This window comes from Nocardia arizonensis (assembly GCF_001310275.1).
GTDB classification, from domain to species: Bacteria; Actinomycetota; Actinomycetes; order Mycobacteriales; family Mycobacteriaceae; genus Nocardia; species Nocardia arizonensis.
The window spans coordinates 1-111853 of sequence record NZ_LGYZ01000106.1 but is presented as its reverse complement, the minus strand read 5'-3'; the positions used below and the strand labels follow the sequence as shown (position 1 = coordinate 111853).

Annotated in this window: 117 protein-coding genes, 1 tRNA gene and 1 pseudogene (1 of these 119 cut by a window edge); 58 read left to right on the top strand and 61 right to left on the bottom strand. The window is 67.3% G+C overall.

The features are described 5' to 3' along the window. Window positions 1–610: the end of a serine/threonine-protein kinase gene (locus APZ21_RS24540; RefSeq protein WP_054815634.1), read on the top strand. 1127 nt of this gene lie to the left of the window's left edge; the window shows 610 of its 1737 coding nt (coding positions 1128–1737); its start codon lies off the left edge, out of view; its stop codon occupies window positions 608–610. A gap of 5 nt (window positions 611–615) precedes the next feature. Here the strand turns inward: APZ21_RS24540 and APZ21_RS24535 are convergent, their stop codons facing one another. The 3 genes from APZ21_RS24535 to APZ21_RS24525 form a co-directional block, all read right to left on the bottom strand. After that, complete coding sequence (locus APZ21_RS24535) at window positions 616–1554, bottom strand: patatin-like phospholipase family protein (protein ID WP_082393427.1); 939 nt, start codon at window positions 1552–1554, stop codon at window positions 616–618. Between the two features lie 131 nt (window positions 1555–1685). Beyond that, window positions 1686–3485, bottom strand: a complete 1800-nt coding sequence (locus APZ21_RS24530) for an acetyl/propionyl/methylcrotonyl-CoA carboxylase subunit alpha (RefSeq protein ID WP_054815633.1) — start codon at window positions 3483–3485, stop codon at window positions 1686–1688. Window positions 3486–3689: 204 nt separating this feature from the next. Continuing rightward, window positions 3690–4601: a sulfurtransferase gene (locus APZ21_RS24525; RefSeq protein WP_054815647.1), complete on the bottom strand. Its 912-nt coding sequence runs from the start codon at window positions 4599–4601 to the stop codon at window positions 3690–3692. A gap of 168 nt (window positions 4602–4769) precedes the next feature. On the opposite strand from APZ21_RS24525, the gene APZ21_RS24520 reads away from it, so the two are divergent. Next, on the top strand, window positions 4770–5555 hold the full coding sequence (locus APZ21_RS24520; protein WP_054815632.1) for a helix-turn-helix transcriptional regulator: 786 nt from the start codon (window positions 4770–4772) through the stop codon (window positions 5553–5555). Here APZ21_RS24520 and APZ21_RS24515 read toward each other — a convergent pair. The 3 genes from APZ21_RS24515 to APZ21_RS24505 form a co-directional block, all read right to left on the bottom strand. Then, on the bottom strand, window positions 5481–6119 hold the full coding sequence (locus APZ21_RS24515) for a Maf family protein (protein ID WP_054815631.1): 639 nt from the start codon (window positions 6117–6119) through the stop codon (window positions 5481–5483). The genes APZ21_RS24520 and APZ21_RS24515 overlap by 75 nt on opposite strands. A 78-nt stretch (window positions 6120–6197) precedes the next feature. Further along, entirely contained in the window at window positions 6198–6521 is a 324-nt protein-coding gene (locus APZ21_RS24510) for an acyl-CoA carboxylase subunit epsilon (protein WP_054815630.1), read from the bottom strand. Between the two features lie 158 nt (window positions 6522–6679). Beyond that, on the bottom strand, window positions 6680–8320 hold the full coding sequence (locus APZ21_RS24505; RefSeq protein ID WP_054815629.1) for an acyl-CoA carboxylase subunit beta: 1641 nt from the start codon (window positions 8318–8320) through the stop codon (window positions 6680–6682). Window positions 8321–8630: 310 nt separating this feature from the next. Here APZ21_RS24505 and APZ21_RS24500 point away from each other — a divergent pair, with 310 nt between their 5' ends. Then, a complete protein-coding gene (locus tag APZ21_RS24500) occupies window positions 8631–9395 on the top strand; it encodes a biotin--[acetyl-CoA-carboxylase] ligase (protein ID WP_239476797.1) in 765 nt (254 codons plus the stop codon). Between the two features lie 65 nt (window positions 9396–9460). Here the strand turns inward: APZ21_RS24500 and APZ21_RS24495 are convergent, their stop codons facing one another. Continuing rightward, on the bottom strand, window positions 9461–10408 hold the full coding sequence (locus APZ21_RS24495) for an acyl-ACP desaturase (RefSeq protein ID WP_054815628.1): 948 nt from the start codon (window positions 10406–10408) through the stop codon (window positions 9461–9463). A 177-nt stretch (window positions 10409–10585) separates the two neighbouring features. On the opposite strand from APZ21_RS24495, the gene APZ21_RS24490 reads away from it, so the two are divergent. Genes APZ21_RS24490 through APZ21_RS24480 form a run of 3 tightly spaced genes read left to right on the top strand, consistent with a single transcriptional unit; the run spans window position 10586 to window position 13161 of the window. Continuing rightward, window positions 10586–11119: a PH domain-containing protein gene (locus tag APZ21_RS24490; RefSeq protein ID WP_054815627.1), complete on the top strand. Its 534-nt coding sequence runs from the start codon at window positions 10586–10588 to the stop codon at window positions 11117–11119. Between the two features lie 55 nt (window positions 11120–11174). After that, the gene (locus APZ21_RS24485; RefSeq protein ID WP_054815626.1) at window positions 11175–11852 is read left to right on the top strand and encodes a response regulator transcription factor; all 678 of its coding nucleotides are present in this window, start codon (window positions 11175–11177) and stop codon (window positions 11850–11852) included. 1 nt (window position 11853) lies between these two features. Then, entirely contained in the window at window positions 11854–13161 is a 1308-nt protein-coding gene (locus tag APZ21_RS24480; RefSeq protein WP_054815625.1) for a sensor histidine kinase, read from the top strand. On the opposite strand, the gene APZ21_RS24475 is transcribed toward APZ21_RS24480, so the two are convergent. Then, complete coding sequence (locus tag APZ21_RS24475) at window positions 13158–13700, bottom strand: GtrA family protein (protein ID WP_063125111.1); 543 nt, start codon at window positions 13698–13700, stop codon at window positions 13158–13160. The genes APZ21_RS24480 and APZ21_RS24475 overlap by 4 nt on opposite strands. Before the next feature lie 87 nt (window positions 13701–13787). Between APZ21_RS24475 and APZ21_RS24470 the strand changes: the two genes are divergently transcribed. Then, window positions 13788–14960, top strand: coding sequence for a 5-(carboxyamino)imidazole ribonucleotide synthase (locus APZ21_RS24470; protein WP_054815623.1), 1173 nt, complete (start codon window positions 13788–13790; stop codon window positions 14958–14960). After that, window positions 14953–15453, top strand: coding sequence for a 5-(carboxyamino)imidazole ribonucleotide mutase (gene purE, locus APZ21_RS24465; RefSeq protein WP_082393420.1), 501 nt, complete (start codon window positions 14953–14955; stop codon window positions 15451–15453). The genes APZ21_RS24470 and purE overlap by 8 nt, the downstream gene beginning before the upstream one ends. Window positions 15454–15509: 56 nt before the next feature. Here purE and APZ21_RS24460 read toward each other — a convergent pair whose 3' ends face one another. Continuing rightward, a complete protein-coding gene (locus APZ21_RS24460; RefSeq protein WP_054815645.1) occupies window positions 15510–15971 on the bottom strand; it encodes an excisionase family DNA-binding protein in 462 nt (153 codons plus the stop codon). A gap of 106 nt (window positions 15972–16077) precedes the next feature. Here APZ21_RS24460 and APZ21_RS24455 point away from each other — a divergent pair, with 106 nt between their 5' ends. Together APZ21_RS24455 and APZ21_RS24450 are read left to right on the top strand one after the other, a co-directional pair. Continuing rightward, a complete protein-coding gene (locus APZ21_RS24455) occupies window positions 16078–16761 on the top strand; it encodes a TetR/AcrR family transcriptional regulator (RefSeq protein ID WP_082393426.1) in 684 nt (227 codons plus the stop codon). Window positions 16762–16914: 153 nt separating this feature from the next. Next, window positions 16915–18075, top strand: a complete 1161-nt coding sequence (locus APZ21_RS24450; RefSeq protein WP_054815620.1) for an acyl-CoA dehydrogenase — start codon at window positions 16915–16917, stop codon at window positions 18073–18075. A gap of 296 nt (window positions 18076–18371) precedes the next feature. Here the strand turns inward: APZ21_RS24450 and APZ21_RS24445 are convergent, their stop codons facing one another. Then, the gene (locus APZ21_RS24445) at window positions 18372–18761 is read right to left on the bottom strand and encodes a nuclear transport factor 2 family protein (protein ID WP_054815619.1); all 390 of its coding nucleotides are present in this window, start codon (window positions 18759–18761) and stop codon (window positions 18372–18374) included. A gap of 90 nt (window positions 18762–18851) precedes the next feature. On the opposite strand from APZ21_RS24445, the gene APZ21_RS24440 reads away from it, so the two are divergent. Then, entirely contained in the window at window positions 18852–19415 is a 564-nt protein-coding gene (locus APZ21_RS24440) for a TetR/AcrR family transcriptional regulator (RefSeq protein ID WP_054815618.1), read from the top strand. Between the two features lie 68 nt (window positions 19416–19483). Here APZ21_RS24440 and APZ21_RS36485 read toward each other — a convergent pair whose 3' ends face one another. The 5 genes from APZ21_RS36485 to APZ21_RS24415 form a co-directional block, all read right to left on the bottom strand. Then, a complete protein-coding gene (locus APZ21_RS36485; RefSeq protein WP_054815617.1) occupies window positions 19484–19825 on the bottom strand; it encodes an FAD-linked oxidase C-terminal domain-containing protein in 342 nt (113 codons plus the stop codon). 132 nt (window positions 19826–19957) lie between these two features. Then, entirely contained in the window at window positions 19958–20347 is a 390-nt protein-coding gene (locus APZ21_RS24430; protein ID WP_054815616.1) for a nuclear transport factor 2 family protein, read from the bottom strand. Window positions 20348–20606: 259 nt separating this feature from the next. After that, a complete protein-coding gene (locus APZ21_RS34375) occupies window positions 20607–21032 on the bottom strand; it encodes a TetR/AcrR family transcriptional regulator (protein ID WP_054815615.1) in 426 nt (141 codons plus the stop codon). A gap of 107 nt (window positions 21033–21139) precedes the next feature. Continuing rightward, window positions 21140–21442: a GNAT family N-acetyltransferase gene (locus APZ21_RS24420; RefSeq protein WP_054815614.1), complete on the bottom strand. Its 303-nt coding sequence runs from the start codon at window positions 21440–21442 to the stop codon at window positions 21140–21142. A gap of 37 nt (window positions 21443–21479) precedes the next feature. Beyond that, window positions 21480–22847, bottom strand: coding sequence for an FAD-binding oxidoreductase (locus APZ21_RS24415; RefSeq protein WP_371852299.1), 1368 nt, complete (start codon window positions 22845–22847; stop codon window positions 21480–21482). Between the two features lie 212 nt (window positions 22848–23059). On the opposite strand from APZ21_RS24415, the gene APZ21_RS24410 reads away from it, so the two are divergent. Next, on the top strand, window positions 23060–23371 hold the full coding sequence (locus APZ21_RS24410) for a hypothetical protein (RefSeq protein ID WP_054815612.1): 312 nt from the start codon (window positions 23060–23062) through the stop codon (window positions 23369–23371). Between the two features lie 73 nt (window positions 23372–23444). After that, window positions 23445–23936, top strand: a complete 492-nt coding sequence (locus APZ21_RS24405) for a GtrA family protein (protein WP_054815644.1) — start codon at window positions 23445–23447, stop codon at window positions 23934–23936. A gap of 10 nt (window positions 23937–23946) precedes the next feature. On the opposite strand, the gene APZ21_RS24400 is transcribed toward APZ21_RS24405, so the two are convergent. Genes APZ21_RS24400 through APZ21_RS24390 form a run of 3 tightly spaced genes read right to left on the bottom strand, consistent with a single transcriptional unit; the run spans window position 23947 to window position 25900 of the window. Then, window positions 23947–24585, bottom strand: a complete 639-nt coding sequence (locus APZ21_RS24400) for a Type 1 glutamine amidotransferase-like domain-containing protein (protein WP_054815611.1) — start codon at window positions 24583–24585, stop codon at window positions 23947–23949. A 2-nt stretch (window positions 24586–24587) separates the two neighbouring features. Continuing rightward, on the bottom strand, window positions 24588–25427 hold the full coding sequence (locus tag APZ21_RS24395) for a maleylpyruvate isomerase family mycothiol-dependent enzyme (protein WP_054815610.1): 840 nt from the start codon (window positions 25425–25427) through the stop codon (window positions 24588–24590). Beyond that, a complete protein-coding gene (locus tag APZ21_RS24390; protein WP_054815609.1) occupies window positions 25424–25900 on the bottom strand; it encodes an HIT family protein in 477 nt (158 codons plus the stop codon). The genes APZ21_RS24395 and APZ21_RS24390 overlap by 4 nt, the downstream gene beginning before the upstream one ends. Before the next feature lie 404 nt (window positions 25901–26304). Here APZ21_RS24390 and APZ21_RS24385 point away from each other — a divergent pair, with 404 nt between their 5' ends. From APZ21_RS24385 to APZ21_RS24370, 4 genes are all read left to right on the top strand, one after another. Further along, entirely contained in the window at window positions 26305–27456 is a 1152-nt protein-coding gene (locus tag APZ21_RS24385) for a Re/Si-specific NAD(P)(+) transhydrogenase subunit alpha (protein ID WP_054815608.1), read from the top strand. Then, entirely contained in the window at window positions 27456–27776 is a 321-nt protein-coding gene (locus tag APZ21_RS24380; RefSeq protein WP_054815607.1) for an NAD(P) transhydrogenase subunit alpha part 2, read from the top strand. The genes APZ21_RS24385 and APZ21_RS24380 overlap by 1 nt, the downstream gene beginning before the upstream one ends. Window positions 27777–27779: 3 nt before the next feature. Beyond that, window positions 27780–29198, top strand: coding sequence for an NAD(P)(+) transhydrogenase (Re/Si-specific) subunit beta (locus APZ21_RS24375; protein WP_054815606.1), 1419 nt, complete (start codon window positions 27780–27782; stop codon window positions 29196–29198). Between the two features lie 152 nt (window positions 29199–29350). Continuing rightward, window positions 29351–29962, top strand: a complete 612-nt coding sequence (locus APZ21_RS24370; RefSeq protein ID WP_054815605.1) for an LppU/SCO3897 family protein — start codon at window positions 29351–29353, stop codon at window positions 29960–29962. On the opposite strand, the gene APZ21_RS24365 is transcribed toward APZ21_RS24370, so the two are convergent. Next, entirely contained in the window at window positions 29963–31186 is a 1224-nt protein-coding gene (locus APZ21_RS24365) for an MFS transporter (protein WP_054815604.1), read from the bottom strand. It abuts the gene before it with no gap. A 65-nt stretch (window positions 31187–31251) separates the two neighbouring features. Here APZ21_RS24365 and APZ21_RS24360 point away from each other — a divergent pair, with 65 nt between their 5' ends. After that, window positions 31252–32232 carry an AraC family transcriptional regulator gene (locus APZ21_RS24360; RefSeq protein WP_054815603.1) on the top strand — a complete coding sequence of 327 codons (981 nt, stop codon included), beginning with the start codon at window positions 31252–31254 and terminating at the stop codon, window positions 32230–32232. Then, a complete protein-coding gene (locus tag APZ21_RS24355) occupies window positions 32229–32651 on the top strand; it encodes an acyl-CoA thioesterase (protein WP_239476795.1) in 423 nt (140 codons plus the stop codon). Before APZ21_RS24360 ends, APZ21_RS24355 begins: the two co-directional genes overlap by 4 nt. A gap of 263 nt (window positions 32652–32914) precedes the next feature. On the opposite strand, the gene APZ21_RS24350 is transcribed toward APZ21_RS24355, so the two are convergent. After that, the gene (locus APZ21_RS24350) at window positions 32915–33409 is read right to left on the bottom strand and encodes an Lrp/AsnC family transcriptional regulator (RefSeq protein WP_054815601.1); all 495 of its coding nucleotides are present in this window, start codon (window positions 33407–33409) and stop codon (window positions 32915–32917) included. Window positions 33410–33544: 135 nt separating this feature from the next. Here APZ21_RS24350 and pdhA point away from each other — a divergent pair, with 135 nt between their 5' ends. The 3 genes from pdhA to APZ21_RS24335 are packed head-to-tail and all read left to right on the top strand — an operon-like array spanning window position 33545 to window position 36976. After that, on the top strand, window positions 33545–34657 hold the full coding sequence (pdhA, locus tag APZ21_RS24345; RefSeq protein WP_054815600.1) for a pyruvate dehydrogenase (acetyl-transferring) E1 component subunit alpha: 1113 nt from the start codon (window positions 33545–33547) through the stop codon (window positions 34655–34657). After that, a complete protein-coding gene (locus tag APZ21_RS24340; RefSeq protein ID WP_054815599.1) occupies window positions 34654–35628 on the top strand; it encodes an alpha-ketoacid dehydrogenase subunit beta in 975 nt (324 codons plus the stop codon). Before pdhA ends, APZ21_RS24340 begins: the two co-directional genes overlap by 4 nt. A 28-nt stretch (window positions 35629–35656) precedes the next feature. Further along, on the top strand, window positions 35657–36976 hold the full coding sequence (locus APZ21_RS24335) for a dihydrolipoamide acetyltransferase family protein (protein ID WP_054815598.1): 1320 nt from the start codon (window positions 35657–35659) through the stop codon (window positions 36974–36976). Here the strand turns inward: APZ21_RS24335 and APZ21_RS24330 are convergent. After that, on the bottom strand, window positions 36963–38183 hold the full coding sequence (locus APZ21_RS24330; protein ID WP_054815597.1) for a benzoate/H(+) symporter BenE family transporter: 1221 nt from the start codon (window positions 38181–38183) through the stop codon (window positions 36963–36965). The two genes, APZ21_RS24335 and APZ21_RS24330, sit on opposite strands and share 14 nt — an antisense overlap. Window positions 38184–38359: 176 nt before the next feature. Here APZ21_RS24330 and APZ21_RS24325 point away from each other — a divergent pair, with 176 nt between their 5' ends. Then, complete coding sequence (locus APZ21_RS24325; RefSeq protein ID WP_204249148.1) at window positions 38360–39166, top strand: sulfurtransferase; 807 nt, start codon at window positions 38360–38362, stop codon at window positions 39164–39166. A gap of 6 nt (window positions 39167–39172) precedes the next feature. On the opposite strand, the gene APZ21_RS24320 is transcribed toward APZ21_RS24325, so the two are convergent. Next, window positions 39173–39889, bottom strand: coding sequence for an HNH endonuclease family protein (locus APZ21_RS24320; RefSeq protein ID WP_371852298.1), 717 nt, complete (start codon window positions 39887–39889; stop codon window positions 39173–39175). A gap of 42 nt (window positions 39890–39931) precedes the next feature. Then, window positions 39932–40294 carry a hypothetical protein gene (locus APZ21_RS24315; protein ID WP_054815642.1) on the bottom strand — a complete coding sequence of 121 codons (363 nt, stop codon included), beginning with the start codon at window positions 40292–40294 and terminating at the stop codon, window positions 39932–39934. A 204-nt stretch (window positions 40295–40498) separates the two neighbouring features. On the opposite strand from APZ21_RS24315, the gene APZ21_RS24310 reads away from it, so the two are divergent. The 3 genes from APZ21_RS24310 (at window position 40499) to APZ21_RS24300 (ending at window position 45558) form a co-directional block, all read left to right on the top strand. Next, window positions 40499–43291, top strand: a complete 2793-nt coding sequence (locus APZ21_RS24310) for a DEAD/DEAH box helicase (protein WP_054815595.1) — start codon at window positions 40499–40501, stop codon at window positions 43289–43291. Next, window positions 43288–44058 (top strand): SWIM zinc finger family protein, encoded by a 771-nt coding sequence (locus APZ21_RS24305; protein WP_054815594.1) that lies wholly within the window; start codon window positions 43288–43290, stop codon window positions 44056–44058. Before APZ21_RS24310 ends, APZ21_RS24305 begins: the two co-directional genes overlap by 4 nt. Window positions 44059–44778: 720 nt before the next feature. Continuing rightward, window positions 44779–45558 carry a helical backbone metal receptor gene (locus APZ21_RS24300; RefSeq protein WP_054815593.1) on the top strand — a complete coding sequence of 260 codons (780 nt, stop codon included), beginning with the start codon at window positions 44779–44781 and terminating at the stop codon, window positions 45556–45558. A 75-nt stretch (window positions 45559–45633) separates the two neighbouring features. On the opposite strand, the gene icmF is transcribed toward APZ21_RS24300, so the two are convergent. After that, a complete protein-coding gene (gene icmF / locus APZ21_RS24295) occupies window positions 45634–48852 on the bottom strand; it encodes a fused isobutyryl-CoA mutase/GTPase IcmF (protein WP_054815592.1) in 3219 nt (1072 codons plus the stop codon). Window positions 48853–49102: 250 nt separating this feature from the next. On the opposite strand from icmF, the gene APZ21_RS24290 reads away from it, so the two are divergent. From APZ21_RS24290 to APZ21_RS24270, 5 genes are read left to right on the top strand one after another with little or no spacing between them, the layout of a single operon-like run. After that, window positions 49103–50635, top strand: coding sequence for a CoA-acylating methylmalonate-semialdehyde dehydrogenase (locus APZ21_RS24290; protein ID WP_054815591.1), 1533 nt, complete (start codon window positions 49103–49105; stop codon window positions 50633–50635). 2 nt (window positions 50636–50637) lie between these two features. Then, window positions 50638–51777: an acyl-CoA dehydrogenase family protein gene (locus APZ21_RS24285; protein WP_054815590.1), complete on the top strand. Its 1140-nt coding sequence runs from the start codon at window positions 50638–50640 to the stop codon at window positions 51775–51777. Further along, window positions 51774–52859, top strand: coding sequence for an enoyl-CoA hydratase/isomerase family protein (locus tag APZ21_RS24280; protein WP_156371313.1), 1086 nt, complete (start codon window positions 51774–51776; stop codon window positions 52857–52859). Before APZ21_RS24285 ends, APZ21_RS24280 begins: the two co-directional genes overlap by 4 nt. Beyond that, window positions 52856–53755 (top strand): 3-hydroxyisobutyrate dehydrogenase, encoded by a 900-nt coding sequence (gene mmsB / locus APZ21_RS24275; protein ID WP_082393417.1) that lies wholly within the window; start codon window positions 52856–52858, stop codon window positions 53753–53755. The genes APZ21_RS24280 and mmsB overlap by 4 nt, the downstream gene beginning before the upstream one ends. Then, window positions 53752–54528 (top strand): enoyl-CoA hydratase, encoded by a 777-nt coding sequence (locus APZ21_RS24270; protein ID WP_054815588.1) that lies wholly within the window; start codon window positions 53752–53754, stop codon window positions 54526–54528. Before mmsB ends, APZ21_RS24270 begins: the two co-directional genes overlap by 4 nt. Before the next feature lie 3 nt (window positions 54529–54531). Here the strand turns inward: APZ21_RS24270 and APZ21_RS24265 are convergent, their stop codons facing one another. Together APZ21_RS24265 and APZ21_RS24260 are read right to left on the bottom strand one after the other, a co-directional pair. Further along, window positions 54532–55593, bottom strand: a complete 1062-nt coding sequence (locus APZ21_RS24265; RefSeq protein ID WP_054815587.1) for an Hsp70 family protein — start codon at window positions 55591–55593, stop codon at window positions 54532–54534. Window positions 55594–55669: 76 nt separating this feature from the next. Next, entirely contained in the window at window positions 55670–56272 is a 603-nt protein-coding gene (locus APZ21_RS24260; RefSeq protein ID WP_239476794.1) for a MarR family winged helix-turn-helix transcriptional regulator, read from the bottom strand. 127 nt (window positions 56273–56399) lie between these two features. Here APZ21_RS24260 and APZ21_RS24255 point away from each other — a divergent pair. Then, window positions 56400–56474: transfer RNA gene (locus tag APZ21_RS24255), tRNA-Cys, on the top strand. Between the two features lie 388 nt (window positions 56475–56862). Here APZ21_RS24255 and APZ21_RS24250 read toward each other — a convergent pair. Together APZ21_RS24250 and APZ21_RS24245 are read right to left on the bottom strand one after the other, a co-directional pair. Next, on the bottom strand, window positions 56863–57774 hold the full coding sequence (locus tag APZ21_RS24250) for an HNH endonuclease (RefSeq protein WP_162240383.1): 912 nt from the start codon (window positions 57772–57774) through the stop codon (window positions 56863–56865). A gap of 192 nt (window positions 57775–57966) precedes the next feature. Beyond that, entirely contained in the window at window positions 57967–59394 is a 1428-nt protein-coding gene (locus APZ21_RS24245) for a metallophosphoesterase (protein ID WP_239476793.1), read from the bottom strand. A gap of 138 nt (window positions 59395–59532) precedes the next feature. Between APZ21_RS24245 and APZ21_RS33290 the strand changes: the two genes are divergently transcribed. The 3 genes from APZ21_RS33290 to APZ21_RS24230 all read left to right on the top strand — a co-directional run bounded on the left by APZ21_RS33290 (window position 59533) and on the right by APZ21_RS24230 (window position 60704). After that, the gene (locus APZ21_RS33290) at window positions 59533–59913 is read left to right on the top strand and encodes a hypothetical protein (RefSeq protein ID WP_156371312.1); all 381 of its coding nucleotides are present in this window, start codon (window positions 59533–59535) and stop codon (window positions 59911–59913) included. A 174-nt stretch (window positions 59914–60087) separates the two neighbouring features. Next, the gene (locus APZ21_RS24235) at window positions 60088–60279 is read left to right on the top strand and encodes a hypothetical protein (protein WP_054815583.1); all 192 of its coding nucleotides are present in this window, start codon (window positions 60088–60090) and stop codon (window positions 60277–60279) included. Next, entirely contained in the window at window positions 60276–60704 is a 429-nt protein-coding gene (locus APZ21_RS24230) for a type II toxin-antitoxin system VapC family toxin (protein ID WP_054815582.1), read from the top strand. The genes APZ21_RS24235 and APZ21_RS24230 overlap by 4 nt, the downstream gene beginning before the upstream one ends. A 69-nt stretch (window positions 60705–60773) precedes the next feature. Here the strand turns inward: APZ21_RS24230 and APZ21_RS24225 are convergent, their stop codons facing one another. Beyond that, window positions 60774–63356: a helix-turn-helix transcriptional regulator gene (locus tag APZ21_RS24225; protein ID WP_239476796.1), complete on the bottom strand. Its 2583-nt coding sequence runs from the start codon at window positions 63354–63356 to the stop codon at window positions 60774–60776. A gap of 177 nt (window positions 63357–63533) precedes the next feature. On the opposite strand from APZ21_RS24225, the gene APZ21_RS24220 reads away from it, so the two are divergent. The 3 genes from APZ21_RS24220 to APZ21_RS24210 are packed head-to-tail and all read left to right on the top strand — an operon-like array spanning window position 63534 to window position 64557. Beyond that, window positions 63534–63812 (top strand): DUF4242 domain-containing protein, encoded by a 279-nt coding sequence (locus APZ21_RS24220; protein ID WP_054815639.1) that lies wholly within the window; start codon window positions 63534–63536, stop codon window positions 63810–63812. A gap of 30 nt (window positions 63813–63842) precedes the next feature. After that, complete coding sequence (locus APZ21_RS24215) at window positions 63843–64139, top strand: hypothetical protein (RefSeq protein ID WP_054815581.1); 297 nt, start codon at window positions 63843–63845, stop codon at window positions 64137–64139. A 34-nt stretch (window positions 64140–64173) separates the two neighbouring features. Continuing rightward, window positions 64174–64557 carry a hypothetical protein gene (locus APZ21_RS24210; protein ID WP_156371310.1) on the top strand — a complete coding sequence of 128 codons (384 nt, stop codon included), beginning with the start codon at window positions 64174–64176 and terminating at the stop codon, window positions 64555–64557. Window positions 64558–65009: 452 nt separating this feature from the next. On the opposite strand, the gene APZ21_RS24205 is transcribed toward APZ21_RS24210, so the two are convergent. From APZ21_RS24205 to APZ21_RS24190, 5 genes are all read right to left on the bottom strand, one after another. Further along, window positions 65010–65621 carry a methyltransferase family protein gene (locus tag APZ21_RS24205; protein WP_019045637.1) on the bottom strand — a complete coding sequence of 204 codons (612 nt, stop codon included), beginning with the start codon at window positions 65619–65621 and terminating at the stop codon, window positions 65010–65012. Window positions 65622–65697: 76 nt separating this feature from the next. Beyond that, window positions 65698–66627 carry a cation diffusion facilitator family transporter gene (locus APZ21_RS24200; RefSeq protein ID WP_019045638.1) on the bottom strand — a complete coding sequence of 310 codons (930 nt, stop codon included), beginning with the start codon at window positions 66625–66627 and terminating at the stop codon, window positions 65698–65700. Between the two features lie 206 nt (window positions 66628–66833). Next, window positions 66834–67976 (bottom strand): PLP-dependent cysteine synthase family protein, encoded by a 1143-nt coding sequence (locus APZ21_RS24195; protein WP_019045639.1) that lies wholly within the window; start codon window positions 67974–67976, stop codon window positions 66834–66836. Window positions 67977–68064: 88 nt separating this feature from the next. Then, a complete protein-coding gene (locus tag APZ21_RS36555) occupies window positions 68065–68454 on the bottom strand; it encodes a hypothetical protein (protein ID WP_476739088.1) in 390 nt (129 codons plus the stop codon). A 205-nt stretch (window positions 68455–68659) separates the two neighbouring features. Further along, window positions 68660–70930 (bottom strand): SulP family inorganic anion transporter, encoded by a 2271-nt coding sequence (locus APZ21_RS24190; protein WP_022567130.1) that lies wholly within the window; start codon window positions 70928–70930, stop codon window positions 68660–68662. 375 nt (window positions 70931–71305) lie between these two features. Between APZ21_RS24190 and APZ21_RS24185 the strand changes: the two genes are divergently transcribed. From APZ21_RS24185 to APZ21_RS24155, 7 genes are all read left to right on the top strand, one after another. After that, the gene (locus APZ21_RS24185; RefSeq protein WP_019045642.1) at window positions 71306–71761 is read left to right on the top strand and encodes a BlaI/MecI/CopY family transcriptional regulator; all 456 of its coding nucleotides are present in this window, start codon (window positions 71306–71308) and stop codon (window positions 71759–71761) included. Then, window positions 71758–72699 (top strand): M56 family metallopeptidase, encoded by a 942-nt coding sequence (locus APZ21_RS24180; RefSeq protein WP_022567131.1) that lies wholly within the window; start codon window positions 71758–71760, stop codon window positions 72697–72699. Before APZ21_RS24185 ends, APZ21_RS24180 begins: the two co-directional genes overlap by 4 nt. Window positions 72700–72790: 91 nt before the next feature. Beyond that, a complete protein-coding gene (locus APZ21_RS24175) occupies window positions 72791–73366 on the top strand; it encodes a copper resistance CopC family protein (RefSeq protein ID WP_138490489.1) in 576 nt (191 codons plus the stop codon). Window positions 73367–73391: 25 nt separating this feature from the next. Continuing rightward, complete coding sequence (locus tag APZ21_RS24170; protein WP_030202506.1) at window positions 73392–74420, top strand: cytochrome c oxidase assembly protein; 1029 nt, start codon at window positions 73392–73394, stop codon at window positions 74418–74420. Continuing rightward, window positions 74417–75208 (top strand): DUF3105 domain-containing protein, encoded by a 792-nt coding sequence (locus APZ21_RS24165; protein ID WP_022567133.1) that lies wholly within the window; start codon window positions 74417–74419, stop codon window positions 75206–75208. The genes APZ21_RS24170 and APZ21_RS24165 overlap by 4 nt, the downstream gene beginning before the upstream one ends. 56 nt (window positions 75209–75264) lie before the next feature. Continuing rightward, on the top strand, window positions 75265–75897 hold the full coding sequence (locus APZ21_RS24160) for a DUF305 domain-containing protein (RefSeq protein WP_019045647.1): 633 nt from the start codon (window positions 75265–75267) through the stop codon (window positions 75895–75897). A 165-nt stretch (window positions 75898–76062) separates the two neighbouring features. Then, window positions 76063–76842, top strand: coding sequence for a M23 family metallopeptidase (locus APZ21_RS24155; RefSeq protein WP_239476791.1), 780 nt, complete (start codon window positions 76063–76065; stop codon window positions 76840–76842). A gap of 221 nt (window positions 76843–77063) precedes the next feature. On the opposite strand, the gene APZ21_RS24150 is transcribed toward APZ21_RS24155, so the two are convergent. Continuing rightward, window positions 77064–77465, bottom strand: coding sequence for a heavy metal-responsive transcriptional regulator (locus APZ21_RS24150; RefSeq protein WP_054815579.1), 402 nt, complete (start codon window positions 77463–77465; stop codon window positions 77064–77066). Between the two features lie 66 nt (window positions 77466–77531). Between APZ21_RS24150 and APZ21_RS24145 the strand changes: the two genes are divergently transcribed. The 6 genes from APZ21_RS24145 to APZ21_RS24120 all read left to right on the top strand — a co-directional run bounded on the left by APZ21_RS24145 (window position 77532) and on the right by APZ21_RS24120 (window position 82473). Continuing rightward, window positions 77532–78011, top strand: coding sequence for a hypothetical protein (locus tag APZ21_RS24145; protein ID WP_019045650.1), 480 nt, complete (start codon window positions 77532–77534; stop codon window positions 78009–78011). Between the two features lie 115 nt (window positions 78012–78126). Next, window positions 78127–79167: a sulfite exporter TauE/SafE family protein gene (locus tag APZ21_RS24140; RefSeq protein WP_022567136.1), complete on the top strand. Its 1041-nt coding sequence runs from the start codon at window positions 78127–78129 to the stop codon at window positions 79165–79167. Window positions 79168–79183: 16 nt separating this feature from the next. After that, window positions 79184–79402 carry a heavy-metal-associated domain-containing protein gene (locus tag APZ21_RS24135; RefSeq protein WP_022567137.1) on the top strand — a complete coding sequence of 73 codons (219 nt, stop codon included), beginning with the start codon at window positions 79184–79186 and terminating at the stop codon, window positions 79400–79402. A 442-nt stretch (window positions 79403–79844) separates the two neighbouring features. Continuing rightward, the gene (locus APZ21_RS24130; RefSeq protein WP_022567138.1) at window positions 79845–80885 is read left to right on the top strand and encodes a multicopper oxidase domain-containing protein; all 1041 of its coding nucleotides are present in this window, start codon (window positions 79845–79847) and stop codon (window positions 80883–80885) included. Then, complete coding sequence (locus APZ21_RS24125) at window positions 80885–82066, top strand: ZIP family metal transporter (protein WP_054815578.1); 1182 nt, start codon at window positions 80885–80887, stop codon at window positions 82064–82066. Before APZ21_RS24130 ends, APZ21_RS24125 begins: the two co-directional genes overlap by 1 nt. Next, window positions 82063–82473, top strand: coding sequence for a Rieske (2Fe-2S) protein (locus APZ21_RS24120; RefSeq protein ID WP_019045655.1), 411 nt, complete (start codon window positions 82063–82065; stop codon window positions 82471–82473). The genes APZ21_RS24125 and APZ21_RS24120 overlap by 4 nt, the downstream gene beginning before the upstream one ends. 32 nt (window positions 82474–82505) lie before the next feature. On the opposite strand, the gene APZ21_RS24115 is transcribed toward APZ21_RS24120, so the two are convergent. The 6 genes from APZ21_RS24115 to APZ21_RS24090 all read right to left on the bottom strand — a co-directional run bounded on the left by APZ21_RS24115 (window position 82506) and on the right by APZ21_RS24090 (window position 87294). Beyond that, window positions 82506–83141 (bottom strand): class I SAM-dependent methyltransferase, encoded by a 636-nt coding sequence (locus APZ21_RS24115; protein WP_019045656.1) that lies wholly within the window; start codon window positions 83139–83141, stop codon window positions 82506–82508. Between the two features lie 94 nt (window positions 83142–83235). Further along, complete coding sequence (locus APZ21_RS24110; protein ID WP_022567139.1) at window positions 83236–83577, bottom strand: DUF3703 domain-containing protein; 342 nt, start codon at window positions 83575–83577, stop codon at window positions 83236–83238. 99 nt (window positions 83578–83676) lie between these two features. Then, the gene (locus APZ21_RS24105; protein ID WP_239476790.1) at window positions 83677–84393 is read right to left on the bottom strand and encodes a helix-turn-helix transcriptional regulator; all 717 of its coding nucleotides are present in this window, start codon (window positions 84391–84393) and stop codon (window positions 83677–83679) included. Between the two features lie 32 nt (window positions 84394–84425). Then, the gene (lspA, locus tag APZ21_RS24100; RefSeq protein ID WP_019045659.1) at window positions 84426–84935 is read right to left on the bottom strand and encodes a signal peptidase II; all 510 of its coding nucleotides are present in this window, start codon (window positions 84933–84935) and stop codon (window positions 84426–84428) included. After that, window positions 84932–86899 (bottom strand): heavy metal translocating P-type ATPase, encoded by a 1968-nt coding sequence (locus tag APZ21_RS24095; RefSeq protein ID WP_054815576.1) that lies wholly within the window; start codon window positions 86897–86899, stop codon window positions 84932–84934. The genes lspA and APZ21_RS24095 overlap by 4 nt, the downstream gene beginning before the upstream one ends. Next, window positions 86896–87294 carry an ArsR/SmtB family transcription factor gene (locus APZ21_RS24090; RefSeq protein ID WP_019045661.1) on the bottom strand — a complete coding sequence of 133 codons (399 nt, stop codon included), beginning with the start codon at window positions 87292–87294 and terminating at the stop codon, window positions 86896–86898. Before APZ21_RS24090 ends, APZ21_RS24095 begins: the two co-directional genes overlap by 4 nt. A 115-nt stretch (window positions 87295–87409) precedes the next feature. Between APZ21_RS24090 and APZ21_RS24085 the strand changes: the two genes are divergently transcribed. The 3 genes from APZ21_RS24085 to APZ21_RS24075 all read left to right on the top strand — a co-directional run bounded on the left by APZ21_RS24085 (window position 87410) and on the right by APZ21_RS24075 (window position 92029). Beyond that, on the top strand, window positions 87410–89656 hold the full coding sequence (locus tag APZ21_RS24085; RefSeq protein ID WP_019045662.1) for an MMPL family transporter: 2247 nt from the start codon (window positions 87410–87412) through the stop codon (window positions 89654–89656). 715 nt (window positions 89657–90371) lie between these two features. Next, window positions 90372–90881, top strand: coding sequence for a DUF4365 domain-containing protein (locus APZ21_RS24080; RefSeq protein ID WP_022567141.1), 510 nt, complete (start codon window positions 90372–90374; stop codon window positions 90879–90881). Next, window positions 90881–92029, top strand: coding sequence for a hypothetical protein (locus APZ21_RS24075; RefSeq protein WP_022567142.1), 1149 nt, complete (start codon window positions 90881–90883; stop codon window positions 92027–92029). The genes APZ21_RS24080 and APZ21_RS24075 overlap by 1 nt, the downstream gene beginning before the upstream one ends. Window positions 92030–92210: 181 nt before the next feature. On the opposite strand, the gene APZ21_RS24070 is transcribed toward APZ21_RS24075, so the two are convergent. The 16 genes from APZ21_RS24070 to APZ21_RS24000 all read right to left on the bottom strand — a co-directional run bounded on the left by APZ21_RS24070 (window position 92211) and on the right by APZ21_RS24000 (window position 104318). Next, window positions 92211–92855 carry an NUDIX hydrolase gene (locus APZ21_RS24070; RefSeq protein ID WP_022567143.1) on the bottom strand — a complete coding sequence of 215 codons (645 nt, stop codon included), beginning with the start codon at window positions 92853–92855 and terminating at the stop codon, window positions 92211–92213. Window positions 92856–92906: 51 nt separating this feature from the next. Beyond that, on the bottom strand, window positions 92907–93356 hold the full coding sequence (locus tag APZ21_RS24065; RefSeq protein ID WP_019045665.1) for a GNAT family N-acetyltransferase: 450 nt from the start codon (window positions 93354–93356) through the stop codon (window positions 92907–92909). Between the two features lie 208 nt (window positions 93357–93564). After that, window positions 93565–94248, bottom strand: a complete 684-nt coding sequence (locus APZ21_RS24060; RefSeq protein ID WP_019045666.1) for a ribulose-phosphate 3-epimerase — start codon at window positions 94246–94248, stop codon at window positions 93565–93567. Further along, complete coding sequence (locus APZ21_RS24055; RefSeq protein WP_022567144.1) at window positions 94245–95363, bottom strand: DegT/DnrJ/EryC1/StrS family aminotransferase; 1119 nt, start codon at window positions 95361–95363, stop codon at window positions 94245–94247. The genes APZ21_RS24060 and APZ21_RS24055 overlap by 4 nt, the downstream gene beginning before the upstream one ends. After that, window positions 95363–96436: an MDR/zinc-dependent alcohol dehydrogenase-like family protein gene (locus APZ21_RS24050; RefSeq protein ID WP_054815575.1), complete on the bottom strand. Its 1074-nt coding sequence runs from the start codon at window positions 96434–96436 to the stop codon at window positions 95363–95365. The genes APZ21_RS24055 and APZ21_RS24050 overlap by 1 nt, the downstream gene beginning before the upstream one ends. Beyond that, window positions 96433–97545, bottom strand: a complete 1113-nt coding sequence (locus APZ21_RS24045; protein WP_022567145.1) for an MDR/zinc-dependent alcohol dehydrogenase-like family protein — start codon at window positions 97543–97545, stop codon at window positions 96433–96435. The genes APZ21_RS24050 and APZ21_RS24045 overlap by 4 nt, the downstream gene beginning before the upstream one ends. Then, a complete protein-coding gene (locus APZ21_RS24040; RefSeq protein ID WP_054815574.1) occupies window positions 97542–98669 on the bottom strand; it encodes a sedoheptulose 7-phosphate cyclase in 1128 nt (375 codons plus the stop codon). The genes APZ21_RS24045 and APZ21_RS24040 overlap by 4 nt, the downstream gene beginning before the upstream one ends. Window position 98670: 1 nt before the next feature. Continuing rightward, a complete protein-coding gene (locus APZ21_RS24035; protein WP_054815573.1) occupies window positions 98671–99741 on the bottom strand; it encodes an ROK family protein in 1071 nt (356 codons plus the stop codon). Window position 99742: 1 nt separating this feature from the next. Continuing rightward, window positions 99743–100435, bottom strand: a complete 693-nt coding sequence (locus APZ21_RS24030; RefSeq protein ID WP_022567146.1) for a 6-phosphogluconolactonase — start codon at window positions 100433–100435, stop codon at window positions 99743–99745. 162 nt (window positions 100436–100597) lie between these two features. Beyond that, window positions 100598–100963: a hypothetical protein gene (locus APZ21_RS24025; protein ID WP_054815571.1), complete on the bottom strand. Its 366-nt coding sequence runs from the start codon at window positions 100961–100963 to the stop codon at window positions 100598–100600. A 37-nt stretch (window positions 100964–101000) separates the two neighbouring features. After that, entirely contained in the window at window positions 101001–101795 is a 795-nt protein-coding gene (locus tag APZ21_RS34880; protein ID WP_019045673.1) for an SAM-dependent methyltransferase, read from the bottom strand. A gap of 113 nt (window positions 101796–101908) precedes the next feature. Beyond that, window positions 101909–102520: a DUF5753 domain-containing protein gene (locus APZ21_RS34875; protein WP_019045674.1), complete on the bottom strand. Its 612-nt coding sequence runs from the start codon at window positions 102518–102520 to the stop codon at window positions 101909–101911. Window positions 102521–102721: 201 nt separating this feature from the next. After that, window positions 102722–103258: a DUF8176 domain-containing protein gene (locus APZ21_RS24010; RefSeq protein WP_019045675.1), complete on the bottom strand. Its 537-nt coding sequence runs from the start codon at window positions 103256–103258 to the stop codon at window positions 102722–102724. Between the two features lie 162 nt (window positions 103259–103420). Next, the gene (locus APZ21_RS34365; RefSeq protein ID WP_019045676.1) at window positions 103421–103564 is read right to left on the bottom strand and encodes a hypothetical protein; all 144 of its coding nucleotides are present in this window, start codon (window positions 103562–103564) and stop codon (window positions 103421–103423) included. A gap of 74 nt (window positions 103565–103638) precedes the next feature. Further along, the gene (locus APZ21_RS24005) at window positions 103639–104121 is read right to left on the bottom strand and encodes a hypothetical protein (RefSeq protein WP_019045677.1); all 483 of its coding nucleotides are present in this window, start codon (window positions 104119–104121) and stop codon (window positions 103639–103641) included. Further along, window positions 104118–104318 carry a hypothetical protein gene (locus APZ21_RS24000; RefSeq protein ID WP_019045678.1) on the bottom strand — a complete coding sequence of 67 codons (201 nt, stop codon included), beginning with the start codon at window positions 104316–104318 and terminating at the stop codon, window positions 104118–104120. The genes APZ21_RS24005 and APZ21_RS24000 overlap by 4 nt, the downstream gene beginning before the upstream one ends. Window positions 104319–104550: 232 nt before the next feature. Here APZ21_RS24000 and APZ21_RS23995 point away from each other — a divergent pair, with 232 nt between their 5' ends. Beyond that, window positions 104551–105924: an NsdA family TPR-like regulatory protein gene (locus APZ21_RS23995; protein ID WP_054815570.1), complete on the top strand. Its 1374-nt coding sequence runs from the start codon at window positions 104551–104553 to the stop codon at window positions 105922–105924. Here APZ21_RS23995 and APZ21_RS23990 read toward each other — a convergent pair. From APZ21_RS23990 to APZ21_RS23980, 4 genes are all read right to left on the bottom strand, one after another. Next, window positions 105921–106658, bottom strand: a complete 738-nt coding sequence (locus APZ21_RS23990) for an HAD family hydrolase (RefSeq protein ID WP_019045680.1) — start codon at window positions 106656–106658, stop codon at window positions 105921–105923. The genes APZ21_RS23995 and APZ21_RS23990 overlap by 4 nt on opposite strands. Before the next feature lie 221 nt (window positions 106659–106879). Then, a complete protein-coding gene (locus APZ21_RS23985) occupies window positions 106880–107647 on the bottom strand; it encodes an MmyB family transcriptional regulator (protein WP_022567149.1) in 768 nt (255 codons plus the stop codon). A gap of 1 nt (window position 107648) precedes the next feature. Next, complete coding sequence (locus tag APZ21_RS36050) at window positions 107649–107777, bottom strand: hypothetical protein (protein ID WP_267890428.1); 129 nt, start codon at window positions 107775–107777, stop codon at window positions 107649–107651. A 71-nt stretch (window positions 107778–107848) separates the two neighbouring features. Further along, entirely contained in the window at window positions 107849–108682 is an 834-nt protein-coding gene (locus APZ21_RS23980; protein WP_054815569.1) for a helix-turn-helix domain-containing protein, read from the bottom strand. Window positions 108683–109443: 761 nt separating this feature from the next. Between APZ21_RS23980 and APZ21_RS23975 the strand changes: the two genes are divergently transcribed. The 3 genes and pseudogenes from APZ21_RS23975 to APZ21_RS23965 all read left to right on the top strand — a co-directional run. Next, window positions 109444–110250, top strand: coding sequence for a hypothetical protein (locus APZ21_RS23975; RefSeq protein WP_054815568.1), 807 nt, complete (start codon window positions 109444–109446; stop codon window positions 110248–110250). Beyond that, window positions 110247–111497, top strand: coding sequence for a cutinase family protein (locus APZ21_RS23970; RefSeq protein ID WP_054815567.1), 1251 nt, complete (start codon window positions 110247–110249; stop codon window positions 111495–111497). The genes APZ21_RS23975 and APZ21_RS23970 overlap by 4 nt, the downstream gene beginning before the upstream one ends. Further along, a pseudogene (locus APZ21_RS23965) lies at window positions 111494–111853 on the top strand (hypothetical protein); the annotation flags it as partial. The gene APZ21_RS23970 and the pseudogene APZ21_RS23965, both read left to right, overlap by 4 nt.

Below are 111853 nucleotides of genomic sequence, written 5' to 3'. Positions count from 1 at the left end.
CCGGCCCGCCGCGCGCCCCGCGCCGCCGCGACGGCGTAAGCGCGGCGGGGTGCTGAGCAGAGTCATCGGGGCGCTCGTGGTGATATTCCTCGCGCCGTTCGCCTTCGCCGCAGGTTGTTTCGCCCTCATTGCCGCGGGCACGTCGAGCAATTCATCGGATTCGACTGTCGCGCGACCGCCCGCGGTCACCGACGAGCAGCGGCCGGGGGAGTCGAGAAATACGCCGGCGCCCGCCGATACGCCGGTCCGGGACGGCAAATTCGAATTCACCGTGACCGGTGTGGAATACGGTGTCTCGCGCGTCGGACTGCAAACGGCACGCGGATCGTTCCTGATCGTCGCGTTGAACGTGCGCAATATCTCCAACGAGCAGAAATGGTTCCTGCCGTTCGGGCAGAAGGTCATCGACAGCGACGGCCGTGTGTTCGAACACGATGCCGCCGCGACCGCGGTGCAGACCGTGCTGAAGGGCGCGCGCTATTCCTTCGACCTACAGCCCGGCCAGTCCGGCAGCGCCCAATTGGTTTTCGACATCCCGGCGGACGCCACCCCGAGCCATCTGGAATTGCACGACTTCATGCTCTCCGACGGCGTCACTGTCGACCTGTGAGCGGTTCAGGCCGCGCGCACCGCGGTCGCCAGCGCCTGATGCGTGGCCATCCGGCCGATCTCGAGTGCCGCGAGCAGCAGATCGGTATCGCGTGAGGCGCTGTCGATATCGGGGGAGCCGAGCGGCGGATGGATCTGTAGGGCAGCGGTGCCCATTCGCGCGGTGAAGAGATCCTCGGCTTCCTGTTGCCCCGCCCGCGCCAGCCACGACCGGTAGGCCCCCGGCGCGCGCAGCCGCAGATAGCCGCCGCCGACGATCTGGTGCAGCGCCGAGGCCGGCGGGCGGTGTTCGTCCGAGCGGCGCGTGCGCAGGATCAGCGCGTGGGTCGCCCCGTCGCGCACCGCGATTCGGATCGGCACCGATTCCGAGAGGCCGCCGTCGAAAAACCGCGAACCGGCGAACGCGACGGGCGGTCCGGCGAGGATCGGCAGCCCGGCCGAGGCGCGCAGAGCCACCTGGAGGGTGTGCCGATCGGCGATGTGCGGATGCAGATCCACCGCGAGTCCGGTGCGAATATCGGTCGCGACGGGATGGAAGGTGGTGGGGTTGGCCAGGATCGCCCCGAAATCCATCGGCGTCACGGATTCGTAGACCTCGTGCACCAGGTAGCGCAGATTGAACGCCGCCCGCCCGCGCAGCACCCGCTCCGGGGTGATGGTACGGCGAATGATCTCGGGATCGGTCCAGGTCCGCATGCCGGGCGCGGCCCGGCCGGACAGGAACCACGCGCCGTTCAGCGCACCCGCCGACGTGCCGTAGACCGCGTCGAATACCGACGAGAGTCCCAGTTCCTCGAGGGCGAGCACCATGCCGCCCGCGTACACACCGCGGCTGCCGCCGCCTTCGATGACGAGTGCGAGACGATGACCGTCCGCGCGGCTTCCCGCGTCGCGGCGCTCGCGGATCACCTCCGCCACGTCCGACTCGATCGGAAAGCTGCTCACCCGCTCACGATACGACAGCGCACTGCGGCGCGCCGCCCGGTCGGCGTGGGATATCGCACGTGCCGACAAGCCCACGGACACCGAGGGCGGGTGCGGACTGTTCCACACCCGCCCCGTGTCCGAACGACCCGTTACTTGATCTCGGCGAGGACCGTGCCCTGGGTGATGGCGGCGCCCGCCTCGACCGCCAGGCCGGTGACCACGCCGGCCTTGTGCGCGTTGACCGGATTCTCCATCTTCATGGCCTCGAGCACGACGATGAGGTCGCCCGCCTCGACGGACTGGCCCTCCTCGACGGCCACCTTGACCACGGTGCCCTGCATCGGCGCGGTGACAGCGTCACCGGAAGCTGCGCCGCCGCCCGCGCCGCCGCGCTTGCGGGGCTTGGGCTTCTTGCGGATGACACCGCCGCCGTTACCCGCGGCGGCGCCGCCGCCCACGGTGAAGTTGCCGGGCAGCGACACCTCGACACGACGGCCGCCGACCTCGACGACCACCTTCTGCCGGGGCAGATCCTCGTCCTCGTCCTCGGTTGCGCCCGCGGGCGTGTAGGGCTCGACGTTGTTGACCCACTCGGTCTCGATCCACTTGGTGTAGACGTCGAACTTCTCACCGTCGCCGATGAAGGCCGGGTCCTCGACGATCGCGCGGTGGAACGGAATGACCGTGGCCAGGCCTTCGACCTCGAATTCGGCCAGTGCGCGGCGGGCGCGCTCGAGCGCTTGGGTGCGGTTCTCGCCGGTGACGATCAGCTTGGCCAGCATGGAGTCGAACTGGCCGCCGATGACGCTGCCCGCGACCACGCCGGAATCGACTCGCACGCCGGGACCGGTGGGCTCGCGGTAGACCGAGACCGGTCCGGGCGCGGGCAGGAAGCCGCGGCCCGCATCTTCGCCGTTGATACGGAACTCGAAGGAGTGGCCGCGCGGAGTCGGGTCCTCGGTGATCGAGAGTTCGTGACCCTCCGCGATGCGGAACTGCTGGCGCACCAGGTCGATGCCCGCGGTTTCCTCGGTGACCGGGTGCTCGACCTGGAGGCGGGTGTTCACCTCGAGGAAGGAGACCGTGTCGCCCTGGACCAGGTACTCGACCGTGCCGGCGCCGTAGTAGCCCGCTTCCTTGCAGATGGCCTTGGCCGAGGCGTGGATGCGGGCGCGCTGGTCGTCGGTGAGGAACGGCGCGGGCGCCTCCTCGACCAGCTTCTGGAACCGACGCTGCAACGAGCAGTCACGGGTGCCCGCGACCACGACGTTGCCGTGCTGATCGGCGATGACCTGCGCCTCGACGTGGCGGGCCTTGTCCAGGTACTGCTCGACGAAGCATTCGCCGCGGCCGAAGGCGGCGATCGCCTCGCGGGTGGCCGACTCGAACAGTTCGGGGATCTCCTCGATGGTGTGCGCGACCTTCATGCCGCGCCCGCCGCCGCCGAACGCCGCCTTGATCGCGACCGGCACGCCGTACTGCTTGGCGAATGCGACGACCTCGTCGGCGTTCTTCACCGGATCCTTGGTGCCCGCGGCCATCGGGGCCTTGGCCCGCTCGGCGATGTGGCGCGCGGTGACCTTGTCGCCGAGATCGCGAATGGACTGGGGGGAGGGGCCGATCCAGATGAGGCCCGCGTCGAGCACGGCCTGGGCGAAGTCGGCGTTCTCGGAGAGGAATCCGTAACCGGGGTGGATGGCGTCGGCGCCCGACTTGGCCGCCGCGTCGAGGATCTTGTCGAAGACGAGGTAGGACTCGGCGGAGGTCTGTCCACCGAGGGCGAAGGCTTCGTCGGCGAGCTTCACGAAGGGTGCGTCGGCATCCGGTTCCGCGTAGACCGCGACACTGCCGATTCCGGCATCCTTGGCCGCCCGTATCACGCGCACGGCGATCTCGCCTCGGTTAGCTACGAGTACCTTCGTGATCCGCGCGCTGGCATGGCTGGGCACTGAGCCTCCTGGTTGCAATCTCTTGGTCGCTTCGCGGGGGTGGTGGCTGCGCAGGCTCCGTTCCCGTGGTCGACAACTTACATCTCGGGCGAGTGTAGGCAGTCTGCCAACAGACTCCGAACTCGGATAGCCCTACTCATAAGTAGGTCGTGGATCACATTGCCTGCGCGTCTGTGATCGAACCACAGATCAGCGGGGTCGTGGTCAACGGGACCGGGTGCGTCGGGGCGTGGCGGGCGCCGCGCCGGGTCCACTCCCCTTGGCGATCGGCATACGCACGGAATTGCCCCATTCGATCCAGGAACCGTCGTAATTGCGTACCGTCTCGAAGCCGAGCAGGCAGGTCAGCACGAACCAGCTGTGGCTGGAGCGCTCGCCGACGCGGCTGTAGACCACCAGATCGTCGTCCGCGGCCAGACCGCCGTAGATCTCGTCGAGTTCGGCGCGAGCGCGGAAACGCCCGTCCGGGGCGACCGCGCTGGTCCAGGGAATGTTGCGGGCGGTGGGGATGTGTCCGCTGCGCAGGGCCGAATCGGCGTGCCCATCCTGTCCCGGCGCGGTATGGCCCGCGTACTCGGCGGTGGAGCGGACGTCGATGATGGGTTTGCCCATATGGGCGAGCACCTCGTCGCGGAAGGCGCGCGCGGTGGCGTCGTCGCGGCGAACCGCGGGGTACTCGCTGCGATTCGGGTACGGCGGCTCGAAGGTGGTGTCGCGTTCTTCGGAGATCCACGCCTCGCGACCGCCGTCGAGTAGTCGCACGTCCTCGTGGCCGAACAGGGTGAACAGCCACAGCGTGTGGGCGGCCTGTGCGTTGTTCCGATCGCCGTAGACCACCACGGTATCGTCTCGCCCGATCCCCTTGGCGCGCATGAGTTCGGTGAAGCGGACGCCGTCGATATAGTCACGGGTCACCGGATCGTTCAGGTCGCCCCGCCAGTCGATCTTGACGGCGCCGGGAACGTGGCCGATGTCGTAGAGCAGGATATCGTCGTTGGATTCGATGATCTTGAGTCCCGGCGTGCCTATGTTTGCCGACAGCCACTCTGTGGTTACTAGTCGTTGAGGATGTGCGTAGGAACCGAATGAGGGATGTGGGTCCGGTGCTGCGGGCACGATGTGGGGTCCTTCACGCGAGATAGTCGGCTGGTTTCGGCGGTTCATGTCGCACCGCGATGGTAAGTGTGGGACGAAAGTGAAACTCGTGTCAGATCACAAATCGGCTGAATGAGCGAATAAATCGCACCCGCATCCGATAAAGTCTCCCGGGAGGAGGGGTGAGCTATGTCCGATTCTTGGCCGCGGCGGCGACTGCTCGCGATCCTACGTGGCGCCGGCGAGCCCCTCGATGCCCAAGAACTGGCCAGAATTACCGGACAGCACGTCACCACGGTTCGATTTCATCTCGACGTTCTCACCAAGGAATCGCTGGTCCGACAATTTCAGCAGCCCCCGCGCGGTCGCGGTCGTCCGCGCATCGGCTACACCGCCGTTCAGCGATCGGTCGGCTACCAGGAGCTGGCTCAGGTGCTCGCGGATCAGCTCGGGTCCGATCCGCGCCGCCGGTCGGAGGCCGCGCTGTCGGCGGGCCGGGCGTGGGGCGCCACCCTGGACGCGGGTGATCACGCGGTGGAGTCACTGGAGGACGCCAAGGACGTCACCGTGACATTGCTCTCCGAACTCGGATACGCCCCCGAGCGTGACGCCGCGGAATCCGAGGAACAGGTGCTCATCAAGATGACCGCCTGCCCGCTGCGCGAACTCGCGCGCACCCATTCGGATGTGGTGTGCAGCGTCCATCTGGGGCAGATCAAAGAGGTGCTCGACCGCAACGGCGGGCGCGGTGAGGTGAATGTGCGGCTGCACCCGTTCGTCGAGCCCGAATTGTGCGTGGTGCGCCTGGAACTCAGCGCGGCGCGACGCGCTCAGGACGAGCGCGAGGCCGCGGTGCCGGTGGGAGTCGCCGAACAGCCGATGCGTGAGCCCGCGCCGCCGTCAGGGGGACGTATCGGCCCACAGTTGCGCAATGCCGACCCCGACATCGCCAAGCAGTCGGCGCAGCAGTGGTAGTCCGATCCCGATGACGCTGGACGGATCGCCGGAGATCCGTTCCACGAACCAGCCGCCGCGCCCGTCCAGGGTGAACGCGCCCGCCACCTGCAACGGCTCGCCGCTGGCGACATAGGCGTCGAGTTCCTCGGGTTCGGGTTTGGCGAAATGCACGGTGGTGCAACTGCAATCGAGCGCGGAGCCGACGACGCGCCCCTCGGACACGCGCAAGACGCAGTGTCCGGTGATCAGATCGGCGCTGCGCCCGGCCATCGCGGCCCATCGTGCCCGCGTGACCTCGGGAGTATGGGGTTTGCCCTGGAGCCGCCCGTCGACGAGCAGCATCGAATCGCATCCGACGACAACGCAATCGGCGGCGATATCGCCGAGTCCAGCGCGCAGGACCGACTCCGCCTTGGCCCTGGCCAGCTCGGTTACCACGGCCTCCGGGCCGGTGTCCGGGGGCAGGGCCGCGGCGAGGGCATCCTCGTCCACATCGGAGACGCGGACGACCGGCTCGATACCCGCCGCGCGCAATACCGCCCGGCGAGCGGGGGAGGCGGATGCCAGTACGAGATGTGTCACGATCGCGCTCCGCGAGCGCCCGGCGCGGCGGTGCCGTATGCGGGTGGCGTCGCCGGGCGCACGCGGAGTTCGCTCACGTCAGCGCAGATGCGACAGTTGCGGGAAGGCGTACGGCGAGAACGGTGAGGTGCCGCGATGCATGAGGGTCGGGCGACCCCAGGCATCGGCCGGACCCGTGTCGACCGCGGCCGCGCCATTACCCGCGGCGGCGCTCAGCACGCAGACCAGCGCGGCGATCTCGGCATCGGTCGGCGCGCCCTTGATGATCCGAACGAACGGCTTCTCGTCCGCGTCCGCGGTCGCGGCGGCCTCGAGAACCGCCTCGGCCTCCTGCGCGATCGGGTCGACTGTGAGCTCCAATTCGGCGGCGGTCAACACATCTTCTTCTGCCACGGTCGTCACAGTGCCAGATCCTCTCTCTACCTCGATCAGGCGTCCGCCCGGCGGGCCGGCGCCACTACTCGATGTCTCCGTACGACGTTCTCCGAATACCCCGTGGGTGTCCGAAAAACGTGCCCTCCTACAACAAGTGTGCGCGGCCTACCGAGAGTATCGCGGATTCACAACGGGATGTTTCCGTGCTTCTTGGGCGGCAGCGTCACCATCTTGCGTTCCAGCAGTCGCAGTGCGGAGACGATCTGACCACGGGTGTGCGACGGCGGGATGACCGCGTCCACGTAACCGCGCTCGGCGGCGACGTAGGGGTTCACCAACGTGTCCTCGTACTCGTTCTGGAGCTCGAGCCGCAGCGCATCGACGTCGCCGCCGTCCTTGGCGGCCTGCTGCAACTGCTTGCGGTAGACGAAGCCGACGGCGCCGGACGCGCCCATGACGGCGATCTGGGCGGTGGGCCAGGCGAGGTTCACGTCGGCGCCCATGTGCTTGGAGCCCATGACGTCGTAAGCGCCGCCGTAAGCCTTGCGGGTGATGATCGTGATTTTGCCCACAGTGGCCTCGCCGTAGGCGTAGAGCAGCTTGGCGCCGCGCCGGATGATGCCGTTGTACTCCTGCCCGGTGCCGGGCAGGAAGCCGGGCACGTCGACCAGGGTGATGATCGGGATGTTGAACGCGTCGCAGGTGCGCACGAAGCGCGCGGCCTTCTCCGAGGCGTCGATGTCGAGGCAGCCCGCGAACTGGGTGGGCTGGTTGGCGACGATGCCGACGCTGCGGCCGTCGACGCGCCCGAAGCCCACGATGATGTTCATCGCGCGCTCGGCCTGCACCTCGAGGAATTCGTCGTCGTCGAGCAGCCGCGCGATGACCTCGTGCATGTCGTAGGGCTGGTTCGGCGAATCCGGGATGATCGAGTCGAGTTCGAGGTCCTCGTCGGTGAGCGAGTCCTCGATCGCGCCGCTGATCGGGTCGGTGGCCGGGAAGCGGGGGGCCTCGGCGCGATTGTTGCTGGGCAGGTAGGACAGCAGATCCTTGACGTAGTCCAGCGCGTCCTGCTCGCCCGAGGCGACGTAGTGCGCCACACCGGACTTGACCATGTGGGTGTGCGCGCCGCCCAGATCCTCCATGGTGACGTCCTCGCCGGTGACCGTCTTGATGACGTCGGGACCGGTGACGAACATCTGGCTGGTCTGATCGACCATCACGACGAAGTCGGTCAGCGCGGGAGAGTAGACGTGGCCGCCCGCGGCCGGACCCATGATCAGCGAGATCTGCGGGATCACGCCGCTGGCCTGGATGTTGCGGTGGAAGATCTCGCCGTAGAGGCCGAGCGAGACGACGCCCTCCTGGATGCGCGCGCCCGCGCCCTCGTTGATGCCGACAAGCGGACGTCCGGTCTTGAGCGCCAGGTCCATGACCTTGACGATCTTCTCGCCGTAGACCTCGCCGAGGCTGCCGCCGAAGACGGTGACGTCCTGGCTGAAGATGCAGACGTCGCGGCCGTCGATGGTGCCGTAGCCGGTGACGACGCCGTCGCCGAGCGGGCGGTTGTTCTCCAGGCCGAAATTCACCGAGCGGTGCCGGGCGAGCGCGTCGAGTTCGACGAAGGAACCCTCGTCCAGCAGGGCCAGGATGCGTTCGCGGGCGGTCATCTTGCCCTTGGCGTGCACCTTGTCGACCGCGGCCTCACCCATCGGGTGTTGGGCCTCTTCCAGCCGATTCCGCAGGTCAGCCAGCTTCCCGGCGGTGGTGTGGATATCGGGGGAACCCGCCGAACCTGATGCGGGCTGCTGCTGGACACTCGTCATGGCTCCGGAGTGTAGCTACAGACCCCCTCCCTCCGTAACCCGGTACTGGCTACCCGCCAGTAGTAAAACCGCAGCTAGATCATGTTACGTGCCGGATATCCAGGGTGAATCCGCCGCCGATCGAAGCTTCCGATTTGTGTGTTCGCACAATCTATCCCGGCGCGTCGGTCCGATTTCGGCGGAAGGGTGGTTCGGGGGAAGGAAGGGTGGTTCGGCGGAAGGCCGCTTGAACCGCGCGCCCGGTAGCGTGCCACGGGTGAGCAACCACTCCTCGGAATCCGCGCCGCGCCAACCGCTCGACCTCGCGCGCCTGCGGCGCGAAGTCGCCGCGTCACTGCCGTTGTTCGGCGCGATCGACGTGGTGGAGTCGACCGGTTCGACCAACGCCGATCTGGTGGCGCGCGCGACCGCGTCGCCGCGCGATACCGGCGTGCTGGTCGCGGAGGCGCAGGAGGCCGGGCGGGGACGGCACGCGCGCAACTGGGTCAGCCCGCCGCGGGCGCAGATCTCGATGTCGATGCTGGTGCGCCCGCACGGCATCGACCCGGCGGCGCTGGGGTGGCTGCCGCTGCTCACCGGGATCGCGGTGGTCGACGCGCTGCGCGGCACCGCCGGGGTCGACGCGAAACTCAAGTGGCCCAACGACGTACTGATCGGCGGGCGCAAGGTCGCGGGCATACTCGCCGAGGTCGCGGCGGGCCCGCCCGCACCTGCCATCGTGGTTGGCGTCGGGGTGAACGTGAGTATGACCGAGGCCGAACTGCCGGTGCCGCACGCGATCTCGCTGGCGCTGGCACAGGCGTCGACGCTGGATCGCACCGAGTTGATCCTGGCGCTGCTCACCGAATTCGCGCGCCGCTTCACCGCGTGGCGCGAAACCGGCTGGGCCGTGGATGATCTCGCCGCCGCCTACCGCGCGCACTGCGCCACCCTCGGCGCGCGGGTGCGGGCGGAACTGCCGGGCGGCGAGGTGCTGACCGGCGTCGCGAGCGATGTCGACGAACACGGGCGGCTCATCGTCGGCGACCGGGCGCTCTCGGCCGGCGACGTGACCCATCTGCGCGCCGAATACTGAACCGCCCGGCGCGGATTCGTACCTCGGGTGCCCACCGCGGCGACGGATCGGGCACGCGGGAAGACTCAGGCGGGCTGGAACCGGGCGGCTTCCCGGGCGAGCAACCGGTCGCGCTGCTCCTCGAACTTGACCACGTCGCGGCCGAGCTTTTCGAGGAATTCGGCGAGCTTGTCACGCTCCTGTTCGCCGCGAGCGGTGAAATCGGTGCGCTCGAAGACGTTCCACTTCTTCAACACCGGCTGCACGACCTCTTCGAGGTGCTGGCGCAGGTCGTAGATGCCGTGCTTGGCCATGAGCACGCCGTTGCGGCGGAAGTTCGGCATGGTCGCGCCGGGCATGACGAAATTCGTGATGATCCGGGTCACCGCGGCGATGGCCTGGTCGGGCACCAGATCCAGCGCGGCGCCGCACAGGTTCCGGTAGAAGATCATGTGCAGGTTCTCGTCGGCGGCGATGCGCTGGAGCATGCGGTCGGCGATCGGATCCTCGCAGACCCTGCCGGTATTGCGGTGGCTGACCCGGGTGGCCAGTTCCTGGAAGGTCACGTACGCGACGTTGACCAGGAATCCACCCCAGTCCTGGGGCGCGTTCGCGCCGGTGGTCATGTGGGTCATGCGCGCCTGCTCCAGCGCGACCGGGTCGACGCCGCGAGTGACCACCAGGTAGTCGCGCATGACGATGCCGTGGCGATTCTCCTCGGCGGTCCAGCGGCCGACCCAGGTGCCCCACGCGCCGTCCTGGGAGAAGTTCTGGGCGATCTCCCGGTGATAGGAGGGTAGGTTGTCCTCGGTGAGCAGGTTGGTGATCATCGCGACCTTGGCGATCTCACTGAGTTTGGATTGTTCGGGCGCCCAGTCTTCGCCGCCCATCGCGGCGAAGTTGCGGCCCTCGTCCCACGGCACGTAGTCGTGCGGGTGCCATTCCTTGGCCATCGAGAGATGACGGTTCAGATTCTGTTCGGCCACCGGCTGCAACTCGGTGAGGATTTCCAGCTGTGTCAGGTTCTTGCTCACGCGTGCCTCCACGGATCATAGCGCCCGCGTCGTGTCTTTCGGGCGTTCGGGCAGGATAGAACTTGGTGTGCCTTCGCGCGGCGGAACTGCGCTATCGTCGCCGAAGGCTTGAAGAACTCCCACGACGCCGCTCTCACTGTTGGGCAAGGCGACAGGTGTTCGCGGTACTCTGCGGGCATGGGTTATCCGGAGGACGTGCTCGCGCCGGACGAGCAATTGATACTCCATCGCCATCCTCATTGGAAAATGCTGTTCTGGCCCGCGGTGACGCTGCTGGTCGTGACGGCGCTGGCCGGGTTCGCGGGCGGGTTCGCCTCCCGCACCACCGAGGGCACCGCCAGAACGGTGTTGCTGCTGATCGTCGCGGCAGTGTGGTTGGTGGTGATCGGATGGCGCTGCGTCGCACCGGTTGTCAGCTGGAAGTCGACGCATTTCATCGTCACCGAGCGACGGGTGCTCATCCGGCAGGGGGTGCTGACGCATACCGGAATCGACATTCCGATGAACCGGATCTCGAGTGTGCAGTTCCGGCACGGCCTGTTCGACCGGATGCTCGGCACCGGCACGCTCATCATCGGGTCCTCCTCCGACGAGCCGCTGGAATACGACGACATCCCGAATGTGCAGAAGGTGCACGCGCTGCTCTACCACCATGTCTTCGAGGTCGATCACGGCGCGGTCGGCGGCCACCGCCCCGGCGGTGACTACTGAGCTCCGCCGGTCGCCGTGTCGCGTGCCCGGCGGTCGCGCACCGTAATCTGAGCATATGACCGCAGTACTGCTGGCCGAGGACGACGAGGCCATCGCCGCGCCGCTCTCGCGGGCACTGGGGCGCGAAGGTTACTCCGTCACCGTCGAGAGTTTCGGCCCCGCCGTACTGCGCCGTGCCCTCGAGGGCGATCACGATCTGCTGATCCTCGATCTCGGCCTGCCGGGTATGGACGGTCTGGAGGTGTGCCGTCAGGTCCGCGCCCGCGGGGCCGATCTCGCGGTGCTCATGCTGACCGCGCGCACCGACGAAGTGGACTTCGTCGTCGGTCTGGACGCGGGCGCCGACGACTATGTCGGAAAGCCGTTCCGGCTGGCCGAGTTGCTGGCCCGGGTGCGCGCGCTGTTACGGCGCAGCGGAATCGGTGACGAGGCGGTCGAGGTCGGGGGGATCCGGCTGGAACCGGCCGCGCGCCGGGTGCTGGTCAACGGGGCCGAGATCGGTTTGGCCAACAAGGAATACGAACTGCTCAAGGTGCTCATCGACCGGGCCGGGCAGGTGGTCCCCCGCGAGACGATCCTGCGCGAGGTGTGGGGCGACGCCGAACTGCGCGGCTCCAAGACCTTGGATATGCACATGTCCTGGCTGCGCCGCAAGATCGGCGACGAGGGACCGATGGCCGAACGCCGCATCGTGACCGTGCGCGGGGTCGGCTTCCGGCTGAACACCGACTGACGTGCGCCGCCGCATCCTGCGTTCGATGCTCACCGTGCTGACCATCACCACGGCGGTGCTCGGCATTCCGCTCATCTACACCGCGTGGCTGTGGGTGGAGGACATCACCCGCAACGACCTGCAGAACCGGCTGGACCGGATCGCCTCGGAGGTCATCGCTCAGGAACAGGCGGACGGCACGGTTCCGGGCGAACTCGATACCCGCTCGGTGAGCGCGCTGGTCCCCACCGACGGGCGGCTCACCATCGTCTACCCGACCCCGCGTGACAGCGCCTCGCGGCTGGATGTCGGCGCCGCCGAGGTCGATGATCCGCTGGTGGAGTCGCTGTCGATGGGGACTTCGGGTTCGCTGCGGCTCGAGGTGCCGTCGGGCCCGATGCACGCCACCCAGCGTCAGGCGGTCGCGGTGGTGGCGCTGGCGGTGCTGGCCTCGCTGGGCGCGGCGGTCACGATCGCGGTCTTCACCGCGCGCCGGGTCGCCGATCCGCTGCGTGACGTTGCGGCGCGCGCGGCCCGACTGGCCATGGGCGACTTCCGCCCCGACCCGCGCCGCCACGGCATCTCCGAACTGGACCGGGTCTCCGATGTGCTCGATTCGGCCACCGTCGAGATCGCGGGCAGGCTGCAACGCGAACACGCCCTGGTGGCCGACGTCTCCCATCAGTTGCGCAGTCGGCTGACCGCGGTGCGTCTGCGGCTGGACGAACTGTCGGCGCATTCCGATCCCGAGGTGGTGCACGAGGCCGAGGAAGCGATGGCCCAGGTCGACCGGCTCACCGAGGCCATCGATGATCTGGTCCGTGCCTCGCGCGACGAGGACGCCGCCGATCGTGACCCGATTCCGGTCATGGACGCGCTGCGCGGTGTGGTCGAGGAGTGGAAGCATCCCTTCACCGAGGCGGGCCGGGTACTGGTGCTCACCGGTGACGAGTCGCTGTCCGCGCCGATCACCGCGTCCCGGCTGCGCGAGGCCGTCACGGTATTGGTCGACAATGCCCTCATGCACGGCGGCGGCACCTGCACGGTGTCGGTGCGCACCGTTCGGCCCGGCAACGCGCGGGAGCCGCTGGTGTGCGTGGAGGTCGCCGACGAGGGCGACGGGGTGCGTGAAGAACTCGCCCCGCACATCTTCGACCGCGGATTCTCCGCGGGCGGGTCGACCGGTGTCGGACTGGCGTTGGCGCGCGCGCTGATCGAGGCCGACGGCGGCCGACTGGAATTGCAGCGACGCAGGCCCGCGCTGTTCGCGGTGTTCCTCGGGTCGTTCTCGCCCCTCGTGCGCAGCGGGACGGCGCCCGAACCGCGTTAGCTGCGGTCGAGGTGCTCCCCTTCGAGCATTTCCTCCAGTTCCTCGACCATCTCGGTGATCTCGTCCGGGAAGACCCAGCGGCGCATGGACCAGAACCGGAAGGCCATCTGGAGCAGGTTGCCGATGACGAACGCGCTGATGAAGTCGGCGATATTCTCGACGGTGAAGCTCACATCGGGTCGGCGCAGGTCCAGCACGTAGCTCGAGATCCACAGCGGGATATTGCTGAGCGCCACGCCGATACCGCTGACCACGAAGAACAGCAGCGCCTCGTGGTGGCGCTCGCGACCGCCGCGGTTCTTGAACGACCATTCGCGATTGAGGACATAGGAGGCGATGACCGCGATCACACCGGAGATGATCTTCGCGGTGACCGGCTTGTCCGCCAGGACAGTCCACTTCAGCGCGTAGAAGATGCCGCTGTCGATGACGAAGGTGGTGGCGCCGACGATGGCGAACTTGATCAACTCGCTGTGACGCAGCGCGACCTCCCGCATCGGCTGGGGGAGGGCTCTGGCCACGTCGTCGGCGAAAGACACAAGGGGCGAGTGTACCGGTAGCGGTCGTGCGCGCCCGACGTGACAATATTGGTCAGCGTGACACCCCGTTCCTTCGAAGCGTCCGCGATGCCAACCGTCACCATGATCGGCGGCGGTCAGCTGGCGCGTATGACGCATCAAGCCGCGATCGCGCTGGGCGGTCGGCTGCGCGTGCTCGCCGAGAATCCCGAAGATCCGGCCGCGCAGGTCAGCCCCGAGGTGGTATTGGGCAGTCATACCGATCTGGCCGCGTTGCGCAAGGCCGCCGTCGGATCGCACGCGCTGACCTTCGATCACGAGCATGTGCCGACCGAACATCTGGAGACGCTGGTCGCGGAGGGCGTGAACGTGCTGCCGCCGCCCGGTGCGCTGATCTTCGCCCAGGACAAGCTGGCAATGCGCACCGAACTGTCGCGCGTGGGCGTTCCGGTGCCCGTGTTCGCGCCGGTCGAGACGCCCGCCGACGCGGTGCGCTTCGGCGACGAACACGGGTGGCCCTTCGTGCTCAAGACCGTGCGCGGCGGATACGACGGGCGCGGGGTGTGGATGCCCGTGCGCGCCGAGGAGGCCGAGGCGCTGGTCACAGCGCAGTTGGCGAATGGTACGCGGTTGCTGGCCGAGGCGAAGGTGTCGCTGCGCCGGGAACTGTCGGCGATGGTCGCGCGCTCGCCGTTCGGTCAGGCCGCGACCTGGCCGGTGGTGGAGACCGTGCAGCGCGACGGGCAGTGCGCGGTGGTCATCGCGCCCGCCCCTGATCTGGCCGAGGAGTCGGCCGCCGAGGCGGAGAGTCTGGCGCTGCGCCTCGCGCGGGAGTTGGGCGTGGTCGGTGTGATGGCGGTGGAGCTGTTCGAAACCGACGACGGCGCACTGCTGGTGAACGAGTTGGCCATGCGCCCGCACAATTCCGGCCACTGGGGGATGGACGGTGCCCGTACGGGTCAGTTCGAACAGCATCTGCGCGCGGTGCTCGACTATCCGCTCGGTGACACCGAACCGCTGGCTCCGGTCACCGTGATGGCGAATATCCTCGGTGCGCCGCAAGCGCCGTCCATGTCGATGGACGAGCGGCTGCACCATCTGTTCGCGCGGATGCCGCGGGCCAAGGTGCACCTGTACGGAAAGAGCGAGCGGCCCGATCGCAAGATCGGGCACGTCAATGTCCTCGGTGACGACGTGGCCGGGGTGCGGGAGGAGGCGGAGCGGGCGGCGCACTGGATGTCGCACGCGGTATGGACCGATGGATGGGACCACCATGAGTAATCCACTTGTCGGCCTGATCATGGGCAGCGACTCCGATTGGCCGACAATGGAAGCCGCCGCGCTCGCGCTGGCCGAATTCGATATCCGTTTCGAGGTCGGCGTCGTCTCCGCGCACCGCACTCCCCAACGCATGCTCGACTACGCCCGCGAGGCCGCCGACCGCGGTCTGAAGGTCATCATCGCGGGTGCGGGCGGCGCCGCCCACCTGCCCGGCATGGTCGCCTCCGCGACCCCCCTGCCCGTCATCGGCGTTCCCGTGCCCCTGAAACACCTCGACGGCATGGACTCCCTGCTGTCGATCGTGCAGATGCCCGCGGGCGTCCCGGTAGCCACGGTCTCCATCGGCGGCGCCCGCAACGCGGGCCTGCTCGCCGCCCGAATCCTCGGCGCGAGCGACCCGGCCCTCCGCACCCGAATGACCGACTTCCAATCCTCACTCGAAGCCATGGTCCTCGAAAAAGACCAAGCCCTCCGCACCAAACTCCTCGGCTAGCCGCGGCGTCCGTCCCTGAGCGCGGCCACCGATTTCAAATCACAACGAATCCCATTTCAGATGCCGAGTTCCTGCCCGAGATCGGAGAGTTCGTCTGCTGCTGCGCGGCCTGCCTGTTCACTGCGAACGCGGTATTCTTTCAGATCCTCGAAGCGAATGCGCCGGTGTTTGCCAACCAGGCGATAGGGGATTTCCCCTGCTTCGAGCAGGCCGATCACGTGCGGGCGGGAGACATTGAGTATGTCCGCTGCCTGCTGTGTGGTCAGCTCGGCATGTGAGGGCACGATCGATACACCGCGTCCCTCCGCTGCCTGGGCGAGGATGAATGCCAAGAGGCCGACCGCTTGGCGTGGCACGATAAGCGCCTCTTCTCCTCCGGTCTCGCCGCCGACGCTGATGGTTTGCTCGTTCGGATGCCGCATGAGGTAGTCCTTGATGCGGCGCACGGCGCGTGCGGCGATTTCGGCGTCTATTTCACCGGGTTCGCTGCGTTTCGCGGCCTGCAAGCCACGGCTCATCACGTACCTCCTTCGGCTACGAGTATGCGCAATATACGAAATAAACGCAATAAGCGAAACATGGCTTCCCGAGGCTGCCGCCTGGGACCAGTACGGTGGTGCGGTGGTGAGTGACGAGAATGGGCGTGGGAGGTCGGGGGAGGATGCCGCTCGGTTTCGGTTGACGGTGGTGGACCAGGCGCTGCGGTTGTTCGAGGAGAAGGGGTACGAGGCGACGACCGTGGACGAGGTCGCCGAGGCGGCGGGGATTTCGCGGCGCACCTTCTTTCGGCAGTTCCGGTCGAAGGAGGATGTGATCTTCGCCGATCACGAATCGCAGTTGGCGTTGGCGGCGGCGTATCTGGAGGGGGAGCGGGGAGATCCGTGGGACGCGGTGTGCGCGGCGGCGGTGCAGGTGTTCGAGCGGTTCACCCAGTGGCGGGAGATCGCGGCGCGGCGGTATCGCGTGGTGCGGCGGGTGCCCGCGTTGCGGGAGCGCGAGATCGTGACGGTCTTCCGGTACGAGCGCCTGTTCACGGACTATCTGCGGGAGCGTCAGCCGGACGCGCCCGATCTGGCGCGGGTGCAGTTCACGGCGGCGGTCACCGCGACGCACAACTATCTGCTGCGGCGCATGGTGCGGGGTGAGTCGGACGCGGGTGCGGCGGATCTGCGGGTCGAACTCGCGGCCATTCCGCGCGGTGCGGGCCCGGCACGGCGTGCCGAAGAACTGGTGGTGGCGGTATTTCCCCGGGATATGCCCTCTCGGCAGGTTGCCGACCTGGTCGCGCGCAAGCTGGGTACCCTGTAAAGCGGCGAATACAAAGCCCACTGACACTCGGTGCCAGGGATAAGCCGCATGTGATGCCGATGTTCCGGCGTATACTCGGAGTCGACGTGGCACTCAGTGCCGAGCTTCCTGCGGACCGCAGCGATGAGACCCACATACCAGGAGCGTGCCCACATGGCGGGAAATCCGAACTTCGACCTGTTCCGGCTCGAGGACTTCCACGACGAACTGCGCGCGGCCATCCGCGGACTGGCGGAGAAGGAGATCGCCCCCTACGCCAAGGACGTCGACGGCGACGCCCGTTTCCCGCAGGAGGCGCTCAACGCGCTCAACGCCGCGGGCTTCAACGCGGTGCACGTGCCCGAGACATACGGCGGCCAAGGCGCGGACTCGGTGGCGACCTGCATCGTGATCGAAGAGGTGGCGCGCGTCTGCGGCTCCTCCTCGCTCATTCCCGCCGTGAACAAGCTCGGCACCATGGGCATGATCCTCAACGGTTCCGAGGAGCTCAAGCAGAAAGTGCTGCCGGATATCGTCAACGGTGAGATGGCCTCCTACGCCCTGTCCGAGCGTGAGGCCGGTTCCGACGCCGCGAGCATGCGCACCCGCGCGCGCCGCGACGGCGACGACTGGATCATCAACGGCTCCAAATGTTGGATCACCAACGGCGGCAAGTCTTCCTGGTACACCGTCATGGCGGTGACCGATCCCGACAAGGGCGCCAACGGCATCTCGGCCTTCCTGGTGCACAAGGACGACGAGGGCTTCGTGGTCGGCCCGCTGGAACACAAGCTCGGCATCAAGGGTTCGCCCACCGCCGAACTGTATTTCGAGAACTGCCGTGTTCCGGGCGACCGCATCGTCGGCGAACCCGGCACCGGTTTCAAGACCGCCTTGCAGACCCTCGACCACACTCGCCCCACCATCGGCGCGCAGGCCGTCGGCATCGCCCAGGGCGCCTTCGACGCCGCGCTGGCATACACCAAGGACCGCAAGCAGTTCGGCACCGCCATCGCCGACTTCCAGAACACCCAGTTCATGCTCGCCGACATGGCGATGAAGATCGAAGCCGCCCGCCTCATGGTCTACACCTCTGCCGCGCGCGCCGAACGCGGCGAGAAGAACCTCGGGTTCATCTCCGCCGCCGCCAAGTGCTTCGCCTCCGACGTGGCGATGGAGGTCACCACCAACGCGGTGCAACTGTTCGGCGGCGCGGGTTACACCACCGATTTCCCGGTGGAGCGCATGATGCGCGATGCCAAGATCACCCAGATCTACGAGGGCACCAACCAGATCCAGCGCGTCGTCATGTCCCGCGCCCTGCTCAAGGGCTGATTCGGTCAATCGACCGGGTATTCGCCCCGTGTATGACCGTCTCGGTCGGGCCGTCTGCCGACTGTCGAGGGATCGCGAGGCGGAACACCCGGTCGACCGCTTGTGGACGCGGGTGCTGCTCGGCGCCGCCACCTGCGGCGTAGATCGGTCACGAAGCGCTTCGGCGGATCGGTTCACCTTCTCGGCTCGACCGATCAGTCCGTCGGGGCGCTTCGTCTCGTCTACCGTGAGGTCCGGTGGTGGGGTCGGGCGTCATCGGATCGTTTGCGGGCCTGTCGGATTCGTGTCCTCTCGGACTATGCCGGGGTCGCGAGAGCGGCGTGGTTGTGGAAATCGCGGGAGGAGTGGATGAGTCCGTCTCGGACGCGCATGACCTGGATATTGGCGATGTCCACCTCGCGGCCGGATTCCAGGACGAAGTGGTAATCCCATTCGGCGACAATCACTTCGGGGTCGGTGGTGTCGTGGATGACGACGTTGTCGGCTCGGATCCGCGGGGGGCGAGCGCGATTCGCCTCGAAATGCGCGGCCAATGCGGCGCGGCCCTCGTAGCGGGTCGGTTCGGGGAGGGTGAAGGGGACGTCGACCACGCAGTCGTCGGCGTAGAGGGCGGCCAGTTCGGCGTATCGGCCCTCGGTGATTCCGGTGAGCAGTCGGGTGAATACCTCGCGCGCGGTGGCGGACATGACAGATCTCCTGATCGTCGCGGTAGAATTCGGAGTGATAACTCCGCTTAGACGATACGGAGTTCCGACTCCGCTTGTAAAGGGGCGCCGATGAGCCCACGCGCCGACGCCGCGCGCAACCGCGCCAAGGTGATCGCCGCCGCCGAGGAAATCTTCGCGGCGCGGGGGATCTCGGCATCGACGGAGGAGATCGCCAAGCTCGCGGGCGTGGGGATCGGTACGGTGTTCCGGCACTTCCCGACCAAGGAACTCCTGCTCCAAGCCGTACTCGCGGCGCACGTCGACCTGCTCGCCGACGAAGCGGAAACGGCAGTGACCTCCGACGATCCCGGCGCCGCGCTCCGGGACTTCCTGAGCGGCGCGATCGTCCGGTCGCGGATCAAGGCCTCCTACACCGCCGCACTCGCCACTGCGGGCATGGATCCGGCCGCCTCCGCCGGACCCGCGCGGGCCCGCGTCCACCGCGCCCTCGCCGACCTGTTGACCCGTGCCCAGAACGCCCGCGCCGTCCGTCCCGACCTCACCGTCTCCCATCTGTTCGCCCTGCTTGTCGGCGCCACCCGGGCCTACGAACACGCGAATTGGGACGACACCGTCGTCGAGGTCGTGCTCGACGGTCTGCGCCCTGGGTCGTCGGCGACACCGTCCGGCTGATCACCGCGCCGCGATCTCGCAGGCCCACCCGGGGATCACGCTTCCGGCGATGGCGCTCGGCGGGATGGTCATGGCGGACTTCCACGGCCGCCGCGGCGTCTACCGGACCGATGCCGTATATCGGGGAGCGCGCGGAATACGGCGGGGTCGTGGACGATCAGTGGGTGGGTGTTGCCGTCGCCCGCATGCGCGAGCACCGGAATCAACACCTGATCACGTTCGGCGATGCCGGTGACCAGTTGGGCGAGCCGGGGCAGCGGCACTCCGACGTCCTCGAGCAGTAGCGGGTCGATTCGTTCCACCGCGGGTAGGGCGAATCGGCGGGCGGCGGTGAATGCTTCGCCCTCGTCGGGGTCCTGATCCAGCGCGTGGTCATGTCGCGCGCCCTGCTCGAGGGGTGGATCGCCCATCGGCGAAGCGCTTCGAACGGATACGGTCGGCCCTCGGGTGATCGAATCCGCCGAAGCGCTTCGTCGCGCGCCGGGCTTTTCGGGTGATACTTCCGCGCCGATCGCGCGGGTCCGGCGGCGGTGTCCTGCCGGCTAGGCCAGTACGCCCATGGCCGCGTGATTGTGGAAATCACGCGAGGTGACGATGAGGCCGTCACGGACACGCATCACCTGGATGTTGGCGAACTTCACCTCGTCGCCGGATTTCAGTCGGATGTGGTAATCCCATTCGGCCACAATGACTTCGGGGTCGGTGGTTTCGTGGATGACGATATTGTCGGCGCGTACCTGCATGGCGTGGGCGCTGCTGGCCTCGAGGTGTGCGGTCAGGGCGGCGCGTCCTTCGTAGCGCGTCGGCTCAGGAAGCGCGAAGGGGGCCTCGACCACGCAGTCTTCGGCGTACAGCTGGGCGATTTCGGTGAATCGGTTCTCGGTGACTCCGGTCAGCAGACGGGTGAACACCTCGCGCGGATGTGCGGACATGGCGTATCTCCTGGTCGACACGGGCAGAAATCGGAGCGATGCCCCTCTTCGACGGTACGGAGTTCCGACTCGGTATGTAAAGGGGTACCCGTGTGCGGCGATCGAGAAAGTCATTGCTGTGCAGGGAGTTTCGAGGTCATCGTGCCGTCGATCGATCGTGCCGGACGTGGGGATGGTCACGGCTGTGGGTACTTCCCGACCGAGTGAACCTGTGCTCCGGGTGGACAACTTCTTCTTCGTGTCGCTCTCATGGTGGGGATCAGTGTGGATGACCGGGGTCGCCGTGGGCAGTGTCGCCGCCGTGGGCTATGTCGTGGAAGGCTGGGCGGAGTAGGGCGGTGATGTGGGCGGGTGGGGCATCGGTGAGGGCGTCGAGCCGGAGTAGGTGACGACCGATGACCACGCCAAGGGTGATCGCGCCGATGAGGCCCGCGCGCAGGTCGGCATCGTCGGCGGACAGGTGGTCGGCGGCCTGTCGCTGCTGGGCGATCATGGCGGCGCGGATCTCACCGGTGGCGTCGGGGTGGGTGAATATCGAGCGGATCATGGCGAGCGCGTCGGTCGGGGCGTCGGCGACCTTTCGTTCGAGGGCGGCGAGGAGTTGTTCGGCGGCCTCGGTGGCGGTGGCGGTGGCGGTGGCGGTGCCGGTGACCTGTTCGGCGGGCTGGTCATGGCCGTGTTCCACGGCCGCCGCGGCGCCTACCGGCTCAATACCGCCCTGGGGCGCTCCAACCCGGTCACCCGCTAGGTGCCGCGGACGCGAACGACCGGATCGGCGCGAGTCGTGCCGACCTACCGACCGGAGGCCCGGGAGGCGAGCATATCGGCGTATTCCTTGTGCTCCTCGATGTACTTCTCGACGTACCAGCAGGTGGGGAGGACGGAGAAACCCTCGGTGCGGGTCTCGTCGAGGGCGTAGCCGACGACCTGACCCGCGACACCGCGCCCGCGGAATTCGGGGAAGGTCATGGTGTGGTGGAAGTCGCGGACCTTCGCGTCCTCCCGGTCGGCGTAATCGGCGTAACCGGCCAGGGTGTCGTCGATATAGATCTCGAAGCGGGTGTCGTCGGTATTGTGTTCGAGCCTGGTGGTCATGGTCGTGTGAACTCCTGGGTGGGCGGATATGTTCCGGTCACAGAATCGAGCCCGGGTTGAGAATTCCGTGCGGGTCGAGGGCGTCCTTGACGCGGCGGGTCAGCTCGATCACCTCGGGTCCGACCTGATCGGGCAGCCACGCCTTCTTGAGCCTGCCGACGCCGTGTTCACCGGTGATGGTGCCACCCAAAGCGATGGCCAGCTCCATGATCTCGCCGAAGGCGCGGTGCGCGCGTTCGGTGTGGTCGGCGTCGGCGGGGTCGTGGACGATCAGCGGATGGGTGTTGCCGTCGCCCGCGTGCGCGATCACCGAGATCAGCACCCGATTGCGCTCGGCGATGGCGGCGATGCCGGTGACGAGGTCGCCGAGCCGGGGCAGCGGCACGCCGACGTCCTCGAGCAGCAGCGGGCCGATCCGCTCCACGGCGGGTATGGCGAATCGCCGCGCGGCGGTGAACGCCTCGCCCTCGGCGGCGTCCTCGGTGTGGAAAACCTCGGCGGCTCCGGCCTTCTCGCAGGCCGCCACCATCAGCTCGGCCTCGCGTCCGGCGAATTCGCCGGGTGCGTCCGAGCGCGCCACCAACAGTGCGGCCGCGCTCCGGTCCAGCCCCATGCGGAGTTCGTCCTCGACCGCGTTGATGGCGACGGTGTCCATGAATTCGAGCATGGACGGACGCAGTGTCGCGGTGATGCCGAGTATGGCGTCGGTGGCGGCGGTGAGCGTGGCGAAGGTTGCCACGACGGTGCTCTGCCGCGGTTGCGCGGGCAGCAACCGCAGTGTCAGTTCGGTGATGACCCCGAGGGTGCCCTCGCTGCCGACGAACAGTTTGGTCAGTGCCAGCCCCGCCGAGTCCTTCAGTCGCGGCCCGCCGAGCCGCACCACGGTGCCGTCGGCCAGCACCACCTCCATGCCGAGCACGTAATCGGTTGTCACACCGTATTTCACGCAGCAGAGTCCACCGGCGTTGGTGGCGGCGTTACCGCCGATGGAGCACATCTCGAACGAGGACGGATCCGGCGGGTACCACAGGTCGTGGGCGGCCACGGCCCGCTTGACCTCGGCGTTGAGCAGTCCGGGCTGGACAACGGCGGTGCGCGTCACCGGATCGACGGTGATCTCCCGCATGCGTTCGGTGCTGAGGACGATGCCGCCATCGACGGCGGTCGCCCCGCCGGACAGTCCTGACCCGGCCCCGCGCGGCACCACCGGCACCCGATGCTCGTGCGCCCAGCGCACGGTCGCGGACACGTCGGCGGTCGAGGTCGCCCGCACCACGGCCAGCGGCGTTCCCGCGTCGGGATCGCGCGCCCAATCCTGTCGGTAACCCGCCAGCGAGTCGGGTTCGGTGAGTACCGCGCCGCGCGGTAGGAGCTCGATCAAGTCATGCAGGTCCACAACTGTCAACCGTAACTCGCGCGCCTGCCGCCTACCCGCTCGTCCCGGCGAGCGTGCGGCACGCGAGCGCCTGTCACGAAACCGCGGCCGGTGCCCCGGACACCTCGGGTTACCGGGGCGAACCCTCCGGGATACGGTGGAACCGGACCCGGCGTCGCCGGGTCGCAACGCAGGGGTGCACGGGGGTCGGTGTCGTGCCCGGACAACGAAGGGCGGGTCGGATGCCGAGCGGTACGCCGGACTATCGCGAGTTGGTCTCCGCGGCGTTCGCGGAGGAGTTCGCCGACGGAATCGTCGACGAGTCCGCACTGCGCCGCCTACACGACGGCGACGCCGGTGAATGGCTGACCGCGCTCGACCGCTCGGGCCTGTTCGGCAAGGACGCGCTCACCACGATCGCCGAACAGTGGGGGACGAATCCGCGCTTGCTGTTCGAGTCCATGCTGGCCGGCGCCGACCCGGTGACCGCGCGCCGCTGGCGGCAGGCGTGGGCGGCGCTCGATCGCCGGGAACCCCGTGCCGAACTCGGCTGAGACGGCCACGCCGACATCGTCCGGTTTGCCGTCTGCTCACCTGGTGGACATCTGCCGCGGGCATGCTGGTGCCGTGCTCGATCCGGCGACCACCACCGACACCCTCGCGGACCGATTCACCCGACTCTGCGAAGCCGTCGTGGCGCGACTGCCCTGGGGACTCGATCGCCTGATACCGCCGACCTTCCTCGGCTTCGCGGTGATCAACAGCTTCACCTTCGGCGTGGATCTGCTGCTGCTGACGATCTTCCACGGTGTGCTGAAATGGCCGGTGTGGTCGGCGGTCACCGTCGGCTACATCTGCGCGTTCGGTCTGGCGTTCGTCCTGAACCGGACGTTCAATTTCCATTCGCACGCGCCGGTGGGACGGCAGGCCGCGATCTACGTCGTTGTCGTGGTCGTCAACTATCTGGCCTTCATCCTCGGCGTCGGCACCGGTCTGGCCGCCCTCGGGATCGAATACCATCTCGCGCGCATGATGGCGGGCGCGTGCGAGGCCGTGTACATGTACAGCGCGATGCGCTGGGTGGTCTTCCGCAAGGGCGCCTCGGACTCGTCGGTCTAGCCCGCGCTCGCTATCGCAGCACCTCCGTCGTGTCGCCGTCGACCACCACCACCTGGTCGTCGGTCAACGCCCAGTGCGGAATTCCGTTGGCGCGGAATTCGGCGGCCAGTCGATCCCCGAATCCGTGCGGATCGGTGGGGGAGTTCAGGTGCGGGACTATGCGGCGATCGACCAGGCCGAGTCCGTCCCAGCGCGGTTCGGTGCCGCAGGTCGGCGCCACCTCGGCGGGATCGTCACTGGATTCGAGTCCGTGCAGGTCCGGGGTGAGCAGGCAGGCGCCCGCACTGTATCCGGCGTAGAGCAGCGCGTCCTCGGCCAGCAGCCGGGGCAGGACGAGATCGGCTCCGCTGCGGGCGAATTGGGCGCGCAGGACGAAGGTATTGCCGCCGCGCACCCACAGCATCCCGTATTCGCGCATCCGGCGCTCCAATTCGGCCGGGCGGCCGATGAATTCGCCCAGGTCGAGCACGTCGGTGTGGAATCCGAGGGCGCGCAGCGGGCGCACGTCGCTGGTCACGGCGCCCGACCAGGCGGTGGGCCAGGCGTCACAGGCGTTGGCTATCACCGCGGCCCGGCCGGGCGGGCCCGCCAAGGACAGCAGTCGGTCGCGATGTGCGCCGAATCGGTAGGAGGCCAGGAACAGTCGCACCGTCAGATGGTGAACGCCAGGTTGCGCACCAGGCGCAGTCCGAGTTCGGTGTCACCGGTGACGGAGATGTCGGCGAGGTGGTCCTCGGCCGTTGTGCGCCCGCCGCCGAGGCGGACCAGCAGTCCGTGGTCGAGTTCGATGGCGACGGTCGGGGGGCCGTCGAATCCGTCGACATAGGCGGCCCGGCCGTCGATGGCGATGTGCAGGGTGCGTGCGAGCGGACCGCGCACATCGAACCGCACCCGCGCCCCGGCCGGCGCCTTGCCGAGTTTCGCGATAACCCGCGGCAGTGAGGCAGCGAATTCGGCGAAGGCCGCTTCGGCGCGGGGGCCGCCCTCGTCGACGGCGACGCCGAGGGCGTCGGCGATATCGAGTTCGTGCATCCAGCAGTCGAAGATCCTGACCCGCATGAATCGCCCGTAGGGGACCTCGCCGACCGGTGAGGGTGTCGGGGCCGTCCATTCGGCGTCGTCCATCTTCGACAGCGCGGCGCGACGGGCGTCGGTGACCTCGCCGTACAGTTCCAGCAGTCGCGCGCCGGTGAGCGGGCGCAGTCGCTGCACCCAGACCTCGTTGAAGGCGGCGATCTCGTTGCGCACATGTGGGAGGGTGCGCACGTCGACCGGGTCCTGTGCCGGATCAGCGGCGGGCGGCTTCTCGCCGAGCAGCATGGATTCGGTGCCGATGACATGGGCGACCACATCGAATACGGTCCATCCCGGCAGCGGTGAGGGCGTGCGCCACCGCTGTTCGTCCAGGTCGGCGACGAGTTCGGCGATGCGCGTCCACTGCTGCGACAGCAATGCCGTCATCTCGATTCGATCCGGTGCGTCCAAGCTCATCTCTGAGTTCCTTCCGTGTCGGTTGTCTCGGCGGCCCGCCGGTCCTGTCTGTCCAGTTCGGCCATGCCCTCGCGGATCGCGGCGGCCGTGCCGATCGGGTCGTGCGGGCGGCGCAGCAGGAATCCCTTGGCGAAACCGAAGGTGTCGCCCTTCCTGCGCGGCACCACGTGCAGGTGAATGTGCGGAACCGTCTGGAAGGCGGCCTTGCCGTCGTTGAGGACGAGGTTCGCGCCGTCCGCGGCGAGATCGCCGCGGCGCATGGCCAGTGCGAGGCGGTGTCCGGCGCGGAAGATGTGTGCGCCGAGTTCGGGTTCGAGTTCGTCGAGTTCGGCGGCGTGCGTTCTGGGGACGACCAGGGTGTGCCCGCGAGCGATGGGTCGGATGTCGAGAAACGCGCACAGCGTGTCGTCCTCGAAGACCTTCGTCGCCGGAGCTTCGCCTGCCACGATGCGGCAGAAGACGCAGTCGTTCACAGGGCGACCATACGGCGTACGGACGCGGTAGGACACCCCGAATCGGGCATTCGCCCGATGCATGTCGCCGCGCCCGTGTGTGACGTGCCACTGCCGGTGCGGGCAATCGGCTCGCGCCGGTCCGGGCGGTCGGCCCGGCGCGCGAGTCGTTCACCTGCGCCGACCATCTCGGATGCGCGGCCAGTGCGACCGCCGTGCGGGCGTCGGACCTGTTCACGACCGGTCGCGTCGCGTCACGCGCGGGCGCGGTCGGGCGACGGTGGTCCCGCCGTGTGATGGGCATCTCAGCTACGCTCACGGCGAGCCGGGTACAGTTGCGAGGATTCAGGAGAACTTACTCGCGAGTAACTTCACCGATCCGTCGTTCGGTGGCTAATGGCCAGCACGAGAAGGAAGTCTGACAAGTGGAGACAACGCAGAGCGTGGACGACTCGTCGCCGCGCGGAGCGCGTGTCGGAGTCGTCCGCGAGTCTAACGCGGGCGAACGGCGTGTCGCATTGGTGCCCAAGATCATTCCCGCATTGCTGAAACTAGGCGTGGAGGTGATCGTGGAATCCGGCGCCGGACTGGGTGCGCTCATCCCCGACGAGGCATATATCGAAGCAGGCGCGAGGATCGGTGATCCCTGGTCGGCCGATGTGGTCGTGAAGGTGGCCCCGCCCAGCGACGCCGAAGTGGCGAAGCTGTCGAGCGGGCAGACCCTCATCGGATTCCTCGCCCCGCGCAATGCCGACAACCAGATCGGCGCGCTGCGCGAGGCGGGCGTCCAGGCATTCGCGGTCGAGGCCATTCCGCGCATCTCCCGCGCGCAGGTGATGGACGCCCTTTCCTCGCAGGCGAATGTGGCCGGCTATAAGGCCGTACTGCTCGCCGCGTCGGAATCGACCAGATTCTTCCCGATGCTCACCACCGCCGCGGGCACCGTCAAGCCGGCGACCGTGCTGGTCCTCGGCGTCGGTGTCGCCGGACTACAGGCGCTGGCGACCGCCAAGCGCCTCGGCGGACGCACCACCGGCTACGACGTGCGTCCCGAGGTCGCCGATCAGGTCCGGTCGGTCGGCGCGCAGTGGCTCGATCTCGGCATCGACGCCGCCGGCGAGGGCGGCTACGCCCGCGAACTCACCGAGGACGAGAAGGCCCAGCAGCAGCAGGCGCTCGAGAACGCCATCAAGGGCTTCGACGTGGTGATCACCACCGCGCTGGTGCCGGGCCGTCCCGCGCCGCGGCTGGTGACCGCCGAAGCGGTGAAGGGTATGAAGCCCGGCAGCGTGATCGTGGACCTCGCCGGTGAGACCGGCGGCAACTGCGAACTCACCGAACCCGGCCGGACCGTGGTCAAGCACGAGGTCACCATTGCCTCGCCGCTGAATCTGCCCGCGACCATGCCCGAACACGCCTCGGAGCTGTACTCGAAGAACATCGCGGCCCTGCTGGAACTGATGTTGGTCGACGGCAAGATCGTGCCCGACTTCGGTGACCAGGTGCTCGCCGATTCCTGTGTGACTCGTGAGCGCGGCTTGCCGAGCGAACCGAACAACGCCGAGGTGAAGTCCTGATGTACACCGAACTGCTCGCGAACATCGCGATCCTGGTCCTGTCTGGCTTCGTCGGATTCGCCGTCATCTCCAAGGTGCCCAACACCCTGCACACGCCGCTGATGTCGGGCACCAACGCCATCCACGGCATCGTCGTGCTCGGCGCGCTGGTCACCCTCGGCAAGATGGAGGACCCCTCCATCGGCATCCGTATCATCCTGTTCGTCGCCCTGGTCTTCGGAACCTTGAACGTCGTCGGCGGCTTCGTGGTCACCGACCGCATGCTCGGCATGTTCAAGGGCAAGAAGGCGGGCGCCGCGGCCGAGAAGGCGGGTAAGTAGGCCATGGACAATCTCGTCAACATCCTCTATATCGTCGCCTTCGCGCTGTTCATCTACGGTCTGATGGGCCTGACCGGCCCGAAGACCGCGGTGCGCGGCAACTGGATCGCGGCGGTCGGCATGGGCATCGCCGTGGTGGCGACGCTGATCTCCATCCGGCACACCTCGAACTGGATTCTCATCGTCGCCGGACTCGTGGTCGGCGTCGTGCTCGGCGTCCCGCCCGCCCGCTACACCAAGATGACCGCGATGCCGCAGCTGGTCGCGGCGTTCAACGGCGTCGGCGGCGGTACCGTCGCGCTCATCGCCTGGGCCGAATTCATCGACACCACCGGGTTCTCGATGTTCAAGCACGGTGAGGAACCGACCGTGCACATCATCGTCGGCTCGCTGTTCGCCGCGATCATCGGCTCGGTGTCGTTCTGGGGTTCGCTCATCGCCTTCGGCAAGCTCCAGGAGATCCTGCCCGGCAAGCCCATCGGCGTCGGCAGGCTCCAGCAGCCGCTCAACCTGTTGCTGCTGGTCGTGTCGGTCGCCGCGGCCGTGGTCATCGGCGTCAAGGCATCCGACGGCGGCGCGCCGTGGTGGTGGATGGTGCTGCTGCTTGTCGCCGCGGCGGCGCTGGGTCTGATGGTGGTGCTGCCGATCGGCGGCGCGGATATGCCGGTCGTGATCTCGCTGCTCAACGCGCTCACCGGTCTGTCGGCCGCGGCCGCGGGTCTGGCGCTGAACAACACCGCCATGATCGTGGCAGGCATGATCGTCGGTGCGTCCGGCACCATCCTGACCAACCTCATGGCCAAGGCCATGAACCGCTCCATTCCGGCGATCGTCGCGGGCGGCTTCGGCGGCGGCGGCACCGCGCCCGGCGCGGGCGGTGGCGAGCAGAAGCAGGCCAAGGCCACCAGCGCCGCGGACGCCGCGATCCAGATGGCCTACGCCAACCAGGTCATCGTCGTGCCCGGTTACGGTATGGCGGTCGCACAGGCACAGCACGCGGTCAAGGAGATGGCGGCGCTGCTCGAGGCCAAGGGCGTCGAGGTCAAGTACGCCATCCACCCGGTCGCGGGCCGCATGCCCGGTCACATGAACGTGCTGCTGGCCGAGGCCGAGGTCTCCTACGACGCGCTCAAGGAAATGGACGATATCAACGGCGAATTCAGCCGCACCGATGTCGCCCTGGTGATCGGCGCCAACGACGTCACCAATCCGGCGGCCCGCGAGGATTCCTCCAGCCCGATCTACGGTATGCCGGTGCTGAATGTCGACCAGGCCAGGAGCGTGATCGTGCTGAAGCGTTCGATGAACTCAGGATTCGCGGGCATCGACAATCCGTTGTTCTACGCCGACCACACCTCCATGCTGTTCGGCGATGCCAAGAAGTCCGTCGGCGCCGTCACCGAGGAACTGAAGGCGCTGTAAGACACCGCGTTCCATGCGGACTCCGGTCCGGGCGAAGCGGCTCCCGCCATGTTGAAGGGGGCCGCTTCGTCGTTTCGGCGTATCGGATACATTGTCCGCCAGAGTTTTATCCGCCCCCGGTGGGGCGGTGATGGGAACGAGGGAGGGGCCGTGTGAGTACACCGCCGCATCGCCCGCAGCGGGTCCACCCCGAATATCCGGTCGAACCCGTCGCGGAATTCGATGATTTCGGGTCCGCGCCGGAGGAGGAGTCCGGCGGCGAGGGTACGACCGCGGCGGTGCTGAAATTCCTCGGCGTATTCGTGGTGATCGGAATAGCGATCGTGGTGGCGCGCGGCTACTTCGGCACCGGCAGCGCCCAGGCCGATATCGGCCGTTGCGCGAAACTGTCCGGCAGCACCGCCGAGGCCGAGATCGTCTTCCGCGACTGCGGTGACGCCGAAGCCAATTATGTTGTGGCGCAACGACTCGAGGGCGCGGACGCGGCCTGTGCGAGCGGCGACTACGCGGGCTACTACCAGTCCGGGGGCGATGGATTCACGCTGTGCCTGCGCCTCAACGTCACCGAGGGCGATTGTGTGAACGGCACGCTCGCCGGCGCGAGCATGCGGGTGAACTGCACCGCGGCAGCCGATTTCGAGGTCGAGCGGATCGTGCGCGGCACGGCCGACCGCGCCGCCTGCGGTGCCGCGGCGACCGCGGAGAACACGCTGGTCTACCCGAAACCCGAGCCGATGACCCTGTGTCTGGCCCGCCCGCACTGATCACCGGTCGCCGAGCGGACGCGGCGGCGCGACGACCCGGGCCGACCACGCGCAGATCAGCACCGCGACCAGCGGTATGAGCAGTGCCGTGGTGAGCGGGACCGCCGCGGTGGCCCAGCCGATCATCGCGGGTCCGGCGAGCAGGCCGAGATAGCCGATGGCGAACACCCGTGACATGTCGGTGGCGGCGGTGGCCGAGCCGAGATTGCCCGCGGCGGTGAAGATCTGCGGGACGGTGCCGGACAGTCCGAGTCCGACCAGCGCCCACCCGAGCAGCGTCAGCGCCGCGATGCCCGAGGTCACGACCAGGGTGAGTCCCAGTGCGCAGATCAGACAGCCGTAGCGGACCACCGCGACCCGCCCGAACGCGCCGGCGATGCGGTCGGTGGCGAATCGCCCGGCCGTCATGCTGAACGAGAATCCGCCGAAGGCCAGTGCCGCGGTGGCCTCGTCCGCGCCGAGATGGTCGCGTACTTGCAGAGCGCTCCAATCCGCCGCCGCGCCCTCGGTGAGCAGCGCGATGAAGGCGACGGCCGCCAAGCCGAGCACCTTCCACCGTGAGGCCCGACCGGTCGGCGCGGTATCGGCCGGGGGTACGGCCCATTCTTCCGACAGGGGCATGGATTCGACGTGATCACCGGCGCGCGAAGGGGTTCGGGGTTCACGCAGCAACAGCGGCAGGACCACGGCGAGCAGGGCGAGCGCCGCGACCGCCGACAGGGCCAGGGTGAGCCGGATGTCCAGCCCCGCGCGCTGTGTCGCCGAGCCCAGCAGCGAACCCAGCAGACCGCCGCCGGAGAACAGTGCGTGGAACGCCGACATGATCGGCCGCCCGTATGCCCGTTCCACCAGCACCGCTTGGGTATTCATCGACACGTCGAGTGCGCCGTTGCCGAATCCGAAGCAGGCCAGCGCGATCGCGAGCCAGACCGGACCGGTGGCGAGTCCGGGACCGATCACCGCCACCGCGATACCCGCGCCCGCGATCGCGACCAGGGTGCGGCTGCCGTAGCGGTCGGCCAGCGGACCAGCCGCCCGCATGCCGATCAACGCAGCTCCCGCCAGCGCGAGGATGAAGGTGCCGAGGGTGGATTCGGCGATACCGGTGCGGTCGGAGATCTGCGGAATGTGCACCACCCACAGGGCCAACAGGAATCCGTTGAGCGCGAAGACCGTGAACACCGCCGCGCGGGCCAGGCGTAGCCTGCGGTCGACTTTCGTCATCGGCACCCGTCCGACGGTACCGGCGAACCCGCGATGGCGCAGCCGACCGGGTCTAGTCTGGGAATGTGGATGCGCTCGCCAGTCTGCTCGAAGGTCCGCGCGCACGCGGTGCGTTTCTCATGTGCTCACTGCTCGATCCGCCGTGGTCGCTGCGCATCGAGGACGAGGCCCCGCTCACCGTGCTGTCCATGATCCGTGGCACGGCGTGGATCGTGCCCGACGCCGACCCGAGGAACCAGGCCGCCGAGCCACCCCGCCCGCGCAGGCTCGACGCGGGCGATGTCGCGATCTTCCGCGGACCGCACCCCTACACGGTGGCGGACGCGCCGGAGACCGAACCGCAGATCGTCATCCACCCGGGGCAGGTCACCAAGACGCTGGACGGCGAAATCCTCTGCGAGAGCTTGAGTCTCGGCGTCCGGCAGTGGGGAACCGACCCCGATGGCGCGACCATGATGGTGACCGGCACCTACGAGTCGGCGGGCGCGGCGAGTACGCGGCTGCTGCGCGCGCTGCCGCCGGTGGTGGTGCTGGCGCGCGGAGAATTCGACGGCAGGTTGCTCGATCTGCTCGCCGACGAGGCCACCAGGGACGAACCCGCCCAGTCCGCGGTGCTCGACCGGCTGCTCGACCTGGTGCTGATCGCGGCATTGCGCGGCTGGTTCGCCCGCGCGGAGGCGCCCGCCTGGTATCACGCCTACGGTGACCCGCTGGTCGGCAAGGCGCTGCGGCTGTTGCAGCACAATCCCGCGCACCCGTGGACGGTCGCGGCTCTGGCCGACGCGGTCGGCTCGTCGCGGGCGGCGCTCGCCAGACGCTTCACCGATCTCGTCGGCGAACCGCCCATGGCATTCCTCACCGAATGGCGGCTGGCGCTGGCGGCCGATCTGCTCCAGGAGTCCGACGCCACCGTCGAGGCCATCGCCCGCCGGGTCGGCTACGGCAGCGCCTTCGCGCTCAGCGCCGCGTTCAAACGCCACTTCGGCGTCAGCCCGCGCGACCACCGGCAGGGCGTGTCGACCGCTGAGCTATCGTCGGCCGGGTGACCCAGCAGTATCCCGTGCTCTGGCCGGTGCCGACCCGGTGGGCGGACAACGACCACTACGGCCACGTGAACAACGTGACGTACTACTCGTACTTCGACACCGCCGTGAACGCCTGGCTCATGCGGGCCACCGGCACCGATATCAGGACGCTGCCCGCGCTCGGCGTGGTCGCGCAGACCTCGTGTCAGTATCTCGGCTCGATCAGCTTCCCCGACCTGCTCCGGGTCGGCCTGCGGATCTCGCGGCTCGGCAGCTCGAGCATCACCTACGACCTGGCGATCTTCCGCGAGGACGACGGTGCGCTCGAACTCGCCGCCACCGGCACGTTCGTCCACGTCTACGTCGATTCCGAGACACGCAAGCCGGTGCCGATCCCGGAGGTTGTCCGTGCCGCGGCGGCCGAACTCGTCACCGACTGAGGCGGATTCAGCCGCCGAGTGCGGCGCGGTAACGCCGCATGCCGATGAGGAACCGGTCCGAGTTCGCCCGCCACCGCCGAGGCGGCGTCCGCGTCGAGGTCGGCGACCACGACCCGCGCGCCTCGCTCGACGAACCGCCGCTCCGATGCCGGTTCCCGCCCCCGGCACGATCGCGACCTTGTCCGAAATATCCATCACCGCAGCCCAGCGGCGGATCCGGTGAGGTTCGGCGATAGGTTTCCGCGGTCGAGCGCGGCGCGCGGTCAGCGCGGACTCGCGAGGCGATCCAGGAGCGGGGCGGTACGCGGCCCGACGAGCGAGCGCATGACCAGGGCCATATTGGTGCGTTCCACGCCGGGTATCTCGAGTATCCGTCCGGCGATGCGGTACAGGTCGTCGGCGTCGCGGGCGACCACGCGCACGGTCAGATCGGTCGGGCCGGTCATGCCGCAGACCTCGGTCACCTCGGGCACCTCGGCGAGTTCGTCGACCACCGAATCGAGGCGGTGCTGGTCGACCACCACCGCGACGAAGGCCGACAGCGGATAGCCGAGGGCGCGGGGCTCGACCCGGCGCTCGAAACTGCCGAGCACCCCGCCCGCCTCCCAGCGGGCGAGCCGTGCCTGCACCGTGTTGCGGGACAGGCCGAGCCGGGCGGCCAGTTCCACACCGGTCGCGCGGGGGTTGGCGACGAGTTCGAGCAGAAGGCGGGCATCGGTCGCGTCCGCCGTCGGGCCTGCGGTCTCCCTACTGGGCATAGCACGCAGTATGACACTGCTGGTCGGGCGGTATTTGCGCAATATGCGCAATCTCGTTTCCGCCGCTTGCGCAGGTCACGGGGGCGTGGATGCTGTGAGTCAGGACACAAAATGTCCTTCAGGAGGTGATCGACGATGTCGGAGCGAACCTCGTATCCGGTGCAGTTGGTCCAACCCGACGGGCAGCGCGTGCTCGACCCCGAACACGCCGCTCTCGTCGCCGATATCGGTCCCGAGCGCGTGCGCGGGCTGTACGAGGATCTCGTCGTGTGCCGCCGCATCGACACCGAGGCCACGGCGCTGCAACGACAGGGACAGCTGGGCCTGTGGCCGCCGTTGCTGGGGCAGGAGGCCGCCCAGGTCGGGTCGGCGCGGGCTCTGCACCCCGACGACTACGTCTTCGGCAGCTACCGCGAGGCCGCGGTGGCCTACTGCCGCGGCGTCGATCCCGCCGAGCTGACCGCGCTGTGGCGCGGGGCGGCACTGCACTGCTGGGATCCCGCGGCGATCAATATGACCAACCCGACCATCGTCGTCGGCGCCCAGGGCCTGCACGCCACCGGTTACGCCTATGCCGCCCACCTCGAGGGCGCGGAGATCGCCACCGTCGTCTACTTCGGCGACGGCGCGAGCAGTCAGGGCGATATCGCCGAGGCACTGGGTTTCGCGGCGACCTGGGGAGCGCCGGTGGTGTTCTTCTGCCAGAACAACCACTGGGCCATCAGCGCGCCGGTGCGGGTGCAGAGCGCCACACCGATCGTGCGCCGGGCCTACGGCTACGGCATCCCGGGCGTGCAGGTCGACGGCAACGACGTGCTGGCCGTGCTCGCGGTGACCCGCCGCGCGGTCGAGCGGGCCCGCGCGGGCGGCGGACCGTCGTTCATCGAGGCGCTCACCTACCGCATGGGTCCGCACACCACCGCCGACGATCCCACCCGCTACCGCAGCGCCGCCGAGACCGAGATGTGGCGCCGCCGCGACCCGATCGACCGGATACGCCGACTGCTGCAACGAGAAGGCCGGTGGGACAGCGCGTTCGCCGAATCGGTCGCCGCGCGCGCGGACGCGGTCGCCGAACGGGTGCGCACGGCCACCATCGGCATGCCCGACCCGGACCCGATGACCCTGTTCGACCACGTCTACGCCACCCCGCATCCGCTGCTGACCGCGCAGCGCGACGCCTACGCGCGGTACCTGTCCGGCGATCCCGGACCCGACCGCGCGGCACCGGAAGGAGTCCGCCGATGATCACCACCTTCGCCGCCGCGCTCAACACCGGCCTGCGCCGCGCGCTGGAGGACGACAACAGGGTCGTGCTGATGGGGGAGGATATCGGCAGGCTCGGCGGGGTCTTCCGGGTCACCGACACCTTGCAGAAGGATTTCGGGGACAACCGGGTGGTGGATACGCCGCTGGCCGAATCCGGCATCGTCGGAACGGCTTTCGGCATGGCACTGCGGGGCTTTCGGCCGGTCTGTGAGATACAGTTCGACGGGTTCGTGTATCCCGCATTCGACCAGATCGTGTCGCAGGTGGCCAGAATTCACTACCGCACCGGGGGAAAGGTGACCGTTCCCATCACGATTCGCATACCGTTCGGCGGCGGTATCGGGTCGGTGGAACACCATTCCGAATCACCCGAGGCGTATTTCGCGCACACCCCGGGCCTGCGCGTGGTCGCGCCGAGTTCGCCCGAGGACGCCTACCACATGGTGCGCCAGGCGATCGAACTCGACGATCCGGTGATCTTCTTCGAGCCCAAGCGCCGCTACTGGGACCGTGCCGAGGTCGATTTCGACGCGCCCGCCCCGCTGCCGCTGGATCGCGCCCGGGTGCTCGTGCCGGGCAGTGACGCCACGCTCGCATGCTATGGCGGCACCGTCGCCACGGCGCTGGCCGCGGCGAGAATCGCCGACGCCGAAGGACATCGGCTCGAAGTGGTCGACCTGCGCAGTCTCGCGCCGCTCGATATCGACACGCTCACCGAATCGGTGCTGCGGACCGGGCGGCTCGTGGTCGTGCACGAGGCTCCGGTCTGCGGTGGTCTCGGTGCCGAGATCGCCGCCCGCGTCACCGAACGCTGCTTCTACCATCTGGAGGCGCCGGTGCTGCGCGTCGGTGGTCACGACATCCCGTATCCCCCCGCTAAGCTCGAGAAGCACCACCTGCCCGATACCGATCGCATACTGGCCGCGGTGGACCGTTCCTTGGCCGCCTGACGGCCGCTCCCGAGTGAGAGGTGCCCCTGTGCAAGATGACGGCCACGTCCTGGAATTCCGGCTCCCCGACCTGGGAGAGGGGCTCGCGGATGCCGAATTGCTGTCGTGGTCGGTGGATGTCGGGGATACCGTCGAGCTGAACCAGACGATCGGCGAGGTCGAAACCGCCAAGGCGGTGGTGTCGCTGCCCTCCCCGTTCTCCGGCACGGTGGTGGAACTGCTTGCCCAACCGGGGGATACGGTGCCGGTCGGCGCGCCGCTGATCCGGGTGCGCACCGATCTCGCGATCGCGCCCGCGCCATCGCCTGCCAATGGGACGCGCGATGCCGACGGCCGCGGGTCGGTACTCGTCGGATACGGCCCCGAGGCGGAACAGCTCACCCGACGCCGCCCCGCACCCGGGACGGAATCGCCCGTGGCGCAGCGCAATCCACCGCGCCGCGACGCGGTCACCGGTCGCGCCGCCGCCACCCCGGCGGCCCGCAAGCTCGCCAAGGAACTCGGAATCGACCTGTGGTACATCGCGGGGTCGGGTCCGCAGGGCGCGGTCACCGTGGAGGATGTGCGCGCCTCTGTGCCGGTATCCCAGCCGCGCGTCCCCGCCGCCCGGCCGCCGGAGCAACCGGCGGCCCCCGTCCGGCTGGCCGCCAGGGAGGTCGGCACGCCGGTCGAGGGCATCCGCAAACGCATCGCGGGCTCGATGGTGGTGAGCGCGCGCACGATTCCGCAGGCCAGCACCTTCGTCACCCTCGATTTCACCCCGGCAGCCGAACTGCTCGACCATCTGCGCACCACCGTGGCCTTCACCGGGCTCGCCGTCACGCCGCTGGCACTTGTCGCGAAGGCGGTGGTCGCGGCGCTGTCCGACTTCCCGGGAATGAACGCCACCTGGGACGACGCGAATCAGCAGATCGTCACCAAGCACTACGTGAACCTGGGTATCGCGGTCGCCACCGAACGCGGACTGCTCGTGCCGAATCTCAAGGAGGCACAGACACTGAGCCTGCGCGATCTGTGCCGCGAGATCGGCTGGCTCGCCGAGATGGCGCGTTCGGGCAGCGCGACACCGGTGGAATTACGCGGCGGCACCTTCACCCTCACCAACATCGGCGTATTCGGCGTGGATTCCGGTGTGCCGCTGGTCAATCCGGGCGAGGCCGCGATTCTGTGCCTCGGCTCGATCAAGAAGCGCCCGTGGGTGGTGCGCGACGAACTCGCGGTCCGTTGGGTCACCACGGTCGGGGTCAGCTTCGATCACCGCATGATCGACGGTGAACTCGCCGCGCGATTCCTGACGACCGTGGCCGCGCTGCTCGAGGACCCGCTCACCCTGCTCAGCCGCGGATAGCGAGAACCCGCCGCACCGCGAGTCCGGCGAGCAGCGCCCAGAACGCCGCACCGATACCGAGGAACGCGACACCGGAGGCCGCGACGAGGAAGGTGACGATCCCGGCCTCGCGCTGCCGCTCCGAGGCGAGCGCCGCGGCCAGCGCCGAGGCGAGAGTGGCGAGCAGGGCCAGGCCCGCCACGGTTTCCAATGTGCCCGTGGGCGCGACCGCGATCAGCGCGACCAGGGCAGCCGAGCCCAGGGCAAGCAGCAGGTAGACCGCGCCCGCGGTGGTCGCGGCGATCCAGCGGCGATTCGGATTCGGATGCGCCGACGGACCGGCGGCCAGCGCGGCGCTGATGGCGGCGAGGTTGATGGCGTGGCCGCCCGCCGCCGCGCCGACTACGGTGCCGATTCCGGTGACGGTCATGGCCGCGCGCCACGGCGCCCGGTAGCCGAGCGAATGCAGCACCGCGGTGCCGGGAATGTTCTGCGAGGCCATCGTGACGATGTACAGCGGGATGGCCACACCGATCACCGCCTGCCAATTCCACTGCGGCACGGTCAATTCGACGGTCGGCGCGAGCGCGGACAGCTCGACCGAGCGGTGGTGAACTGCCATGTCGACGCCCGCGGCCACGGTCGCGGTCAGGAATGCCGCCAACACCGCCCAGCGTTTGGCGAAGCGCTGCAACACCAGCCAGACCACGATCGTCGGCGCCACCACGGCCGGACTGGTGTGCACCGCACGCACCGGGGCAAGACACAGCGGTAGCAGCACGCCCGCGAGCATGGCTTGGGCGATCTCCACCGGTATGGCCGCCACCGCCGCGCCGAGACGACCCCACAGTCCGGTGATCACGACGAGCACGCCGGTCAGCGCGAACGCGCCCACCGCGGCCGGCCAGCCGCCCGTCACCGCGCCGGTGCCCGCCAGCAGCGCGGCGCCCGGCGTCGACCAGGCCAGCGAGATCGGCATCCGGTAGCGCACACTGAGCGCGATCATCCCGATCGCCTGTGTGAGACACAGCGCCAACAGGCCGGACGCGGCCTGCGCGTGGGTCGCGCCCACCGCGCTCAGACCGCTGAGCACCACCGCGAACGAACTGGTGAAGCCGACCAGCGCGGTCACCACGCCCGCCCCGATCGGCTGGGCGATACCCGCTTTCGATGTCGGCTCGGGCGGCTGGGACCGCGCCGCCGCCGACACGGTGGGAACCTCGGACATTGTCCGGATCTTGCCGCTGGTCAGTTGGCGTGTCGCCGGCCAGTTCGCGGAAACTGGTCTGAATTCGCGTACGGTCGCGATCCGCCGCCCGCGCGGTGCGCCCGGGCCGATGCGTAGAGTGGGACGGCCGGTGTGCGAGAGACGATCCGGGTGAGGAGTTCGGCGTGGGCGCGGTACTGATTTCGGCGACGGAACTGCGGGATCTCTTGGCGCAGTGCCCGATTCGCCTGCTCGACGTCCGGTGGGCGCTCGGTGACCCGGACGGGCCGCAGCACTATCTGGACGGTCACATTCCCGGCGCGATCTTCGTCGATATGGAAACCGAACTGGCGGGTCCGCCGTCGCCCGGCGAGGGCAGGCATCCGCTGCCCGATATCGAGACCTTGCGGCGCTGCGCGCGCGGCTGGGGCATCCGCGACGGCGACACCGTCGTCGTGTACGACGCCACCGGCGCGATGGCCGCGGCGCGGGCTTGGTGGCTGCTGCGCTGGGCGGGCGTCGCCGATGTCCGCATCCTCGACGGCGGTCTGCCCGCCTGGCTCGCGGCGGGCGGCGATCTGGCCACCGGCGCCGAACCCGATCCCGAACCAGGGGATGTCGAACTGAGCCCCGGACAACTGCCCGTGGTCGACGCCGACGCGGTCGCGAGCTGGCAGGGCGTGCTGCTGGACGCGCGCGCGGGTGAACGCTACCGCGGCGAGGTCGAGCCGGTGGACCCGCAGGCGGGCCACATTCCGGGCGCGATCAGCGCGCCGACCACGGAGAACCTCGACGCCGACGGACGTTTCCGCACCGTCGAGGAACTGCGCGGCCGCTTCGCCGCCTACGGCGCGGGACCGGTCGCGGTGTACTGCGGTTCCGGCGTCACGGCGGCGCACCAGGTCGCGGCGCTGGCGGTGGCAGGCGTCGAGGCGGCGCTGTATCCCGGATCGTGGTCGCAATGGTCCAACGATCCCAAGCGCCCCGTCGCCACCGGAGGCTGACCGCGGTCACGGGCAGCCGACGGCTATCCCACGCAGCGCGGCGCTGTCGGCGGTGGTCACCGGCAAGTCGTAGCGCACCGCCACGGTGAGGTATTTCGCCGCGTAGAAGCAGTGATTGGCGCGGGCGGGGGGCAGCCATCCCGACGGTGTCGAATCGCCCTTCGCGCGATTGGCCTCGGCATCGGTGGCGAGCAGATTGGTCTCGACGTCGTTGGCGAAGCGCACCCGCCGCCGCGGCGACCATCGCGCCGCGCCGAGATCCCAGGCCGCCGCGAGCGGATAGACGTGATCGATCTGGATATCGCCCGCCTCGGCCTTGGCGAAGCGCAGCGGGCGACCGGTGTACGGATCGCGCAGGAGACCGGCCACGACCACGCAGTCGTGCGTGCCCGGTCGCAATTCCACCCCGGTGAGCTGCGCGGCGAGCACATTGTTGCGGGTGTCGCAGCCGTCGTGGCCCGCCGTGGCGTCGTTGTCGTCGGTCCACGACGGCCCGAACACACACCCCTGCCCGGCGGCGCAGCCACGTTCGTAACCGCCGGGACGCGGTCGCTCGGCGACCACCCGCACGGCATCGAGCAGCCCTTCGACCTGCGCGCGGGTCGGGCTGCCCGGTGCGGGGGCGACCCGATCGGGCCCCGCGCATCCGGTGAGGAGCAGCGCGACGGCGAGCAGCAACGGCCACCGGCCGGTCGGGAGTTGTCGACGGATCGGGGTGGGCACGCCGACACTTGTACCGGTCGTTACCGACAAGTCCCCGGCGGATCAGAGCCAGGCGCGGGCCAGCAGATCGTCCTCGGCGACCTCGGTGGTGTGCGGCGGGTACCTGGTCGCGGTGATCGACCCGATATGGCTGCCGTCGTGGCCGATCAGCCAGGAACCGCCGCGTTCCTCGCATTCGGCGATCTTGGCGAAGGTGGTCAACAGGAAGGCGACGGCGTCGCCGGGTTCGGGTGTGCGCGCCAGGCGCTGGGATTCGCCCGGACGGGACAGGTCGAGCCAGACGCCGCACTGACCGTCGAGCCGCATACCCACGATGTGACGGGTGTCGATGAAGGTGAACGTGCGCCGTTCCCACGGTGTGGTCGGCGTGAAGCACTGCTCGAGTACCTGGAGCAGAATCGTCATGCTGCTGCCCTGCACTTCCTTTGGACACCTGGGTCGGCGAATGCGGCCCAGCACTGGTTCCGAGGCGTTGACCATCCCTAGCAATAACCAGATGTAGCAATAACCAGACGTAGCAATAACCAGACGTAGCTATGACCAGCGGATATACCAGTCTATCCGATCTCGGCCCGCCGAGCTGTCACCGTCGCCTGCTTGGATGGGGGAATGCTGCACGGTCTCTGGTCCCCGGGATCGGGCCTGTTGCTGTGGACCGACGACGACGGCGTCCCGGCCGGACTCCCCGAACCGCTCGCCGGGGTGCTGGCGTCGTCGAAGTTCCGGCACCGGGCCGAGGTCCTCGGCGTGCGCGGCACCGAAACGGTGCGCGCGCACGCCCTCGCGCCCGCCCAGGCGGCGGCGGTACTGCGGTCGCGGCTGCCCTCGTCGTCGGTATCCGGCGACCTGCGCTACCTCGCGCACATGGCCACCGGTATCGAACGGTGGGCAAGGGCGGGCCGGATCGTGCCCGAACTGCGTCGCGAGGATCGGCAGTGGTGGGTGCGCTGGCGGCTGCTCGACGGCGCGGGCCGGCGCGCGTGGTTGGCCGAGGCGGCCTCGGTCATGCCCGCCGCGCTGCGGGTCGCGGGACGGCCCGCGGCGATCCTGGAGAATCTGGTCGGCGAACTCACCGACCCGATCGCCCGCATGGTGATCGACGCGCCGGATATGTCGCATCCGCTGCTCGACGCGCTGGTCCGCGACACCCCGCTGCCGTCGGGCAGCTACCAGCTGGCCGAGACCTTGGAGCGGTGGCGGACGAGCCTCACGGGTGACGAGCCCGAACTCGTGCTGCGCCTGCTCGAACCCGATGGGCAGTACGGCACGGCAGACGACGAGGTCGCGCTGTGGCGGTTGGAGGTGTGTCTGCGCCAACCGGATGAGGCGCCCGAACCCGTTCCGCTGCTCGGTGATCCCGGCCTGGTGCGCACAGCCGTGGAAAAGCTGGGACAGGCGCAGCGCGCGTACCCGCGTCTGCGTGATCTGCCCACCGATCCGCAACGCATGGATCTGCTCTTGCCGACGCCGGTGGTCGCCGACCTGGTCGAACACGGTGTGCACGCGCTCCGGGAAGCCGGTGTGCGGCTGTTGCTGCCGCGCGCGTGGAATATCACCGCGCCGATGCTGCGCCTGCGGATCGAGGGTGTCGTGCCCGCCGCGGAGAGCACGGTTGGGATGCGCGGATTGGTCTCCTATCGTTGGGAATTGGCGCTCGGCGACACCGTGCTCACCGCTGCCGAGATGGCGCGGCTGGTGCGCGCGAAATCGGATCTGGTGCAGTTGCGCGGGGAGTGGGTGCAGGCCGATCACAAGTCGCTGGCGGCCGCGGCCCGCTATGTCGCCGCTCATTCCGACGATTCGCCGGTCACCCTGGCCGATCTGCTCGGCGAACTCGCTTCCGAACGGGTGGACCGGGTGCAGGTCACCGAGGTCACCGCCACCGGATGGGCAGCCGAACTGTTCGACGAACAGCACGGCGTCGACCCCGTCGAGCAGCCCGTTGGTCTGAAAACCCAACTGCGCCCATATCAGCTGCGCGGACTCACCTGGTTGGCCACCATGAGCCGCATGGGCTGCGGTGCGATCCTCGCCGACGATATGGGTCTCGGCAAGACCGTTCAGGTGCTTGCCCTGCTCGCGCACGAACGTGAGGCCGCACAGGAGAGTACGGGTCCGACCCTATTGGCGTGTCCGATGTCGGTGGTGGGCAACTGGTTTCGCGAGGCGCAGCGCTTCACGCCGGATCTGCGGGTGCTGGTGCACCACGGCCAAGGGCGGCGCGCGGGCGCGGATTTCGACGCGGCCGCGGCGGAGTCGGATCTGGTGATCACGACCTACGCGCTGCTGGCCAGGGATATCGAGGATTTGCGGCGTCAGGACTGGACACGGGTCGTGCTGGACGAGGCGCAGCACGTCAAGAACGCGGCCACCAGGCAGGCGCGCGCCGCGCGAGCGCTGCCCGCGCGGCATCGGCTGGCGCTGACCGGCACCCCGGTGGAGAACCGGCTGGAGGAATTGCGATCGCTGCTGGATTTCGTCATGCCGTCGCTGCTCGGCAGTGCGCCGACCTTCCGCGCCCGTTTCGCGGTGCCCATCGAACGCGAGCAGGACCAGAACGCGATCAGCCGGCTGCGGTTCGTCACCAGGCCGTTCGTTCTGCGCCGGGTCAAGACCGATCCCGCGGTGATCTCGGATCTGCCGGAGAAATTCGAGATCACCGTGCGCGCCAATCTCACCGCCGAACAGGCCGCGCTGTATCAGGCCGTGGTCGACGACATGGTGGCGAAGCTGAAGGACGCGAAGGGAATGTCGCGGCGCGGCGCGGTGCTCGGCGCGCTGACCCGGCTCAAGCAGGTCTGCAACCATCCGGCGCATTTCCTCGGCGACGGTTCGAACGTGCTGGTGCGCGGCCGCCATCGGTCGGGCAAGTTGGCGCTGGTCGAGGACGTGCTCGAAACCGTGATCGCCGAGGGCGATCGGGCGCTGCTTTTCACCCAGTTCCGGGAGTTCGGCGATATCGTCGCGCCGTGGCTGAGCGAACGATTCGGAGCCATGATTCCGTTCCTGCACGGCGGGGTGCCCAAGAAGCAGCGTGACGCCATGGTCGAGCATTTCCAGTCCGGTGACGGCAGTCCGCTCATGCTGTTGTCGCTGAAGGCGGGCGGCACCGGTTTGAATCTCACCGCGGCCAATCACGTGGTGCATCTGGATCGTTGGTGGAATCCGGCGGTGGAGAATCAGGCGACCGATCGTGTCTTCCGTATCGGGCAGCGTCGCGATGTGCAGGTCCGCAAGTTGGTATGCGTCGACACCATCGAGGAGAGGATCGACGAGATGATCAACGGGAAAAGGCAACTCGCGGATCTCGCGGTGGGCGTGGGGGAGAACTGGATCACCGAATTGGGCACCGACGAATTGCGCGAGCTGTTCGCGCTCGGCGCGGAGGCGGTGGGCGAATGAGTTCCTTCGGCGGCGAGCGCGGTTACGGCAGGCGGCGGCCGGTAGCGGGCGGCGTGGAAGCGCGCAGCCGACGCGGCGGATTCGGCCGGACCTGGTGGGGTCGCGCGTTCATCGACGCGGTGGAGAGCGTGGCCGAACCGGGGAGATTGGCACGCGGCCGCAGTTACGCCAGGTCCGGCCAGGTCGTGAGTTACCAGATCGAACCGGGCGCGGTCACCGCGGATGTGCAGGGCAGCCAACCGCGCCCGTTCCATTCGGTCCTCCGCACCCGCGCACTGCGCGCGGAGGAGCTGACCTTGTTGATGGACACCATCCGCACCGCGCCGGGCATGCTCGCGGATATCGTCTCGGGCACCCTGCCGACCGGCCTGGGACCGCACCTGCTGCCCACCACCGCCGCCGATCTCGACTTCTCCTGCACCTGCCCCGACCAGGGCTGGCCGTGTAAACACGTGGCCGCGATCTGCTATCTCCTCGCCGAACGCCTCGACGAGAACCCACGCGACATCCTCACCCTGCGCGGTCTCGACCTGGACACACTCATCGCGGGTATGGAGCGCGATCCGCGGCCCGGCGTCCCCTCCACCGACCCGTACGGCGACCGCCTGACCTTGCCCGCCCTCCCGAAGCCGGAATTCCGTTCGCCCCTGGAGGCTCTTGACCCGGTCCTGCTGCGCAGCGCCCTGCGGTCGGTCACCGAGGACGAGGCGACCGTCGCCACCGGCCTGCGCGAATTGCGCGCGCTCTACGAACTTTTCGCGCGCTGAACCCGCGCGACGGTGAGGAGGCGGGCACCCGGCAGCGCTACCGACCACGCCTCCCGGACGTATCGGGCGGGAATCCGCCCGGTGCGCTGCGGGTCGGTAGCTTCCTCGCGGCCGGGTGCCACAATCGAGTGTCGCCGATCCGATCGCGGCGTCGAAAGGCCCCAATGCTGTTCCGTCGCTGCCTTCTCGGACATCGCCCGACCGCTCGGCCCTCCGGGTTCGGGTCACAGCCACCGCAGTGCGCCAGGTCCGGTGACAAGCCGTCGGTCGAACCGTGCGTCGCCGATTTCCCTGCCGCCGGGCACATTCGAGCGCGGGCATGCGCTTCCCGCCTCGACGCGCTTCGGCTCGGCGTCGGTCCACGGTCGTCGGCTGCGCGACAAGGCCGAAATGCCCGAGGATCGAGTATCGGCAACGCCGGACGGGGAACGGCCGTGCCATCGGCGACCGAAGAAAAGGGCGCTGCCGTCGAGAAAGGTTGGTGAGCACCCGGTATCGGGGCTTACGGCTGTCGGACGAGCTCGGGACGGGACCTGTCCGTGGCACCGGGACTCCCGGCACCGGGTGCTGCTCTAAGTGTGGGGGTAGCTCGGGCAGCGCGGTACTGCCCGGCCGCTGCCACTGCGCCGGCCTTGGCCCTCATTCCGTGTCATGCGGACCGAGGATCGCAGTGCGAGCCGGGGGTTTGCGCGACACCCGGTCGATGCGCAGCATGGAACCATGACCGGTATCGGCCGACTCGAAACCGACGATCTCGGCTACCCGACGCACCTGCCCGCGACCGTGCGGCGGGTGGTGTCACTGGTGCCCTCGCTAACCGAATCGGTGGCTCTGACCTGCCCGGATGTCCTGGTCGCCGCCACCGAGTGGTGCAGTCATCCGCCCGGTCTCGATATCGAACGCGTGCGCGGCACCAAGAATCCGAATATCCGGCGCATCGTGGAACTAGCCCCGGATCTGGTGCTGTGCAATCGCGAGGAGAACCGCAGCATCGACGTGGAACGCCTACGCGCGGCCGGCATCGCGGTGTGGGTCACCGACATCGAGACCGTCGCCGCCGCCTTCACCGCCCTGACCGGGCTGTTCACCCGTGCGCTCGGCGTCGAGCGGCCGCAATGGATCGCCGAGGCCGAGGACGCCTGGACCCCGCCCCCGACCGGTGCGCCGCGCGCCGCCGTCATCCCCGTCTGGCGCGACCCCTGGATGGTGGTCGGCCGCGACACCTTCACCGGCGACCTCGCCGCCCGCCTCGGCCTGCGCCTGGTCCACGCGGATCGCCCACAACGCTATCCGCGGGTCGAACCCGATGAGCTGGTCCGCGACATCGACCTTGCGGTGCTGCCGGACGAGCCCTACGTATTCACCGAGACCGACGGACCGGAGGCGTTCCCCGGCATATCCGTCGCCCTGGTGCCCGGACGCGAATTGACCTGGTACGGCCCGTCACTGGTCACCGCACGCGCCACCCTGCTCGACCGGCTCTCCCGGCCCTTCAGGTGAGGCCGTGGTCCGAGCGGACGCGGTGGGTGCCGTGCGCGTCGACCGGACGGCAGCCGTCGGCACCGACGGGGCGACTCAGATATTGCGACGGTACTGACCGCCGACCCGGAAGAAGGTGTCGGTGATCTGTTGCAGCGTGCACACCCGCGCCGCGTCCATCAGCACCTCGAAAATATTGTCGTCGGTGCGTGCCACGGCCTCCAGCCTGGTCAGCGCCGCGTGCGCCGCGTCGCGGTGCCGGTCACGGAATTCGCGCACACGGGTCAGCTGGGACTGTTTCTCGGTTTCGGTGCCGCGCGCCAATTCGAGGGTGTGCTCCGGTTCGCCGTGCGGATTGCGGAAGGTGTTGACGCCGATGATCGGCAGGCTGCCGTCGTGTTTGCGCTGCTCGTAGCGCATGGATTCGTCCTGGATGCGGCCGCGCTGATAGCCGGTCTCCATCGCGCCGAGTACCCCGCCGCGTTCGCTGATCCGGTCGAATTCCGCCAGCACCGCCTCCTCGACCAGATCGGTGAGTTCATCGACCAGATAGCTGCCCTGGATGGGATTCTCGTTCATCGCGACACCCCATTCGCGATTGATGACGAGCTGGATCGCCAGCGCCCGGCGCACCGACTCCTCGGTGGGTGTGGTCACCGCCTCGTCGTAGGCGTTGGTGTGCAGGCTGTTGCAGTTGTCGTAGATGGCGATCAGTGCCTGCAAGGTGGTGCGGATGTCGTTGAAGTTCATCTCCTGGGCGTGCAGTGAGCGGCCCGAGGTCTGGATGTGGTACTTCAGCTTCTGCGAGCGTTCGTTTGCGCCGTAGCGATCCCGCATCGCGATGGCCCAGATTCGCCGCGCCACCCGGCCGATCACCGAGTACTCCGGGTCCATGCCGTTGGAGAAGAAGAACGACAGGTTGGGGGCGAAATCGTCGATGTGCATGCCGCGCGCGAGATATGCCTCCACATAGGTGAATCCATTGGCGAGCGTGAAGGCCAGCTGGCTGATCGGATTCGCACCCGCTTCGGCGATGTGATAGCCGGAGATGGACACCGAGTAGAAATTGCGGACGCCGTTGCGCACGAACCATTCCTGGATGTCGGCCATCATGCGCAGGCTGAATTCCGTGGAGAAGATGCAGGTGTTCTGCCCCTGATCCTCCTTGAGGATGTCGGCTTGCACCGTGCCGCGCACGGTCGCCAGCGTCGTCGACCGGATATCGGCGGCCTCGGACTCGGTGGGCGCGCGCCCCTCGGCGGCGGCGAAGGTCGCCAGCGCCTGATCTATCGCGGTATTGAGGAAATAGGCCAGGATGGTCGGCGCGGGCCCGTTGATCGTCATGGAGACCGAGGTGGTCGGCGCGCTCAGGTCGAAGCCGTCGTAGAGCGCGCGCATATCGTCCACCGAAGCGACCGACACGCCCGAGGTGCCGACCTTGCCGTAGATATCGGGTCGTTCGGCGGGATCGTGGCCGTAGAGAGTCACCGAATCGAAGGCGGTGGACAGCCGTTTCGCGTCGGCGTGCGCGCTGAGCACCTTGAACCGGCGATTGGTGCGGAAGGGATCGCCCTCGCCCGCGAACATGCGCGCCGGATCCTCGTTGTCGCGCTTGAAGGGGAAGACACCCGCGGTGAACGGGAATCGGCCGGGCAGATTCTCGGCGCGCAGGAAGCGCAGCAGCTCACCGTGATCGGTGTAGCGCGGCAGCGCGACCCGCGGAATCGACAATCCCGACAGGCTCTCCCGGCGCAGGGCGGTGCGAATCTCCTTGTCGCGCACTCGCACCACATGCTCCTCGCCCGCGTAGGCGGCGGCCAGCTCCGGCCATTCGGCCAGCAGCGCGGCATTGTCGGCGGTGAGTTCGGCGCGCGCGACCTCGAGCGCGGCGGCGATCGCCGCGATATCGGGCAGTTCCGCGGCCACCAGCTCCAGACGCTGCACGCGCTGGGCGGCGGCGACCTGCCGCGCGGTCCGCGCGTGGTAATCCCGCACGGTCTCGGCGATCTCGGCGAGGTAGCGCACTCGCGCGGGCGGAATGATCTGTGCGAACCGGGTCGAGGCCCTGGTCCGCACCCGCGGCAGCGCACCGTCGCGCACCGGGAGTCCGCGTTCGGCGAGTCCGTCGATCAGGTGCTGGTAGAGCGCGGTGACACCGTCGTCGTTGAAGGTGGCCGCGCTGGTGCCGAAGACGGGCATGTCCTCCGGGTTCGAACCGAAGGCCGAGCGATTGCGGATCAGCTGGCGCGAGACGTCGCGCAGGGCGTCTGCGCCGCCGCGGCGCTCGAACTTGTTGATCGCCACCGCATCGGCGAAATCCAGCATGTCGATCTTCTCGAGCTGGGAGGCCGCACCGAATTCCGGTGTCATGACATACAGCGACATATCGACGTGGTCGACGATCGCGGCGTCACCCTGGCCGATGCCGGGCGTCTCCAGGATCACCAGATCGTATCCGGCCGCCTTGCAGGCGATCACGATGGCGTCGATGTCGTTGGGCAGTTCGTGTCCGCCGCGGGTGGCCAGCGAACGGAAGAAGACGTGGTCGCCGTCGAGGGCGTTCATCCTGATGCGGTCGCCGAGCAGCGCGCCGCCGCCGCGACGGCGGGTCGGGTCGACGGCGAGAATGGCGACGCGCAGTTTGTCCTGCTGGTCCGACCGCAGACGGCGCACCAATTCGTCGGTGAGCGATGACTTTCCCGAGCCGCCGGTGCCGGTGATGCCGAGTACGGGCACGGTGCGCGCGGCGGCGGCCGCGATGAGCGCGGCCCGGTCGGCTTCGGGCAGGCTGCCCGCTTGCAGACAGGTGATGGCGCGGGCGAGTGCGGGCCGTTCCCCCGCGAGCACCGCCTCGATGGCGGGCGGGTTCTCGGCGAGGTCCACATCGCAGTCGCGGATGAGCCGGTTGATCATGCCCGGCAGGCCGAGTCGCTGGCCGTCCTCGGGCGAGAAGATGGTGACACCCGATGCGCCGAGCCGCGCGATCTCCTCGGCCACGATGACGCCACCGCCGCCGCCGAAGATCCGTACGTGTTCGGCCCCGGCCTTTTTCAGCGCGTCCGCGAGATATTCGAAGTACTCGACGTGCCCGCCCTGATAGGAACTGACCGCGACGCCCTGCACGTCCTCGGTCAGTATCGCGTCGACCACCTCGTCGACCGAACGATTGTGACCCAGGTGGATCACTTCCGCGCCCTGCGCTTGCAGTATGCGGCGCATGATATTGATCGCGGCGTCGTGGCCGTCGAAGAGAGCGGCCGATGTCACGAATCGGACGGGATGGGCGGGCGTGTGCAACGCGAGGTCGTCGGCCACGGGATACCTCCGGCGAGTTCGTATGGTGCCCGATACTAGGACTTCAAACTAAGTCTACGGTGATCGTTGTCACAGCGCCGGCGGAGCGCGATGACGGCGCGTCGGGCCGGCGGAAATCCGCGCAACCTGTGGAAATGTCGAAACCGATGCGAGCGGTATGTGATAACTGACATACATTGGCGCGCTATTTTTACTTGGACATCCAACTATAGGATGACCGGTGATCTCCTCGACTCGAGACAGGACTGGCATGGTTCGCGAACTCACGCACTTCATCGGTGGGCAGCACGTCCCCGGCGCCTCCGGCAACTTCGGCGACGTCTTCGACCCGAATATCGGCAGGGTGCAGGCCAGGGTGCCATTGGCGAGCAAGTCCGAGGTCGAGGCGGCCATTGCCGACGCCGAAGCCGCCCAGCCCGGCTGGGCCGCCACCAACCCGCAGCGCCGGGCCCGCGTGCTCATGAAGTTCCTGACCCTGGTGCAGGACGAGATGGACTCGCTGGCGGCCCTGCTGTCGCGCGAGCACGGCAAGACCGTCGCCGACGCCAAGGGCGACATCCAGCGCGGACTCGAGGTCGTCGAATTCGCGACCGGCATCCCGCACCTGCTCAAGGGCGAATACACCGAGAGCGCGGGCACCGGCATCGACGTGTACTCCCTGCGCCAGCCGCTGGGCGTCGTCGCGGGCATCACCCCGTTCAACTTCCCCGCAATGATTCCGCTGTGGAAGGCCGGACCGGCGCTGGCCTGCGGTAACGCCTTCGTCCTCAAGCCCTCCGAGCGCGACCCCTCGGTACCGCTGCGCCTGGCCGAACTGTTCCTCGAGGCCGGACTGCCGCCGGGTGTGTTCAACGTCGTCAACGGCGACAAGGAAGCCGTCGACACGTTGCTGCACGATCCGCGCGTCAAGGCGGTCGGCTTCGTCGGGTCGACCCCGATCGCGCAGTACATCTACGAGACCGCCACCGCCAACGGCAAGCGCGCCCAGTGCTTCGGCGGCGCGAAGAACCACGCCATCGTCATGCCCGACGCCGACCTCGATGATGTCGCCGATCAGCTGATCGGCGCGGGCTACGGCTCCGCGGGCGAGCGCTGCATGGCCATCTCGGTGGCCGTGCCGGTCGGTGAGGAGACCGCGAACCGCCTGGTCGCCAAGCTGACCGAGCGGGTGCACAAGCTCAACGTCGGCCGTTCCGACGATCCCGGCGCCGATTTCGGCCCCTTGGTCGGCCGCGACGGCGTGGACCGGGTCAACAAGTACGTGCAGATCGGCATCGATGAGGGCGCCGAACTCGTGGTCGACGGCCGCGGTCTGACCGTCGAGGGCGGCGAGGACGGCTACTTCGTCGGCGCGACCCTGTTCGACCGGGTCACCGAGAACATGCGCATCTACAGAGACGAGATCTTCGGCCCGGTGCTGTCGGTGGTGCGCGCCAAGGACTACGAGGAAGGCCTGCGGCTGGCCAACGAGCACGAATACGGCAACGGCGTGGCGATCTTCACCCGCGACGGTGACACCGCGCGTGACTTCGCGGCCCGTGTGCAGGTCGGCATGGTCGGCGTCAACGTGCCGATCCCGGTGCCGATCGCGTACTACACCTTCGGTGGCTGGAAGCGTTCCGGCTTCGGCGACCTCAACCAGCACGGCCCGGATTCGATCCGCTTCTACACCAAGACCAAGACCGTCACCCAGCGCTGGCCGAAGGGCGGCATCCGAGCCGTGTCTCCGGGGCAGTCCGCGGGTTCCGCGCCCAACGCCTTCGTCATTCCCACGATGGAATGACGATGTTCGACCTCAACCCCGACGACAGGGCGATCCGCGACACCGCGCGCGGCTTCGCCGACGAATTCCTGGCGCCGAACGCGCTGGAATGGGATGAGCGCAAACACTTCCCGGTGGACGTGCTGCGCAAGGCCGGCCCGCTGGGACTCGGCGGCATCTACGTGGGCGAGGACGTCGGCGGTTCCGGCCTGCGCAGGCTGGACGCGGTGCGCATCTTCGAACAACTCGCCACCGGCTGCCCGACCATCGCCGCCTACATCTCCATACACAATATGGCCGCGTGGATGATCGACTGCTACGGCGACGACGAACAGCGACATCGCTGGTTGCCCGCGCTGACCTCGATGGAGCAGTTGGCCAGCTACGCGCTGACCGAACCGGGTGTCGGCTCGGACGCGGCGGCCCTGAGCACCAAGGCCGTTCGCGACGGGGACGACTACGTCGTCAACGGGGCCAAGCAGTTCATCTCCGGGGCGGGCGCCAACGACGTCTACGTGATGATGGTGCGCACCGGCGACACGGGTGCGCGCGGCATCTCGACCCTGGTTGTCCCGGCCGACACGCCGGGACTTTCGGTCGGACCGAACGAGAAGAAGATGGGCTGGAACGCCCAGCCCACCCGTCAGGTGATCCTGACCGACGTCAGGGTGCCGGTCGCGAATCGGCTCGGCGCCGAGGGGGACGGATTCCGTATCGCCATGAACGGACTCAACGGCGGCCGTTTGAACATCGCGGCCTGCTCCATCGGCGGCGCACAGGCGGCGCTGGACAAAACGGTGCCCTACCTGTCCGAACGGCACGCCTTCGGTATGCCGCTGGTCCGCAATCAGGCGCTGCAATTCGAACTCGCCGATATGCGCACCGAATTGGAGGCCGCGCGCACCCTGCTGTGGCGGGCGGCGGCGGCGCTCGACGCCGATGCCGCCGACAAGGTCGAGCTGTGCGCCATGGCGAAACGGTTCGCGACCGACACCGGATTCGAGGTGGCGAACAAGGCGCTGCAACTGCACGGCGGCTATGGGTACCTGGCCGAGTACGGTCTGGAGAAGATCGTCCGCGATCTGCGGGTGCATCAGATCCTCGAGGGCACGAACGAGATCATGCGGGTGGTCGTCGCCCGCGCGGTGGTAGGAGCGGCATAGTGAGCGAGCCGGAAGTTCTCATCGAAACGCGCGACGGGCTCGGCCTGATCACGCTGAACCGGCCCAAGTCCATCAACGCGCTGAATCACGGTATGGCCCTTGCCATCACGAAGGCGCTGCGGGAATGGGCCGACGACGAGGCCGTCCGCACGGTCGTGGTCACCGGCGCGGGCGAGCGCGGACTGTGCGCGGGCGGCGATATCGTCGCCATCCACGCCGACGCGACCGCGGCGCGTGGCCGCGGGGCCGGGGCCGACGCCGATTCCCCGACCGGGCTGTTCTGGCGTGACGAATACATTCTCAACGCGCTGATAGGCAGCTATCCCAAGCCGTATGTAGTGGTGATGGACGGCATCGTCATGGGCGGCGGCGTCGGCCTTTCCGGCCACGGCAGCCACCGCATCGTCACCGAGCGGTCCAAGATCGGTATGCCGGAGGTCGGCATCGGTTTCGTGCCGGATGTCGGCGGCACGTATCTGCTCTCGCGCGCGCCCGGCGAACTCGGCACGCACGTGGCGCTGACCACCGCCCGCATGGGCGCGGGCGACGCCATCGCCGCCGGATTCGCCGACTACTACATCGCCTCGGGCGATCTCGCGGCCCTGCTGGAGACGCTGCGCACCGAACCCGCCGATATCGCGATCGCCAAATTCGCCACCGACGCACCGGAATCGGCGCTGGTGGCACAGCAGAGCTGGATCGACTCCTGCTACGGCGCCGACTCGGTCGAGGAGATCGTGGCCCGCCTGCGTGCCGAGGGTTCGCCCGCGGCCGCGGCCGCCGCCGAGGACATCCTCGGGAAATCGCCGGTGGCGCTGAAGGTCACGCTGCGTTCGCTGCGTGCCGCTCGCGCGCTGCCGAATCTGGAGGCCGTGCTCGACGAGGAGTACCGGGTGTCGGTGGCCGCGCTGGCCTCCCACGACCTGGTCGAGGGCATCCGGGCGCAGGTCATCGACAAGGATCGGCGGCCGCGTTGGAATCCGGCCACGCTGGCCGATGTCACGGCGGCGCAGGTGGACGCGTACTTCGCCGAATTGGGGGACAGGGAACTGGGTTTGAGCACTTCGGAAGGACAGCGGTGACGAAGAAGATCGGATTCCTCGGTCTGGGCCATATGGGCGGCCCGATGGCGGCCAACCTGGTGGCGGCGGGCTACGACGTGCACGCCTTCGATCCGGTGCGGGCCGCACAGGACAAGGCCCGCGCCGACGGTGCCACCGTGGTGGCCGAGGCGAGCGCCGCGGCGACCGACCGCGACCTGGTGATCACCATGCTCCCCAACGGCAAACTGGTGCTCGACCTCTACGCCGAACTGCTGCCCGTCGCGAATCCCGGCACCTTGTTCATCGACTGCTCCACCATCGATGTCGCCGACGCCAAGGCCGCGGCCGAACTCGCGGTCGCCGCTGGCCACCGGGCGCTGGACGCGCCGGTCTCCGGCGGCGTCGCCGGTGCGGCGGCGGGCACCCTGACCTTCATGGTCGGCGGTGCGGAAGCCGATTTCGCCGACGGACTCGCGGTGCTCGAGGTCATGGGCGGCAAGGTGGTGCACTGCGGCGGGTCCGGTGTCGGGCAGGCCGCCAAGATCTGCAACAACATGTTGCTCGGCATCTCCATGATCGGCCTGTCGGAGGCGCTGGTGCTCGGCGAGAAGCTGGGACTGAGCCATCAGTCCTTCTTCGACGTGGTCTCCACCGCCTCCGGTCAGAGCTGGGCGCTGACCAGCTACTGTCCGGTGCCCGGTCCGGTGCCGACCAGTCCGGCCAACAACGACTACCGGCCCGGATTCGCCACCGCGCTCATGACCAAGGATCTCGGTCTTGCCGCCAACGCCTTGGCGGCCAATGGCGTGGACGGCGCACTCGGCGCGCTCGCCGCCCAGATATACGCGCGGTTCAACCAGGAGAACGCGGGCCTGGATTTCTCGGCTATCGTCACCGAGGTACGTAACCGTTCCAACCAAGTGGGTGCCGAATGACCGAATTCGAGACGATTCTGCTGGAACGCAAGGGCCGCGTCGGCTGGATCACGCTCAACCGCCCCAAGGCGCTCAACGCGCTCAACGCGCAGGTGCTCGACGAGATCATCATCGCGCTGGACGAGCTGGAGACCGACGACGAGATCGGCGCGGTCGTCATCACCGGTTCGGAGCGGGCATTCGCCGCGGGCGCCGACATCAAGGAGATGCAGCCCCGGTCGTATATGGACATGTTCATGGACGACTACTTCGCCCGTTGGGACCGGCTCGCGAACTTCCGCAAGCCGACCATCGCGGCCGTCGCGGGTTACGCCCTCGGCGGTGGCTGTGAGCTGGCCATGATCTGCGACATCCTGATCGCCGCGGACACCGCGAAATTCGGTCAGCCGGAGATCAAGCTCGGCGTCATACCCGGTATCGGCGGCTCGCAGCGCCTGACCCGCGCCATCGGCAAGGCCAAGGCCATGGACCTGGTCCTGACCGGACGCAATATGGATGTCGACGAGGCCGAGCGCGCCGGACTGGTCTCGCGCGTGGTACCCGCGGAAGAGCTGATCGACACCGCGCTCGAGGTGGCCACCACCATCGCCGCCATGTCGCTGCCGGTGGCGATGATCGCCAAGGAATCGGTCAACCGGTCCTTCGAGACCACCCTGGCCGAGGGGCTGCGTTTCGAACGGCGGGTATTCCACTCGCTGTTCGCGATCGAGGACCAGAAGGAAGGCATGGCGGCCTTCGTGGAGAAGCGTCCCGCGAAGTTCGGCAATCGCTGACGGTCAGTTGTTCGACAGTTGAGGTGCGGTACCCATCTCGATCTGGGTCGGCGCGGTCCCCCCTTCCGGGGTCCGCGCCGAATTCCGTTCCAGGGCGAGCAGTCCGGCGATGGTCGCACCAAGCGCCACGGTGACCGCCACGGCCGCGACGACCTTGCGCCGCCCGACCGCGGGCGGCATGAGCGTGCCCGGCAGCGCGGCCCGGCCGCGCGGCAGCGCCATGCGGACCTCGCCGGGGTGACGTTCGGCGGCCAGCAGCACCGCGCCACGCGCGGAGACGTATTCGGGTTCCGAATCGTAGATAACCGGCAGTTCGAGCAGTTCGGCCAGCTCCTCGCGCATCATCGGGCTGCGGGCGCAGCCGCCGAGCAGCACGATGCCTTCCGGTCGCACGCCGGTCTCGTCGATGAGTCCGCGCACGAAGTCGGCCGAACGGTGGATGCTCGCGGTGCACAATTCGGCGAGATCGCTGCGGGTGATGACGGCCCGCCCGCCCGAAGCGGCGTCGAGTGCGGTGACCACCCGCGCGCTGCTGAGCGATTCCCGGTGCCGACGGCTGGTGACCTTGTCGGTCAGTACGCCGCCGCGGGCAAGTTGCCAGCGCAGCAGCGCGTCGTAGCCGTCGCCGCCGAGCACCGCGGTGCGCTTGCTGGACAGCACCGCGTCGGCGCGGCAGTCGACGTGGGTGATGGTCAGGCCCGAGGCGCCCAGGTCGTAGAGGATGACCGTGCCGGATTCGGGCAGTCGGCCCGTGAAGCGCAGGTAGCGCAGCTGCGCAAGCGGTTCGTCGACGATGGTGAGCGGGTCGCTGCCCGCGGCGGTGCGGACGGCCTCGGCGTGCATGGGGCAGCGGCAGGTCACCGCGGTGCCGCTGACGAGTTCGTCGCGCCGGTCCGCGGACCGGCGCATGAGCCGGATCGCGTCGAACACGGGTTCGTCGACGCCGCCGCCGGCGCGGCGCGGAATATGGCAGCGTTCGATCGGGGGCAGATGCGGTTGATCGGAATGTGTGAGAACCGCGCGCGCGCCGCCCGCACCCGCCGACACACCGAGGACCAGCACCATGCACACTATGGTGTACCTTTTCCCGGCCGCTGCCAAGACAATGACACAGGCAATTCGCTAGCCGGATGCCAGGACTTTACGAGTTGTCCGATTCAGCAGCGTAGTCGACGGACCGGTCGGGTTGCCGAGTCGGATATCGGCCCGCCGACCAGATCGCCGTTTCGGAACCCGTGTCGAAGTCGCCGGCCGCGTGGCGGAATTCCGACAGCAATTGCAGCAGGGTCTGCAAGCGGTCCGGCGGCAGCCCCGGTTTGGCAAAGACTTTCGTATTCAACTCCTCGGTCGCCCGCGCCACCAATTCCCGGCCCGCGTCGGTGATCTCGATGAGCGTGGCCCTGCGGTCGCTGGGATGGGGCACCCTGGTCACCAGCGCCGCGGCCTCGAGCCGGTCCACGGTATTGGTGACGCTGGTCGGGTGCACCTGCAACCGCGCGCTGGCCTTGGCCATCGGCAACGCCCCCGTCTTGCTGAACCCGAGCAGCATCAGCAGTTCGTAGCGGGAGAACGTCAACCCGGTCGGCTTGAGCGCCTCGTCGACACGGGCCATGACGATCTGCTGGGCGCGCACCAGCGAGGTGACCGCGGCCATACCGTCGGCGACATCGCCCCAGCCGTGGCCGACCCACTGACGGTGGGCCTCCTCGATCGGATCGAGCGGAAGCGGACGTGGCCGAGACATGGACTCGATCATTCCATGCCCGCCCCGGGTATCGCCGCAACATGTGAAGCGGCGTCGTCCACATTGGAATCACGGTGAGCGCAAGTCTCGTCGTGACACCATCCCGGCGGGCATGCTCTGACGCGAGGCGGGCGTGGCTGAGTGGTTGAGGCAACGGTCTGCAAAGCCGTTCACGCGGGTTCGATTCCCGCCGCTCGCTCCACGGCAGCTGGGGGCGCTGCCCGGACATCCGGTCCGACGATAATGCCACGTCGGACCGGGTTTCCATCCTTCCCGCGCTCGCTGGATACAGCCCAGAGAACGGCGGTCGCACTCCGACACGGGTTCATACAGTCCGCAGTTCGTCCGCAGCAGCCCGCGCACCGGCTTCCATGCCTTCGGCTACGACATCCAAATCGTCGGCGAACAGATGCCCGTAAGGTCGAGTGTCGGCATGGCCGTCTTGTGCCGAGCATCCGCTGCACCACGTTGATGTTCGCGCCCGCGCTGATTGGCAGCGACGCCGTCGTACGGAGTAGCCCGTGCATGCGGCACGAGTCCCCGAAGCTCGACCCGACGACGCCGCCACATCGAAAGGTGTGGCGCGAAAGCTACCACGCCGCAGTGGCTTCCGCATGATGATCGGCGAGAGCTGCCATGTACGGACCGTCGGCGATGACTGTCCCGACGAGCTTCTGATAGTCAGGATAGCCGTCCATCGATGGCGCCAGCACGACCGACCGCGTCGCCGGATCGACCGCCATCAACCCAGCGTCGAACAGTTGATGAAGGTCCGACCGCAGCAGTAGCCCCTCGTCCAAGTTGTGTGACTCGTGCACTGCGAAGGCGCGCAGGTGCGCGGCCTGCAATACCTTGGCGGGGCACGGACCGGTCACCGCGCACCGCACCTGATACCGCTCCAACAGCGCCTCGCGAAACTCCTTCTGCCCGTGACGAACTCGGACAAGCGCCTCCCTCCGACCGCCCCTCGGAGACTTCACGCGCGGCGCCGGGAGCGCCGGTACAGGCACTGAGAGCCCCTCCAGGACCTGGATCAACCCGTCGAGGTCGCACTTCCGAATCGCATTCTGGCGAGCGCGATCCAACAGCGACTCGACAGCGCCGAATGACAGTGCACCGTCCAGCGGCTGCCACTGTGCGCCATAGCTCGCGACATAGCGCGTAATCGGCACCTCGAGCCGAAACGGCTCGTCGAACTCGTTGCGGCAACGCCGACACAGATACTCCGAACCTTTGGTCTTCCGCGGCGCCTGACCGGTTCTCCTACACTTCGGACACACGAAGCGGACCTTCACCGCGGACCCGGAATCGATGTAGTCGATCCGCGAAACACCATGCACCACAGTCGAGTCCCGAAGGATGACCATGTCCCCGACCGTCACTTGAAGATGATTCGCTACACCACTGTCATAGACATAGGTGGAGCCGAGCACATCCGGATAGCCCTCGTTGCTCTCCCATACTCGACCATCCAACTTCGACAACAACGCCCACGCCCGCACTTGCGACCCTCCCGGCTGCCAGCGGCCCCGCGGACCGCGCTCCCGCCAAGAGTACGAAGCCGGTCCGACAATCACGGCCGGAAGCCCATTCATCGGGTGGTTGCCGAATTCGGCCGTACACGATCGAGAGCGCCCGGGCGGCGCTACGCGCCGTGCCGTTGGCTGGTGTCGGCTTAAGTGAGTCGTCCCCGGTCAGTAGAGGCCGGAGAAATCGTGTGGCACAACATGATTGCGGTCGGCGAGGGTGCCGAGCGTGTAATCGGGTAGCAGGCCGAAGTATTCGCCGCGGGTGACGGCGCTCCACTGCCGTGCCGCCGATGCGCGGGTCTTGTAGAAATTGACCATGTAACCGCCCTCGTAGAGGCGCAGCAGGCTGTAGCCGCCCGGATACTCCTTCACCGACGCGACTTCCAGAAATTCCACCGCGCAGGCCGAATCGGGGCGGGTGCGGCGGGTGCGGTGGGTATGTCCGGCGTGGTGCAGGAAGACGCCCGGCGCGCGGGTGTAGAGATCCTGGAGTTCGGCGCTGTCGGCGGCGTTCAGGACGAATGCGGGGCCCGCGAGCGCGGTGCGGCCGGATTCGGAGGTCACCGGGTGGTGGCCGAAGACGAGGGTGGGGCGGTCCGGGTCGGCGCGCAGCAGGTCCGCGAATCGGTCGAACTGGGGTCGTTCGATGCGGCCGCCCGCCGCGTCGAGGTCGCTGGTGTCGAGGCCGAGAATCCGCAGCCCGCCGATCTCGTGTGCCACGAGTTCCTGGCGGGGAAGGAAGACCTCGCCCCAGCAGTCGCGGTGCTCGGCCGGGGCGGGGGAGCAACCGGCGTACTCCTCGCCGGTGTGCGGGCGGTCGTGATTGCCGCGCACCACCAGGTAGTCGCGGCCCAGCGATCCCCACGAGTCGAGTCGGGCACGGACGGTGCGCGACTGGTCCGGGGTGGCTTCGGCGGTGAGGTCGCCCGCGAGCAGCAGCCGCTGAGCGTCGCGATCGGGGCGGCGCAGGTCATCGAGCAGGGCGGCGAGCATGACCTCGGGATACGGCGGCAGGTCCGGGAGAGCGCGGAATCCGGGCGGCAGCCCGCCCGCGACGAGGCCGCTGACCGTTTCGCCGAAGTGCACGTCGTTGGCCAGGGCGAGCGTGCGCAGCAGCCGTCCCGGTGGCGGGACCAGCGTGGTGAATTCCCCGGTGGTTTCCGGCGATCCGGGCGCGAGCGTGGTCAGGTTCAGCGCGGGCGTCGCCCGCACGCCCTCCGACCACGCCTCGAACCGGTAACGGCGACCGGGATCGAGTCCGTCGATCTCCGCGTAGTGGTACGGCGTGACCTCGGCGAGGTCGTGAATAGTGAGCGTAGGCGCGTCCGCGGCCGCGATCCTGACCTCGCCCGCGGTCGCCACCGGAACCGCCCTGCCGCTCGCGTCCGGTGCGACCGTTGTCCAGGTCAGCACCATCGAGCGATCGGTCACGGTGACCAGTTCCAGATCCGTCGCCGCGATCGAATCGGGCTGTGCCCGAGCGGAACCCGCGCCTAACCTCTCGGTCACCGGCAACAGCGCGGCCACGCCGAGTGCGCCGAGCAGGGTGCGCCGGGTAGGGCCGCAGCAGGTCATGCCGCGAGCGTACGGCACCCAACGCGCCTTTCGTCCGCACCGCGGGGCCGTGTATCCCTTTACCCGGGATTCGTGTCCGTATGCGCCACAGCGACAAACCTCACCTTCGTGGCGACCAGGCGGTGCGTGTCGGTGCCCCGCTCTATATTCGGTGCCGTGAGCACTCCGCCGAATACTCGAAAGACGATGATGCGCACACTGTCGACCCTGGCGATGCTGGCCGCCGCCTGCACCCTAGCGGCCCCCGCCCTCGCGCAGCCCCCGACCACCCTGGTCGTGCGCGCCGTCACCGGAGCCGACGATCTACCCGTCACCGGAGTTCGCGTCGGCGTCACCGGCTGCGCCCCGGGCCCCGTCCCCACCGAACTCGCCACCGGCCCCGACGGCGCGGTCACCGCCGTCGTCGCCGCGGGCTGCTATCAGGTCGTGATCGCCGAGGTCCCCTCCGGATGCAGTCTGGAGGGCGCCCCCGACACCCGAGTCCTGGTAGCCCCCGGCATCGCCCAAACCTCCACCTTCCGCTTCCACTGCGCCTGACCGACTACCTACCGGGCCGTGGCGTTCCTCGACTCGGGCCGGGTTGTATTACGGCGTGGTACGATGTATTACATGGCCACGCCTGAGCCTTTGCCGCCGACGGAAGTCAGTGTGCGTCAATTCGTGACTGATTCCGGGAGTGTCACCAGGGGACTCCGTGAAGGTAGGCAATTTGTGCTGACCATGAACGGCGAGCCATTGGCCGAGGTCACACCGATCCGCCGTCATCGCTTCGTTCCGACCTTCGCGGCTCAGGCCATGTTCGCCGTCGCGCCAACGCTCGACTACGACGAACTGCGCCGTGATCTGGATGCTGTCGTAGATGACGAGTTGTCCGAAGACCCGCTCGAAGGAACGGGTTTGTGAATCGCGCTTCACGAGGTGTGCTCGACACCGGCATCATCGCCGCGCTGGCGTTGTTCGATCCCACGCAGTTGCCGATCGAATCCGCAATCACGACGGTCACACTCGGTGAGCTGTCGCGCGGTCCCTACGCAACCGACGACCCGGTCGCCCGCGCACGCCGCATCGCCGTACTCCAACACGTGGAAGCGACATTTGGCGACGCATTGCCCTACGACAGCGAGGCTGCTCGGACCTTCGGCCTGATCTGCGCCGCTGTCTATGCGGCGGGCCGCCAACCGCGCCGCCGAGCCGCCGACCTGATGATCGCCGCTACCGCCGCCCGCAACGGCCTCCCGCTCTACACGACCAACCCGAAGGATTTCATCGGTGTGGAGGATCTCGTCGAAATCGTCCCGGTGATCCGCCCCGACGGTGCCACCGGCTGATCGAAGCCGGCCGGGTTCGCGCGTCTGCGAAGCTTGCTCTGGATCGCGGCAGGAGGGACGCGTCAGCGGTCAGCGTAGGATGCCCATTTCCTTGGCGTGTCGGACTGCGTCGCGGCGATTGGCGACCTGCAATTTGGTGAGGATCGCCGAGACGTGATGGTCGACGGTTTTCACCGAAAGATACAGTCGCTCCGCCAATTCGGCGTTGGTGAGACCGTCCTCGAGCAGTCGCAGCACCTCGATCTGGCGGGTGGTCAACCCCATCGGATTCGCCAATGTCGTCGCCTTGCGCGGGGCGGGAACGGCGCGGACCCCGTTCGCGCGCAGGTCGTAGCGGACTTTGGCGGCCACGGCATCCGCGCCGAGCCCGTCGAGAATATCCAGTGCCCGGCGGGCCGCGGTCGTGTCGCCCGAATCGATCAGCGCGAGGGCGACATCGTACGGTGTGGCGAGTTCCCCGAATGCCGCGGCGGCTGCTTCGTACTGTCCGGCCGACAGCAGGCGATACGGTTCGGCCACGGATTCCGCGTCGGTCCGTTCACCGATTCGCCCCAGCCACATGCCCAATTCGCCACGCGCCCACTCCAATCCCAGATCGGGCACGCTGTCGAACAAGGTCCGGCACCGGTCGAGGCGTTCATCGGCAACCCCCGTCAGCCAGATCCGCTCGACGATCGCCGCGGCGACCGGCAGCACTCGCACCGGTTCGCCGTAACGGCAGGCGAGTTCCCACGCATGGTCGATACCACCGTGGTCGTCCCCGCCGCGGCGTAGCGCGACCAGCGCCCGGATCAACAGTGGCCAACCGCGAGCCAGCGGTGCGCTCGGGCTGTCCAAGACCGAGTCGGCGTCGGCCAGTGCTCCCTGCCAATCGCCGGTGAGCAGTTTCAGCCGACTACGCGAACCCAGTTGCACCACGTGGCAGACGGGGAGGTCGTGTTCGACCATCAGCGGTAGGCAGGTATCGAGCAAGTCGGTCGCCGCGCTCAATCGCCGCTGCTCGACGTCGAAATAGGACAGATTCGTGTAGCCGCTGGAATACGTCTCGTCGATGTGCCGTGGACCAGCGGCGAGAAGTGCGAGTAGTCGCTCTCGCGCGACCGTCTCCCCGGCGAGTACCCCGCACCAGCCGCCGATGATCTCGACACGCGCCCGCAGCATCGGATCGCCTGTGGTACGGGCGATATCGCGGGCGCGGGCGAGCAGGCGCGTGGCACGGTCGAGTTGCGTCGATTGCCCGGCGAGGAACGCCTGCATGGCCAATGCGTGCCCGAGTTGCGGGAGAGTCGCGGGTTCGGGCGACTTATCGCGGTCCTCGAGAACCGCGATCGCCGCGGCCACATGGTCGTCGGCCACCGCACGATTCGAGTTGTACCATTCGTATATCGCCAGGGCGTGCAGGTCGGCGCTCACCGCCGGTTCCGAACGCATCGCCTGACGCAGCCGGATGGCATTGCGGCACACCATGATCGCGTCGTCGAGACGGTCGGTCAGGTAGTACTCCTCGGCGAGCAGTTCGAGGAGCTCGGCTTCCGTGGCCGGGGCCAGCTGGTGTTGTTCCAGTGCGAGCCGGAAGAATTCGGCCGCCTGGGTGTGCGCGCCCGAACGCGCGGACGCGCGCCCCGCCTCGGCGGCGGCTCTCGCGATCAGCCCCCGGTCGCCCGCGCCCAGCGCGTGATGGGTGAGCACGGCGGGATCCGGCTGTCCGGTCGCGTAGTGGGCCGCGATGAACCGGCGATGCAGACCCGGCTCGGCTCCGGGCGGGATCACGCTGGTGACGGCGAGGCGGCACAGGTCGTGCCGGAACGCCACCCCGCGAGCGTCGCGCTTGATGAGTTTGGCGCCGTCGAGGGCACGCAGCGCGGGCAGAGTGATACCGAGATCGGTGAGCAGGTGGTCGGCGATGGCGCCGGGCGCGCAGGTCAGCAGATGCAGGAGGTCCCAAGCGGCGGTGTCCAATCCGGCGGTCCGGGCCAGAATGGCGTCGCGGACGGTCGTCGGCAGGTCATCGGTGCGATGGTCGAGCATCTCGCAGACGAAGAACGCGTTGCCGCCCGTCACCCGATGCAGCCGAGCGGGATCGACGGGCCTGTCTCCGGCCAGGGCGGTCACCGCGTCCAGACTCAACGGCGGCACCGTGAGTGTGCTCGCATGCCGGGACCTCGCGATATCGCCGAGCAGCCCGCGTAGCGGATGGCTGAGGCCGACCTCGTCGTCGCGCGCTATCCCGATCAGCAGCAGGTGGGTCTGTCGCACTCGGCGCAGCAGGAAACGGAACAGGTCGATGGTGCCCTGGTCGGCCCACTGCAAATCATCGATGACCAGTACCGATGGTGTTACGCGCAGCGCGTCGAATACCGCAGCGAAAATGTCGTAGGACTGATCGCCAGTGCGCAGCAGCGTCCGGGTGGCGTCGTCGAACCGATGCGCGAGGTCGTGCAACGGCCCCAGCGGGCGCGGTGTGGACAGCGGATCGCACGCTCCCCAGAGCACGCGCTCGTCCGCACTCCGGCGCTCGAGGAAGGTCTCCACGAATGCGGTCTTGCCCGCCCCGGATTCGCCGCACACCAGAACTGCCCCACCCTGCCCGCCGCGTGCCTCGTCCGCCCGGGTGGCCAGCTCTCCGAGTTCCCTCTCGCGCTCGGTGAGCATCACATTCCGCATGCTACCAGCGCATATACGTCAGGAACAGCGGAGTTACCGACTCGGCGAAAGCGGTGAGATCCCAAAATAGGGAATCGTCCCCCATGAGATTCGTTTGCCGATGACCGAACGTAGAACTTGCCGATCGCGACCGCGTCGGTACTCACGGCAACAGGAGAACGAATCATGAAGCGCTTCCTCATCGAGCGGGAAATCCCCGGTGCGGCCGACCTCACCACGGCGGACCTCGCCGCCATCGCCGAGAAGTCCAACGCCGCGATGACGTCCTTGGGCGTCCCCTACCGATGGATCACCAGCTACGTCGCGGGCGACAAGATCTATTGCCTGCACGAGGCCGAGGACCCGGACGCCATCCGCGAACACGCCCGCCGCGGCGGCTTCCCGGCCGACCTCGTCGCGGTGGTGGCCGACGAATTCGGCCCGCACACCGCCACCGAAAGCTGACCCCGGACGATTTCGAAGGAGACGACGACGGTGGAGGTTCCCGTAGTCGCGGGTGCGGTCGCGAGTGCGGTCTTCGCCTCCAGCACCCTGCCGATGTTGGTCAAAGCGCGCCGCACCAGGGATGTTCGCTCGTACAGCCCGAGCAATATCGCCCTGGCCAACATCGGCAACCTGGTCTACATGATCTACGTCCTCGACCTGCCGCCGGGACCGATCTGGGCCCTACATCTGTTCCACACGATCAGTTCCGGTTTGATGCTGGTGTGGTATGTACGCTACGTCGTTCTGGCGGAAAGGATTCCGCGAGATACGGCAACGGAATCCTGACCGCACCGGATGGTTGCCGTAGGTGCCTGTGTTGGTGAAATCTCTTGGAATGGACAAGACGGTCGAGTCTTCGGTGTTCGAAGCGGTCGGCAAGGTTGAGCCCGAGCCGATCCGTGAGCACTGGGTGATTGTCGCGGACAAACGCTATCCGCCCAAGCAGGTGTATCAGCTGATCACCGGGTTGCCGCGCTCGGCGTTCACATCGCACCGAGCCCTCTCGGAGTTGCGTCGGTTGGGGCTGTCCACCAGTGTCTACACCCCGCCGCGGACCGAGACTGTCCGCGCGGACGCCGCCGAGGGGCCCAGCGGCAGCGATGAATTGGCCGAGTCGTTCGCAACGCTGTTGCGGTTTCTGACCGACCGCGACCTGACAGCGCGCCTCGCCGCCGCGGCCTGGTCACGAGACGAGGCCGTATAAAGGACCCTCCACACTTCGAGGGGATTGACACCTCCCGCAGCGCCTCATCCTGTGAATGGGTGTTGTCATCTCGCGTCATCGACGCGGGCTGACCGACTCAACATGAGAGGCTCCGACCGGCATTCGCGCTGGTACGGAGCCTTTCGTATCTGTGCCCTCGGCAGGACACGCAAAACATGGGCAACTGGAAAACGCCTGGTCATCGCGGGTTCCTATCCGATCTGACGATCACGGTCTGCCGGTACGGATAGGTCTCTGGTCCCATGTTCGATGTGCCCACGGCGGGGCACATCGAACATGGGAACGCGATTGACCTGATGTCTCTCGCTGGGCAGCTGGTGGTGGAAGCTGATTTCTCGCTGGCGGAGGTCTACAGCCTTTCGAGCTTGATTGCCAGGTTGGGCCTTGGAACCGGGCGGGGGAGCGGAGCGCGGCAGGACGGGCGGGTTCGCTCAGGTAGTGATTCGGCCGATCCCGGGGGCAAAGCGGCCGGTGGTGGCCAGATAGTTGCGGTAGTCTGCGCCGTGGACGCGGGTCAGGTAGGGCTCCTCGACGATCCGGACCTGCAGTTCGATCATGGCCACGAGCAGGACGAATCCGACGATAGCCATGAGGTTTGGAATGATCAGGGTGATCCCGGCGGCGAAGACGAGCATGGCGGTGAAGATCGGGTTGCGCACCAGCCCGAACACTCCGGTGTGCACGAGGGTGGTTGTTTCGGTGTCGTCGACGCCGATGCGCCAGGAATCGCCCATTTGGTCTTGCGCATAGAGCGTCGCGGCGATCCCGGCGACCGCCAGCGCGACGCCGAGCGCCTGAACCGGTGTGGCGGTCAGGGCCGCTATGGGTGCGAGTAGCCCGGTCAGCTGCAGTAGCGCCGCGGCCACGCCGACGGCGATGGCAGCGATGAAGCCGACTCCGGCGAACCACTCCAGCGAGCCGGGGCGGCCGCTGACTCCACGGAATCCGGTCGATCCGGTGTGTCGGTGCTGGCGCCAGCTGCGCCACCCGAAACCCAGTACTCCGAAGATCAGATACAGGGCCAGCGCCCACCAAACCGTCATGGTGTTTCTCCTCGTTTCAAGCAGAGGTCGTAGCAGTAGTCGTGGGGTCGGTGCCGGATGGCCTGTTGTGTAGCGCCTACCAGGTTGTTTTCCGGCACTGCTCGCTGCCGTGCCCAGGTTCGATCTGCACCGTGGCGTGGCCGAGGTGATAGGACTCGGCTAGTAGCTGTTGGGCCGCGCGCAACACGGTGTCGGCGTCGGCGTCGGGGTTGGTCACCAGGTGCGTGGAGGCGACTTCCATGCCAGGGGTCAGGGTCCACACGTGCAGGTCGTGTACCTCCTCGACGCCGTCGAGGCCCTGCAAGGAGTGTTCGATCTGGGCGAGGTCAAGCTCGGCGGGCGCGTGCTGGAACAGGATCCGCAGAGCTTGGCGGCCCAGGTGGAACGCGCGTGGCAGGACGAACAGTCCGATGGCGACGCCGATCGCGGGGTCGGCGTAGCGCCAGCCGAAGATGATGGTGATCAGGCCACTGGCCAGCACGCCGAGTGAGCCGAGCATGTCGGCCATGACTTCCAGGTACGCACCGCGCACGTTGAGGCTGTCCTTGGCGCCTTCGCGCAAGATCAGCATGCTGATCACGTTCATCAGCAGGCCGACTACCGCGACGACCGCCACGGGCAGGCCGGGTACCTCCGGCGGATCCGACAGGCGCCCGACGGCTTCGTAGAGAACCCAACCGGCAACGCCGAACAGCAGGATCGCGTTGAACAGTGCGGCAAAGACCTCGGCGCGATACATCCCGAACGAGCGTGCACCGCCGATAGTGGCGTGGCGGGCGATCAAGATCGCCACCAGCGCCATCGTCACCCCGAACACATCGGTGAACACGTGCGCTGAATCCGACAACAGTGCCAGCGACGAGGTCGAGAGCCCGACCACGACCTGCGCGACGAAGGTGACCAGGCCCAGACCGATCACGATCGCGAGGCGGATGGTGTAGCGACTCGACGCGCTGCCCTGATCCGGATTGCTCGATCCGTGACTGTGCCCGTGTCCCGCGCCCATCGGACGACCTCCCTCGTTGCTGTGGTGAACTCCCCGTCCAGGCACTCATGCCTGACTCGTAAATAATAACATGCGCATGTGCGCATGTGTATCTCTATTTGGCCGACCCGTGGATGACCCACCGCTGTTTGCTCGCTGTACCGCCATAAACGTTGCCGATCAACGAGGCATCATCCGGCCACTGCCGAAGCTGCGGATGGCCTGGATCATCGAGTGCTCCGCGAGAAACGCACAGAATCAACCGGCTGCGTTCGGTGAGGGGCGATGACAGTGGTGCAGCGTGTCCACGCCTGCACGACCTGCTCGGTGGGATGACCGATGGTGGCAGGCTCGATCGGTGGGCCGCTGTCGAGCAGCCCGTGACGGTGGCAGTACTCGTCGTTGAAGATGGTGTCGAAGTAGCGGTGGGGACCATCGGGGAAGACGGCCGCGATTCGGGTATCAGCTGAGTGATTCCCTGCTGCCCAACCCGCGACGAGCGCGACGGCGCCTACGCTCCAGCCTCCGGTGGCGTGGTGGGTGCCGGCCAGTGCGCGTGCGGCCCAGACAGCTTCGGCCGGTGCGACCCAGTGCACTTCGTCGAACGCGGCGTAGTCGACGTTGCAGGGGTAGATACTCGAGCCCAGCCCGCGCATCAAGCGGGTCCCCGCAGGTTGCCCGAATATTGTCGAGGCGATGGTGTCGACCCCGATCAAGCGCATGTGTGGATGGAATCGGCGCAGCACTCGCGCGATCCCCGCGGAGTGTCCGCCGGTGCCGACCGAGCACACCAGCACGTCGACGCGACCCAGCTGGGCGACCAATTCCAACGCCAAGGAGTCATAAGCATCGACGTTGTCGGGATTGTTGTACTGGTTCGGGCACCAGGCCGTGGAGTCGGCGTCGAGGAGTTCGGCGACCCGGTCGCATCGCGCAAGTTGCCATCCGCCGCTGGCGTGTGGCTCGGTGACGAGTTCGATCCGGGTGCCGTACGCGGCGAGCATGCTGCGCATCAGCGGCTCCATGCCTGGATCGGTGACGAGGGTGACCGGGTGTCCGAAGAATGTGCCTGCCAGCGCCAATCCCAATCCGAGGGTTCCGCTGGTGGATTCGATTATCCGTGCGCCTGGCAGCAATTCGCCGCGGGAGCGGGCGCGCTCGACCATGTGCAGGCCGGGCCGATCTTTCATGCCACCTGGGTTGGCCCCTTCGAGTTTCGCCCAGAACCCGCGCCCGCGCGGGGCCAGCGGTGGACCGATCCACAAGACCGGGGTGTTTCCGACCAGCGCGTCCGGCCGGAGGCAGCGTGCGGCCGTGGTGAGCAGGTTGGCGGGGGTGATTCGCAGTTCGTCGAGCAAAGCGTCGTCCATGAAGGTTTCCGTTCTGTTCGCCAAGAGCGTGTGACCGGCAGCGACCACTGGCCGACAGCAACTGATGCGTCGGCCTGGTGCTTGCCTGTCAGCAACGGCGGATACAGATTCGGATCAGACGTTCGGGGCCGCTTTGGACACGAACTGTGCTCGACCGCGGCGGACCGCGTAGCTGCGGCGTAGGCCACGGGTCGGTCCCGAAAAGTGGGTCAACCTGGTCGAGCATTCCGGGGCCGGTCTCGTCGGTGCGGGTCAGTACAGCGTCCGCCCGGACCCCGTTGTAGGAGCAATGGGTCGAGCCGCCGTCGAGATCGGTGTGCCTGCAGGCGGATTCGGTGATCGCATCCGATTCGGATGGGTCGACAACGAGGTGGCGATGACCGGTGGCGACAATGTCGCGAGATTCGAGTAGCCGACAATCAGCGATACCCGATGCCAGGACGACGCCAACAAGAATGAGCACAACGGCGCACCACATACCCGGAACGCGCACCCTGTTCCTCACGGCAGCCGATCGTACGCCGACGTGATCTTGAAAGCGGCAGACACATCGTCGCGGCGGCATGCCGCAATCAGTGGAGTGCGCCGCCACAACGATCGGGTCGTCTTCGCTGCCTCGCCAGACGCCGGGACCGGGCTCGCAAACCGGTGAGGCTGCGAGCCCGGTCGATTCGGGCACCTGATCAGATGCGCACGGCTTCTGGTATCAGTTCGTCGTGGTGTTCGGTGACTGTGTCTGTCCCGACGTGCCACACGGTGGCAGTGGCGATGTCGAAGAACAACCCCGCGATATGCACCGCGCCGGTGGCCGCTGCGGCCGCCACGACAGGGTGTTGGCGGGCGGTCGCGACCTGGACCGCGACGTTGACCATGCTCAACTGGTCGCGCGTATCGAATCCTGCCGCTGCGGCCGCCGCAGCGACCGGATGCCCGACAAGGTAGGCCTGCAAGCTGGGCCGAGCGTGGTCGAGCCACTCGCGGATGCTCGCAGACACCGGAGCGTCGTTGAGCAACGCGCTCATCGCGCCGCACCCGGAATGTCCGCAGATGATGATCGAGGAGACAGCCAATTCCTCGACCGCGAAGGCCAAGGCCGCTTCGACGGAGGCGTCGGCGTTCTCGGCTGGGATCAGGTTGCCGACGTTACGGACGGTGAACAGGTCACCGGGACCACTGTGGGTGATGACATTGGGAACCACTCGCGAGTCGGCGCAGGTCAAGAACAGCGAGGTGGGGGCTTGACTGTCGCGCAGTTCGTTGAGGTGAGCGCGCACTACCGGTGCTTGTCGGCGGTGGTAGCGCGAGATGCCGTCGAGCATGGGTCGCAACGGCCCAGATGAGAGAACAGGTTCGGTGGCCGTGTCGGTGTGCTGCCAGGCTTTCCATGGTTCCAGACCGCGGGCTTGCGCCGCGGCGGCGCGCTGAGGCGGCCCCTGGGTGGTGGCCGAGAGCGTGTCGGAGCCGAGTTCATCGATGAGGACGGTGCCGCCGGCTTCGCGGTGGCGGCGCTCCCATTCATGGAGCACCTCCGAGGCAGCGTGGTCGATGAAGTCGACAGTCAGTTCGACGGTGACATCGGCACCTTCGGGCACGGAGTCCAGCACAGTCGAAAGTTTCGGCAGCGACAGGAAGCTGCATGTTCCTTCGATGACGACCCGCCAGCGCCGCGAATCCGGGTCACCGACCGGTTCGGCGTGAATATCCGCACGGGAGGCGCGCCAGACGACCAGGGCGATCGCCACGATCAGACCGATCAGCACACCTTCGAGAAGGTTGAGGAACATCACTCCGGCCACGGTGATCAGGTAGACCCACAGGTCGCCGGTACGGCGCGCGAGGCGGATATGAGCCAGCTTGACCAGCTGGATACCGATGACGATCAACAGCCCGGCCAGAGCGGCTTTGGGGATCTGCTGCACGATGCCGGCCAACAGAACCGAGAACAACAGAATCCAGACGCCGTGCAGGATCGTTGATGCCTTACTCTTCGCGCCCGCCGCGACATTGGTCGCGCTGCGCACGATGACACCGGTGATCGGCAGGCCGCCGAGCATGCCGGAGGCGATGTTCGCCGTGCCCTGGCCGACGAGTTCGCGGTTCAGATCGGTCCGCGCACCGGAGTGCATCTTGTCCACCGCCACGGCCGAGAGCAAGCTTTCCACGCTCGCGATCAGCGCCACGGTCAATACGCCGGTAGCTACTGCCAGCCACTTGCCTTCGGGCAGCGTCGGTAGTGCGATCGCGTCGAACAAGGATCCGTTCATCACGATTCGCTCGACACCCAGCGGCGCCACCAACGACACCACAGTTGCCGCGACCACGGCGACCAGTGCACCGGGAATTCGTCCCAGTGCGCCGGGTACCTTCTTCCAGGACAGCAACGTCACGATGACGATGAGCCCGATCACCAGGTCTGCCCAGTGCAGGCGCGTCAGCTGAGTGGGCAGCTGACTGAGGTTCTGCCACACCGAGCTTCGCGATGTCCCGCCGAGCAGGACATGCACCTGCTGCAGGGCGATCGTGATACCGATTCCCGCGAGCATGGCATGCACGACGACGGGGGAAATCGCCAACGCCGCACGGGCGATTCGGCTGAGCCCGAACAGAATCTGCAGCACGCCGGCAGCGACGGTGATCGCACACGTGACCTGCCAGCCGAATTTCGCGACCAGTTCGGCCACGACGACGGTCAGTCCGGCTGCCGGGCCGCTGGCCAGCATCGGCGAGCCACCGACCGCGCCCGCGACGATGCCGCCGACGACCGCGGCGATCAGACCGGCCATGATCGGGGCGTCGGAGGCGATGGCGATCCCGAGTGACAACGGCAACGCCACCAGGAACACCACGACCGAGGCGGGCAGATCATGGCGCAGGACACCACGGAGCCGATCGCTCAGTGGTGGTTGTGGAGCTGGTAGGTCGCCTGCGCGCTCGGGCGCCTCGGCCTGGGACATGATTGTTTTCCTCCACCGGTGTCGGTCTACTGGCCGTCGACGGTGTGCCGTCGTCGGACGAGAGTGAGGGCTGATCGGTACAACGCCCACGGGGCTGCTCGAGGTCCGACGGGCGGATGGTTCCCTGCCGGGGGAAGTCATCGGCCCGTCGGACATGTGCCTACCTTGATGAGGGGAAGCGGCACGAACGGGAACTCTAGGACCAGGCCCGCTGCGGCGACCGTTGCCCACGTCACAATCCAGCTATCTCTAAGCCACTTCTCAGAAACAACTATGCTGCATAGTACTTAGCTGGTCGTAGAACTGGGCCGGGTCCCAATGGTCGGTGTGGATCCCGCATCGCCGATCAGCGATAGTTGATCGGTGGGTGTCTGCATGATTGCCACCTGGTCGCGCGGTGCAGCGACCATCGTCGAACTCCCGGGACGGTCGATCGACGGCAGTCAGGACGCACAGAGAGGCGAGATGATGAACGGACTGGGCACTCTGGAAGCCCGAGTGATGGACGTACTGTGGGACACCACCGAAGCGCTGACGGTGCGTGACATCCTCGAGCGGCTTCCCGACCCTTATGCCTACACCACCATCCTGACGGTCCTTACCCACCTGCACGAGAAGGAGTGGGTAGTGCGCGTCATGCACCGGCGGGCGTATCTGTACCGGCCGACGCGCTCACGTGCCGAAGCAACTGCCGAGGTCGTGCGCGGGATCATCGACTCCAGCAACGACCCCGAATCCGTGCTGCTACACCTGGCTTCCATCGTGACCGAGTCCGAATCCGAAGCGTTCCATCGGGGGCGTACCCGTCCGGCGAAGCGGTCGAAGAAATGATCATCGCCTTGGGAGCGACGTGGGCTGCGGCAGTCTTGGCACTCGCCGCACCGACCCTCTTGCACCGGATAACCCCGTCGATGAATCCCCGCGCTGCGCTCGGGTGCTGGCTGGCCTGCCTCGCTGCGGTAGTCGCACTGGGCGCGGTCGCGGTGATCGCGGCAGTGTGGCCCGGGCATGCGCCAGGCGTTGGCCTGGCAGAAGCGGCCCTGCGATGTCTGACCCGGGTCGTCCACGCGGTGCCGGTTTGGGTGAACGATCCGTTGACTGCCACCGGGCTGGCAGTGGTCGCCGCCTTGGCTATTCGCGTCGCGCGCAGTGCGCGGCGACATGCCCGTGCCGGAGCGCGGGTGCGCGCCTACCACCGCGATGTAGTCAGCGTGGTTGCTCGTCCGGGCAACGAGGAGATGCCCGTTATGTGGCTCGACCACCCGAAGCCGATGGCTTACAGCGTCGACGGCAGGCCGGGAATGGTCGTAGCCACCGAGGGATTGGCGCGCAAGCTCAACGATGGTCAGCGGCGGGCCGTGCTGGCGCACGAGTATGCCCACCTTCGTGGCGGCCACCATCGTCTGATTAGAGGTTGTGAAGTTCTGGCCGCGGCGCTGCCCTGGATTCCGCTGTTCGCCAGCGCGCCGAAAGCAGTGGCCGCTTTGGCCGAGTTCGCTGCCGACGACTCCGCTGCGGCCACCACCAGTCCCGCGACGATCCGTTCAGCTCTCTGCGCCGTCGCGGAAACGACCGGTGGTCAGCAATCTGCCACGCTGTCACTGGGGGGACAGGTCCTGCAGCAACGTCTGCAGCGATTGGAGCCATCGACCCAGCCGCAGCGATCGTCGCGGTGGATAGCGGTGAGCCTGTATCCCGTGTTGGCCGCGACAGCCGCGCCGACCGGCGTCCTCGCCTGTGCCGCAGCCGCTTGCCTGCTCGTGTCCTGACACCGAACTGGACGTCGAGGAACAACTATGTAGCATAGTTTTCGGCGCCGGGTCATCGCCCGCGCCGCGCGGCGACGACTGCCTCCGCGGAATGCGTACAACTCGGGAGGCCGGAATGGTTGGACGGACCATCGTTGTCGCACTGCTGGCAGCTTTGGCGGTGGCGCTTCCGGTCGGCCCGGCGAGTGCTCACAGCCAGCTCGACAGCTCGATACCGGCGGCCGGGGCCAGCGTCGACTCCCCTCTGACAATGATCGAATTGACGTTCAACCAGCAGATCGGGACCGCATTCGCCACCGTCGGACTAACCGACAGCAGCGGCACGAGCTGGGCCGCCCAGGTGTCGAAGGTCGAGGGCGAAACGGTGCGTGTCGCGGTGAGTCCGACGATGCCACCGCAGCAGTACACCGTGGCATACAGAGTGGTCTCCGATGACGGACATCCCATCACCGGCTCCTACGACTTCACCTACACCGCCGCGCCGACGGCCTCGACCGGAGTCGCGCCGGCAGATGCGCCGTCGAACATGGGTGCTGGAACTGGCGAATCTTCGGCTATGTCACCATCGTCGGGTGAACTCCCGTGGCCGCTGATCGGGATACTGATTGCCCTGGTCATCGGTGGCACGGTCGTGACGCTACGTGCCAGCAAGCGATCGCAGCGCTGAGACGTTCGACGTGAATCTGGCCACCATGACTGTGTCGGACCTGCTCGCCACGTCGATCCATGTGCCCGACTCGGCACCGTCGGTCGGTTCGATGCTGGCGTGGAATCCACAGCCGGTTCCTGTCCTTCCCGCGCTCGCGGTAGCAGCTGCCGTGCTCTATCTGGCCGGCCTGGCGCGGCTGCGCCGGTTGCGGCGGCCCTGGCCGTGGTGGCGCACCGCGTGCTTCCTCGGCGGGTGCCTGCTGCTGGCGGGAACGACCGGCCTGGGTATCGAAGGCTATGGATACCAGTTGTTCAGCGTCTGGATGTTCCAGCATCTGACGCTGTCGATGACGATCCCCCCGCTGTTGGTGTGGGGCTGTCCTGGCCTGATGTTGCTGCGCGCGACACCGCACCACGGGCTCGGACGGCTCGTCCTCGTCGGGGCGGTGAGCGGATTGCGTAGCCGCACCGCGCGACTGATGTTGCATCCTGGATTCACCATCCCGCTGTTCTTGTTCAGCTACTACGGGATCTATCTGACGCCGGTGTTCGACGCTGTCGGGTCCACGGCCGTCGGTCACCAAATGCTCGAACTGTTCTTCCTGCTCAGTGGCTTGTTGTTCGTCGTGCCAATCCTGTCGGTCGGTCCACTGCCCATCCGCCAGACCAACCTAGGGCGATTCTTCGACCTGTTCGTGGAGATGCCGCTGCACGTGTTCTTCGGCGTCATCTTGATGATGGGGACCACTCCGATTGTGGAGCTGTTCGCTGATCCGCCGCCGGATTGGGGAATCGACGCGATGCGCGACCAATATTTGGCGGGAGCGCTCGCGTGGTCCTACGGCGAACCGGTCGCGCTCGTCGTGGTCATCGTTTTCGCGATTCGCTGGCGGCGCGACGAATTGCGCGAGAACGCCGTCGCCGACCATCGCGCCGACCTTCTCGGCGACGCCGAACTGGCCGCCTACAACGCCTTTCTCAAGAACCTCCATCCGACTACCGCCTCGCACACCGGCGATACGCCAGCCCACTCCATTCCTGTCGGCTCGACAGCACAAGGGAACATCGAATGATCAACAAATCTAGACCCCCGGCAGGCAACAGGAAACGCGGCTCTCGCGCGGTCAAGAAAGCCGCAGTAGGGAAGGTCGCTCGCAAACAGCCACCGTGGCCATTGATCGGGGCGACGGCAGCCATCATCGCGTTGACCGCCGGACTCGCCTGGCATTACGTGCCCAAGTACCGCGAGTACACCGAAGCCCAGCGCTACGTTCCCGGCACCAGTCAGCCGGACCCCTCCGATCGCATCGACGGAGTCACCAAGCAGGAATACCCGGCTGGCAGTCACGTCCGCGCGACCCAGCGCGTCGCCTACGATCAGTCCCCGCCGTTCGGCGGCCCGCACGACCAGAGCTGGGCAACCTGCACAGGCGAGGTATACGCAAGCCCGATCCGCAGCGAGAACGCCGTCCATTCGCTCGAACACGGCGCCATCTGGGTCACCTACAACCCCGATCGTCTCGACACCGAGGACCTCGCCGCATTGCGAGACGAGGTAGACGGCAAGCCTTACATGCTGATGTCGCCCTACCCGAACCTGGATTCGCCTGTGGCGCTTCAGTCGTGGGGGCGTCAGCTCAAACTCGACAACGTCGACGACCCCCGCATCGCGCGGTTTGTCACGGCCTTGCGGCAGAATCCCAACACCCATCCCGAACCGGGTGCCAGTTGCGCCACCCCCGGGGCCGGTTTCAACCCCGACGCGCCGCCCCCGTTCGACCCGGCCCCACCGGGACCCGATGCCGTCCCGCTCAACCCGGCCGGTAGTGGTTCCACCAATCCGTCCGGAGGTCGACGGTGACTTCTGAGCCCAAATCGGTGTCGGCCGCACCCGAGCGGTCCCGATCCACCTCGATCATGGTCGCGGTGGTAGCCGCCACGCTGCTTGTGGGTCTGCTGGCCGGATTCTGGGCGCGCGGCATGGTGGTTACGGACACGTCGGAGCCAGCGCTCGATGTCGTCGATGTGGGGTTCGCTCAGGACATGGCTACGCATCACGATCAAGCTGTCGAGATGTCGGCGATGGCGTTGACGCAAGCGGTCGACCCCGAGGTCCGGACATTGGCCTTCGATGTCCTGACGAGCCAGCAGAGCCAGCTGGGGATGATGCGCGGCTGGCTGATGCTGTGGGATCGGCCGGTGGCCTCCGAGCAACCGATGCTGTGGATGAGCACGCCGGATGCGCATACGCCAGGATCGGCCCATCAGATGCCGGAGCAGAAGTCGATGAGAATGCCAGGAATGGCGACAACCGAGGAACTCGCCGACCTGCGAAGGACTCGCGGTACAGACTTCGACACCCGGTATCTGCAACTGTTGCTGCGCCACCACGAGGGCGGCGTGACGATGGCGCGGACGGCGCGCGACAACGCAACGATCCCTGCCGTCGCGGCACTGGCCAAACAAATCGATAACGCACAGACCGCCGAATCTCGAACCCTCCGTGACATGCTCGCGCAACGCGGTGCACCCGCGCTGCCGATGAATTGAGTTCTGCAACAAGCCTGGGTTCTGTCCCGAAGCCGGTCGCGGAATGGTCACGGCCAGGTACAGTTTGTGTCACGTCGTAGCAACAGCCATCGGTGTCACCTCGCCCGTGAACCCGCCTCACGACAACTCTGATCGACGTAAGGAAAAGTTGTGCCCCACCATCGCGTGACCTCTGGTTCCATTCCCGTCAAGGACCTGCTCGGTGATGTCACCGTCGAGCGCGTGGCTCGGCATCGCACACCTGACAGCTCTACTGACAGGTTCAAAGGGGTAGCGGGTGTCGCGGTGGCCGCAGGTGCCCTGCTCGGCACGATGGCGCAGGCAGCTCCGGCAATGGCGGCATCGACAGACCAAGGGGCCGAAGGGGTTTCGGACTCGGTCGAACTTCCCGACCTGGTTGCGCCCGCCCCGGCGCCGGTCGCTGCCCCATTCGGGTTGGCGGGCCTGCCCGCGGAACTCGCCGGACCGCTAGCCCAGGCCGAGCAGGCCATCCAGGATTTCCAGAAGATCTCCCAGCCGGTGGCGCCCCCGGTTGCGGCACCCGCGGTTCTTCCCGTCGGCGGAGAGATCAGTTCCGGATTCGGCAGCCGCTGGGGCGCGTTCCACTACGGTGTCGATATCGCCGACTCGTTGGGCACCCCGATCCGCTCCGCGATGGGCGGAACCGTCATCGAAGCCGGTCCCGCGTCCGGATTCGGCCAATGGGTACGGGTGCAGCAGGACGACGGCACCATCGCGGTGTACGGACACATCAACGACTACTACGTGCAAGCCGGAGACCGAGTCGACGCCGGTGACGTGATTGCCTCTGTCGGCAACCGCGGCCAGTCCACAGGTCCACACCTGCACCTCGAGATCTGGGACGAGAACAGCAACAAGATCGATCCTGTCGCGTGGCTCGCCGGCAACGGCGTTCTCACCGAGCAGCGTTGGGGCGCCGACTGATCCGCCGCCTCGGTAGGTCCGATCGATCGCCATGAGCAGCCGTAACGGCTTGCATTTCGGCCCTGTGAAAACGATCAGCCACCGAGTGCTAGGCGCACGTGTGATTCCTTCCCCGGCGCCGATCGAACAAGATCCAATCTACTATGCATCATAGTAGATGCCTGTAGCGACATCTCAGTGGACCCAGCGGGGAAGTTCCTTATGGTGTTCGACCAGCGGGGCTACACCTGGGTCTCGAGGATCCAGCACACGCCTGCGGTGTCACGGGGGCTGGGCGGTTCGCCTTCAGCGGTTTCGAGCAGTGCGCGCAAGTGGGATTCGAGAGTGGTGAGCTCGGCGATCTGGGCTTGGACGTGTTCGAGGCGGTCGTTGAGCACGGTGCGAACGTGTCCGCAGGGTTGTTCGCCGGTGTCGTGGATGGCCAGGATCTGGGCGGCTTCGCGCAGGGACAGGCCAGCGGATTGGGCGCGGCGGATGAAGTGCAGGCGGGTGACGTGGGCGGTGGTGTAGTCGCGGTATCCGCTGGGGGTGCGATCGGGTTCGGGCATCAAACCTTGGCTTTCGTAGAACCGGATCGTCTTGGTGGTGACACCGCTCGCGGCGGCGAGTTCGCCGATCTTCATTGCATGCCTCCTCGATGTCGAGCCTACGGACCGCCTCGCAGGATTTTGCGTGGCTAGGATCGCTGTGTGATCGCCGCCCTGCCCCAGCGACGCCGCGCCGGTTTCCTCCGGCTCGCGGTGATGCTGGCGGCGTTGGTGGGTGTGGCGCTGATCCAGGGCGCGCAATGCCATGCCGCGTCGATGGCGGGAATGACCATGCCGACCATCGGGACGTTCGCCACCGGCCCGTGCGGGCCCATCACCGCCGACGCCGATCCCGGCGATCATCACGATACGGCGGCCGCCCCGATACAGGATCAGCCCACCGTCATCGCGGATGACCTGATGGCCGCCCCCGACGATCACCAGACCGAGGCTGCACCGGCGGCGGGGCTCGCGATGGCATGCCTTGCAGTGTTCCTGGCACTGCTGACAGTGCTGGCGATCGCAGGCTCGCTGCGACGAGCCCTGCTCATCGGGCGCTATCACCAGCCGCCGAGTCCGGTTCTGCGCTCTGTGCTGCCCAGGCCTCCCAGCCTGGCCGAATTGTGCATCCTGCGGACATGACCACTGTGCGCTCCACGTCCCTCGCCTAGCGATGGGACGATCCCGTGCTGCGTCGCCGACGCCACGGGAGTGCCTGTGCACGTGTCGTTCTCCCTGATACGCAGGAGTGTCTTTCGTGAACCTTGTTCCTGTCCTTGTCACCGGCTTGTTCGCCGGTGGCGTGTCCTGCGCCGCCGTGCAAGGCGGCCTGCTGGCCGGGGTGATCACCCGGCAGCGACGTGCGGCGACCACCGAATCGGGTGGTTCGCGTGTCGCGGCGAGCACCCGACTGGGTGACGACCTCGCCCCGGTCGGCGGATTCCTCGCCGGAAAACTCGTCTCCCACGCCGTGCTCGGGGCGCTGCTGGGAGCGCTCGGTGGGGCTGTCGAATTGTCGGTGAGCGCCCGGACATGGCTGCAGATCGGCGCCGGGGTGCTGATCGTCGTTTTCGGGCTCGCCCAACTCGGTGTGCCCGGATTCCGGCGGATCGTGATCGAGCCGCCCGCGTCGTGGATGCGCGTGGTGCGCGACGGCGCCCGATGGCAGTCCGCGGCGGCTCCGGCGCTGCTGGGGGCGTTGACTGTGTTGCTGCCGTGCGGGGTCACTCTCTCGGTGGAGGCGTTGGCGTTGGCCTCGGGCTCGCCGTGGTGGGGTGCGGCCACGATGGCGGTGTTCGTCGTGGGCACCGGGCCGTTGTTCGCGCTGCTCGGCTACGCCGCCCGCGTCACGGCCACCGCGTGGCGGGGCCGGTTGGCCGCGCTGACCGGCGTGCTGGTCCTGGGTATGGGTCTCTACACCCTCAACGGTGGCTTGGAACTGGCCGGATCTCCACTGGCCGCCGCCCGCATCGCCGAATCACTCGGCTCACCCGTCCCGGCCGCCGACCCGACCGGCGCGGTCATCGCCGACGGGATTCAAACCGTCACGGTCACCGCCCGGACCGGCGCCTACAGTCCAGCCAACATCGCAGTCCAGGCCGGGCTGCCGACGACGTTGGTCGTGCAGACCAACGGCACCCAGGGCTGCATCCGATCGCTGGTCATCCCCAGCCTCGACATACAGAAGATCTTGCCCAGAACCGGCCAGACGCGCATCGAGCTCGGGTTGCTGGCGCCGGGCCGGTTGGACTACGCCTGCGGCATGGGCATGTACACCGGCCACCTCACCGTCAACTGAGAGGAGACGAAAACCCATGAAAACTCACACGTTTCAGGTCTATGGCATGCATTGCGGCAGCTGCGCGTTGCTCATCGACGACACCCTCGCCGACCTGCCCGGCGTCCGCGACACTCGCACATCCAAGAAGTCCGGCCTGACTACCGTCGAGCTCGACCCAGCAGTGATGGCGCCGCAGCAGGTCGTCGCCGCGATCGCCGAACTCGGCTATACCGCCACCCTCACCCCGCACTGACCTCCTGGTGCGGGTGCAGGACTTGACCTTCCACTCGACTGGAATGTTTAGCATCCCTGCGGCCCGCTACCGGCGAGACTCCCATCGGCGACGGGCCACGCCACGGCGGCACCGGACGCCCCACGGCAACCGGAACGAACCTAATGCAAAGGAGGTGACCGTGATGAACCCGCTGAAGATGCTCTGCGACTGGATGTGCGCAGTGATGGGTCCTTGCTGTCCGATGTGACAGGCCACGGCCAACGTCGATGACGTGCCGGGTGTCGCCCGAGAGCGGGCGACACCCGGCTGTGCTTCATCAGGCCGGACAACCGGCTGTCTCCACCGGATCTCGCCTCGATTCACTGCGGAGTTGCTCGCCCACCTGGGAAGATCGATATGCCAGCCGGCCAGAGTTCGGCATGTTGAATCAAATATTTCGGTATGCCAAACTATCCGGACTATGAATGATCCGAGCCGCCGTTTTTTGTTGGGCGGTGCACTGGCGAGCACCGCCGGATTGGCGCTGGCGGGCCGCAGTCTGCTCGACGCGTCCCCGGCCAAAGCCCAAACACCATCCTCCTCTGGCCACAGTGGCGCCCATGGTGGCGGAGCTGATGGCCCCACGTTCCGCATAGGTCAGACCGTCGATCACGCCGCCAACGGGTTCAACCCGACCCAGGTGCTGCGTGACTTCGACTACGGCACCACGACGCGGCTGCCCGACGGGCGAACCCTGCGTGAGTGGGAGGTCTTCGCCAGCGACGAAGACATCGAAGTCGCTCCCGGTGTCACCTTCCCGGCGTGGACGCTCAACGCCCGCATCCCGGGCCCGACCCTGCGCTGTCGCGAAGGCGACCTGCTGCGGGTGCATTTCCGCAACGGCTCCCAACACCCGCATACGCTGCACTTCCACGGCATCCACCCCGCCGAGATGGACGGCATAGCCGGCCTGGGCGCCGGGATCATCCACCCGGGCCAGTCCACGACCTACGAGTTCGACGCGACCCCGTTCGGGTTGCACCTGTTCCATTGCCACGTCGGGCCGTTGGCCGAACACATCGCTCGCGGCATGTACGGCACGTTCATCGTCGACCCGCCCTCTCCGCGTCCACCCGCGGACGAGATGGTGATGGTGATGCACGGCTACAACACCACTTTCGACGGTGAAGGCAACCAGCTGTATGCGGTCAACGGGATCCCGTTCCACTACATGCATGAGCCGGTGCGGGTGAAGCGCAACGAGCTGGTCCGGATCTATCTGGTCAATGTGCTCGAGTACGACCCGATCAACAGCTTCCACGTCCACGGCAACTTCTTCGACTACTACCCGACCGGCACCCGGCTGCAGTCCTCGGAATTCACCGACACGATCGTGCAGGGTCAAGGCCAGCGTGGCATCTGCGAGATGCGGTTCCCGCACCCGGGCAAGTACATGTTCCACGCCCACAAAACAGAGTTCGCCGAACTCGGGTGGATGGGGTTCTTCGAGGTGAGCGACTGATGGACACTACGACTACGCGGCGCCCGTGGCTGCTGGGCCTGGCGACCCTGATCCTGTTGGTGCTGGCCTTGATCGGGATCGCCCTGCTCGGCGGGGCGAGCCTGCCCGATCGGGCCGGACCCCCGGTCGAGGAAGTCGGCGTCGAACGCGTGATTCTCGAGCCTGGATCGATCGAGCTGAACCTGCGCAATACCGGACCCGACCCCGTCACGGTCGCGCAGATCTTCGTCAACGACGCCTATGTCGACTTCACCGGACCGACCGAACCGATCGGGCGGCTGACCTCGGCGCATCTGGTGCTGGACTACCCATGGCAGAACGGGCAGCCCTACAAGGTGTCGATGCTCACCTCCACCGGCCTGGTGATCGAACACGACATCGCCGCCGCGGTCGAAACTCCACAGACAGGGGCGTCGTTCTTCGGGTTGATGGCGTTGCTGGGCACCTACGTCGGCATCATCCCCGTCGTGTTGGGGATGTTGTTCCTGCCGTTCCTGCGCTCGGTCGGCACCGCCACCGTGCGAGTACTGCTCGGGTTCACCATCGGCCTGCTGATGTTCCTGGCGTGGGAGGGCACCCGCGAAGGGTTCGAAATCGCCGATACCTCCGGTGCCGCGTTCGGCGGCGCCTCCCTGGTCGTCCTCGGCGCGATCCTGGCGTTCCTGACGTTGACCGCGGTCGACCAATGGCTGCGTGCTCGCCGCCATGCGGCCGCCGAGCAGGGCACCGCGAGCGGCATCCGGTTGGCCTTGATGATCGCGATCGGCATCGGTCTGCACAACCTCGGCGAAGGCCTGGCCATCGGATCCGCCTACGCCATCGGCGAACTCGCCCTGGGGGCCTTCCTCGTCATCGGGTTCACCATCCAGAACACCACCGAAGGCCTGGCCGTCGTCGCGCCCCTGACCGAACGACGTCCCTCGCTGGCAACGCTGGCCGGATTGGGCCTCATCGCGGGAGCGCCGGCGATCCTGGGCGCGGTCATCGGCGCGAGCGCCAACAATCCCGAAGTCTCGGCGCTGCTGCTCGGCGTCGGTGTCGGTGCGATCGTTCAGGTGATCGTGCAGATCATCCCCAGCGTGCGCGAACCCGGCACCACAACGCTCGGTGTCCGCACCCTCGCCGGGATCGCGGCCGGGCTGGTGACTATGTGGGCAACCGGACTGCTGGTGGCGGCATGAGCTACGACCCCATCACCACGACCTCGCTCACCCGCCGCGCTGCGCTGGCCGGTGCGTGCACGCTGTGCGCGGTCGCGGTCACCGGCTGCGCGACGGGGCAGGCATCCCAATCCGACGGCCAGCCGGTGCGGGTACCGCGCGCCGGGATCGACGTCGGCGGTGCCGCAGTGTTTCCCGAACACCGGATCCTGGTCACCCAGCCCAACGACGGGGTGTACAGGGCGTTCTCCGCGGTCTGCACCCATCAGGGGTGCGCGGTCACCGACGTCGACGGCGACGTCGTGAAGTGCCCGTGCCACGGCAGCAAGTTTCGCCTCACCGACGGATCGGTCGCCAAGGGCCCGGCCCAGCGGCCGCTGCCCGAACGCACCGCCACGATCGACGGCAACACCCTCATCGTCAGCTGACCGTTCGGTACCAGGACGTAGTCGGCGCGCGGCTAGCGCGTGGTGGGCTTGTGGGCCAGGACGCGGAACACGATTCCACCGCGCCCACTCCGGTAGGACTCGGTGATCGTGAATCCCGCAGCCTCCAGGTACGGCAGCGGATCGCGCAGCAGGTGGTCCGCGCCGAACCGCACACTGATCGGGTCGAGCAGCCGCATCAATGTCCGTACCGGCGCGAGTGTCGATGGCCCGTGCTCAGCCAACACGAACATCCCGCCCGGGGCCAGCACCCGGTAGGCCTGCGCGCTCGCACGAGCTGGGTCGGGGATCGTGCAGAAGCTGTAGGTCGAGACGACGGTGTCGACGCTCGCGTCGGGCAGATCCAGATCCTGCACGTCACCGCGACGAAGCCGCACCTGCAGTCCCGGGCGACGCTGGCGTCGGGTGGCGATGTCGAGCACTCCCTGGGACAGGTCGATGCCGGTGACCTCCTCGACGTCGTCGCCGTAGAGCGGCAGGTTCAACCCGGTCCCGACGGCGAGTTCGAGCACCCGGCCATGCGCACGGCCGACTGCCCATTCGCGGGCCCTGCCCAACGCCAGCCGCTCGAAGGTGCCGATTTGCCGGTCATAGCGTGTGGCGTTGCGGTCGAAGACCGCGGCGATCTCGTCGGTACTCGGCTGCTGCATGGGCGGTGCCTCTTTCCGATCATCCGGTAGGTGTTGTTCAGTGTCGGCCCGCGTTCGGTGTGCGCACATCAGGGAGACCCCTGAAATCCCGCCTCTATCGCGACATCAGCACAGCGAGGTCCGGTGGGGTCGTCATCGGTTGCCGCAGCCCGACACCGGCTCGCCCGGTGTTGCCCTCGGGGTAGCGTCCCGACAGAGAGCCGGGGGCGGCGACGATGATCCGCACGACCTGCCCGAACGCCTCGCGTCGATCACGCTGACCGACGGCGAGGACGAACATCGCGACGTGGTTGCGGGTATGCAGCCACGGGGCGGGTTGGGACAGGATGTGGGCGCGTTCGAGGTGGGTCCAGCGTTGAGCCGGGTCGAGCGTGGCTTTCGCCGCACGCATCTCCTCGTGGTAGCGGGCGCGTACTGGGGCCGGAATCGATGCCATGACTTGTCCTTTCGCATCGGTAACGCGCACCGATGGGTTAGTGGGTGTGGGCCGATGAATCCAGCGTCGCCGACGGGTCAGGGTGGGGGCTTGAACAAATCAGCTGACTCGCGCCGAGGTGGTCGGCCGCCATCCGGTCGCCGCTAACGCCTCGGTGGGGGTGAGACCGAACAAGTCACGGCAGGTGCGGGTGAGATGGGCACTGTCGGCGAACCCGGCGGCATGCGCGGCCTCGGTCAACGAGCTCCCGGCGCGGACCTGATCGACGGCACGCTGCAACCGGGTCCAGCGCCGCCATGCCGCGTACAGCAATCCGACCTCGGCGGTGAACAAGTGCGAGAGCCGACTCGGCGACATCGACACCGCTGCGGCCACCACGCCCAGCGGCGGCGGCCCTCCGGCGGCCCCGTCTGCCTCGCGCATCGCCGCCGCGACCGCGGGGTGCACATTCCGCCGACGTAGCGCAGAGACCGGATCCGTCATCGACGGGAGCGGGTCGGTTCGTGGCGTGGCCGCGGAGATCCAACTCGATACCTCGTGGGCGGGCAGCCCATCGAGCCGGGCCAGCGCGGCACGGCCGGTGGACCCTGCCGGATCCAGCAAAGCCAGCAGCCCTCGTGCGGTCGGGGTGGTGACGCGTACTTCATGACGGACACCAGCAGGGATGATCGCCAGGTCGGCCAGCCGGGTATCACCGGCGGCGTCGGTGAGAGTCACCTGGCCGGCGGTGACGAGCAGGACCTGGACCGCGGCGTGTGAATGGGGTGTGGCGTCGCCTATCTCGCCGGTGAACGCCATCACCCCCGGCGCGAACACGAGCCCACCGCGCCACCGTTGCCCGGCCACACTCACCCCCGACCGGCCTCGTGCGACGACGAATCGGCGGTATCGGTGAACAGGCTCGCGATCACCAACGTAATGGCACCCAGAACGATGAAGGAATCGGCGAGGTTGAACGTCGGCCACCACCCGGTGTGCAGATAGTCGGTGACGACACCATCAGGGATGCGGTCGATGACGTTTGCCGCCGCACCACCCAAAAGCGCGGCCAGTGCGACCCGGGTGAGCAACGACGCGTGCGGCGCGACCCGATAACCCGCGACCGCGACAGCGACCGTGATCACCATTGTCACGCTCAGCAGCACCCAATCAGGCGCATTCGCGGCGATCGAGAACGCCGCGCCTGGGTTGAACGCCAACCGCAGATCGACCGGGCCCGCTTCGATCGCGGATCCCTTCAGAGCGGTCACCGCCCACCCCTTGATCGCGAGGTCGGCCACAGCGATTCCGGAGGCAGTGGCGCCCCACGCCAACCGGCGCCGCCACGCCGCCGCCACCGGCGCGTCAGTGGCGGTCATGCGGGCAGGCCAGCTGGCGTCGGCGTCACGGGCGCGACGCGTTCCGGGACCGGCGCCAGCGAGGTGGTGCGTCCGGCACGGACGCCGTTGGCGATGACGACGATCTCGGCGAGCTCGTGCACCGCGACCACTGCCGCCAACCCGAGGACACCGAACAACGCCAGCGGGATCAGCACAGTGATCAAGCCCAGCGACAACCCGACGTTCTGCAGCATGATCGAACGCGCCCTGCGGGCGTGGTCGAGCGCTCGCGGCAGGTGTCGAAGGTCCCCACCCATCAACGCGACGTCGGCTGTTTCGATGGCCACGTCGGTGCCCATAGCGCCCATCGCGATGCCCAGATCGGCGGTCGCCAGAGCGGGGGCGTCGTTGACGCCGTCGCCGACCATCGCGGTGAACCGATCCTTGCGCAGTTCACCGATGATGCGGGCTTTGTCCTCCGGACGCAGGTCCGCGTGCACGTCCTCGATACCCGCCTCGGCCGCGAGAGCCGCAGCGGTGCGGGCGTTGTCGCCGGTGAGCATAGATACGCGGCAACCCGAGGCATGCAGGCGGTCGATGACCTCGCGGGCCTCGGGTCGCAGTTCGTCGCGCACCGCGATCGCACCGATCAGCCGGCCGTCGTCTTCGATGAGCACCGCGGTCGCCCCGGCATGCTGCATCCGCTCGACGTCGACGGCCAGCTCGCCGGGCTCGATCCAGCCTGGTCGACCCAGCCGGGCCGGGCGCCCGTCGACCAGACCAGTGAGCCCGGCGCCGGTGACAGCCTCGACGTCGGTGGCCGGGGTGACGGTGTCGGCGGCGGCGAGGATGGCCCGAGCGAGGGGATGTTCGCTGCGCGATTCCAGCGCTGCCGCGACCGCGAGGACGGTGGCCTGGTCGACGCCCCCGACTGTGGAGATCTCCACCACGGCAGGCTTGTTCGCGGTCAGGGTGCCGGTCTTGTCGAGCGCGACCTCGCGGACCTTGCCCATCGCCTCGAGCGCGGCGCCGCCCTTGACCAGCACACCCAGCTTGCTCGCAGCGCCGATCGCGGCCACAACGGTCACCGGCACCGCGATCGCCAGTGCGCACGGCGACGCGGCGACCAACACCACCAGCGCGCGTTCGATCCAGGTCGTCGGATCGCCCAGCAGCGACCCGATCACCGCGATCGCTGCGGCGGCGAGCATGATCCCTGGAACGAGGGGTTTGGCGATCTTGTCCGCCAGGCGCTGAGCTTCGCCCTTGCGGGCTTGTTCGGCTTCCACGATCCGCACGATCCGGGCCAGGGAGTTGTCCTCGGCGGTGGTGGTGACTTCGACCTCGAGGACTCCGGTGCCGTTGATGGATCCGGCGAAAACCTCCGCGCCCGGTCCGGCTTCCACGCGCACCGATTCGCCGGTGATCGCCGAAACATCTAGTGCGCTACGCCCTTCGATGATCACACCGTCGGTGGCGATGCGCTCGCCGGGACGCACCAGCATCCGGTCACCGATGCGCAACTCGGGCGGCGTGACGACGGCTTCGGTGCCACCGCGCAGCACAGTGGCCTGCGCTGGTACCAGACTCAACAACGCGCGCAGGCCGCGGCGGGTGCGCGCGACCGCGTACTCCTCGAGTCCTTCGCTGATGGAGAACAAGAACGCCAGCATCGCGGCTTCGCCGACCTCGCCGAGGATCACCGCACCGATTGCCGCGATCGTCATCAGCGTTCCGACACCGATCTTGCCCTTGGCCAGCCGCTTGATCGTCGAGGGCACGAAGGTATAGGCGCCGACCGCCAGCGCGGCGGCCTCCAAGCCCAATTCGACCGCGCGCGGACCGCCGCTCCAGCCGACGATCAACGCCGCGAGCAATAACACACCCGCGAGCGCGGCCGCGCGCAGTTCGCTGACCTCCCAGAGTTTCTCGGGTTCGCGCTCCTCGCCTTCGGCGTTCTCGCCGGGGGGTTCGTCGTGGCCGCAGCCGCACGCGTCGCTCATGCTCGCACCTCCGTAGTGGTTTCGGTCGGGGTGGTGGTAGCGGCGTCGGTGCCGTAGTTCGGGCACAGCGCCACCGCGTTGCCCGTCGCGGCAAGCAAGGTCTCCGCCGCCGAGAGCAGGTCCATCAGTTCGGGGCGGGCCAGGCTGTAGAACACCTGCCGACCCTGCGGGCGGCCCACGACCAGCCCACAGTCACGCAAGCACGCCACGTGCGCCGACACCGTCGACTGCGCCAACTCCAGTCCCGCCATCAGGTCCGACACCCGTGCCTCCCCGCACGCCAGCCGGTGCACAATCGCCAACCGTGTGGCATCCGACAGGCTGTGGAACAACGCCACCGCCGGATCCAAGCCTTCTGTTCCGACGAGGCAGTCCCTGCCATGATTCATCGTCATAAAACGATGATAGCGCCCAAGGCTATTGATATCGCCACTCTCTGTGATTAATCTTATTTCACCGATCACATCGTTTTTTGTCGATCAATCTTGATCGGCGCCGGAGGGAGACCCCGTGAACCAGCAGCACACGATCGCGACCACCGAGCCACCACAACGATCCACCTCTGTCGCGGACTCCGGCCTGCTGTATCGGTGGGGTGCGGCCATGGCACGACACAGACGCCCCGTCCTGGCGATCTGGGCGCTGCTACTGGTGATGTGCGCGGTGGCCTATCCATTACTCGAAGATCGGCTCGGCGCCATGGACTTCGGGGTCGAGGACTCCCAATCCGCCGAGGTCGACCGCCTCGTCGCGCAGCACTTCCCGCAGTTCGGCGCCGAACAAGCGGTCATCGTGCTGCAGTCGCCCACCCTCACCGCCGATAGCCCAGACTTCCGGGCGGCTGTCTCCCGTGCGGTCACCGCCGCGCGAGCGGTCTCCGGTGTGACAGAGGTCGTCGACCCCTACCTCGGACTGCCCGGCACCCAGATCTCGGCCGACAAGCACGTCGCGATCGCCTTGGCCGGTATGGATGGCGACATGGCCGAACGCGCACGCATCGCCCGCGATCTGCAAGACGCCATCGGTGCGGCGAATAGCGATGCCCCCGTCGAGGTCGGGCTGACCGGATACTCGGCGGTGCAGAACGCGGCCACCGAACTGCAGAACGCCGACCTGGCCCGCGCCGAAGCGATCGGCATCCCCGTCGCCCTGCTGCTGCTGGTGCTCGCACTCGGCGCTCTTGCTGCGGCGGCGGTTCCGATCGGAGTGGCCCTCGCCGGCCTGCTGGCCGCGGTCGGTGCGCTGTTCACCCTCACCACGATCACCGCGTTCGATTCGCTGACCGTCGCCATGGCCACCATGGTCGGACTCGGTGTCGGCATCGACTACGCGATGTTCATCGTCAGCCGCTTTCGCGAAGAACTCGCCCGCCGCAACGTCACCGAACGCGCCGACCATGACGGCATCGCCGCCGCTGTCGGACGGTCGCTGGAGACCGCAGGCAAGACGATCCTCGTCTCCGGGCTCGTGGTGATGATCTCGCTGTGCGCGTTGATCATCATCGACGCACCGATCTTCCGTGGCATCGCCATCGGCGTTGCCACCGCCGTCACCAGCATGCTCATCGTTGCTGTCACCCTGCTGCCCGCTTTGCTCGCTGCCCTAGGCCCCGCCATCAATCGCGGCGCTCTCCCGCCCCGGTGGCGCCCCGCCGAAACCGCTACCGTCACCGGTGGCGCGCCAGGCCGGTGGGCGCGCTGGGCCTACCTGGTCATGCGCAAACCGGTGCTGTTCGGCACGGCCGTGATCGCGGTGCTCGTCGTGGCCGCACTGCCGGTCTTCGGGATCCGCTACGGCCTCGACATGGGCACCACCGCCCTCGACGACACCCCCACCGGACGCGCCAGCACCGCCTTGACCACCAACTTCCCCGCCGGAGCACTCTCACCAGTCGAGATCATCGCCACCGGCGCCTCCGACACCCCACTCACAGCCGACGCCGCGGCACAGATCAACCAATTCCTCAGCGAGATCGACCGCGACGACCGAATCGCCGCAGTGCTCCCGGCGCAGGTCAGCAATGGTCGAATCCTCACGATGGTGATCCCGCAGGTGGCGTTCGACTCCACGGACGCCACCGACCTCATCCGCGACCTCCGCACCAGCGCCGCAACCATTGATATGGCGGCCGGGACCGAACTCCGCATCGGGGGCAGCACCGCCGAATTCGTCGACCTCTCCGACGAGATGACCTCCAAACTGCCGCTGGTCATGGCCCTGGTGCTGTCGGCCTCGCTGATCTTCCTGATCGCGGCGTTCCGCAGCATCGCCCTACCGGTCAAGGCCATCGCGATGAACCTGCTCGCCACCGGCGCCGCCCTCGGCATCACCGTCGCGGTGTTCCAGTGGGGTCTGGGCGAGAACATCCTCGACTTCACCAGCCCGGGCTTCGTCCAGGTCTATCTGCCCACCGTCGTGTTCGCCCTGCTGTTCGGGCTCTCGATGGACTACGAGGTCTTCCTCATCCGCCGCATCCGCGAACACTGGGACGCCACCGGCGACAACCGACACGCCGTCGCCGCAGGGCTCACTCACACCGCCCGCCCTATCACCGCCGCGGCAGCGATCATGATCGCCATCTTCGCCAGCTTCCTCACCGCCGACATCCTCGAACTCAAACAGCTCGGACTCGCCCTTGCCGTCGCTGTCGCCATCGACGCCGTGCTCATCCGTCTGGTTCTCGTCCCAGCCCTCATGCGGCTGTTCGGCGACTGGAACTGGTGGCTACCCGCCGTGTCGCGAAGGTCGACGCGCTGACCGCGGTAGTGGACGCGTGGTGGGCGACAGTTCGAGGACCTTTCGGAGCAGATTCGCGAAGATGTGGTTGCCGAGTTCGTGTGCCTGGGCCATGTCGACGATCAGACCGGGGACGTCGGGGTGGTCGGGGACTGATGCATGGTGGAGCAGGTCAACTTGTCACCGGATCCTGCATCAGTCCCGTTTACGCCCGTCAGGTACTTGCAGAACCGTTGGAGGCTTCGGTATTGCGGTGGGCACACTCAGGTGTGAGGACTGATGGCCTTGCCTGGCTGTCACATCATCCTCGCCCGCACCGAAACACTCGAACTCGCCGGCGGGGCAAACGCTCGGCGAGGCAGAGGCCGTTCCCGTCATCCCTTACGTCGCAGTGGCTGGGACGTCGCGCTGGTCGACCGGTAGTCGCGGCGGATGCCGCCCTGGGATGAAGAGGGATCAGCGGTGCATTGAGCACCCTGATCAACTTGGCTCGGCCACGTCGCGTCGGGCTACCTCCGAGGTGGGCCCCGTAGCCAACCGCCGTCGCGACTGACCGCCGATCTCGCCTCGTGGGGGACCCGACTCGGAGCTAAATGTTCGGAAACGCCCGTAGGGCTTGCGGTTCCGACGAGAATCGTGTGGTGATGGATAGGGAGGGCGGGACGATGCCGCTAGACATTCGGCACTACGATCTGAGCCGCGGCAACGTCTCGCGGGCTGTGGGTGAGGCTGGGAGATGACGGTGGTGGCGGTACCGCATCCCCATTACGGGCTGGACCTTAATGGTGCAAAGTCGAGGTACAGTCTGTCGTACCTGTATGCGGTGTGCTCTCAGGCCGGGTGCACTGTGATCGAGACCCCGCAGGACTCGGACGTTCACTCTATCGATGCGACAGTTCAGTTCGAAGAGGGTGACGTTCGAGTTCAGATGAAGTGCTCCAGCACCCATCGAATGACCGGGTCTCAAATTCGGTTTCAGCTCAAACAGCAATGGATCGACAAGTGGAGAAAGTACCAAGGGACAACGTTCGTCGTTCTTGTTCTTGTTCCCGAGCACAAGGCTGATTGGGTGCAGTATGGAGATGACGAGACGGTGCATCGAACGCAGGCGTACTGGGCAGAATTCGACAAGAGCTCGACGGCGAAGTCGATCGTGATCCCGCGTGCCAACCGATTGGATACCTCTACGCTCGCCAAGTGGCACTCTGCATTCGCGGTCGGCTTCGGAGAGGAGGCGGCATCCTGATGTCCGGCGACGAACTAGTCATACACACTAAGGCGTGGATGCTGCAACACGGCTGGACGGAGGTCTCCGAGGGCCCAGCTGGATGGATGTGGAAGCACACCGCAGCCGGTGGGGATGCTCGCAAGATCGCGATCGTGCGAAACCTCGCCAACGACAGCGGCGCGTTCAATGGTGTGGTCCAACGTCTAGCGGCAGCGCACGGGGCACCCACGGCTGAGGTCGAACGAACGCTGAAGATGTGGGGCACAGATGTCACAATGCTCCGGGCAGCTAATGACATCGTGATAGCCGAAACGATCCCGCTGACTGCCGCCGCCGTCATGGTCGAGTCCGCACGGCTGATGTACCGATGTTCAGCCACCGCAGCCATTCGGCTGCGCCCTGAGATCAGCGGTGGGTACTCGAAAATTGGGGACGATCTCAGCAATACCGTACGGATGGGACACACTGAGCGAGGCTCGTATGTCATCCCCGTCTACGTGAAACTGAGCGACCCGAAGGAAGTCGTCGACAACGAGCAGCCTTTTGAAGGGTTGGAGCGTGAGTCGGTTGCCACGGTGGAGATGGTTGAGTCGGCGGAACGTCGAATGACGCGAACCTTCGCTCAGGCAATGCAAGCCATCCACGATCATGTCTTGACACCAGAGCATCTACCAAGAGCGGAACAGGTGATGGGGCTGGTATCAGCGGGGGTCACACGCGAGTTCGTGTCGGCTATCACCCGTGTCCTTGCGGAAGGCGCGGTAGCGGAATTTGAAACCCGTTTCGAATGGGCACCGTCGCAACCCACTCCTACGCGTATCGCTCAGTCAGTTAGCATTCCCGCTGCGGCCGAGGAGAAGCTGACCGAAACAATCCGGATCCTGAAGCGATCGAAACGGCGAGAATTCAACGTCATGACTGGTCCGATCGTCACTGTTAGCAAGTTTCCAGACGATCCGAATGTCTACGCGACGATCAAGACGGTTCGAGGGGGTCACCCGTGCAACGTCACAGCCATTCTCCCAAGCTTGCCACTAAAGACGGTCACGGAGTGGATGACAAGCGGCGAGACCGTCCAGCTACAGGGGGTGGTGGATCGCCAGGGTGGTGGCCTGGTTGTTCGTAGCCCTCAGGGTTTTGGGCCAATCGCCTTACCTGCAGTGTGACCTGTTTGTGCGCGTTGATAGTCGAATGACAGTGCCCCGGACCGCTGGAGATGGACCGGGGCATCGCGCGGCTGGAACCTACTGGAGCCTGTCCGGCAGGAGCTTCCGGGAGGCCGACAGGACTGCAGCTCATGTCGATCGCGAGTTCTACGTCGCACGCCTCGTCAGGTGATGACAGCTGTCAGTCGAACATGGTTGGTAGGTCTGGCTTGTTCCAGTGCTCGTGGAGAAGCTGGATTTGGGCGTCGAGTACACGGGTGGTCGACAGTTCGGGCAGCTCGTCGACGTTGAACCAGCCGACTTCCATAGTCTCGACGGGGCTGGGTTGGCCGTGGGAGATGGTCTCGCACAGGAAGAACAGCTTGTACACGTGGTAGGGGAAGGCGGGCTGGTGGCCCTGCACATCGCGGTCGTGCAGGGCCACGAGTTTGCGGGCGCGCACGGTTATGCCGGATTCTTCGTGGACTTCGCGTTCGACGGCGAGTGAGGGCGGTTCCAGGACGTCGCACCAGCCGCCGGGCAGGGTCCATTTCTCGTCGCTGCGGTCGCGGATGAGCAGGATGCGGCCCTTGTCGTCGAAGACGCCGCCTCGGACGTCGACTTTGGGTGTCATGTAGCCGTGTTCGAGGAACACGTTCTTGTGCAGGTCCTCGAGGGTGCCGTTGCTGATGAGGGCCAGCAGGTCGGTGGCTATCTGTTTGGCTTGTTCGTAGCGTTGCCGGTCGAAGACGTCGGTGGAGAAGACGAGGCCGTTGTGCGCGAGGGCGGCCAGAGCAATAGCGTGTTGGCGGATCTGGGTCTCGGCTGTCGGTTGAGCGTTGTCCATCCAGGGTCCTTTGGTCGGATCGGCGTTGTCGCAGCGGCTGTTCGACATAGGTCAGAGAGTTAGGCGGTAGGTCGTGGACTGGCGTGGGGCAAATCCGAGCCGTTGGTAGAGCTGGTTGGCTGCGGATCTCTTCGGGGTCGACGTGAGATCGACCGTGCGCGCTCCGTGGTCTATCGCGATGGCCAGCGCAGCGGTGGTCAGACCTCGTCCAATGCCGTGTCCTCGCGCGGCTTGGTCGACCACGACATCTTCGATGCGTGCGCGCAGTCCGGTGGGGATCGTGTACATGACCAGAGTCAGCGCGCCGACGATCGCTCCATCGACACGTGCAATGAGCAGCCGCGTCGAGGTGGAATCGATCACCGCCTCCAGGACATCACGGGTCAGAGGTGCTGCGGTGGTGGACAGTTGCGGTAGAAGGTCCGTCAGCGCCGTCAGCGTCTCGTCGTCTACCTGGGTCACGATGTCGATCACAACTGCCTCGGGTGTCTGCGACACCATGGGCTCCTCCTGCGTTGCGCTACGGATTCGACGCCGCGATATGGGTCGAAAAGTGGGGGGCCGGAACGATTTTCGAATAGTTCACCAGAACCGGCCAGGTGGCAGCGGCGGCGTTGGCACCAGCGTATCCCGTGTGGTGCCGGGTGGGCCTGCGGCGGCCACCCGCTGGTGCGTCTCGCGGTTCTCGCACGGCTGCCTGCTGGTTCGGTCAGTGTTGCTGCACGGAGGCGGTGGTCTGGACGGGTTGGGCGAGGCCGTGGACAGCTGTGGACAGGTCGGGGTCGGTGGAGCTGAAGATCGCGCTGCCCGCGACGAGGGTGTCGGCTCCGGCCTCGATTGTCTGTGGTGCGGTGATGGTGGTGATCCCGCCATCGGCGACGAGTTCCACCGTATCGAGTTGCCGGTCGCGCAGGAGCGTTCGCAGAGCGCGGATCTTGTCCGGGACGGCGGGCTCGAAGGTGCTGGTGCCGGGTCGGCTGGTCATGAGGACGACGAAGTCCACGCGTCCGAAGTAGGGGTCGAGCAGTTCGAGGCCGAGGTCAGGGTTGAGTACGAGCCCTTTGCCGATGCCGGCCAATTGGAGGGTGTCGAGGGCAGTACTGATGTCGGTCGCGGCATCGACGTGGAAGCAGACCCGGTCGGCCCCGATCTCGATGAGGTCGTCGATGTAGCGCTCGGGTTCGAGGGTTTGCAGGTGGACCTCGAGCGGCAGGGACGTGTGGTGGCGGATGGCGGCGACGGTGCGCATGCCGAAGCTGATCGCGGGCGTGTAGTGACCGTCCATGATGTCGAGGTGAAGGTATTTGGCGGTGCTGGCTGCGACGCTGTCGATGGCGTCGCGCAGCGCGAGAGGGTCAGCGCCGATCAGTGCCGGGGCGATGGACACGGTCATGCGAGGGCCTCCTGGGAGTCGGTGATTGCGGTGGTCAGGCGGGCACAGACGAAGTCGACATCTGCTGGTGACAAGTCCGGCCGGATCGGCAAGCACAGGGTGTCGGCTGCCTGATGGTCGGCATGGGGGTAGGTGCCGTCGAACCGGTAGCGCGCGAACGCGGGCTGGCGGTGAACGGGGACGGGGTAGCGGATGACGGCATCGATGCCGTCCGAGCGCAGCCGTGCGAGCACTGCATCGCGATGCGGCACGGCGACCTGGTACAGGTGATAGACGTGGTCGCCGGGGTCTTGTATCGGCGGTGGAACCGTGATGGCGGGGTGGGTCAGGGTGCGGGTGTATCGGGCGGCGAGGGTGCGGCGTTGGGCGTTCCAGCCGTCGAGAAGGTCGAGTTTGGCGTCGAGGACGATGGCTTGGATCGCATCGAGTTTGGAGTTCACCCCGAGAGCGACGTGGTTGCCCTGGCCGTGCTGTCCGAGGCCACGCAGGACCCTGATCGTGTGGGCGATCTCGGGGTTGTCGGTGACGACGGCTCCGGCGTCGCCAGCCGCGGCGAGGTTCTTGCTCGGATGGAAGCTGAACGCGGCGGCAGCGCCGAAGGTGCCGACCCGCCTGCCAGCCCAGGTCGCTCCGACGGCTTGGGCGCAGTCCTCCACGACGGGAATCTGGTGGCGGGCGGCGATTGTCGTGATCCGGTCCATGTCGAGGCTGCGGCCGAACAGGTGGACCGCGAGGATCGCTCTCGTGTCCGGCCCGCACGCCGCGTCGAGCGCATCGAGATCCATCAGGTAGGTATCGGGTTCGCAGTCGACCAGCACCGGTGTCGCCCCGACGGCGGCGATCGCCAGAGCTGTGGCGTGGAAGGTATTCGCGACGGTGACGACTTCATCGCCCGACCCGAGACCTAGTGCGATCAAAGCGAGGGTCAGCGCGTCGGTGCCGGTGTTGACGCCGATCGCGTGGGCAGCGCCGAGGTAGTCGGCGAAGCGCTGTTCGAAGCGGATGACTGTTTCACCGAGGATGTAATCCCCGGAGGCCAGCGCACCTCGGATCTGGTCGGCGGTCGCGGGCAGGTCGGCGAACTGGGCGAGGTAGTTGTAACGGGGAATCTTCATCACGACTCCAGGGGGACGGGTGGACGGATCTGCACGATCGTTTTGCCGAGTCCGCCGTGGGCAGCACTGGCGGTGAGATGGTCGGCAGCGGCGTCGAGGTCGAGGACTTGTGTGGTCAGTCGCTTGACGCACATCGACGGTGACCACCCGGCATCGGGGGCTTGCTGCAACAGGGCCAGGGCGGTGTGGAAATCGGCGCGGTTGGCTCCGTGAGTGCCCGCCAGGTGGTACCGCTGGCTCGAACCGGAGAGTTGAGTGTCTTCGGTTCGGCGCACCTGGTCGATGTCGATGGTGCCCAGCCGGTCACCGGGCTGTGTACCTGCGAAGAGCATCAGCAATCCGTCGTCGGCGAGCATGTCCATGCAGGTCGCCAGCACCTGTGGTGTGGCGGTGGCGGTGGCGACCACGATGCGCTGAAACGGTGGCCGGTGTTGGCGGGATTCGAAGGCCGAGGAGGGCAAGGCGTGGCGGCGGCGCAGGAACACCAGACGCGGGCCGCTGGGATTGAGCAGGACGCTCTTGTGGCCGGTGGCGGTGAGGACCGCGCTGATCAACGTTCCGGCCATGCCCGCGCCGTACACCGCGACTGTGGTCTCGGGCGCCAGCGCGAGGTCCGCGGTGACGGTGTGCAGCCGGGTGGCACAGTGCACCGCGCACGCCAGCGGTTCGGCGAACACCGCCACCTGATCGGGCAACCCGGCCGGGACGGGTACCAGCGCGGCACGCAGTTGGTGGGAGTCGCCGGTGAGCTCGACCAGTTCAGCGAATCCCGACGTCCGGTGCTCCAGCTGTGGGTGCGGATCGAACGCCACCGTGCGCCCCCGTAGGTCTGCCAAGGCCGGGGTGGTGTCGAGGACGCTGCCGATGATCTCGTGGCCGAAGTCGCGGCGGCCGAAACGGGTACCGCTGATCTCGCGCAGATCCGAGCGGCACACACCGACTACTCGTGGCGCCAGAACAACCTTTCCGGTGGCGAGCACCGACGATGCACCGGCAACTGTGGCGGTGGTGAGGAAAGCGGTGTGGTCATGGTGCTCGATACGCCGGTAGGTCGTGGTCAGATGAGTGGTCATCGGACCGCCTCAAGGTGATCAGCGACCGTGGTCGACAGGTCGGCGTCGCGCGCACGCTCCGACATGGTCAGGTCGACGACGACCTTGACGTGCTCGCCGAAAGGTCGTTCGCCTCGGGCCATGGCCGGCATCCGCGAGGCGGCTTCTTCGAGCGAGATCACGTGGCTGATGAGCCTGCCGAATCTGGTTGGAGCCGCGAGGAGATGCTGCTGGGCTCGGACGAGGTGGGCGGGTGATGTTCCGCGATGACCGGTCACCCACACCCGCTTGCCAGCGGTGGGGAACACCTGGACGGAGTCGTAGCCGGAGGAGCGCCCGCAGACGTTGGCACGTCGGACGGCCGACAAGTCGATGCCGGGCAGCGCCGGGTGCCGCAGCCCGGCGGGGATGCCACCGAACAGGTCGAGCATGCCCTTGTCGACGAGGCTGGCGGTTGCCGCGCGGATGGCCGTGACGGTCGCCTCGCGCGGCAAGCACACGAGCGCGCCGTGGACGCTGGCCGGTGGTATCCGATTGGTGAGGGTGCTCGCGGGCAGCACGCCGAGCTGCTCGATGTAGCGAAGTCGCTCGCGGCGTGGGTGGACCAGTTGCATCCGGTATCCGAGGTCCTCGCCCAGCATCGCCACCAGCAGGGCCGCCGAACCGCTGCCGAAGACCGCGACCGTCCCGGCCGGGCGCAAATGCACGCGCATCAGATCCCACGCGTACAGGGCGGTGGCGGTGGGTTCGACCAGCGCGCCGAGGTCGAGCGGAAGGGCCTCGTGCGCGGCGACGACTCCGCAGGGGAGTCCGGTGGGCACGTAGTCGCGCAGGATGCCGTCGTAGCTGTGGCCCAAGATCACGTCCTGGTCGTTCGGGTTGACGGGATTGAAGATCTCGCAGCCTCGTTTGTCCGGGTTGAAGGCGAGACCTTCGTGGCCCAGGATCGTGGCGCGGTCCGACCGTGCGCCGCGTTGCATCTGTAAGTCGGTGCCACAGACACCAACTCGCAGGACACGGCGGGCCGTGGGTGGTTCGCAGGTGCAGGGCACAGGTGTGTGCTGCAGGCGCAGTTCATCGCCGCTGCGGACGAGGGCGCGGTTGACGGCGCTGGTGTCGGTGGCGCTCATGCGGTGCACAGTTCGTTGTGGAACGGACGCACGACATCGGCTGCGGTGGCCAGCTCGGTCGCGGCGATGTCCTGGGCGAAGATCGCGGTGCCGATCTTGGTGAGCAGCGGGATGTTCTGGTTGCCGTCGCGGTGGCGGATCGAGTCCGACAATCCCGCTCGCAACATGTCGTCGGTGATGCAGGTATGGCTCAGTGGCAGCCCGACCCGGGCCATCAATGTCAGGATGCGGCCCAGGCATTCGTCGTCGATGAGCTGACGTCGCTGGGCGAGCACGCACGACAGCGCGATGTCGATGGCGACCGCTTCACCGTGGTAGAGCTTCGGTTTCGCCGCCAGCTCGAACGAGGGGCTGAAGGTGTGGCCGAAGTCGGGCAGTCGGGCGAGGTTGTCCTCCCACAGGTTCGGTTCCAGTTCCTCGACGATCGCGGTGATCGCGGCGTCGATGATCGGACCGCTCACGGTGGTGTTGGCAGCGAAACCGGAGGCGGTGGTCCATTCCCGCTCGATCCGGTCGAACAGGCCGCTGTCTTTGACCAGTGCGATCTTGAGGATCTCGGCCATTCCGTTGGAGATCTGACGGTCGGGCAGCGTCGCGATGAAGCTGGGGTCGACGATGGTCTCGCTCGAGGCGTAGTAGGTGCCGAGCCGGTTCTTGCGGCCGTTGAAGTTGATCCCGGTCTTGACTCCCACGGCGGCGTCGACCATCCCCAGCAGGGTGGTCGGCACTCGGACATAGGGCACGCCGCGGCGGTAGATGCTCGCGGCGAAGCCGACGACGTCGGTGAGGACTCCACCGCCGAGGGCGACGACGGCATCGCGGCGCCGGCTGAGTCCGAACTTGTCGTACTCGCGGATGATCCGGCTCACCGTTTCGGAGTTCTTGGTGCGCTCGGTGGTTTCGATCGGTACGACGGTGCAGTTCGAGGTGTAGGTGTCGAAGTAGGCGAGGATCTGGTCGCCGACAAAGCTCATGACCGTCGAGTCGACGAAGACCAGGGTGCGGCGATTGCCGATACCCACGGCGTCGGCCAGGTCGCTGTTGTCAGGGTCGAGGCAGTCTCGTGTCCGTCGGATTCGGTAGCAGACTTGTTGTGTTGCGGCGACACCCCAGATGCGGTCCATGTCAGTGATTCCTTCCCCCGGGCCGGGCGGTTGCGAGCAGTGATTGCGTGCGAGCGAAGAGCCCGGCACCCCGAAGTGGGTCGAGCCCATCGGATTCCAGGCGCGTGATCCGGTCGCGAAAGACGGTGGGCTGGTGCGTGGAAACGAGGTAGAGACCGTCCGCTTCCAGGCAGCGGTACATGCTGTTCATGTAGTGATTGGCGAGGGTGTCGACGACCCCGCCGGACAGGAACACATGGTCGATGTGGGGATCGATGGCCAGTAGGTACAGCAGTGCCCGTGCCAGTGGCGCGGTCACCGAGTCCAGGAACGCCTTCGCGTGCGGATTGTTGGCCTCGAGTGCGCATCGCAGTCGCGTCAGCGGCGGATCGGTGGTGGCCTCAGCGCCGACGATGCTTGCCAGCTGTGTCAGCTGTCGGTCGATCGCCTTCCCCGCGGCGAGGGCGGAGACGTGCCCGACAGCTCCGCAGTCGCAGACCGAGGGTTCGGTCGACAGTGGCGCGGTGACGGCGGCTGGCAGGTGCCCGATCTCGCCTTGAGTCCCGTGTATACGGTCGAGCACTACCTCGCCGGATTCGATGTCGATGGTGCGCGCGGCGATGCCGCTGCTGACCGTCACCGCCGCAACGGTTTTGAGGTTCATGGCGCGGACCTCGGGCCTGCGGGTGATGGCCAGCGCGAGACTGGTCACGTCGTTGACCACCCACCACCGGGTCCGTGGTTCGTTCTCGCACAGCACGGCTTGCAGATCGAACGGGTCGGCGCTGTCGCCCCACAGCGGGGCGCTGGCCAGGATCTGTCCGGTGTGCCCGTTGGTGGCGGCACCGATCGAGATCCCTACGTCCACGACATCGGGATGGATTTCGAGCAGTCGACGGGTCTGGGTGAGGAGAAACTGCACCATCAGCTCGCGCAGGGTGGCGGTGTTGCTCCCGGTACCGGCCTTCGTCACCGCCGGGTGCCGGTCCTGATCGGTGAGCTCACCGGACGGTGACAAGACCGCCAGACGCCACCATGTCCCGCCGAGATCGAACACGATCACCGAGCGGCTATCGCCTGCTACGTCTTTCATTTCACACCTGGCCTGGGTGAGCTGCGGCGTCGGCCAGGACATACCCGTCCTGGCCGAGTACGACAGCGGCCGATACCGGTGCAGCGCCCGGCGCGGGGTTGAGGATTGCCGCCAGCGCCGCGCTCTTGCTGGTCCCGGTGGCCAGCAGGATTCGAGTCGGCACGGCGCGGAGATAGGCCAGGCCGAGGCTGACTCGCTGCTGGCCGTGGTAGGTCGTGGCGATCACCCGCTGGCATACGCCTTCGGGGCGAGCGTGGTCGAAGATCGAGGCCGTGTGGCCGTCGGTTCCCAAACCGAGCACCGCGATGTCGGGACCACCCTCGGCGCGCAGTCTAGCCAGTTGTTCGTCATACGCTGCAGCGGTTGTGTGACCAGTGCAGCTCGCCCGAATCGGGTACCAGGTAGCGCGATGGCCCGGGTCGGTCAGTCCCAACGCCGTCTCGATCGGCTTCGCTGATCGGTCGGTTGGCTCCGGTGTCATTCGCTCGTCGGTTTGAACAAAAACCACTCTGGCCCAGTCGATATCGCGCGCGGCTAGCTCTCGGTAGGTTGCGACCGGCGTCGTTCCACCGGCAACAGCGATAAGACATTCACCAGTCTTCTCGATCGCTGAATGAATTTGTGTGGCAATTAGATCGGCGGCTGCCGAGGCCAAACCGGCGGGTGTTTCACGGAACATGTATGTCAACGGCATGAGTACCTCCTGGGTCGAGAGATGACGAAGATCAACGTGGGCGGGGGCATGGCCTGCCGCGACGGGTTCCGGCTCGCAGGTCGTCTATTCGGGTAGTCGTCCGATGGCGGCATAGGCGCTCAGGTCCGAGTCGGCCGACACCAACGACACCGATGCACGGCGCTATTGAGGGGTCGTCGAGGCGCGTGAGGTCACTCGGGCGCCGATGAGTGCCCGCAGTGTGGCGATGGTTGCGGTGTCGTGTGGGGCGAGGGTGTGGCCGGTGAGCTGACTGGCGGTGATCTGTCCCGCGTCGAGTAGCCGGTCCACGAGCTTGTCGAGTTCCTCGGGTGTGGGCGGGTGGTGTTCGTGCCAGGCCAGCCAGCCTTCGGGACCGTCTGCTTTTCTGGGTGGGGGTGGGCCACCGGCGGCGAGCTTGTCGGCTTGTGCGGTCTTTCCGGCGCGGCGCAGGAAATCAAGGTGTGCGTAGTACCGCTGTTGTTCGGTTCCTTGGTCGTCGTAGTCGGTGTTGTCTCGGTCCCAGCCCATCGCTGTCGCCCCGTTTCTCTGTTCGGTTTTCGGTGTCTTACCGCTGGTGTCGCTGTCCTACGGCGGCGTAGGCGGCGAGGTCATGTTTGAGGGGGTGTTGTGGTTTGAGAGCGGGGACGCGGGTGATGGGATGCCATCGGTGCGGTGCGATCAGGCCGGGGTGCAGGAGTTGGTAAGGGGCGAGCATGGTGGCGAGGGTGTCGCGGTCGCGGGGGTGGTAGGCGATGCCGTGGTGGCCCAGTTCCCGTGCTGATGCGCCGATGGCGTGGGCGAAGACATCGTCGGTGATGTGGCTGAACACGATCCAGGTACCGGGCGGGAGCCCTGCTGTCAGTTCCGCGAGCAGGGTGGGGGCCTCGGGCAGGTGCTCGGCGGTGCCGGAAAGGCAGACCGCAAACGGGGCGTTGAGGTCGAATACGGCGGCGATCTTGTCCAGAACAGCTGCGGTGTCGGTGATGTCGAGCAGGGCGAAGTGGCGGTTCGGGTTCGTTGCCAGCAAGGCCCGTGCGTGGACAGCGACGAGGGGGTCGTTGTCGAGGTAGAGAACGCGAGCAGACTCGCCGCGGTGCGTGGCGGCATCACCGACATCGGGAGGCATCGCAATGCCGCATCCGAGGTCGACATACTGGTGCACGGCGTGTTCGCTACTGAGGTAGTCCACGGCGCGCAGCAGGAACCGTCGTCCCTCACGCAGTGCGACGACGAACCTGTTGCTGATGTTGGCTGCGACGAGACCATCGATCTCGTAGTTGTCCTTGCCGCCGAGCAGCTTGTTGACGACGCGGGCGCTGCTGGGCATGTTGTGTCGCAGCGCGACCTCGTGATTGGTCATGTCGACCAACTCCAGTGGTGAGAGGGGGCTGCCGGGCCCGACTGCTCCCAGCCGTGACGAGGGATACGGCCTAGCGGGGACGGGGTCGGGGCCCGGGCAGCGGGTCGGATGGTTCAGATGCCGGGGCCGACGTGCTCGGCCAACGCCCGGTCGAGCAGGGCGCGGGCGTGTTCGCCGTAGACGGCCTGGTCGGCGAGCAGCTCGAAGGTGCGCAGTGCGAGGGCGATCTCGTCGGCGCCGGTGGTCTCGACGGATCCGGTGACTGTCTCGATCGCGACGCCGGATTCGTCGTGGATCACGAAGTTGTCGGCTTGGCCGATGAATTCGGCATCGAGGGGGATGATGCCGATGTCGAGGTTGTCGCGCTGGGTGAGGATGTCGCCGAGTTGGCGGATCTGTGCCGCCATGACCGCGTGGCTTCCGACGGTGCGGCGCAGCGCGGCTTCGCCGATGAGCAGGTGGAAGCGGTGCCCGGGCGCGTCGAGAACGGCCTGGCGCTGCATGCGTGCCGCCGCGGTTGCCTCGCTGTCGTCGGGCAGGCCGAGCACGGCGGTGCATTTGGCGAGGATGGCGCGGGCGTAGTCGAGGGTCTGGAGCAGGCCGGGCAGGATTTCGGGGCTGTGGCTGCGCTGATATTTGGTGTCGGACTCGATGTCGATCAGGCTGCGCTGCAAGGTTTCCAGGCCGCTGTTGTCGGTCGCGTCGTACCAGCTGGAGTAGGACATTGTCTAACCTTTCAGTTGCTTTCAGTGGTTGAGGGAATCCCGTGGGAGTCCAACGGGTGTGGTCGGTAGCGCTCGGTGAGCGCCCCCGGAGGCGCGGGGGTGTTGGGGCGGCCTCCGGGGGCGGTTCCCCACCCTCGGGTCGACCGGCCGGTTGCCCGGTCGGTGTGATGGCCCGAGGTATCCAGGTGGTCTACGCGCTGGTCATGCGCGGGCGATAGAGCTGATGAGCGTCAGTTCTCCGACGGTGCGGGTGGTGATGATCTGGCGAGGCGCATAGGGCTCGCTGTCGGGGTGGTACTCGGTGACGGTGACTGCCCAGAGGTCGGCGTCGCCAATCCGTTCGAGTGGCGAGATGGTCACACAGTGGTAGGTGTCGGCGGGTACGGCGTCGATCCCTGCCTGCAACTTGCCACTCGGGCCGACGAGGGCGTCGGCAGTCAGGAATCGGCGTGCCTGCTCGGCGGAGCGCTGGACGTAGTAGGCGTGGTTGAACCCCAGGATCGCGGCCGGGCCGTTCGAGAAGTCGCCGGGACCAGAGCCTGTGACTACCCCGGCCGGCGAGGTCGTGCTCGGGCAGTCGATGCCGCGCTGCTGGGCGTGGATGCCAGGCGCGAGCACGGTCAGAGTGATGACGAACAGGACCGTGGACACGACGGCCGCACCGATGCCGAAGGCGATCAGGTGCCGGTCGCGGCGGGTTGCGGGTGACGGTTCGGGTGTGTCGAACTCGGCGTACATGGGTTCCTTCGAGGTGGAGGGGCTGTTGGGGCCCCGGAGTCGCCGGGAAGCAACTCCGGGGCCGCCTCGGCACCGGGGCCACGGCCGAGGAGACGTCGCGGGTATCTCGCCGGGGCACGTGCGGAGGCCATTTGGGTGGTCAGAGAGCCGCGCGGTCGCGGCTCAGGGCTGGAGATAGAGGCGTTCGGCGGGCAAGCGCGGCAGTCCGGCGCAAGTGCCGGGCTCCACGGTGACGGTTCCGGGGCGGTGGGCGGCCACGTCGCAGACGAACACCAGCGCGGCGGTCAGACAGGCGACGAATTCCATTCGGACACTGGAAATCAGGACTGAGAGTCGGACGTCGGGTTCGTCTGGGCACGGCGACCGATTGCTGTCGGGTGTCATTTCCGATCCGTCCGGGGTAGGAGTGCTCGGGCGCATTCGATCACCACTTCGCCGGAGGGCCGGAATGTGCCGGTCGCCGGGGAGATCCAGGTGCGGATCATCAGCTGGTCCGGTACCGGGGAGGGCAGGGCGATGTCTCCGTCGCGGATGACCACCACCCGGGCGTTCCGCAGCTGCGCGACTTCGGCAGGGTCGGCGATGGGCCGCATGTCGGCTCGCACCAAGAACGTCCACATTCCCGCGCTGGGGTGGCCGATGATCGACAGCGGAGCGACACCGCGCAGATCGAGGCTGTTCTTGACCTGTTGCGCCAGTCCGGTCGGCATCATCACCGCCCCGACGAGAGACCCGGCCTTCATCGTGATCCGCCCCGTCTGAGGGTCGACCACGGTCGGCAGCGAGCACATGCGACGGTAGAACTCGCACCGGCTGTGGGGAGACTCGGTGAACGGCTGCACCGGCGTGCTGATCGGCGTCATCGCAACTCCCCGGACGGTTCGGCCACGCTGGTGACCCATCCGGCGATCGTCATCGCGTCGAGCTGCCGGACCAGAGTCGACAGTGTGCAATCGAAGCCGTGGGTGATCTCGGGATTGGCGAGGGCGCCGGCCGACTCACCCACGTCGGCCTGTCTCGCCGCGGACTGGGGTGAGTTCGGCTCGTTGCTGCCGTTCATGCGCGGCCTCCCTGAGGGCTTTCCAACGTCGAGGGAAGTCGGATCGGGCGGTTGCGCCTCGGCCTCCCACGAAAACGGGTTCCTGCTGAAAATCGTGGCCCGCCAGCGGTATCGGGAGGAACCGCAGAGTGTTGGCGTAGCGTTGGCGTACCGTAGGCATTTCCCAGTTCAGGAGCGGGAATGAGGGGGCCGAATGATACGAGGGCGGGCATGGACCGGCTTCGAAGCAGCCGTGCTGCAAGAGGCCATGAGACTGCCGATCCGGCAGTTCGCCACGATGCTCGGAATCGAAACCACCACGGTCAGCAATTGGAAGGTGGGACTGAGCGCGGTCAAACTCCGCGCGCAGACCCAATCGATCCTGGACACCGCCTACGCCCAACGTGCAACCCCGGAAGACCGGGAACGGTTCGAGCAGATTGTGGCCGAAGGAGAAGCCGCGTGGCGAGCACGGCACCCGAAAGCTGCGCGTAGAAGCAAATCTGGCTCGAACGCCGGTGTGCCCAGTGCTGACATGGCCCCGGCCCTTGAGTCAGCGTTGGTGAGAACAGATGTTCCGCTGGCCGGGGGCAATGACTACTCCGTGCCGACACCTAACCTCGCACCGATCAGCAGTTCGGTGCTGGTCGGGACCGATCACCCGGCAATCGATGTGTTGGAAGTGGAAGAGGCTGCGGCATTGATGCGAACGCGGGCTGCGCCGAGTTCCCTCCGCAGTTTCGCTGCCGTGACCGATCTGCTGGCTGGTCAGCGTCAGAGTTTGGCACCGGATGCGTTGATCGGCCCGATCGAGGCCCACCGAGATGCTGTCGCGTCGTTGTTTCGAGCTGCGACCGACGATGTGATCAAGCGGCGGGCGGGGGCGCTGCTGGGCGAGACATCCGTTGTGGCGAGCCGGGTGTGGAGCGCCATCGGTGACCGGTCGATGGCACTGACCCATGCCGCGTTTGCCCGAAAGCTTGCAGACCAGCTCCAGGACAAAACGATGGGCGGTATCGCACGAATTTTCGAAAGCAATCTCCGGTCAGATGCGGCGACATTGATCAGTTCGGACGGTGACGTGGTCATCGGGCTCCGAGTACTCAATGAGGCAGCCGGTCTCTCCGCCTTCTTGCCACCTGCGGCGCGAGCACGGATCGGTGCTGAGCAGGCGCAGGCTTATGCGGTGCTGGACTTGCGGGATGAATGCGAGGAAGCGTTGACTCGCGCCCAGCGCGCCGCGGAGAGCATCGATGAAGATGACCGCTCCGGCCTGTTCAGCGACTGGAACAGCACCCGGATCCAAGTCTATGTCGGCACCTGCCAGCTCCTGCTCGGGCAACCGAAACGCGCTATCGCCGCCCTTACCGCCGCGCAGGACTCGCCTGATATGGACAGCCCTAACGTCGCGCTGGCGGCGCGCGTCGACCTAGCCAGCGCGTACGCGCTGTCAGGAGAGCTGGACGAGGGTTGCAGGGTGCTCGGTGAGACCTACGAGGATCTGGCGACCATGGGCAATCGTCGTGGACTCGAACGTGCGCAATGTGCTATCGAGAGGATGGCTCCCTGGCAGAACGAAAAGCCGGTCCTCGCTTTGATGGAGCGAGTAGGCGAAATCTCCACCTAGCGGTCGAGCTGGGCGGACGATCGGATCGTCTGTACCGAACGGATTGCTTCGAGAACCTCGTATGGATCCAGCCGATCCACGACCGCATCCGGCGAGTGTTCCCACAGCTGCTCCGAGCTAATCCGGTGGGCAACCGCGACAACTCTGAATCCGGCGTGCCGAGCAGTGGCAATGTCGTTTGCCGCATCGCCGATGATGACGGTCCGCGCGGGCTCAATGGAGTGCCGGTACTTCGCCTTGTACCGGTCGGCGACGAACGCAGGCAGGTCGAACCGATCACGCGCGTCCGAGCCGAACGCACCGACCTCGAGGTCGAGGTGGGTATCCAGGCCCGCCACGGCCAGTTTGAATTCTGCCGACACACGCAAGTTCCCCGTGAGCGCCGTCTGGACGTACCCGTGCTCCGCCAAAGTAGCGATCGTTTGGGCGGCACCCGGATATGCTGCCTGGTCGCGGGCGAGTTCAGCCTCTCCCTGCTTCATGACCTGCATCAGCACCTCGGCGTACCGACTGAATCCTTCTTCGGCGGTCTCGCTGGTGACGCCCGAGGCTATGGCCGTGTCCACGACGATGGACTCATCGGTGTAACCATGTATCCGCGCAGCGGGGAACACGACTGCCGACTCTTCGATGTCGTAGGTACGGGAGACTGCTCGCCGTAGCCACCGCAAGTCCGCAGGAATGAGCGTGCCGTCCACATCCCAGATGATCAGCCCCGTCCGTGCCTCAGCCATGTTCATCGATCCTCGCAGACGGTAGCGGAGCCTGCAGAAGCCAGCGCTGGCGGTGCGACGGTCACGATGGCATTCAGCACCCGAGTTCGGTCAGTCATGAGCCCATCATGGCAGTCTGCGGAGGGCATTGCCGGTCTACACCATCACTACGCCTACACGCCGGGCGAGGGTTGCCCGCCTCGCCCGGCGGCGCTCCGATGTGGCTCGGTGGCCAGGTCGCCTCAGGATGCGATGGCGTGTGTGTTGTAGAGGCCGTGGACGGACAGGATCTCGAAACATGCGCCGTATTGGTCGATTTCGAGATTCAGGTGGATCGGGTGTTCGTTGTCGGGGTGGTGGAGACGCAGTGGCGTCGACCGGTGCGAGTTGTAGCTGACCTGTAGGGGTGTGGAGTCCCATGCGGCTCGGAACTCGGGGTTGTTGCGCAGTGTCTGGAACAGTGCTTGTGCTCGGGGTGCGTCGCGGTAGCGGCCGAGCGAGGCGCGCAGGCGGCGGATGTGGTGGAGCAGGTGTTCGTGCCAGTCCTCGACGAGGTCGCGGGCGGTGGGTGAGCACATCCACCGCCCGATGTTGTGGTCGGCGTCGTCGAGGCCGGGCATGATCCGGTAGAAGACCTTGTTGCCGTGTAGGACGTTCTGGAGTGGGTCGAGGTAGGCGCCCATGACCTCGCATTGGTCGAGGTAGTCGAGGTGGTGATGGACTCCCTGATCGGTGAGGTACTGACGCAGGCCGGTGAGCGGGGGTAGCTCGGCGGAGGGGCGAAGCAGGTCTTGCAGGTGGCGCTGTTGAGTGGGGGTGAGGTCGAAGAAGGCGAACAGTCCCTTCTTCAGCTTGGGTCCTGGCTGGGTGCGGTTCTGGATGACCTCGTTGAGGCGGGAAATGCTGAATCCTGCTTTGTTGGCGGTGGACTCGCGGGATAGCTGGCGCTTGTGGCGCAGGAACTCCACGGTGTCGTGGAAGTCGGGCATCCCGGATAGCACGAGGGACATGTCAGTTGTCTCGCTTCTGCGGCGGGATGAGGACGATGTCGACGCCGAGCGCAGCACAGGGTGCCGGTGGCTGGTTGAGGACGTCCGGATCGGCTCCGCGATGGCGGGTGCGCTGAGGGATGCCGTTCATGGCGATACTCCTTTGTTCGGTTGTGCTCCTCCGGGACATCCGGGGGAGAGGTCGTGGGTGCGGTGGAAAGGTCAGATGCTGCGAGGCCCCTCGCACGGGTCGGGATAGACGAAGCAGAACCGCAGGTCGGGAGGACCTTCCGCCCCGACGCCGAGGTGGATGCGGATGGTGCATTCTTCGCCGGTGTCGGGATCACGTACCTGCATGGGGTGCACGGTTTTGTGGCCGTAGGCGACCTCGGTGCTGCCGGTCCACAACTGCCGGAAAGGCGCTGCTGCGCTGAGTGTCTCGTGCAGGTCCCGTGCACGGGCACTGTGGCGGTAGATGCCGAACTTCACGCGCAGGGACGCGACCATGTACGCGGCGGCGGCATCCCAGTGCACAACGCACGGCTCGGCGGTGGGTGTGGTGCTGCCGGGGTGGAAGAACCACTGGCTGAGGTTATTGTCGTAGTCGGCGAGGTCGGGCAGCTCTGCGCGGAAGCGTTCGTTGGCGTAGACCACGTTCCACAAGGGGTCGAGATACGCGCCGACCCAGCCTCGTTCATCGAGGCGGCGCAACGTCGTGTGGTGCTCGCAGGCAACGGGGCGGGCTCGTAGCTCCTCGATCGAAGGCAGCGGTGTCGGTGGTTCGGCGAGTTCGCGGGTGTGGCGGGCCTGGGATTTGTCGAGTTCGTAGCCGGTGATGATCTGTTCGAGAACGGTCGGGGAGGCCGGGTGGGTGCCGAGTTCGATCTTCTTGATCAGGTCCTCGCTGACCTGGAGTCGGCCGGCGGCCTCGGCCCGGGTCAGGCCCCGGGCCTCGCGGACTTGTCGGACCCATCGGCGCAGGTCGGGTAGCTCAGATGTGGTGCGGCGGGCCTTGCCTCGCCGCGGTCGCCGGGTCGAGCCGGTCCGCCGGTTCATGTGTCAAGCCCCTCCTATTTGAGTCTTCCGTCGCCCCTCCACCACGCGATAGGTTGAAGGGTTAACTCCCCCGAGTTGATTAACTTCTACCAGAAAGGGAACAGCCCGGCCACCGATCATTCACTGTGACCTGGCTGACAATTAGCTACGGACCTCCGCGCGGGGCGCACGGAGTGTTCAGGGCACCCTTTCTCCGGTGCGGGACACCCGCCGGAAAATTTCTTTGGTGACACTTTTTGTACCTGTTTCGCTGATCGGTGCAGGCCACCCCGTGTGTGCGTGGGGGGACGGAAAATGGTACCGATTTTTGTCCCCGTCAAAAGGGTGGCGCACCAGTGGTTTTCGGGGTTGTGATGGTGAGGCAATCGCTCCTCCTCGGAAAGGGAAGTCATGGACCTCTACACCATCCTGTCGGTTCTCAGCGCCGGTGCGTCACTGGTCTCGAACGTGCTGGCAATCGCCACGCAGGTGCTGCCGTTCTTCTGATCTGGGCTGATCATTTTTTGACTACTCAAAATATGATCAGCTAAGCCTCCCGGCTGCGATCCCCGCCGGGAGCTGGGAATCTCCCGGCGGGGATCGGCCGCTTCATTCGCCTCAAACTTCCTATTACTTCTCTGCTTCATTCCTTCATTCCTTCCTTTACCTGAAAGGAGTCATTTGTCATGTCCAAAAACAGTGCTACATCGTCAGCGGTCGTGTCCGTAGGGCCGCTCTACGGTGCCGGAGGCCGGTGCATTCGCCGAGGCCATGAGGGCTGGATGCTGTGGGGTGGCCGTGCGGTCGCTGCGGGTGCGGTGCCTGTGCTGATGGTGTTGGCCGCCCAGCCCGCGAGTGCGATGGCGCCGTTGGCCCCGATCGCGGACCAGCCCGGCGTCACCGCCCCGGCCCAACCCGGAACCGCTACTCCCGCACCGCCTCCGGCCCCCGTCGAACCGCCGGTGTATGTCGAACAGCCGCCCGAGATCCGCAACGGACCGGAACCGCGCCCGGAACCCTCACCCGCGCCCGCCCCGCCGGTGTATCTGATGGAACTGCACTCGCCGGAGCCGGTGGAACCGGTCGCGCCGATCGAACCGCCCCCGGACACGATCCGGATCGGGACGGCGGTGTTCCCCGACCCCGAATGGTTGCCGCCGGAGGTCGGCGACACGATCAACACCGTCAGCGCCGACCTGGAAGCCCAGGCCGCGACCTTCCTCGACTCGGTCGGGCTACCCGCCGGGCGCTCGGACCGCGTCGCCGGTGCCACCGTCGCCGGAGCCGGGGCCGGTGGCGCGATCGGCGGCGCGCTCACCGGTGCCCCGGCGGCAGCAGTCGGTGCTGTCGTGGGAGGGCTCGCGGGAGGCACGATCGGCGGAATCGCCGGAGCTGCCATCGGCACCGTGATCGCGATCCCGGTGATCGGCACCGTCACCTCCGGTGTGGCCGGTACCGCGTTGGGTGCGGCGGCCGGTGCCGCAGCGGGGGCGGCCGTCGCGGGTGTGCCTGCTGCAGCGCTGGGGGCGTTGGTCGGTGGCACGGTCGGTGCGGGGTTCGGTGCCGGGGTGGGGGTCGGGCAGCCATGACCGGGCTACGCCTGCTCACCGCCGCGACCGTCGCCGCCGCGACCGTCGCCGCTGTCCTCGGCCCCACGAGCGCGGGCCCTGCGAGTGCGCAGCCCGAGGTCGCCGGCCAAGGCTGCCCGGCTCTGTGGGTCCTCGGTGTGCAGGGGACCTCAGAGTCTTCGCCGAGCGCTTCGACGACCGCGGACTCGGGGATGCTGGGTCACCTGCTCGGCCCGGTGGCCGCCGCCGATCCGAGTCTGATCGCACGTTCCTACATCAGCTATCCGGCATCGTTCGGTGGCGCACCGGGCACCGGTGGGGGCACCGACCCCTATGCGGCCTCGGCCAGCACCGGGCTGAACACACTGCTCGCCGAATCCGAGCATGTTGCGGCGATCTGCCCCGGGACCTCCCAGGCGATCGTCGGCTATTCCCAAGGCGCGCAGGTCGCTTCGGGGTTCGCGCAGATGGTCGGGGCCGGGGAAGGCCCCGTGGCGCCACAGCGGGTCGCCGCGGTGATCCTGTACTCCGACCCCGAGCGTGCCCCCGGTTCACCGGTCATCGCGGGACGCCCCGGGCAGACGATTCCGGACTCGCCCCCCGGGACGAGCGGGGCGGCGGTGTCGCGGGTGAGCTTGAGTTCGGCTGTCGCTTCCGGTGGCGGGATCGCCACCACGTCCGGGGCCGACTACGGCGAGTTGACGGGCCGGGTTGCCGACATCTGTGTCGAGGGTGACCTAAGCTGCGCGGCACCCGACCGGGCCGCCTTGCTGCGGGTCGCCGCGCAGATCGCCGCCCAGGCCGACCTGCGTGACCCGATCGCCGCCGTCGGCTCGATCCAGTCGTTGTTGTCGGGTGCGCTCGGGGATGCCTGGACCACGATGGTGCTCAACGACTTCCATGTCGGGCCCGGCACGGTGGCTTATGTGCCCGCGGCGAGTCTGGCCGAGCGTCTCACCGAGGCCGCCAACTCGCGTATCCCGGCACCGGGCCCGGACGAGACCGCCGCCGCGACCGCGCGGTGGGCCGAGATCACGGCCACGGTCGCCGCCAACCCGCTGGCCACGTTGCCGCCGCTGGCGGCGGGACTGTCGGAGGCGTGGGGCCAGCTCGTCTCCGACAACGCCGACTTGGCCAATCCTGCGGTGTTGTTGCGCTACACCGACATTCCTGCCCGCCACACCGGCTATGCCGCATCCGGGCACATCGCCAGCGGGGCCGCGTGGCTGACCGCCGCTGCCCACGACCTCGCCGGAGGAAACCAATGACCATCAGCGACTTCTACACCACCCCCGTTCTCCCTGAAGGGGCGCGTCCGGGCGACATCGTGCGCCTGCGACCGGTTTTCGTCCCGCAGCTGGCGGATGCGGCCGGGGCGTGGCAACTCGTCTACGTCTCCAGCGATTCCCGCTCCCAGCCGATCGCGGCCTCGGCGATCGTCCTCATCCCTGAGACCAAGCCGAAACCAGGGACTGGCGCGATCCTGCTCTACTGCCCACCTTTCCGCGGACTCGGCGGGCATTGCGCGCCCTCGCAACTGCTCGCGACCGGCGCCGAGTACGACCTCGCCGGCATCGAATCCACTCTCAAGCGAGGCTGGGTCGTGGCCATCCCCGACGGGCAA

Excerpts from the sequence above, each read along its gene's own strand:
- APZ21_RS24025 (WP_054815571.1), bottom strand. The coding sequence starts at position 100,963 with ATGGGCTGGGACCGAGACAACACCGACTACGACGACCAAGGAACCGAA.
- APZ21_RS24265 (WP_054815587.1), bottom strand. The coding sequence starts at position 55,593 with ATGGTGCTGGTCCTCGGTGTGTCGGCGGGTGCGGGCGGCGCGCGCGCG.
- APZ21_RS24070 (WP_022567143.1), bottom strand. The coding sequence starts at position 92,855 with ATGGACAACGCTCAACCGACAGCCGAGACCCAGATCCGCCAACACGCT.
- APZ21_RS24410 (WP_054815612.1), top strand. The coding sequence starts at position 23,060 with ATGCCGAGCGGTACGCCGGACTATCGCGAGTTGGTCTCCGCGGCGTTC.
- APZ21_RS24110 (WP_022567139.1), bottom strand. The coding sequence starts at position 83,577 with ATGGCATCGATTCCGGCCCCAGTACGCGCCCGCTACCACGAGGAGATG.
- APZ21_RS24160 (WP_019045647.1), top strand. The coding sequence starts at position 75,265 with ATGGTCGCGGTGGTAGCCGCCACGCTGCTTGTGGGTCTGCTGGCCGGA.
- APZ21_RS24205 (WP_019045637.1), bottom strand. The coding sequence starts at position 65,621 with ATGACGGTTTGGTGGGCGCTGGCCCTGTATCTGATCTTCGGAGTACTG.
- APZ21_RS24135 (WP_022567137.1), top strand. The coding sequence starts at position 79,184 with ATGAAAACTCACACGTTTCAGGTCTATGGCATGCATTGCGGCAGCTGC.
- APZ21_RS24060 (WP_019045666.1), bottom strand. The coding sequence starts at position 94,248 with ATGACCGTGTCCATCGCCCCGGCACTGATCGGCGCTGACCCTCTCGCG.
- APZ21_RS24520 (WP_054815632.1), top strand. The coding sequence starts at position 4,770 with ATGTCCGATTCTTGGCCGCGGCGGCGACTGCTCGCGATCCTACGTGGC.
- APZ21_RS24045 (WP_022567145.1), bottom strand. The coding sequence starts at position 97,545 with ATGAGCGCCACCGACACCAGCGCCGTCAACCGCGCCCTCGTCCGCAGC.
- APZ21_RS24445 (WP_054815619.1), bottom strand. The coding sequence starts at position 18,761 with ATGTCCGCCACCGCGCGCGAGGTATTCACCCGACTGCTCACCGGAATC.
- APZ21_RS24315 (WP_054815642.1), bottom strand. The coding sequence starts at position 40,294 with ATGACGATTCTGCTCCAGGTACTCGAGCAGTGCTTCACGCCGACCACA.
- APZ21_RS24180 (WP_022567131.1), top strand. The coding sequence starts at position 71,758 with ATGATCATCGCCTTGGGAGCGACGTGGGCTGCGGCAGTCTTGGCACTC.
- APZ21_RS24200 (WP_019045638.1), bottom strand. The coding sequence starts at position 66,627 with ATGGGCGCGGGACACGGGCACAGTCACGGATCGAGCAATCCGGATCAG.
- APZ21_RS24055 (WP_022567144.1), bottom strand. The coding sequence starts at position 95,363 with ATGAAGATTCCCCGTTACAACTACCTCGCCCAGTTCGCCGACCTGCCC.
- APZ21_RS36050 (WP_267890428.1), bottom strand. The coding sequence starts at position 107,777 with ATGAACGGCATCCCTCAGCGCACCCGCCATCGCGGAGCCGATCCGGAC.
- APZ21_RS23970 (WP_054815567.1), top strand. The coding sequence starts at position 110,247 with ATGACCGGGCTACGCCTGCTCACCGCCGCGACCGTCGCCGCCGCGACC.
- APZ21_RS24285 (WP_054815590.1), top strand. The coding sequence starts at position 50,638 with ATGTTCGACCTCAACCCCGACGACAGGGCGATCCGCGACACCGCGCGC.
- APZ21_RS24225 (WP_239476796.1), bottom strand. The coding sequence starts at position 63,356 with ATGCTCACCGAGCGCGAGAGGGAACTCGGAGAGCTGGCCACCCGGGCG.
- APZ21_RS24290 (WP_054815591.1), top strand. The coding sequence starts at position 49,103 with ATGGTTCGCGAACTCACGCACTTCATCGGTGGGCAGCACGTCCCCGGC.
- APZ21_RS24150 (WP_054815579.1), bottom strand. The coding sequence starts at position 77,465 with ATGAAGATCGGCGAACTCGCCGCCGCGAGCGGTGTCACCACCAAGACG.
- APZ21_RS24365 (WP_054815604.1), bottom strand. The coding sequence starts at position 31,186 with ATGACGAAAGTCGACCGCAGGCTACGCCTGGCCCGCGCGGCGGTGTTC.
- APZ21_RS24065 (WP_019045665.1), bottom strand. The coding sequence starts at position 93,356 with ATGGTGTCGCAGACACCCGAGGCAGTTGTGATCGACATCGTGACCCAG.
- APZ21_RS24035 (WP_054815573.1), bottom strand. The coding sequence starts at position 99,741 with ATGAAAGACGTAGCAGGCGATAGCCGCTCGGTGATCGTGTTCGATCTC.
- purE (WP_082393420.1), top strand. The coding sequence starts at position 14,953 with ATGAGTAATCCACTTGTCGGCCTGATCATGGGCAGCGACTCCGATTGG.
- APZ21_RS24170 (WP_030202506.1), top strand. The coding sequence starts at position 73,392 with ATGACTGTGTCGGACCTGCTCGCCACGTCGATCCATGTGCCCGACTCG.
- APZ21_RS23990 (WP_019045680.1), bottom strand. The coding sequence starts at position 106,658 with ATGGCTGAGGCACGGACGGGGCTGATCATCTGGGATGTGGACGGCACG.
- APZ21_RS24075 (WP_022567142.1), top strand. The coding sequence starts at position 90,881 with ATGTCCGGCGACGAACTAGTCATACACACTAAGGCGTGGATGCTGCAA.
- APZ21_RS24220 (WP_054815639.1), top strand. The coding sequence starts at position 63,534 with ATGAAGCGCTTCCTCATCGAGCGGGAAATCCCCGGTGCGGCCGACCTC.
- APZ21_RS24350 (WP_054815601.1), bottom strand. The coding sequence starts at position 33,409 with ATGCCCAGTAGGGAGACCGCAGGCCCGACGGCGGACGCGACCGATGCC.
- APZ21_RS24490 (WP_054815627.1), top strand. The coding sequence starts at position 10,586 with ATGGGTTATCCGGAGGACGTGCTCGCGCCGGACGAGCAATTGATACTC.
- APZ21_RS24125 (WP_054815578.1), top strand. The coding sequence starts at position 80,885 with ATGGACACTACGACTACGCGGCGCCCGTGGCTGCTGGGCCTGGCGACC.
- APZ21_RS24470 (WP_054815623.1), top strand. The coding sequence starts at position 13,788 with ATGCCAACCGTCACCATGATCGGCGGCGGTCAGCTGGCGCGTATGACG.
- APZ21_RS24485 (WP_054815626.1), top strand. The coding sequence starts at position 11,175 with ATGACCGCAGTACTGCTGGCCGAGGACGACGAGGCCATCGCCGCGCCG.
- APZ21_RS24375 (WP_054815606.1), top strand. The coding sequence starts at position 27,780 with ATGGACAATCTCGTCAACATCCTCTATATCGTCGCCTTCGCGCTGTTC.
- APZ21_RS24165 (WP_022567133.1), top strand. The coding sequence starts at position 74,417 with ATGATCAACAAATCTAGACCCCCGGCAGGCAACAGGAAACGCGGCTCT.
- APZ21_RS34365 (WP_019045676.1), bottom strand. The coding sequence starts at position 103,564 with ATGGAATTCGTCGCCTGTCTGACCGCCGCGCTGGTGTTCGTCTGCGAC.
- APZ21_RS24040 (WP_054815574.1), bottom strand. The coding sequence starts at position 98,669 with ATGGACCGCATCTGGGGTGTCGCCGCAACACAACAAGTCTGCTACCGA.
- APZ21_RS24030 (WP_022567146.1), bottom strand. The coding sequence starts at position 100,435 with ATGCCGTTGACATACATGTTCCGTGAAACACCCGCCGGTTTGGCCTCG.
- APZ21_RS23975 (WP_054815568.1), top strand. The coding sequence starts at position 109,444 with ATGCTGTGGGGTGGCCGTGCGGTCGCTGCGGGTGCGGTGCCTGTGCTG.
- APZ21_RS24300 (WP_054815593.1), top strand. The coding sequence starts at position 44,779 with ATGACCGGTATCGGCCGACTCGAAACCGACGATCTCGGCTACCCGACG.
- APZ21_RS24050 (WP_054815575.1), bottom strand. The coding sequence starts at position 96,436 with ATGACCACTCATCTGACCACGACCTACCGGCGTATCGAGCACCATGAC.
- APZ21_RS24000 (WP_019045678.1), bottom strand. The coding sequence starts at position 104,318 with ATGAACGGCAGCAACGAGCCGAACTCACCCCAGTCCGCGGCGAGACAG.
- APZ21_RS24185 (WP_019045642.1), top strand. The coding sequence starts at position 71,306 with ATGATTGCCACCTGGTCGCGCGGTGCAGCGACCATCGTCGAACTCCCG.
- APZ21_RS24080 (WP_022567141.1), top strand. The coding sequence starts at position 90,372 with ATGACGGTGGTGGCGGTACCGCATCCCCATTACGGGCTGGACCTTAAT.
- pdhA (WP_054815600.1), top strand. The coding sequence starts at position 33,545 with ATGTCGGAGCGAACCTCGTATCCGGTGCAGTTGGTCCAACCCGACGGG.
- APZ21_RS24175 (WP_138490489.1), top strand. The coding sequence starts at position 72,791 with ATGCGTACAACTCGGGAGGCCGGAATGGTTGGACGGACCATCGTTGTC.
- lspA (WP_019045659.1), bottom strand. The coding sequence starts at position 84,935 with ATGACCGCCACTGACGCGCCGGTGGCGGCGGCGTGGCGGCGCCGGTTG.
- APZ21_RS24120 (WP_019045655.1), top strand. The coding sequence starts at position 82,063 with ATGAGCTACGACCCCATCACCACGACCTCGCTCACCCGCCGCGCTGCG.
- APZ21_RS24440 (WP_054815618.1), top strand. The coding sequence starts at position 18,852 with ATGAGCCCACGCGCCGACGCCGCGCGCAACCGCGCCAAGGTGATCGCC.
- APZ21_RS24430 (WP_054815616.1), bottom strand. The coding sequence starts at position 20,347 with ATGTCCGCACATCCGCGCGAGGTGTTCACCCGTCTGCTGACCGGAGTC.
- APZ21_RS24090 (WP_019045661.1), bottom strand. The coding sequence starts at position 87,294 with ATGACGATGAATCATGGCAGGGACTGCCTCGTCGGAACAGAAGGCTTG.
- APZ21_RS24305 (WP_054815594.1), top strand. The coding sequence starts at position 43,288 with ATGAGTTCCTTCGGCGGCGAGCGCGGTTACGGCAGGCGGCGGCCGGTA.
- APZ21_RS24505 (WP_054815629.1), bottom strand. The coding sequence starts at position 8,320 with ATGACGAGTGTCCAGCAGCAGCCCGCATCAGGTTCGGCGGGTTCCCCC.
- APZ21_RS34875 (WP_019045674.1), bottom strand. The coding sequence starts at position 102,520 with ATGTCCTACTCCAGCTGGTACGACGCGACCGACAACAGCGGCCTGGAA.
- APZ21_RS24270 (WP_054815588.1), top strand. The coding sequence starts at position 53,752 with ATGACCGAATTCGAGACGATTCTGCTGGAACGCAAGGGCCGCGTCGGC.
- APZ21_RS24095 (WP_054815576.1), bottom strand. The coding sequence starts at position 86,899 with ATGAGCGACGCGTGCGGCTGCGGCCACGACGAACCCCCCGGCGAGAAC.
- APZ21_RS34880 (WP_019045673.1), bottom strand. The coding sequence starts at position 101,795 with ATGACCAATCACGAGGTCGCGCTGCGACACAACATGCCCAGCAGCGCC.
- APZ21_RS24005 (WP_019045677.1), bottom strand. The coding sequence starts at position 104,121 with ATGACGCCGATCAGCACGCCGGTGCAGCCGTTCACCGAGTCTCCCCAC.
- APZ21_RS24010 (WP_019045675.1), bottom strand. The coding sequence starts at position 103,258 with ATGTACGCCGAGTTCGACACACCCGAACCGTCACCCGCAACCCGCCGC.
- APZ21_RS23985 (WP_022567149.1), bottom strand. The coding sequence starts at position 107,647 with ATGTCCCTCGTGCTATCCGGGATGCCCGACTTCCACGACACCGTGGAG.
- APZ21_RS24310 (WP_054815595.1), top strand. The coding sequence starts at position 40,499 with ATGCTGCACGGTCTCTGGTCCCCGGGATCGGGCCTGTTGCTGTGGACC.
- APZ21_RS24190 (WP_022567130.1), bottom strand. The coding sequence starts at position 70,930 with ATGTCCCAGGCCGAGGCGCCCGAGCGCGCAGGCGACCTACCAGCTCCA.
- APZ21_RS24115 (WP_019045656.1), bottom strand. The coding sequence starts at position 83,141 with ATGCAGCAGCCGAGTACCGACGAGATCGCCGCGGTCTTCGACCGCAAC.
- APZ21_RS24340 (WP_054815599.1), top strand. The coding sequence starts at position 34,654 with ATGATCACCACCTTCGCCGCCGCGCTCAACACCGGCCTGCGCCGCGCG.
- APZ21_RS24460 (WP_054815645.1), bottom strand. The coding sequence starts at position 15,971 with ATGAGCCGTGGCTTGCAGGCCGCGAAACGCAGCGAACCCGGTGAAATA.
- APZ21_RS24130 (WP_022567138.1), top strand. The coding sequence starts at position 79,845 with ATGAATGATCCGAGCCGCCGTTTTTTGTTGGGCGGTGCACTGGCGAGC.
- APZ21_RS24260 (WP_239476794.1), bottom strand. The coding sequence starts at position 56,272 with ATGTCTCGGCCACGTCCGCTTCCGCTCGATCCGATCGAGGAGGCCCAC.
- APZ21_RS24395 (WP_054815610.1), bottom strand. The coding sequence starts at position 25,427 with ATGAGCTTGGACGCACCGGATCGAATCGAGATGACGGCATTGCTGTCG.
- APZ21_RS23980 (WP_054815569.1), bottom strand. The coding sequence starts at position 108,682 with ATGAACCGGCGGACCGGCTCGACCCGGCGACCGCGGCGAGGCAAGGCC.
- APZ21_RS24195 (WP_019045639.1), bottom strand. The coding sequence starts at position 67,976 with ATGGACGACGCTTTGCTCGACGAACTGCGAATCACCCCCGCCAACCTG.
- APZ21_RS36555 (WP_476739088.1), bottom strand. The coding sequence starts at position 68,454 with ATGTGGTGCGCCGTTGTGCTCATTCTTGTTGGCGTCGTCCTGGCATCG.
- APZ21_RS24420 (WP_054815614.1), bottom strand. The coding sequence starts at position 21,442 with ATGACCACCAGGCTCGAACACAATACCGACGACACCCGCTTCGAGATC.
- APZ21_RS24330 (WP_054815597.1), bottom strand. The coding sequence starts at position 38,183 with ATGTCCGAGGTTCCCACCGTGTCGGCGGCGGCGCGGTCCCAGCCGCCC.
- APZ21_RS24450 (WP_054815620.1), top strand. The coding sequence starts at position 16,915 with ATGGCGGGAAATCCGAACTTCGACCTGTTCCGGCTCGAGGACTTCCAC.
- APZ21_RS36485 (WP_054815617.1), bottom strand. The coding sequence starts at position 19,825 with ATGGGCGATCCACCCCTCGAGCAGGGCGCGCGACATGACCACGCGCTG.
- APZ21_RS24380 (WP_054815607.1), top strand. The coding sequence starts at position 27,456 with ATGTACACCGAACTGCTCGCGAACATCGCGATCCTGGTCCTGTCTGGC.